The organism is Embleya australiensis (assembly GCF_051903075.1).
In the GTDB taxonomy this organism is placed as follows: domain Bacteria; phylum Actinomycetota; class Actinomycetes; order Streptomycetales; family Streptomycetaceae; genus Embleya.
Genome location: NZ_CP182422.1, coordinates 514082 through 625441, shown reverse-complemented (window position 1 = coordinate 625441; position 111360 = coordinate 514082). Strand labels below are relative to the sequence as shown.

General features: G+C 72.3%; 110 protein-coding genes, 3 pseudogenes and 1 riboswitch (2 of these 114 only partly in view). Of the genes and pseudogenes, 54 read left to right on the top strand and 59 right to left on the bottom strand.

From position 1 onward, the window contains the following. Both ACMXN5_RS02665 and ACMXN5_RS02660 read left to right on the top strand, forming a co-directional pair. Positions 1-169, top strand: a pseudogene (locus tag ACMXN5_RS02665) (family 1 glycosylhydrolase); it begins 812 nt to the left of the window's first position. 251 nt (positions 170-420) lie between these two features. Beyond that, complete coding sequence (locus tag ACMXN5_RS02660; protein ID WP_439673812.1) at positions 421-639, top strand: hypothetical protein; 219 nt, start codon at positions 421-423, stop codon at positions 637-639. Between the two features lie 371 nt (positions 640-1010). Here ACMXN5_RS02660 and ACMXN5_RS02655 read toward each other — a convergent pair whose 3' ends face one another. Continuing rightward, positions 1011-1568 (bottom strand): GlcG/HbpS family heme-binding protein, encoded by a 558-nt coding sequence (locus tag ACMXN5_RS02655; RefSeq protein ID WP_078978721.1) that lies wholly within the window; start codon positions 1566-1568, stop codon positions 1011-1013. A 265-nt stretch (positions 1569-1833) separates the two neighbouring features. Here ACMXN5_RS02655 and ACMXN5_RS02650 point away from each other — a divergent pair, with 265 nt between their 5' ends. The 7 genes from ACMXN5_RS02650 (at position 1834) to ACMXN5_RS02620 (ending at position 10672) form a co-directional block, all read left to right on the top strand. Then, positions 1834-3045, top strand: a complete 1212-nt coding sequence (locus tag ACMXN5_RS02650) for a sensor histidine kinase (protein ID WP_439673811.1) — start codon at positions 1834-1836, stop codon at positions 3043-3045. After that, the gene (locus tag ACMXN5_RS02645; RefSeq protein WP_395786850.1) at positions 3042-3674 is read left to right on the top strand and encodes a response regulator; all 633 of its coding nucleotides are present in this window, start codon (positions 3042-3044) and stop codon (positions 3672-3674) included. Before ACMXN5_RS02650 ends, ACMXN5_RS02645 begins: the two co-directional genes overlap by 4 nt. 95 nt (positions 3675-3769) lie before the next feature. Further along, entirely contained in the window at positions 3770-4675 is a 906-nt protein-coding gene (locus ACMXN5_RS02640) for an SDR family NAD(P)-dependent oxidoreductase (RefSeq protein WP_439673810.1), read from the top strand. After that, positions 4672-5694, top strand: a complete 1023-nt coding sequence (locus tag ACMXN5_RS02635; RefSeq protein WP_439673809.1) for a TIGR03617 family F420-dependent LLM class oxidoreductase — start codon at positions 4672-4674, stop codon at positions 5692-5694. Before ACMXN5_RS02640 ends, ACMXN5_RS02635 begins: the two co-directional genes overlap by 4 nt. 355 nt (positions 5695-6049) lie before the next feature. Continuing rightward, positions 6050-6178 (top strand): hypothetical protein, encoded by a 129-nt coding sequence (locus ACMXN5_RS02630; protein ID WP_439673808.1) that lies wholly within the window; start codon positions 6050-6052, stop codon positions 6176-6178. 280 nt (positions 6179-6458) lie between these two features. After that, on the top strand, positions 6459-8024 hold the full coding sequence (locus ACMXN5_RS02625) for a putative Ig domain-containing protein (RefSeq protein WP_439673807.1): 1566 nt from the start codon (positions 6459-6461) through the stop codon (positions 8022-8024). A gap of 419 nt (positions 8025-8443) precedes the next feature. Beyond that, positions 8444-10672 carry a HelD family protein gene (locus ACMXN5_RS02620; RefSeq protein WP_439673806.1) on the top strand — a complete coding sequence of 743 codons (2229 nt, stop codon included), beginning with the start codon at positions 8444-8446 and terminating at the stop codon, positions 10670-10672. Positions 10673-10707: 35 nt separating this feature from the next. On the opposite strand, the gene ACMXN5_RS02615 is transcribed toward ACMXN5_RS02620, so the two are convergent. Together ACMXN5_RS02615 and ACMXN5_RS02610 are read right to left on the bottom strand one after the other, a co-directional pair. After that, positions 10708-11703 (bottom strand): alpha/beta fold hydrolase, encoded by a 996-nt coding sequence (locus tag ACMXN5_RS02615; protein ID WP_439673805.1) that lies wholly within the window; start codon positions 11701-11703, stop codon positions 10708-10710. A gap of 33 nt (positions 11704-11736) precedes the next feature. Continuing rightward, positions 11737-12663, bottom strand: a complete 927-nt coding sequence (locus ACMXN5_RS02610; protein ID WP_439673804.1) for an SDR family NAD(P)-dependent oxidoreductase — start codon at positions 12661-12663, stop codon at positions 11737-11739. A gap of 360 nt (positions 12664-13023) precedes the next feature. Here ACMXN5_RS02610 and ACMXN5_RS02605 point away from each other — a divergent pair, with 360 nt between their 5' ends. Together ACMXN5_RS02605 and ACMXN5_RS02600 are read left to right on the top strand one after the other, a co-directional pair. Next, positions 13024-13347, top strand: coding sequence for a ubiquitin carboxyl-terminal hydrolase 14 (locus tag ACMXN5_RS02605; RefSeq protein WP_439673803.1), 324 nt, complete (start codon positions 13024-13026; stop codon positions 13345-13347). A gap of 110 nt (positions 13348-13457) precedes the next feature. After that, positions 13458-14447 carry a sigma-70 family RNA polymerase sigma factor gene (locus ACMXN5_RS02600; RefSeq protein ID WP_439673802.1) on the top strand — a complete coding sequence of 330 codons (990 nt, stop codon included), beginning with the start codon at positions 13458-13460 and terminating at the stop codon, positions 14445-14447. On the opposite strand, the gene ACMXN5_RS02595 is transcribed toward ACMXN5_RS02600, so the two are convergent. Beyond that, positions 14358-14780 carry an STAS domain-containing protein gene (locus tag ACMXN5_RS02595; protein WP_439673801.1) on the bottom strand — a complete coding sequence of 141 codons (423 nt, stop codon included), beginning with the start codon at positions 14778-14780 and terminating at the stop codon, positions 14358-14360. The genes ACMXN5_RS02600 and ACMXN5_RS02595 overlap by 90 nt on opposite strands. A 177-nt stretch (positions 14781-14957) precedes the next feature. Here ACMXN5_RS02595 and ACMXN5_RS02590 point away from each other — a divergent pair, with 177 nt between their 5' ends. Beyond that, positions 14958-15773, top strand: a complete 816-nt coding sequence (locus ACMXN5_RS02590) for an SAM-dependent methyltransferase (protein ID WP_439673800.1) — start codon at positions 14958-14960, stop codon at positions 15771-15773. 200 nt (positions 15774-15973) lie between these two features. Here the strand turns inward: ACMXN5_RS02590 and ACMXN5_RS02585 are convergent, their stop codons facing one another. Together ACMXN5_RS02585 and ACMXN5_RS02580 are read right to left on the bottom strand one after the other, a co-directional pair. Continuing rightward, on the bottom strand, positions 15974-16495 hold the full coding sequence (locus ACMXN5_RS02585; RefSeq protein WP_395786862.1) for a hypothetical protein: 522 nt from the start codon (positions 16493-16495) through the stop codon (positions 15974-15976). 154 nt (positions 16496-16649) lie between these two features. Beyond that, entirely contained in the window at positions 16650-18023 is a 1374-nt protein-coding gene (locus ACMXN5_RS02580; RefSeq protein WP_439673799.1) for a CoA transferase, read from the bottom strand. 197 nt (positions 18024-18220) lie between these two features. Between ACMXN5_RS02580 and ACMXN5_RS02575 the strand changes: the two genes are divergently transcribed. Then, complete coding sequence (locus ACMXN5_RS02575) at positions 18221-18571, top strand: hypothetical protein (RefSeq protein ID WP_439673798.1); 351 nt, start codon at positions 18221-18223, stop codon at positions 18569-18571. A gap of 16 nt (positions 18572-18587) precedes the next feature. Here the strand turns inward: ACMXN5_RS02575 and ACMXN5_RS02570 are convergent, their stop codons facing one another. Then, positions 18588-19394, bottom strand: a complete 807-nt coding sequence (locus ACMXN5_RS02570) for an enoyl-CoA hydratase/isomerase family protein (protein WP_439673797.1) — start codon at positions 19392-19394, stop codon at positions 18588-18590. Between the two features lie 99 nt (positions 19395-19493). Here ACMXN5_RS02570 and ACMXN5_RS02565 point away from each other — a divergent pair, with 99 nt between their 5' ends. Further along, a complete protein-coding gene (locus ACMXN5_RS02565; protein ID WP_439673796.1) occupies positions 19494-19958 on the top strand; it encodes a DUF4442 domain-containing protein in 465 nt (154 codons plus the stop codon). Between the two features lie 73 nt (positions 19959-20031). After that, complete coding sequence (locus tag ACMXN5_RS02560) at positions 20032-22314, top strand: hypothetical protein (RefSeq protein WP_439673795.1); 2283 nt, start codon at positions 20032-20034, stop codon at positions 22312-22314. Positions 22315-22343: 29 nt separating this feature from the next. On the opposite strand, the gene ACMXN5_RS02555 is transcribed toward ACMXN5_RS02560, so the two are convergent. From ACMXN5_RS02555 to ACMXN5_RS02545, 3 genes are all read right to left on the bottom strand, one after another. Continuing rightward, complete coding sequence (locus ACMXN5_RS02555) at positions 22344-22808, bottom strand: hypothetical protein (protein ID WP_380030946.1); 465 nt, start codon at positions 22806-22808, stop codon at positions 22344-22346. A 111-nt stretch (positions 22809-22919) separates the two neighbouring features. Further along, positions 22920-23510 (bottom strand): hypothetical protein, encoded by a 591-nt coding sequence (locus ACMXN5_RS02550; RefSeq protein WP_395786869.1) that lies wholly within the window; start codon positions 23508-23510, stop codon positions 22920-22922. Continuing rightward, the gene (locus tag ACMXN5_RS02545) at positions 23507-24229 is read right to left on the bottom strand and encodes a DUF3558 family protein (protein ID WP_439673794.1); all 723 of its coding nucleotides are present in this window, start codon (positions 24227-24229) and stop codon (positions 23507-23509) included. The genes ACMXN5_RS02550 and ACMXN5_RS02545 overlap by 4 nt, the downstream gene beginning before the upstream one ends. A gap of 137 nt (positions 24230-24366) precedes the next feature. Between ACMXN5_RS02545 and ACMXN5_RS02540 the strand changes: the two genes are divergently transcribed. Further along, positions 24367-25113: a nucleotidyltransferase family protein gene (locus ACMXN5_RS02540; protein ID WP_439673793.1), complete on the top strand. Its 747-nt coding sequence runs from the start codon at positions 24367-24369 to the stop codon at positions 25111-25113. 194 nt (positions 25114-25307) lie between these two features. Here ACMXN5_RS02540 and ACMXN5_RS02535 read toward each other — a convergent pair whose 3' ends face one another. Next, positions 25308-25817, bottom strand: a complete 510-nt coding sequence (locus ACMXN5_RS02535) for a MarR family winged helix-turn-helix transcriptional regulator (RefSeq protein WP_439673792.1) — start codon at positions 25815-25817, stop codon at positions 25308-25310. 202 nt (positions 25818-26019) lie between these two features. Then, a complete protein-coding gene (locus tag ACMXN5_RS02530; RefSeq protein ID WP_439673791.1) occupies positions 26020-27219 on the bottom strand; it encodes a DegT/DnrJ/EryC1/StrS family aminotransferase in 1200 nt (399 codons plus the stop codon). A gap of 118 nt (positions 27220-27337) precedes the next feature. Here ACMXN5_RS02530 and ACMXN5_RS02525 point away from each other — a divergent pair, with 118 nt between their 5' ends. After that, entirely contained in the window at positions 27338-28273 is a 936-nt protein-coding gene (locus tag ACMXN5_RS02525; protein WP_439673790.1) for an aldo/keto reductase, read from the top strand. Next, a complete protein-coding gene (locus tag ACMXN5_RS02520) occupies positions 28270-29046 on the top strand; it encodes a FadR/GntR family transcriptional regulator (protein WP_380000772.1) in 777 nt (258 codons plus the stop codon). Before ACMXN5_RS02525 ends, ACMXN5_RS02520 begins: the two co-directional genes overlap by 4 nt. 147 nt (positions 29047-29193) lie before the next feature. On the opposite strand, the gene ACMXN5_RS02515 is transcribed toward ACMXN5_RS02520, so the two are convergent. The 3 genes from ACMXN5_RS02515 to ACMXN5_RS02505 are packed head-to-tail and all read right to left on the bottom strand — an operon-like array spanning position 29194 to position 32632. Continuing rightward, the gene (locus tag ACMXN5_RS02515) at positions 29194-29940 is read right to left on the bottom strand and encodes a succinate dehydrogenase/fumarate reductase iron-sulfur subunit (RefSeq protein WP_439673789.1); all 747 of its coding nucleotides are present in this window, start codon (positions 29938-29940) and stop codon (positions 29194-29196) included. Further along, positions 29937-31913: a fumarate reductase/succinate dehydrogenase flavoprotein subunit gene (locus ACMXN5_RS02510; protein ID WP_439673788.1), complete on the bottom strand. Its 1977-nt coding sequence runs from the start codon at positions 31911-31913 to the stop codon at positions 29937-29939. The genes ACMXN5_RS02515 and ACMXN5_RS02510 overlap by 4 nt, the downstream gene beginning before the upstream one ends. A gap of 5 nt (positions 31914-31918) precedes the next feature. Further along, positions 31919-32632, bottom strand: a complete 714-nt coding sequence (locus ACMXN5_RS02505) for a succinate dehydrogenase cytochrome b subunit (protein WP_439673787.1) — start codon at positions 32630-32632, stop codon at positions 31919-31921. Positions 32633-32720: 88 nt separating this feature from the next. Between ACMXN5_RS02505 and ACMXN5_RS02500 the strand changes: the two genes are divergently transcribed. Beyond that, complete coding sequence (locus ACMXN5_RS02500; protein WP_439673786.1) at positions 32721-33647, top strand: LysR family transcriptional regulator; 927 nt, start codon at positions 32721-32723, stop codon at positions 33645-33647. 18 nt (positions 33648-33665) lie between these two features. On the opposite strand, the gene ACMXN5_RS02495 is transcribed toward ACMXN5_RS02500, so the two are convergent. After that, positions 33666-34115, bottom strand: coding sequence for a PaaI family thioesterase (locus tag ACMXN5_RS02495; protein WP_395786878.1), 450 nt, complete (start codon positions 34113-34115; stop codon positions 33666-33668). A gap of 69 nt (positions 34116-34184) precedes the next feature. On the opposite strand from ACMXN5_RS02495, the gene ACMXN5_RS02490 reads away from it, so the two are divergent. Continuing rightward, on the top strand, positions 34185-34916 hold the full coding sequence (locus ACMXN5_RS02490; protein WP_439673785.1) for a TetR/AcrR family transcriptional regulator: 732 nt from the start codon (positions 34185-34187) through the stop codon (positions 34914-34916). A 398-nt stretch (positions 34917-35314) separates the two neighbouring features. Here ACMXN5_RS02490 and ACMXN5_RS02485 read toward each other — a convergent pair whose 3' ends face one another. Both ACMXN5_RS02485 and ACMXN5_RS02480 read right to left on the bottom strand, forming a co-directional pair. Beyond that, positions 35315-35890, bottom strand: coding sequence for a TerD family protein (locus ACMXN5_RS02485; protein ID WP_395786880.1), 576 nt, complete (start codon positions 35888-35890; stop codon positions 35315-35317). A gap of 264 nt (positions 35891-36154) precedes the next feature. Continuing rightward, positions 36155-38116 (bottom strand): histidine kinase, encoded by a 1962-nt coding sequence (locus ACMXN5_RS02480; protein WP_439673784.1) that lies wholly within the window; start codon positions 38114-38116, stop codon positions 36155-36157. Positions 38117-38362: 246 nt separating this feature from the next. Here ACMXN5_RS02480 and ACMXN5_RS02475 point away from each other — a divergent pair, with 246 nt between their 5' ends. Beyond that, positions 38363-40498 (top strand): MMPL family transporter, encoded by a 2136-nt coding sequence (locus ACMXN5_RS02475; protein WP_439673783.1) that lies wholly within the window; start codon positions 38363-38365, stop codon positions 40496-40498. Positions 40499-40591: 93 nt separating this feature from the next. On the opposite strand, the gene ACMXN5_RS02470 is transcribed toward ACMXN5_RS02475, so the two are convergent. From ACMXN5_RS02470 to ACMXN5_RS02445, 6 genes are read right to left on the bottom strand one after another with little or no spacing between them, the layout of a single operon-like run. Then, the gene (locus ACMXN5_RS02470; RefSeq protein WP_439673782.1) at positions 40592-42052 is read right to left on the bottom strand and encodes an ATP-binding protein; all 1461 of its coding nucleotides are present in this window, start codon (positions 42050-42052) and stop codon (positions 40592-40594) included. Between the two features lie 10 nt (positions 42053-42062). Continuing rightward, positions 42063-42791 (bottom strand): response regulator transcription factor, encoded by a 729-nt coding sequence (locus ACMXN5_RS02465; protein WP_380000752.1) that lies wholly within the window; start codon positions 42789-42791, stop codon positions 42063-42065. Next, a complete protein-coding gene (locus ACMXN5_RS02460) occupies positions 42792-43589 on the bottom strand; it encodes a hypothetical protein (protein WP_439673781.1) in 798 nt (265 codons plus the stop codon). It lies immediately after the preceding gene. Between the two features lie 39 nt (positions 43590-43628). Continuing rightward, on the bottom strand, positions 43629-44849 hold the full coding sequence (locus tag ACMXN5_RS02455; RefSeq protein ID WP_439673780.1) for an ABC transporter permease: 1221 nt from the start codon (positions 44847-44849) through the stop codon (positions 43629-43631). Beyond that, a complete protein-coding gene (locus tag ACMXN5_RS02450; protein WP_439673779.1) occupies positions 44846-45622 on the bottom strand; it encodes an ABC transporter ATP-binding protein in 777 nt (258 codons plus the stop codon). Before ACMXN5_RS02450 ends, ACMXN5_RS02455 begins: the two co-directional genes overlap by 4 nt. Next, positions 45619-47178, bottom strand: coding sequence for an efflux RND transporter periplasmic adaptor subunit (locus ACMXN5_RS02445; protein ID WP_439673778.1), 1560 nt, complete (start codon positions 47176-47178; stop codon positions 45619-45621). Before ACMXN5_RS02445 ends, ACMXN5_RS02450 begins: the two co-directional genes overlap by 4 nt. 269 nt (positions 47179-47447) lie before the next feature. Here ACMXN5_RS02445 and ACMXN5_RS02440 point away from each other — a divergent pair, with 269 nt between their 5' ends. Beyond that, a complete protein-coding gene (locus tag ACMXN5_RS02440; RefSeq protein WP_439673777.1) occupies positions 47448-48047 on the top strand; it encodes a hypothetical protein in 600 nt (199 codons plus the stop codon). A 38-nt stretch (positions 48048-48085) separates the two neighbouring features. Here the strand turns inward: ACMXN5_RS02440 and ACMXN5_RS02435 are convergent, their stop codons facing one another. Next, a complete protein-coding gene (locus ACMXN5_RS02435) occupies positions 48086-49231 on the bottom strand; it encodes an epoxide hydrolase family protein (protein ID WP_439673776.1) in 1146 nt (381 codons plus the stop codon). A 255-nt stretch (positions 49232-49486) separates the two neighbouring features. On the opposite strand from ACMXN5_RS02435, the gene ACMXN5_RS02430 reads away from it, so the two are divergent. The 4 genes from ACMXN5_RS02430 (at position 49487) to ACMXN5_RS02415 (ending at position 52994) form a co-directional block, all read left to right on the top strand. Then, on the top strand, positions 49487-50098 hold the full coding sequence (locus tag ACMXN5_RS02430) for a hypothetical protein (protein ID WP_395786891.1): 612 nt from the start codon (positions 49487-49489) through the stop codon (positions 50096-50098). A 68-nt stretch (positions 50099-50166) separates the two neighbouring features. Continuing rightward, the gene (locus tag ACMXN5_RS02425; protein WP_439673775.1) at positions 50167-50682 is read left to right on the top strand and encodes a pyridoxamine 5'-phosphate oxidase family protein; all 516 of its coding nucleotides are present in this window, start codon (positions 50167-50169) and stop codon (positions 50680-50682) included. A 118-nt stretch (positions 50683-50800) separates the two neighbouring features. Next, the gene (locus ACMXN5_RS02420) at positions 50801-51358 is read left to right on the top strand and encodes a TetR/AcrR family transcriptional regulator (RefSeq protein ID WP_395786893.1); all 558 of its coding nucleotides are present in this window, start codon (positions 50801-50803) and stop codon (positions 51356-51358) included. Between the two features lie 70 nt (positions 51359-51428). Further along, a complete protein-coding gene (locus tag ACMXN5_RS02415) occupies positions 51429-52994 on the top strand; it encodes an MFS transporter (protein ID WP_439673774.1) in 1566 nt (521 codons plus the stop codon). Between the two features lie 36 nt (positions 52995-53030). On the opposite strand, the gene ACMXN5_RS02410 is transcribed toward ACMXN5_RS02415, so the two are convergent. The 3 genes from ACMXN5_RS02410 to ACMXN5_RS02400 all read right to left on the bottom strand — a co-directional run bounded on the left by ACMXN5_RS02410 (position 53031) and on the right by ACMXN5_RS02400 (position 54988). Further along, on the bottom strand, positions 53031-53507 hold the full coding sequence (locus ACMXN5_RS02410; protein WP_439673773.1) for a GNAT family N-acetyltransferase: 477 nt from the start codon (positions 53505-53507) through the stop codon (positions 53031-53033). 78 nt (positions 53508-53585) lie between these two features. Next, the gene (locus ACMXN5_RS02405; RefSeq protein WP_439673772.1) at positions 53586-53993 is read right to left on the bottom strand and encodes a VOC family protein; all 408 of its coding nucleotides are present in this window, start codon (positions 53991-53993) and stop codon (positions 53586-53588) included. A 137-nt stretch (positions 53994-54130) separates the two neighbouring features. Beyond that, positions 54131-54988, bottom strand: a complete 858-nt coding sequence (locus ACMXN5_RS02400) for a helix-turn-helix domain-containing protein (RefSeq protein WP_439673771.1) — start codon at positions 54986-54988, stop codon at positions 54131-54133. Between the two features lie 75 nt (positions 54989-55063). Here ACMXN5_RS02400 and ACMXN5_RS02395 point away from each other — a divergent pair, with 75 nt between their 5' ends. Beyond that, complete coding sequence (locus ACMXN5_RS02395; protein WP_395786898.1) at positions 55064-55516, top strand: RpiB/LacA/LacB family sugar-phosphate isomerase; 453 nt, start codon at positions 55064-55066, stop codon at positions 55514-55516. Here ACMXN5_RS02395 and ACMXN5_RS02390 read toward each other — a convergent pair. Then, positions 55482-56228 carry an HAD family hydrolase gene (locus ACMXN5_RS02390; protein ID WP_439673770.1) on the bottom strand — a complete coding sequence of 249 codons (747 nt, stop codon included), beginning with the start codon at positions 56226-56228 and terminating at the stop codon, positions 55482-55484. The genes ACMXN5_RS02395 and ACMXN5_RS02390 overlap by 35 nt on opposite strands. A gap of 108 nt (positions 56229-56336) precedes the next feature. On the opposite strand from ACMXN5_RS02390, the gene ACMXN5_RS02385 reads away from it, so the two are divergent. Beyond that, positions 56337-57098: an AraC family transcriptional regulator gene (locus tag ACMXN5_RS02385; protein ID WP_439673769.1), complete on the top strand. Its 762-nt coding sequence runs from the start codon at positions 56337-56339 to the stop codon at positions 57096-57098. A gap of 21 nt (positions 57099-57119) precedes the next feature. Here ACMXN5_RS02385 and ACMXN5_RS02380 read toward each other — a convergent pair whose 3' ends face one another. From ACMXN5_RS02380 to ACMXN5_RS02370, 3 genes are all read right to left on the bottom strand, one after another. After that, complete coding sequence (locus ACMXN5_RS02380) at positions 57120-57806, bottom strand: TIGR00266 family protein (RefSeq protein WP_439673768.1); 687 nt, start codon at positions 57804-57806, stop codon at positions 57120-57122. Between the two features lie 93 nt (positions 57807-57899). Next, complete coding sequence (locus tag ACMXN5_RS02375) at positions 57900-58967, bottom strand: CNNM domain-containing protein (RefSeq protein ID WP_380000718.1); 1068 nt, start codon at positions 58965-58967, stop codon at positions 57900-57902. Next, entirely contained in the window at positions 58964-60400 is a 1437-nt protein-coding gene (locus tag ACMXN5_RS02370) for a hemolysin family protein (protein WP_439673767.1), read from the bottom strand. Before ACMXN5_RS02370 ends, ACMXN5_RS02375 begins: the two co-directional genes overlap by 4 nt. 546 nt (positions 60401-60946) lie before the next feature. On the opposite strand from ACMXN5_RS02370, the gene ACMXN5_RS02365 reads away from it, so the two are divergent. After that, complete coding sequence (locus tag ACMXN5_RS02365; protein ID WP_395786903.1) at positions 60947-61150, top strand: hypothetical protein; 204 nt, start codon at positions 60947-60949, stop codon at positions 61148-61150. A gap of 174 nt (positions 61151-61324) precedes the next feature. On the opposite strand, the gene ACMXN5_RS02360 is transcribed toward ACMXN5_RS02365, so the two are convergent. The 8 genes from ACMXN5_RS02360 to ACMXN5_RS02325 form a co-directional block, all read right to left on the bottom strand. Beyond that, on the bottom strand, positions 61325-61975 hold the full coding sequence (locus ACMXN5_RS02360) for a LuxR C-terminal-related transcriptional regulator (RefSeq protein WP_126640582.1): 651 nt from the start codon (positions 61973-61975) through the stop codon (positions 61325-61327). Continuing rightward, complete coding sequence (locus tag ACMXN5_RS02355; protein WP_439673766.1) at positions 61939-63255, bottom strand: sensor histidine kinase; 1317 nt, start codon at positions 63253-63255, stop codon at positions 61939-61941. Before ACMXN5_RS02355 ends, ACMXN5_RS02360 begins: the two co-directional genes overlap by 37 nt. Positions 63256-63375: 120 nt before the next feature. After that, positions 63376-64116, bottom strand: coding sequence for an alpha/beta fold hydrolase (locus ACMXN5_RS02350; protein WP_439673765.1), 741 nt, complete (start codon positions 64114-64116; stop codon positions 63376-63378). A gap of 120 nt (positions 64117-64236) precedes the next feature. After that, positions 64237-65367 carry a magnesium and cobalt transport protein CorA gene (locus ACMXN5_RS02345; protein ID WP_439673764.1) on the bottom strand — a complete coding sequence of 377 codons (1131 nt, stop codon included), beginning with the start codon at positions 65365-65367 and terminating at the stop codon, positions 64237-64239. 244 nt (positions 65368-65611) lie between these two features. Then, positions 65612-66535 (bottom strand): SDR family oxidoreductase, encoded by a 924-nt coding sequence (locus ACMXN5_RS02340; protein WP_439673763.1) that lies wholly within the window; start codon positions 66533-66535, stop codon positions 65612-65614. A gap of 3 nt (positions 66536-66538) precedes the next feature. Further along, positions 66539-67318 carry an enoyl-CoA hydratase/isomerase family protein gene (locus ACMXN5_RS02335; RefSeq protein WP_439673762.1) on the bottom strand — a complete coding sequence of 260 codons (780 nt, stop codon included), beginning with the start codon at positions 67316-67318 and terminating at the stop codon, positions 66539-66541. Between the two features lie 105 nt (positions 67319-67423). Next, complete coding sequence (locus tag ACMXN5_RS02330; protein WP_380000703.1) at positions 67424-67810, bottom strand: VOC family protein; 387 nt, start codon at positions 67808-67810, stop codon at positions 67424-67426. Positions 67811-67852: 42 nt separating this feature from the next. Further along, positions 67853-68626, bottom strand: coding sequence for an acyl-CoA thioesterase (locus ACMXN5_RS02325; protein ID WP_439673761.1), 774 nt, complete (start codon positions 68624-68626; stop codon positions 67853-67855). 260 nt (positions 68627-68886) lie between these two features. On the opposite strand from ACMXN5_RS02325, the gene ACMXN5_RS02320 reads away from it, so the two are divergent. Further along, positions 68887-70113 (top strand): MFS transporter, encoded by a 1227-nt coding sequence (locus ACMXN5_RS02320; protein WP_439673760.1) that lies wholly within the window; start codon positions 68887-68889, stop codon positions 70111-70113. Between the two features lie 49 nt (positions 70114-70162). Beyond that, positions 70163-70417, top strand: coding sequence for a hypothetical protein (locus tag ACMXN5_RS02315; protein WP_439673759.1), 255 nt, complete (start codon positions 70163-70165; stop codon positions 70415-70417). 60 nt (positions 70418-70477) lie between these two features. Here the strand turns inward: ACMXN5_RS02315 and ACMXN5_RS02310 are convergent, their stop codons facing one another. The 5 genes from ACMXN5_RS02310 to ACMXN5_RS02290 all read right to left on the bottom strand — a co-directional run bounded on the left by ACMXN5_RS02310 (position 70478) and on the right by ACMXN5_RS02290 (position 73582). Continuing rightward, a complete protein-coding gene (locus ACMXN5_RS02310; protein WP_439673758.1) occupies positions 70478-70945 on the bottom strand; it encodes a GNAT family N-acetyltransferase in 468 nt (155 codons plus the stop codon). Beyond that, positions 70942-71910, bottom strand: a complete 969-nt coding sequence (locus ACMXN5_RS02305) for a helix-turn-helix domain-containing protein (RefSeq protein ID WP_395786913.1) — start codon at positions 71908-71910, stop codon at positions 70942-70944. The genes ACMXN5_RS02310 and ACMXN5_RS02305 overlap by 4 nt, the downstream gene beginning before the upstream one ends. A gap of 315 nt (positions 71911-72225) precedes the next feature. Next, positions 72226-72594, bottom strand: a complete 369-nt coding sequence (locus ACMXN5_RS02300) for a hypothetical protein (RefSeq protein ID WP_439673757.1) — start codon at positions 72592-72594, stop codon at positions 72226-72228. 467 nt (positions 72595-73061) lie between these two features. After that, entirely contained in the window at positions 73062-73307 is a 246-nt protein-coding gene (locus tag ACMXN5_RS02295) for a hypothetical protein (protein ID WP_439673756.1), read from the bottom strand. After that, entirely contained in the window at positions 73304-73582 is a 279-nt protein-coding gene (locus tag ACMXN5_RS02290; RefSeq protein ID WP_439673755.1) for a hypothetical protein, read from the bottom strand. Before ACMXN5_RS02290 ends, ACMXN5_RS02295 begins: the two co-directional genes overlap by 4 nt. 125 nt (positions 73583-73707) lie before the next feature. On the opposite strand from ACMXN5_RS02290, the gene ACMXN5_RS02285 reads away from it, so the two are divergent. The 4 genes from ACMXN5_RS02285 to ACMXN5_RS02270 all read left to right on the top strand — a co-directional run bounded on the left by ACMXN5_RS02285 (position 73708) and on the right by ACMXN5_RS02270 (position 75904). Continuing rightward, complete coding sequence (locus tag ACMXN5_RS02285; RefSeq protein WP_439673754.1) at positions 73708-74346, top strand: HAD family hydrolase; 639 nt, start codon at positions 73708-73710, stop codon at positions 74344-74346. A gap of 49 nt (positions 74347-74395) precedes the next feature. Then, complete coding sequence (locus tag ACMXN5_RS02280) at positions 74396-74989, top strand: helix-turn-helix domain-containing protein (protein WP_439673753.1); 594 nt, start codon at positions 74396-74398, stop codon at positions 74987-74989. A gap of 9 nt (positions 74990-74998) precedes the next feature. Further along, positions 74999-75574 carry a hypothetical protein gene (locus ACMXN5_RS02275; RefSeq protein ID WP_439673752.1) on the top strand — a complete coding sequence of 192 codons (576 nt, stop codon included), beginning with the start codon at positions 74999-75001 and terminating at the stop codon, positions 75572-75574. Between the two features lie 132 nt (positions 75575-75706). Further along, positions 75707-75904, top strand: coding sequence for a hypothetical protein (locus ACMXN5_RS02270; RefSeq protein ID WP_439673751.1), 198 nt, complete (start codon positions 75707-75709; stop codon positions 75902-75904). A gap of 351 nt (positions 75905-76255) precedes the next feature. Here ACMXN5_RS02270 and hpnH read toward each other — a convergent pair whose 3' ends face one another. Beyond that, positions 76256-77260: an adenosyl-hopene transferase HpnH gene (hpnH, locus tag ACMXN5_RS02265; protein ID WP_380000692.1), complete on the bottom strand. Its 1005-nt coding sequence runs from the start codon at positions 77258-77260 to the stop codon at positions 76256-76258. A gap of 138 nt (positions 77261-77398) precedes the next feature. Here hpnH and ACMXN5_RS02260 point away from each other — a divergent pair, with 138 nt between their 5' ends. Further along, positions 77399-78007 (top strand): TetR/AcrR family transcriptional regulator, encoded by a 609-nt coding sequence (locus ACMXN5_RS02260; RefSeq protein WP_380000690.1) that lies wholly within the window; start codon positions 77399-77401, stop codon positions 78005-78007. A gap of 44 nt (positions 78008-78051) precedes the next feature. On the opposite strand, the gene ACMXN5_RS02255 is transcribed toward ACMXN5_RS02260, so the two are convergent. The 4 genes from ACMXN5_RS02255 to ACMXN5_RS02240 all read right to left on the bottom strand — a co-directional run bounded on the left by ACMXN5_RS02255 (position 78052) and on the right by ACMXN5_RS02240 (position 82537). Further along, positions 78052-79521, bottom strand: a complete 1470-nt coding sequence (locus ACMXN5_RS02255) for a peptidoglycan D,D-transpeptidase FtsI family protein (protein WP_439673750.1) — start codon at positions 79519-79521, stop codon at positions 78052-78054. Beyond that, positions 79518-80894, bottom strand: coding sequence for an FtsW/RodA/SpoVE family cell cycle protein (locus tag ACMXN5_RS02250; RefSeq protein ID WP_439673749.1), 1377 nt, complete (start codon positions 80892-80894; stop codon positions 79518-79520). The genes ACMXN5_RS02255 and ACMXN5_RS02250 overlap by 4 nt, the downstream gene beginning before the upstream one ends. Before the next feature lie 102 nt (positions 80895-80996). Next, complete coding sequence (locus ACMXN5_RS02245; RefSeq protein ID WP_439673748.1) at positions 80997-81761, bottom strand: ABC transporter permease; 765 nt, start codon at positions 81759-81761, stop codon at positions 80997-80999. 53 nt (positions 81762-81814) lie between these two features. Then, entirely contained in the window at positions 81815-82537 is a 723-nt protein-coding gene (locus ACMXN5_RS02240) for an ABC transporter ATP-binding protein (RefSeq protein WP_439673747.1), read from the bottom strand. Positions 82538-82743: 206 nt separating this feature from the next. Between ACMXN5_RS02240 and ACMXN5_RS02235 the strand changes: the two genes are divergently transcribed. The 3 genes from ACMXN5_RS02235 (at position 82744) to ACMXN5_RS02225 (ending at position 86910) form a co-directional block, all read left to right on the top strand. Continuing rightward, entirely contained in the window at positions 82744-84009 is a 1266-nt protein-coding gene (locus ACMXN5_RS02235; protein ID WP_439673746.1) for a sensor histidine kinase, read from the top strand. Further along, positions 84006-84656, top strand: coding sequence for a response regulator transcription factor (locus tag ACMXN5_RS02230; protein ID WP_439673745.1), 651 nt, complete (start codon positions 84006-84008; stop codon positions 84654-84656). The genes ACMXN5_RS02235 and ACMXN5_RS02230 overlap by 4 nt, the downstream gene beginning before the upstream one ends. Before the next feature lie 211 nt (positions 84657-84867). Beyond that, complete coding sequence (locus ACMXN5_RS02225) at positions 84868-86910, top strand: hypothetical protein (RefSeq protein WP_439673744.1); 2043 nt, start codon at positions 84868-84870, stop codon at positions 86908-86910. 252 nt (positions 86911-87162) lie between these two features. On the opposite strand, the gene ACMXN5_RS02220 is transcribed toward ACMXN5_RS02225, so the two are convergent. Continuing rightward, complete coding sequence (locus ACMXN5_RS02220; RefSeq protein ID WP_439673743.1) at positions 87163-87354, bottom strand: hypothetical protein; 192 nt, start codon at positions 87352-87354, stop codon at positions 87163-87165. A gap of 371 nt (positions 87355-87725) precedes the next feature. Between ACMXN5_RS02220 and ACMXN5_RS02215 the strand changes: the two genes are divergently transcribed. From ACMXN5_RS02215 to ACMXN5_RS02200, 4 genes and pseudogenes are all read left to right on the top strand, one after another. Then, the gene (locus ACMXN5_RS02215) at positions 87726-88616 is read left to right on the top strand and encodes an SPFH domain-containing protein (protein ID WP_439677935.1); all 891 of its coding nucleotides are present in this window, start codon (positions 87726-87728) and stop codon (positions 88614-88616) included. A 9-nt stretch (positions 88617-88625) separates the two neighbouring features. Beyond that, positions 88626-88835 (top strand): annotated as a pseudogene (locus ACMXN5_RS02210) (hypothetical protein); the annotation flags it as partial. 122 nt (positions 88836-88957) lie between these two features. Further along, the gene (locus ACMXN5_RS02205) at positions 88958-89707 is read left to right on the top strand and encodes a GOLPH3/VPS74 family protein (RefSeq protein WP_439673742.1); all 750 of its coding nucleotides are present in this window, start codon (positions 88958-88960) and stop codon (positions 89705-89707) included. Positions 89708-89738: 31 nt separating this feature from the next. Then, complete coding sequence (locus ACMXN5_RS02200) at positions 89739-90806, top strand: EamA family transporter (RefSeq protein ID WP_439673741.1); 1068 nt, start codon at positions 89739-89741, stop codon at positions 90804-90806. 28 nt (positions 90807-90834) lie between these two features. Here the strand turns inward: ACMXN5_RS02200 and ACMXN5_RS02195 are convergent. Both ACMXN5_RS02195 and ACMXN5_RS02190 read right to left on the bottom strand, forming a co-directional pair. Continuing rightward, positions 90835-91224 (bottom strand): annotated as a pseudogene (locus tag ACMXN5_RS02195) (class I SAM-dependent methyltransferase); the annotation flags it as partial. A 60-nt stretch (positions 91225-91284) separates the two neighbouring features. Continuing rightward, a complete protein-coding gene (locus tag ACMXN5_RS02190; RefSeq protein ID WP_439673740.1) occupies positions 91285-91617 on the bottom strand; it encodes a YnfA family protein in 333 nt (110 codons plus the stop codon). A 127-nt stretch (positions 91618-91744) separates the two neighbouring features. Between ACMXN5_RS02190 and purB the strand changes: the two genes are divergently transcribed. Then, the gene (gene purB / locus ACMXN5_RS02185; protein WP_380000668.1) at positions 91745-93187 is read left to right on the top strand and encodes an adenylosuccinate lyase; all 1443 of its coding nucleotides are present in this window, start codon (positions 91745-91747) and stop codon (positions 93185-93187) included. Between the two features lie 314 nt (positions 93188-93501). Next, the gene (locus tag ACMXN5_RS02180; RefSeq protein ID WP_439673739.1) at positions 93502-95052 is read left to right on the top strand and encodes an ATP-dependent DNA ligase; all 1551 of its coding nucleotides are present in this window, start codon (positions 93502-93504) and stop codon (positions 95050-95052) included. A gap of 28 nt (positions 95053-95080) precedes the next feature. Here ACMXN5_RS02180 and ACMXN5_RS02175 read toward each other — a convergent pair whose 3' ends face one another. After that, complete coding sequence (locus ACMXN5_RS02175) at positions 95081-95848, bottom strand: amidohydrolase family protein (protein ID WP_439673738.1); 768 nt, start codon at positions 95846-95848, stop codon at positions 95081-95083. Positions 95849-96030: 182 nt separating this feature from the next. Here ACMXN5_RS02175 and ACMXN5_RS02170 point away from each other — a divergent pair, with 182 nt between their 5' ends. From ACMXN5_RS02170 to ACMXN5_RS02145, 6 genes are all read left to right on the top strand, one after another. Next, positions 96031-96510 (top strand): MarR family winged helix-turn-helix transcriptional regulator, encoded by a 480-nt coding sequence (locus ACMXN5_RS02170; RefSeq protein WP_439673737.1) that lies wholly within the window; start codon positions 96031-96033, stop codon positions 96508-96510. A 5-nt stretch (positions 96511-96515) separates the two neighbouring features. After that, the gene (locus ACMXN5_RS02165) at positions 96516-97340 is read left to right on the top strand and encodes a GNAT family N-acetyltransferase (RefSeq protein ID WP_439673736.1); all 825 of its coding nucleotides are present in this window, start codon (positions 96516-96518) and stop codon (positions 97338-97340) included. Between the two features lie 80 nt (positions 97341-97420). Then, positions 97421-97981, top strand: a complete 561-nt coding sequence (mug, locus tag ACMXN5_RS02160) for a G/U mismatch-specific DNA glycosylase (protein ID WP_439677934.1) — start codon at positions 97421-97423, stop codon at positions 97979-97981. Positions 97982-98140: 159 nt separating this feature from the next. Continuing rightward, the gene (locus ACMXN5_RS02155) at positions 98141-98329 is read left to right on the top strand and encodes a hypothetical protein (RefSeq protein ID WP_439673735.1); all 189 of its coding nucleotides are present in this window, start codon (positions 98141-98143) and stop codon (positions 98327-98329) included. A 429-nt stretch (positions 98330-98758) separates the two neighbouring features. Then, positions 98759-99012: riboswitch (cobalamin riboswitch) on the top strand. Positions 99013-99089: 77 nt separating this feature from the next. Beyond that, complete coding sequence (locus ACMXN5_RS02150) at positions 99090-101408, top strand: ribonucleoside-diphosphate reductase subunit alpha (protein WP_439677933.1); 2319 nt, start codon at positions 99090-99092, stop codon at positions 101406-101408. Between the two features lie 17 nt (positions 101409-101425). After that, positions 101426-102403, top strand: coding sequence for a ribonucleotide-diphosphate reductase subunit beta (locus ACMXN5_RS02145; protein WP_439677932.1), 978 nt, complete (start codon positions 101426-101428; stop codon positions 102401-102403). Between the two features lie 100 nt (positions 102404-102503). Here the strand turns inward: ACMXN5_RS02145 and ACMXN5_RS02140 are convergent, their stop codons facing one another. Beyond that, positions 102504-103304, bottom strand: a complete 801-nt coding sequence (locus ACMXN5_RS02140) for a helix-turn-helix domain-containing protein (RefSeq protein ID WP_380000661.1) — start codon at positions 103302-103304, stop codon at positions 102504-102506. A gap of 158 nt (positions 103305-103462) precedes the next feature. On the opposite strand from ACMXN5_RS02140, the gene ACMXN5_RS02135 reads away from it, so the two are divergent. After that, on the top strand, positions 103463-104476 hold the full coding sequence (locus tag ACMXN5_RS02135; protein ID WP_439673734.1) for a zinc-dependent alcohol dehydrogenase family protein: 1014 nt from the start codon (positions 103463-103465) through the stop codon (positions 104474-104476). A gap of 97 nt (positions 104477-104573) precedes the next feature. Then, the gene (locus ACMXN5_RS02130; RefSeq protein ID WP_395786938.1) at positions 104574-104951 is read left to right on the top strand and encodes a VOC family protein; all 378 of its coding nucleotides are present in this window, start codon (positions 104574-104576) and stop codon (positions 104949-104951) included. 77 nt (positions 104952-105028) lie between these two features. Here ACMXN5_RS02130 and ACMXN5_RS02125 read toward each other — a convergent pair whose 3' ends face one another. Continuing rightward, entirely contained in the window at positions 105029-105184 is a 156-nt protein-coding gene (locus ACMXN5_RS02125; RefSeq protein ID WP_395786939.1) for a hypothetical protein, read from the bottom strand. A 187-nt stretch (positions 105185-105371) separates the two neighbouring features. Between ACMXN5_RS02125 and ACMXN5_RS02120 the strand changes: the two genes are divergently transcribed. Continuing rightward, a complete protein-coding gene (locus ACMXN5_RS02120; protein WP_439673733.1) occupies positions 105372-106067 on the top strand; it encodes an MOSC domain-containing protein in 696 nt (231 codons plus the stop codon). A 3-nt stretch (positions 106068-106070) separates the two neighbouring features. On the opposite strand, the gene ACMXN5_RS02115 is transcribed toward ACMXN5_RS02120, so the two are convergent. The 3 genes from ACMXN5_RS02115 to ACMXN5_RS02105 all read right to left on the bottom strand — a co-directional run. After that, entirely contained in the window at positions 106071-107498 is a 1428-nt protein-coding gene (locus ACMXN5_RS02115; protein WP_439673732.1) for an amidase, read from the bottom strand. A 34-nt stretch (positions 107499-107532) separates the two neighbouring features. Next, positions 107533-108177 (bottom strand): LysE family translocator, encoded by a 645-nt coding sequence (locus ACMXN5_RS02110; RefSeq protein WP_439673731.1) that lies wholly within the window; start codon positions 108175-108177, stop codon positions 107533-107535. 110 nt (positions 108178-108287) lie between these two features. Beyond that, positions 108288-111360 carry the 3' portion of a caspase family protein gene (locus ACMXN5_RS02105; RefSeq protein WP_439673730.1) on the bottom strand. It continues 1544 nt past the right edge of the window, so the window shows 3073 of its 4617 coding nt (coding positions 1545-4617); its start codon lies beyond the right edge, outside the window — the gene reads right to left on this strand; it ends in the stop codon at positions 108288-108290.

Here is a 111360-nt window from a genome sequence, read left to right as displayed (position 1 = left end):
CGACGTGCGCGGCTATTACGTGTGGTCCCTGCTCGACAACTTCGAATGGGCCGAGGGCTATCACCAGCGCTTCGGCCTGATCCATGTCGACTTCGCGACCGGGACCCGCACACCGAGGGCGTCGTATCACTGGCTGCGCGAGCGCATCGGCGTCGGGCGGCCCGGATAACGCCCGGCACGGAACATGGACACGTGTGGGAGCGCGCAGGCGCGCAATCCTCACCCTTCCGAGTGAAATTGCGTGTCCTGACCCCTGGGCCAACCGATGACGTCACCCGGGAGGGCGAACGGCGTCTTTTTCTTTGCCGACAAAACCTTAGAGTTGCCGCGCCGCCATGAAATCCCCGGGCGGTGCGGCGGAGCCGTGCCCGGAATTCCCCGGTGCGGCGGGACGCCGATTCGATTACCCCGACGTCCCCGGTGAAGGGCAATTCCATGGTCAAGCAGGGATTTCGCAAGGCGGCAGTGATCGTGACCGCGGTCATCTTCGGCTCGATGGCCTCGCTCTACATTCCGGCGGCACGCGCCGCGCAGACGCCCCGAGAGCCGCTGACGCCGGACAGCTTCCTGCCCGCGCAACTGCTGTTGCCCTTCCAGAGCGCGGTCTTCAACACCCAGGGCGCGGTGCTCTTCGGCTGATCCGCGCCGGGTGGCGGGGGAGCGCGATCCGGTGTACGGGCCGATGCGGGCGGCCCAAGCACCGGAGCGGGCGGGCGTACGGGCCCATGGCCGGCGGCGTGTGGACCGGCGTGGCGATGTACGGGCCGATGCCGGCGGCGTGTGGGCCGGCGTGGCGGTGTACGGGCCGGGTGACAGCAGCGGTGTACGGGCCGACACGGGCGGTGTACGGATGACACCGGCGGCGCCGTACGAACCCATGCCGGCGGCGCTGTGCGGGCCCATGCCGGCCGGACCGGCCACGCCCGGTGGGCGATCCCGGAGGTGGGGAGGTTGCGGCGGTGCGGGCCGCAGCCTCCCCCTCCACCCCGGGATCGCCCCTCGGCGGTCGGCTACTTGAGCTGACCGGCGATCGCGGCCAGGCCCTCGGCGGCGTACTTCTCGTCCAAGTCGCCGGCGGGGGCACCGGCCACCCCGATGCCCACGATCGGGGCGCCGTCCACCGCCACCGGCACCGCGCCGGCCAGGAACAGCGTGCCGGGGATGTCCCGGAGCGAGGCACCCGGCGCGGTCACCCGCTGGGCCAGGGCCGAGGTCGGCGCGTTCCAGGACACGGCGGTGTACGCCTTGCGCCGGGCCGACTCCTCCGACTGCGGGCCCGCGCCGTCGCCCTTGAGCACCACACGCGTCGAGCCGTCGCGGGCCACCACGACCACGGTGACCTTCTGGCCGTCCTTCTCGGCGGCGTCGAGCGCGGCCTGCGCGGCCTTGCTCGCGGCGTCCACGCCCAGCGTCTTGACCTGCACCACGGCCGGCGCCGGACGCGCGTCGTGCCGGGCCTCGGTCGCGCTCGGCACCTGCGCCGCCGCGACACCGGCGGTGACCGCGCCGACCGCCGCCAGTGAGAAGACCCCGGTCAGCACCCGACCACGCGTGGAAAAGTTGCTCATCGCCCTACCTCTTTCGTCTCCCGCGACCGTTCCGCGTCGTCTCCGACCGGTGATCGCCGGGTGGTTTTCCCGATGCCTCCACCCTCCCGGCCGTGCGCCCGCCCGCCATCGGCAAAGCCGCCGGTCCCGGCACGCCGGTCGGGCGGTGCGAAGATCAACCGATCGGCCGATCCGCGCCCGGGCGAGCCGGCCCACGGTGGAGACGACCGTCGATCCGCGCGCGTCGCGCGTGATCGAGCCGACCGGGACAGGGAACAGGTACGTCGTGCCCCGACAGCGAACACAACCGTGGCCGGTCCGGCACGCGGGGCTGGTGATCCACGCGGGATTCCTGCTGCTGCTCGCCGCGTCGCTGGGCCGCTACACGGTCCGGCACGGCACCGACGGCCGGGCCCCGTGGGTGTTCGCGCTGGCCGCGCTGCTCGCCGCGCTCTACCTGGCCGGCCTGGCGCTGCCGCCGGAGCGTTCGCCCGCCCGGCTGGCCTGGCTGGCGGCGGTGCTCGCCGCGTGGCTGGCACTGGTCACCGCCGCGCCCAGCTTCGCGTGGTGCGCGGTGCCGCTGCTGTACACGGGCCTGCGGGTGTTGCCGACCCGCGCGGCGATCGGCACGGTGGTCCTGCTGACGACGGCCGTGGTGATCGCCCAGTATCGGCTCGCCGACACGATCGACCCCAGCCTGTTCCTCGGCCCGCCCGCGGTCGCCGCGATCGCCACGGCCGTGTTCACCCGCATGCGCAGCGACCAGGAACGGCTGCGCGACACCGCCGCCGAACTGGCCGTCAGCGAGCGCCGGGCGGGCACGCTGGCCGAGCGCGAGCGGTTGTCCCGGGAGATCCACGACACCATCGCCCAGGGCACCTCCAGCCTGCGCATGTTGCTCCAGGCCGCCGACCGCGCCTGGGACACCGACCCGGCGGCGGCCCGCGCGCACGTACGCCGGGCCGAGCAGGTGGCGGCGCTCGGCGTCGAGGAGACCCGCCGCTTCGTCCGGGACCTGGCACCCGTCGAACTGGCCGACGCACCCGGCCTCGCGGGCGGCCTGGCCCGGGTCGTCGACCGCTTCCGCGCCGACGACGGGCCCGACGTCGCGCTCGCCGTGGACGGACGCCCCCGCCCGCTGCCCGCGCCGGTCGAGGCCGCGCTCACCCGGACCGCCCAGGGCGCGCTGGCCAACGTACGCGAACACGCCCGGGCCCGGGCCGTGTACGTGACCCTCACCTACCTGCCGGACCGGGTCGCCCTGGACATCCGCGACGACGGCGTCGGCTTCGACCCGACCCTGCCCCGCACCGGCGACCTGCGCGGCTACGGCCTCCCGTCGCTGCGCCGCCGGCTGGCCGAGGTCGGCGGCGAACTCACCGTCGAAAGCGCTCCCGACGAGGGCACCGCCCTGGCCGCCACCGTCCCCGACGCCGCGGCCCGCACGACCCACACCTCGCCCCCGCTCGCCGATCCCGACCCCGGAGCCGCCCCGTGACGCCGATCCGTCTCGTCGTCTGTGACGACCACGCCGTGGTGCGGGCCGGGCTGCTCGCCCTGTTCGCCGGTGAGGACGGGATCGAGGTGATCGGGGAGGCGGCCGACGGCGAGGAGGCGGTCCGGCTCGCCGCCGCGCTGCGCCCCGACGTGGTGCTGATGGACCTGCAACTGGTCGGCGGGATCGACGGCGTCGAGGCCACCGGGCGACTGCTCGCGCTGCCCGAGCCGCCGCACGTCCTGGTGTTGACCATGTACGACACCGACGCGGACGTCTCGCGCGCGATCGAGGCGGGTGCGGCCGGCTACCTGCTCAAGGCGGGCAGCCCGGAGGACCTGTTCCGGGCGGTGCGCGATGCCGCCGCGGGCCGCACCGTACTGGCCCCGGAGGTGGCCGCCCGCCTGTTCAGCCGGATGCGCAAGCCGGACAACACGCTCACCGCCCGCGAGGTGGAGATCCTGCAACTGCTCGCGCGCGGCGTCGGCAACGCGGAGATCGCCCGCCGGTTGTTCATCTCCCAGGCCACGGTGAAGACCCACCTGGGCCACATCTACGCGAAGCTCGGCGTGGACACCCGTACCGCCGCGGTCAGCGTCGCCACCGAGAGGCGGCTGATCCGGCTGACCTGACGGCCCGTCACCCGGGGTCTCGACGGCCTTGCCAAGGCAACCCCCACACTCCATAGTGCTAAACACAGTCAAGCATCTAGTGTGCGGAGTGTGCCATGCCTTTCGGACCCGACACCACCACCGACGAGGTCCTGGCCGGCCTCGACCCGAGCGGTCGCACCGTGTTGATCACCGGCGGTACCTCCGGTCTGGGCCGGGAGAGCGCGCGGGTGCTCGCGGCGGCCGGGGCGCGCGTGGTGGTGACCGCACGCGACGCGGACAAGGGCCGGGCGGCGCTCGCCGAACTGCCCGACGGCGTCGAGTACGCGGTGCTCGACCTGACCTCGCTCGCCTCGATCCGCGCGGGCGCCGCACAGGTGCGCGAGCGGTTTCCCCGCGTGGACGTGCTGATCAACAACGCGGGTGTGATGGCCACCCCGTTCGAGCGCACCGCCGACGGCTTCGAGCTGCAGTTCGGCACGAATCACCTGGGCCACTTCCTGTGGACCAACCTGCTCGCGCCGACCCTGGGCGCGGGCGCGCGCGTGGTCAACCTCAGCTCCGCCGGACACCTCGCCTCCGACGTGCGCTGGGCCGACCCGAACTACGAGAGCGCGCCGCAGGAGTACCACCCCTGGACGGCGTACGGCGCGTCCAAGACGGCGAACATCCTGTTCACCGTCGAACTGGACCGCCGGCTGCGCGAGCGCGGCGTGCGCTGCTACGCGGTGCACCCGGGCATGGTCGCGACCAACCTCGGCCGATACCTGACCCCCACCGCCGGGCGTGAGTTGCACAAGAAGGTCACCGCCGCCAAGATGCCGCCGCTCAAGCGAGTGGAGAGCGGTGCCGCGACCCAGGTGTGGGCGGCGACCGCGCCCGAACTCGCCGACGTCGGCGGGGTGTACCTCGCCGACTGCGCGATCAGCGCCGAACACGCGCCGTGGGCGCTCGACGTCGCCGCCGCGGCGCGGTTGTGGACGCTCTCCGAGGCGCTGGTCGGCCAGGACTTCCCCGGGTGAGGGTCTACACCGGGATGGACCCCCGGCTGCCGCTGCGCGAGGTCCCGGCCTACGCGCGGCGCGTCGAGGCGGCCGGCTTCGACGGGCTGGGCGTCGCCGAGACCGTGCACGACGCGTTCGCCGTGGCGCTGCTCGCACTGGAGCACACCGAGCGGATCGTGGTACGGACCTCGGTGGCACTGGCCTTCGTGCGCTCGCCGCTGCTGAGCGCGTACGGCGCGTGGGATCTGGCCCGGTTCTCCGGTGGACGGTTCGAACTGGGCCTGGGCAGTCAGGTCCGGCAGAACATCGAGGACCGGTACGGGATGCCGTGGTCGGCGCCGGTGGAGCGGATGCGGGACTACCTGGGCGCGGTCCGGGCCGCGTTCGAGGCGTTCCGGACCGGGGAGCCGCCCGTCCACCACGGCCCGCACCACCGACTCACCCGGATGCAGCCCTACTTCAACCCCGGCCCGGACCCGGACACCGCGCCGCCGAGGATCCTGCTCGGCGGCGTCGGCCGGGGGATGTGCGCGCTGGCCGGCGAACTCGCCGACGGGCTGGTCACCCACCCCACCAACTCGAATCCGCGCTACCTGCGGACGCTCGCCCGCCCGGCCGTGGCCGAGGGGCGCGCCCGCGCGTCGGCCACGCGCCGGTTCGAACTCGTCGCGGGCACGCAGCTGATCGCCGGTCCGGATCGGGCCGCGCTCGACGCGGAGCGCGAGCGGCAGCGGCGGCTGTTCGCGTTCCTGTACTCCACGCCCGCTTATCGCGGCACGCTCGACCTGTACGGCTGGGGCGAACTCCAGGACCGACTGGGGGCGATGATCCGCCGCGACGCGTGGGCGGAGACGGGTCGGCTGGTCACCGACGAGGTGCTGGACACGCTCGTCCCGATGGCGACCTACGAGGAGTTGCCGGACCTGATCACCGCGCGCTGGGCCGGTCTGGCGGACGCGGTCACCGTGCCGCTGCCGGGTGATCCGGCGCACGACGGGCGGATCCGGGACGTGGTGCGCGCGCTGCGCCGGGTGTGAAACGGCGGTCCGGGTGCGGCGGTTCGCCGGGCCGCCCGGGCGCGCGGAACGGGGGCGACGGACCCGCGAGCGGGGGGAATGCCCGCGGGCCCGCCTTCCTCGGCGGCGCACTGGGGGGAGGTGCACGCCGCCGGCCACCCCGCCGGTACCGTCCCGGGCCCGGCGGGAGCTTGAGGCCACGATGCCCGGTCGACGGCCCTTCGCGCCGGAGGATCGCCAATTCCGGTCCGCAGCAATCCGCAAACCCGGTCCACCTGACGAGGATTGGACCTTTTTAGGCGGTCCGATCATGCGCAGAATGGGGAGTGGCCCGTCGTTCCGCGAGCCGATTTGATCGTGTCGTCGGGAGTGTTCCGTGAACGCGTACGTCGCCTGGTTCCTCGTCCTGTTCTCGGCGGCGATCGCCCTGCTCGGACCCCGCTACGGCGTCGACTCGCGCGACGGTGTCGACTGGTCCGCGCCCGGAGGACGCCGCCGACCGTGAGCGCCGACCGTGAGCGGGGCTTCGCGGACGAGATATCTGACGGATAGTCAGATTTGCCGGGTCGCACCCGTACAGGCGGCCTACAACGGCGAATTCCATCGGGTGATCTTCCGGCGGGGGGCACTCCCGGTCCTTCCCGGCGACCGCTAGCATCCGCGCTGAGGAGCTGCCGGAAAGCCGAGCGCGCGGAATCCGCCGAACCCGGGAAAGCGGGGGTCGGGGTGGGCCGTCCGGTGCCGTCCGGTATCGAGAGCCGCAGCCCACCCGGGGGTCCATCTCCATGCACAGCGTCATTCGCCGTCGTCGCCCGCGCCCTCGGTCCCTCGGCACGGGACTGCTCGCGGCGGCGATCGTGCTCGCCGCACTCGCCCCGCCGGCCGCCGCCGGGGCGCCGGCCGGCATCCGCTCCCGACCCGCCGCCCCGACCGAGCCGGGCGGCAACACGCAGGTGCAGACCCCGGTCACCGGGGCCGGCGACCATCGGGTCACCGTCCCGGCCGGCGCGACCGCGATGACCGCCACCGTGTACGGCCGGGCGGTCGGCGGCACCCAGGGCACATCGGTGGCCGGCTCCGCCGCGGTGTCCGCAGGCGGTCCGCTCCGGGCCGGCGCGACGCTGGTGGTCCGGATCGCCGACGGTGCCACGACGCTGTTCTCGGCCTCGGCCCCGATGCCCTGGCTGCACGCCCCCGCGGCGGGCGCCGGTGTGCCGTACGCCGATCCGCTCGTCTTCCCCGGCGCGCAGACGTCCGCGACCGGCGGCGCCGGCGACGGGCACGCGCTGCTGTCCTTCACCGTGCCCGCCGCGCAGGTGGGCGACGTGCTGCCGGCCATCGACTTCGGCGCCTCGCCCGTCGGGCAGAAGGCCACCCGCAACCTGCCGATCACCGTGAGCGGCGACGTGCCGTTCATGATCTCCGCCGCGACCGCGGACGGCCCCTTCGCGATCGACACCGGCGGGACCACCTGCGCCTTCGGCCCGGACACCAACGTGCCCGGCGGGTCCTCGTGTTCGTTCGCCGTCGTGTTCACCCCGACCAAGCGCGGCGCCGCCGCCGGCAAGCTCACCCTGACCGGCAACATCCCGGGCGGCAGCCGCACGGTGACCCTGGCCGGGGCGGGCAGCGGCAAGCCGGGCGCCCCGGGCGGGTTGTCGGTGACGGCCGGACAGGGCCAGGCCGTGCTCTCCTGGATGCCGCCCGCCGACACCGGCGACAGCCCGCTCACGAACTACCTGATCCACCGCTCGACCAACGGCGAGGCCGCCGCCGGCGCGCCGCTCGCCACCCTCGGCGCGGACACCCTGACCTACACCGACCAGGGCCTGGACAACGGCACGACCTACTCGTACACGGTGAGCGCGGTCAACGCGGTCGGCGAATCCGATCCCTCCGCCGCCGTCGACGGGGTGCCCTCGGCCGCACTGGTGCTGCCGGCCGCCGCGCTGCCGCCGGCGACCGTCGGCCGCGCCTACACCGCCAAGCTGGCCGCCCAGGGCGGCACCGCCCCGTACCACTGGATCGCCGACGACCCGCTGCCGCCGGGCCTGGCCCTGGACCCGGACAGCGGAGTGATCACCGGCACACCGACCGCACCCGGCGAGACCGGATTCGGCGTCACCGTCTCCGACAACGCGCCGGCCAAGCACGAGGCCAAGGCCCGCTTCGGGATCACCGTGACCGCGGCGGTCGAGGCCGCCGGGCCCGCGCGCGCCGCCCTCGCGCCGGGCGACGGCGGCGGTGGCGGCAGCGCGGGGCCCTCGACCTGGCTGTGGGCGATACTCGGCGGCGTCGGCCTGATCGGCGTGGTGATCGCGGTACGCCTCCTCCGATCCCGCCGCACCTGAACGACCACGCATCCGGGCCGGCCGCACCGACCGGCCCCGGCCGGGCCGATCACGCGCATGCCCCCGCCGGGGCCGGCCGCGCGTATGCCGTCCCGGCCGGGCCGGGCGCGGCCGAGCGGTCTCTCGGCCGGGCCGATCCGCCCGATGCCCGCCCGTTCCGGGGGCCGGGATCGGGGTATCCCGCCCCCGGGGCCGGCGCCCGAGCGGTGTTCCGGCCCGAGGTGACCCGCCCGGGCGTCGCGGACGGGGGGTGGGTCCCGAATACTGTGTCCTCTGTCCTCCGGGGGAGCACCCCCGACCCCAGCCGCAACCCCCGTGGGCGGATCGGCCCGCGGGAGACGGCGCCGGCGACCCATACGATCGTCGACGCGTCGTCCACCGTGGGCGCAGACCTGTGTCACGTCACAAGGAGCATCTCTATGCCCGCGCCGGCAGGCGACCCCCAGGCCAAGGAACACGAGCTCGCCGCGGAACAGGGCCACGTCGACCGCTCCTACGCGCGCCTGGAACACATGCGCGACGAAGCCCAGGCACTGCTGCGGCAGGGCTACCGGCAGGCGCAGGTCGGCACCCGCGCGGCCCTGGTCGAGCGCGACGTCATGGTCTACCGCGCCGAACTGTGGGCCCGCTCACTCGACGCCGCCGACGACGGCCTCGTCTTCGGCCGGCTCGACCAGCTCGACGGCGAGACCCGGCACATCGGCCGGATCGGCATCCGCGACGAGGACAGCGAGGTGCTGGTCGTCGACTGGCGCGCCCCCGCCGCCGAGGCCTTCTACCGCGCCACCCCCGACGACCCGCGCGGAGTGATCCGCCGCCGCGTCCTGCACTGCCGGGGCCGCTCGGTCGTCGACATCGAGGACGACCTGCTCGATCCGGACGCCGCCGGCGACATGGTGATCATCGGCGACGGCGCCTTCCTGGCCGCGCTCTCCCGCACCCGCGACGGCTCGATGCACGACATCGTGGCCACCATCCAGCGCGAGCAGGACGAGGCGATCCGGGCGCCCATCGACGGCTCGGTGCTGGTCCGCGGCGGCCCGGGCACCGGCAAGACCGCCGTCGCGCTGCACCGCGTCGCGTACCTGCTCTTCCAGTACCGCCGCCGGTTCGGCTCGCGCGGTGTGCTCGTGGTCGGCCCCAACCCCCGCTTCACCGCCTACATCGAACGGGTCCTGCCCTCCCTCGGCGAGGGCGGCGCGGTGCTGCGCTCCCTCGGCGACCTCGTCGACGGGGTCGAGGCGGCCTACCACGACGACGCCGCGGCGGCCCGGCTCAAGGGCGCCGCGGTGATGAGCGGGCTGCTCCGCCGCGCCGTGGCCGACGTGCCCGCGGGCGCGCCGACCGAATTCGCCATCTCGCACCGCGGCACCCGGATCGTGCTCGACCACAAGGCGCTGCGCCGGATCCGCCGCGAGGTGCTGGCCAAGAACCGAGGCGGCCCGAACACCGCCCGCCTCCAGGTGGCCCGGCAACTGCTCACCGAGCTGTGGGGCCGACTGCTCTCGCGCGGCGCCGGCCGCGGCGAGAAGGACGCCTTCCACGAGGACGTGGCCGCGCGCGACGAGTTCGCCGCGTTCCTGCGCGCGTGGTGGCCGCTGCAGCGGCCGGTGGACGTACTGGCCGGGCTGGCCGATCCCGAACGGCTGCGCCGCTTCGAGCGCGACCTGACGCCCGAGCAGGTGGCCGTGCTGGCCGGCTCCTGGGCCCGGACCGCGCGTACCGGCGAGGTCTCCTTCCACGACGTGGCGCTGATGGACGAGCTGACCGGGCTGCTGGGGCCGCTGCCGCGCAAGCGCACGCCGGCGCACGGCAGCCCCGACGAGGACAACCCGTACGTGGTGGACGGCCGGGACATCTTCAGCGGCGAGACGGTCGGCCGGGACGTGCCCGACGAGATCACCGAGGTGACCACCTACGCCGACCGCATGGCCGGCGGGCGCGGCGCGCGCCGGGCACGCGACGAGGACGAGGACGAGCCGGTCGAGTACGCGCACATCGTCGTCGACGAGGCGCAGGACCTCACCCCGATGCAGTGGCGGATGCTCGGCCGCCGCGGCCGGCACGCGACCTGGACCATCGTCGAGGACCCCGCGCAGAGCGCCTGGGAGGACCCGAGCGCGTCGGCCGAGGCGATGACCGAGGCGCTGCGCGAACGCCGTCGGTACGAGTTCGAGCTGACCACCAACTACCGCAATCCGGTCGAGGTGGCCGACGTCGCGGCCCGCGTGCTGGTGCGCGCGGTGCCCGGGGCCCGCCCGTCGCGGGCGGTGCGCAGCGGCGGCGAGCCGCCGACCGTGCACGCCACGGCGGGGGAGCGGACCGGGCCGGTGGTGCGCAAGCTGGTGCGCGAACTCCTCGACGCGGTCGAGGGCACCATCGGCGTGGTCACCCCGGTCGGCGCGACCGAGGACCTGGCGGCCGATCTGGCCGGCCTGGACGCGCGCGTGCAGCTGATGGACGCGCTCGACGCCAAGGGCCTGGAATTCGATGTCGCGGTCATCGTCGACCCGCGCGGGATCGTCGAACAGTCCCCCAACGGCATGCGCACGCTCTACGTCGCGCTGACCCGGGCCACCCGGCTGCTGGCCGTGGTCACGGGGGACCCGGACTGGACCGCGGAGCTGCTCGGCGTCGAGCCGAGCTGAGTCCTCCCGACCGCCGGGCCTGCGGCCGGCTGTCCTCAAACGCCGGACGGGCTGGATCGCATCGGTCCGTCCGGCGTTCGCGCGGTCGGACCCGTCTCAGCGCCCTTGCCCGCACACAAGTCGCGCAGGGGACCGATCACGCTGTCCGGACGTTCGGTGAAGACCATGTGGCCGCAGTCCGCGGCGATGTGCAGTGTGGCGTCGGGCAGCTCGGCCGCCAGTGCCCGGCTGTGCGCGAGCGGGGTGAGGCGATCGTGGGCGCCGACCACGATGTGCACGGGTACGCTTCCCAGCGCCGCCAGCGCGCCCGCCTTGTCGTGCCGGGCCAGCGCCGGGAAGAAGCCGCACACGGTGGTCATCGGCGTCGCGAACAACATCCGCGCGCACTCGCGCACCAGGATCGGATCGGCGTCGGGACCGAACAGGCTCCGGCGCACGATCCGCAGGTGACCCGGCCGGTCCGGGCCCGGGAGCAGCGTGCGGCCCCGGGCGAACACGCGCGGATACCGCTGTCCGAACGCGAAGAACCGGGTCTGCGCGACCGACCTGAGCCGCACCGACGCGGGAAACCCCCGGCCGGTCGGCACCAGGTCGCCCGCCGACGTGCCGACCAGGACCACCCCGGTGATCCGCGACCCGAACAGCTCCGGCCGCGCGGCGGCCAGCGCCATGATCGTCATACCGCCCATCGAGTGCCCGCACAGCACCACCGGGCCGCCGGGCGCCACCGCGTCGATCACGTCGGCGAGATCGTCGCCGAGCAGGTCGATGGTCCACGGCGAGGCCCGTCCGGCGGTGGATTGCCCGTGTCCGCGATGGTCGTACGTGACCACCCGGACACCCGCCGCCACCAGCGCCTCGACATGGGGCCGCCATACCTCGCCATGCAGCGTCCAGCCGTGCGCGAAGACCACCGTGACGGCCGCGTCCGGCGGCCCGGCCACCCGCGCGACGAGCGCCGCGCCGTCGCCGGTGTGGATCGTGGTGTCGTGCCGAAGGAGAGTCCCGGTGCCCCCGGTGTCCGTCGCCATGTTCGCCTCCCGCGTGCGCCCCTCCGCTACTTTCTACCCACCGGTAACGGGGTCCGAATACCCCTCGGCCGACAAAGCCGGCGCCGATCCCACCCCGTCGGGGGAGGGGAGCGCGGGCCCGGCCGGGATCAGCGTGCTCGACCCCCGCCGCCGGGACACCACCCGCACCAGCGGTTCGAAGACCGAGCCGAGCAGCCGCGAGCCGACGTCGATCGCGGTGGCGTCCGCGCCGACGAACACCCGGGACCGGCCGCGCCGCACCCCGCTCAGGATGATCCGCGCCGCGCGCTGCGCCGAGGTGCGCGAGACCGAGTCGTGCAGGGCCACCACCCGGCCCTTGTCGTGCCCGGCCGCGGCGCGCGAGTTGCGCACGATGTTCGTCCGGATCCCGCCCGGATGCACCGTGGTCACCCCGACCCCGGAGCCGGAGACCCGCTGCTCCTGGCGCACCGACTCGGTGAAGCCGCGCACCGCGTACTTGGCCGCACAGTAGGCGCTCTGCGAGGGCACGCCGAACAGGCCGAACACCGAGGAGATGTTGACCAGGTGCCCGTCGGGCGAGCGGCGCAGGTGGGGGAGGAAGGCCTTGGTGCCGTACGCCACGCCCCAGAAGTTGACGCCCATCAGCCACTCGAAGTCGTCCCAGGACATCTCCTCGACGCCCGCGGTCAGCGCCACGCCCGCGTTGTTGACCACCAGGTCCACCCCGCCGAAGCGCGCGGCGGTGGCGTCGGCCCAGGCCAGTACGGCGGCCCGGTCGGCCACGTCGAGGACCTCGGTGTGCACCTCGCGCGCGCCCAGCCGGGCGGCCCGCGCCGCGGTCTCGGCCAGTCCCTCCGCGTCCACGTCGGCGAGCGCGAGGCGTGCGTCGTGCGCGGCCAGTTCCGTCGCCAGTGCCCGGCCGATGCCCGATCCCGCGCCGGTGACGACGCACACCCGTCCGGTGAAGTCCCGTATCACGCGTACTCCCTGGGGATAATCGGATAATCCGATAACTGGCCTGTGCAGCCCGTCGAGACGCCGTCCGCATGGGCCGGCGCCGCCATCCGGAGGCTACTGAGGGCCGTGAGCGGCACGGAAGACCGGGTACGCGCCGACCGGCGGCCGGGGGCGCACCGTGAGCGGGACGCGGATCCGGGTGTGCGACCGGGGCGGGTGATCGAAGCGGGCGACCGAGACGCGTGACGAGGCACGTGACCGAGGCGCATGATCGCGGCGCGCGTGGCGGTCCGCGTGCCGGGGAAGGTCCGCGTGGTAGGCAGGGGACGATCGGGCGCACGCAAGGGGTGTCGCCCGCCGCGCCGGATGAGGAGTACGACGATGGCCGGGACGCAGTACCAGGTGGTCCAGGACGGTGCCGGACGGCCCACGGACACGCCCTGTGCGCACCTCGACACACTGCCCGAGGACGTACGGCCGGGGTCGACCGAGGGCTGCGAGGACTGCCTGCGCAACGGCACGCAGTGGGTGCATCTGCGGGAATGCCTGTCCTGCGGGCACGTCGGCTGTTGCGACAGCTCGCCGAACCGGCACGCGAGCGCGCACTGGCGCGAGGTCGGCCATCCGCTGGTGCGCTCGTTCGAGCCCGGCGAGGACTGGGCGTGGTGCTACGCCGACGAACTGGTGGCGGTGCCCGTGGACTGACCCGCCTGCGCCCGGGCACGGGCGGGCCGCGTCGTGCCCGGGCGATTGTCGGTGCGGGTGCCTAGACTCTGCCGCGTGGTCGATGAAGCCCCAATCCGCGGGAGATTCCGATGAGTGACCTGGTCGCGACGGACGGCACCGACGTGGTCGAGGAGCAGTTCGAGCCGTTTCGGGTCGAGCTCACCGGCTACTGCTACCGCATGCTGGGCTCGGTCTTCGAGGCGGAGGACGCGGTCCAGGACACCATGGTCCGCGCCTGGAAGAGCTTCGACCGCTTCGAGGGCCGCTCGTCGGTGCGCTCGTGGTTGTACCGGATCGCCACCAACGTGTGCCTCGACAGCCTCAACGGGCGCGAGCGCCGGGCCCGTCCGATGGACCTGTCCTCGCCGGTGCCCGCCTCCTCCGCGCTGACGCCGGCCCGACCCGAGGCCACCTGGATCGAGCCGATCCCCGACGGCCGGGTCGTGCCGAGCGTGGCCGACCCGGCCGAGGTGGCGGTCGCGCGCGAGAGCGTACGACTGGCCTTCGTCGCCGCGCTCCAGCACCTGCCCCCGCGCCAGCGGGCGGTGCTGATCCTGCGCGAGGTGCTGGCCTGGAAGGCGAGCGAGGTGGCCGAACTGCTCGGCAGCTCGGTCGCCTCGGTCAACAGCGCGTTGCAGCGCGCCCGGGCCGCGCTCGCCGAGAGCGAGGTCACCGCGACCGACCCGGTGCGGCCGATGGACGAGGAGCAGCAGTCGCTGCTCGCCCGCTATGTGGACGCCTTCGAGCGCTACGACCTGGACTCGCTCACCGCCCTGCTGCGCGAGGACGCGACCTTGTCGATGCCGCCGTACGAGCTGTGGCTGCGCGGGCACGCCGACATCCGCGAGTGGTTCCTCGGCACCGGTATAGGTTGCCGGGGTTCGCGCCTGGTCCCGATCGTGGCCAACGGCACGCCGGGCTTCGGCCAGTACCGCCCCAGCGGTCCCGGCGGCAGCTTCGAGCCGTGGGCGCTGCAGGTCATCGAGATCTCAGAGGGGCAGATCATCGGCCTCAACTCGTTCCTGGACGTGCCACACCTGTTCCCGCTGTTCGGTCTCCCGGCGACACTCGACGCGTAGCCCCGCCGCCCTCGGACCGGCCGGGACGATCTCGTCCAGGCCGGTCAGGGTGAGCAGGTCGCGCAACTCGCCCGACGTGCCGCGCAGATGGATGCATCGGCCGAGTCCGCGCGCGGTCAATTGGAGGCGGGCCAGCGCCTCGATCACGGCCAGGTCCGGGCGGACCAGGGCGCTCACGTCGCACGGGAAGGGGTCGGCCGGCTCGCGGTGCAGCAACTCGACCAGGCGCGCACACAGGCCGGGCACATCCGCGCGGGTGAGCGGGGCGGACACGATCAGTGCGGCGGTGGGCCGCGGGGCGGGTGCTTCGGGTGGTTCCGGTGGTTCGACCATCGACGACCTCCTGTGACGACGCTGTACCCGGTTATGACCGTTGCGCCGGCCAAAACTCATCACGGGCCGTGGGCCCCGGGCCGCGCGGCGAGTGCGAAGGTTCGGTCAAATCCCTTGTGAAGTGGTCGGTTTGGGTGTCGTAGGCTGACGCCGTACCGACTTCGAGGGGATGACACGTTGTCCGAGCAGGACTGGGCGCCCACCGGGATCGACATCAGTCGTCCCCATCCCGCCCGTGTGTACGACTACCACATCGGCGGCAAGACCAACTACCCGGTCGATCGTGAGCTGGCGGAACGGTTCATCGCGGTCGCCCCCCAGACCTCGGTCACTGCCCTCGACAACCGGGCCTTCCTCGGCCGCGCGGTCCGCTACGCGGCCGAGCAGGGCATCGACCAGTTCCTCGACATCGGCACCGGGATCCCCGCGCCGGGCAATACGCACGAGGTGGCCCAGGAGATCGTGCCCTCGGCCCGGGTGGCCTACGTGGACAACGACCCGATCGTGCTCGCGCACGCCCGCGCGTTGATGCCCGCCACCGATCGGGGCCGGACCACGTTCACCATGGGCGACGTGCGCGAGCCGGAGAAGATCCTGGCCGCCCCCGAGGTGCGCGAGGTGATCGACTTCGACCGCCCGGTGGGGCTGCTCCTGGTGGCGATCCTGCACTACGTGGCGGACGCCGAGGACCCGGCGGGCATCGTGAACCGACTGCTCGACGCGGTGCCTTCGGGCAGCCTGCTGATCGCCTCGCACACCACGTCGGACTTCCTGCCGCCGATCTCGGCGGAGCGAGTGCTGGAAATCAACGACGACGCCGAATTCATGCTGCCGCGCCCACACGCCACGATCGCCGGCTACCTGACCGGCGTCGACCTGGTCGAACCCGGCCTGGTCCAGGCGCCGCTGTGGCGCCCGGAGGAGGGCACCGACCTCTCGCCCGAACGCCTGTCCCAGTCCTGGATCTACACCGCGGTCGGCCGCAAGCGTTGACCACCGCGCACTTCGCGCCGGCTCACAGGATGCCGGAGCCTGGCCCGAACCGGCCGGCCACGGGCGGGGCTTCGCCCGGCACGGCCGTCCGGGTGTCCCCGTCACGCGCGAAATCGGCCTGCACTCCCGGGGCGTGAACGGTGCCCGCCCACCACGGCGGTGGGCGGGCGATGGGTGGATGTGGTTCCGGGTGCTGGGAGTTACCGCGACGGGGCCGGTGGGAGGGCGTCCGCGACTGCGGCTACCAGGGCGCGGAGGAGGGGGGTTTCGTCGATCCAGGCGACCGCGTCGCCGCGGCGGCGGGGGTCGGCGTCGGCGCGGATGGCCGCCGCGTTGCGTTGGAGCCAGGCGGCGGCGTTGGCGCAGTGGTAGGGGTGCATGTCGGCGATCTCCAGTACGTCGCCGCCCGCGGTGGTCCAGGTCAGTTCCTGGTCCAGGAGCGCGGCCCACGCGCCCTTGCGGTGCCGGCCGCGGGCGATCAATGCCTGGCGGCCGGCGCGGGTGATGCCCATGTTCCGGCCGCGCAGCGGTACTTCGGTGCCGAGGCGGACCAGTCGGCCGCGCTGGAGGGTGGCCAGGGTGCGCAGCGAGATGCCAGGTGCGCCGGGCCGCCCGCCGTCGGGGTGGGTGCGCACGGTCTTGGTGTCGATCCGGGTCAGGGCCCGGCGCACGGTCGCGGGTTTCACGGGGGTCAGCCGGGTCATGGTGTTGATCGTGGACATGGAGGATCCTCCTCTGCGTCGAGCCGCGGCGGGTCGGCCGCGGTGGCGCTCAACCCATGCGTCAAGCATCCCATCCGGCACCGACACCGGGCCCGCTGCGACCTGCGCGTATGTGTGACCAAGTCCGGCTTGCGGGGCGGGAGTTGCCGCCGGGTCAGGTGGGTTGCCAGACCGGTTCGGAGGAGCCCCACGGGGTCGGCGGGTGCGGCCACGCGGCGGGCAGGCCCGGGAGTTCGAACGGCGGCCGCGCGTGGGCGAGTCGGCCGATCGTGGTGTCGGTCTCGCCGAGGTACGGCGCCGGGTCGAAGGGTTCGGCGACCTCGGGTTCGCCGGGCGTGTACCCGGACGTCAGCCAGTGCGCGGTCCGGGCGAGGGCGAGGTCGATCCGGCTGCCCCGCCGGCTCGCCCGGCGTCGGGTCAACGCGCGCAGCACGGCGGCGGCGAGCAGGTAGCCGGTGGCCCGGTCGAGCACCTGGGTGGGCAGCGCGCCCGGGTTCGGGTCCGCGCCCGCCTCGATCCGGGCGATCCCGCACGCGCCCTGGACCAGGCTGTCGAAGCCGCGCCGGTTCACCCACGGGCCCGGCCCCCAGGCGTTGAACGCGGCGGTGATCAGGCCGGGGTGTCGGGCGGCCAGGGTGTCGTGGTCCAGGCCGAGCGCGGCCATCGCGTCGGTGCGGTATCCGGTGATCACCACGTGTGCGCCGGCGAGCAGTTCGTCGAAGCGGGCCCGGTCGCCGCGCTCGCGCAGGTCGAGCAGCGTGGAGCGTTTGCCGAACGCGTTGTCCCAGTATTCGCCCGGGTTCTCCGGCAGGTGCGGGGAGTCCACGCGCAGGACGTCGGCGCCGAGGTGGGCGAGGGTGCGGGTGCCGGTGGGGCCGGCGAGGACCCGGGTGAGGTCGAGGACGCGGACCCCGGCGGCGGGCGCGGGCGCGGGCCCGGCGTGCCACGGGTCGCCGACGTCGGTGGGGGTGAGGTCGAGCAGCGGCAGGGCGGCCACGGCGGCGCCCTGCGGGTGGGCGGCCCACTCGGCGGGTTCGCGGACTGCGAAGCCCAACGCGCTGTGTGCCGCGAGCAGTTCCTCGATCTCGGCGCCGGTGCGCTTGGCCAGGGCCTCGATCGCCGCGGCCGGGGTGTCCACGCCGAGCGCGGCGAACGCGGCGGCGCGGTGGTGCGGGTAGTTCCCGTGCAGGCGCACCCAGCCGTCGGCGCAGCGGTGGAAGCGGGAGAGCGGGTGCATCGACACCAGCGGTTGCCCGGCCAGGCGCAGCCGGCGGTCGCTGCTCACCGCGACGGCCGCGGCCCGGCTGTCCAGGACCACCGGCGCCGGGTCGGATCCGCCTCGGGCGAGGCCGAGTTCGCGGGCGGCCAGGGCGGCGGCGCCGATCGACGCCTGGGCGAGCGCGGTCACCGGCAGGGCGGAGGACAGCGTGTGGGCGGGGCCGGTGAAGGTGATGTGCGCGCGGTCGGCGGGGTCGCCGCCGAGGGCGCGCCAGGCCTGGTCGAGGAATTGCGCGGGGGTGCTACGCATCGAGACCTCACAGTTCGGCGAACTTCAAAGCCTTGGGTTGCCTGTTCGAGGCGTCCCGAGGGCAAACTAGCGGGTCGACCGTCTCCGAGCGTGGCCGCGTCCGCACTGTGGGCGGCCGGGCAAACCTTTGGTCACTCGTTTGTGTAGGGGTTGTGCGGTTTGCCCCCTGGGGGTGGACCGTATTCGAGACTCGGGGCATGAGGCGGATCTGGGGCGGGGACGGCGTTTCGGGGCTCGGTCCCCACGACGCCCTGCTCAAGGACGCCCGGCTGAGTGTGTCGGCCCGCGGTCTGGCCGTGTATCTGTTGCTGCTGCCCGACGGGGCCCGGCCCGATCCCCGGGTGCTGGGTTCGCGCCCGGGAGAGAGCGTGGCGTCGATCGCCGGCCGTCTGGACGAGTTGGCGGAGGCGGGCTATCTGACCCGCTCCGCCGCGGGGCGCGACGCGCGTGGGGTGGTGCTGGAGCAGGTGCGGCTCGCGGCGAATCCGGGCGAGCACGCGGCGGCGGCCGGCCGGGTGTTCCGGTGGCCGGTGCCGGGCACGTCCTAGAGACGCCGCTCACGGCTCACATGTCCCGCCACACGGGCGTGCGGCGTTCGCGGAAGGCGACGGCGGCCTCGGTCATATTGCCGGTGAAGGTGCCCAGGACCTGGGTGCGGTTCTCCAGTTCGATCTGTTGGCGCAGCGAGGCGGCGCCGATCCCGGACCACAGGCCCTTCTTGGTCATCCAGACGCCGTATTCGCTGTTGGCCGCGATCGCGCGGGCCAGGTCGAGGGCGGCGGGCACGTGTGCGCCCGCCTCGGTGCGGGCGTTGAGCAGGCCGTACCGGTCCGCCTCGGCGGCGTCGAAGTGGCGTCCGGTGAGCATCAGTTCGGCGGCCCGGGTGGGGCCGACCAGGCGCGGGAGCAGGTAGCTGGTGCCGACGTCGGCGGAGGACAGGCCGACCTTGATGAACACCGAGCCGAAGCGGGCGCTCTCGTCGGCCACGCGCAGGTCGCAGGCCAGTGCCAGGGCCAGTCCGCCGCCCACCGCCGCGCCGTGCACGGCCGCGATCACCGGCTTCTCGCACTCGTGGACGGCCAGGATCATCTCGGACAGGTGTTCCTGCGAGCGGTAGACGTGTCCGACCGGGCCGCGATCCTCGGCGTCGGGCGCGTGGTCGGGGTCGCCGGACAGGTCGGCGCCCGAGCAGAAGCCGCGCCCCTCGCCGGTCAGCACGATCACGCGGATCCCGCGCTTGCGGTGCAGTGCGCCGAAGGCCGTCTTCACGTCCGCGACCATGGTCGCTGACAGGGCGTTGAGGCGGTCCGGGCGGTTCAGGCGGACCACGGCGAGGCGGGGCTCGGGGTATTCGACGCGCACGTATTTCATGTGACTCAGTCAAACAGATCGGCCCGGTGAAGGAAACGCCCGCGCATCGGGCGCGAGGCGCCGTACCAGACGAAGTTACCTACGGGTAGCATCGCGCCCATGAGCGAATCGACGATCGACTTCGATGCCGTCGCCGAGGGCCTGCGCGCCTCGGTGCCCTTCGTACGCACCCTCGGCCTGGAGTTCGTGGAACTCGCCGCCGACCGGGCGGTGCTGCGCCTGCCGGACGAGCCCGCGCACCACAACCACATCGGCGGCCCGCACGCGGGCGCGATGTTCACCCTCGCCGAGTCCGCCTCCGGCGCCATCGTGATCGCCGCGTTCGGCGACCAGCTGGGCCGGGCCACCCCGCTCGCGGTGGACTCCACCATCCGCTACCTCAAGGTCGCGCGCGGCTCGGTGCTGGCCGAGGCCCGGCTCGGCCGCCCCGCCGCCGAGGTGGTCGCCGAACTGGACGCGGGCACCCGGCCGGAATTCGTGGTGGCGATCACCATTCGCGACGAGGCGGGCGTGACGACCGCGGAGATGACCGTCACCTGGACGCTGCGCCCGCACCGCGCGTAAGTCACGCACACTCGGGCAGGCAAGGCCCCGTACCCGGTCGGGAAGATCCCGATCACGTGCTTGCTTCGGGTTGGTGATGATTTCCTATCGTACTGAGACGACCGGTCCGATCGTGGTGGGCAAGGTGTCCCGCCGAGTCCGGGCCCGCGACGCCTGGCTGCGGTGGCGCCGGGTGTGGCGGGCCCTGCTGACCGCGCTGGTGGTGCTGTCCGTCACGGTGATCACCGGGCTCGGGGTCGCCCGGACCACCGTGCTCTCCGCGGACTGGTACGACGGCGTGTTCGAACGCGAACACGCCTACGACCGGCTCTACGACGAGGTCCTGGTCGATCCCCGGTTGGCCGGTGTACGCAACGACCTGCTCGGCCGGCTGCCGATACCGCCCAACCAGGTCACCGCCAACCTGCGCCTGGCGCTGCCGCCGTCCACGCTGCGCGGCATGGTCCGGGTGCAGGTCGGCCACATCGTCGGCTACCTGCGCGGCGACGAGCGCGAGTTGCGGCTGAGCGTCGACCTCAAACCGGTGATCAACAACCTCGGCAAGGCCGCCGACGTCTACGTCGGCGACCTCACCGGCGATGTGCCCCGGGTGACCCAGGACAACGCGCCCGCGCTCGTGGACAACGTCTCCAGGGCCCTGGACGCGCTGGCCCAGGGCCGACCGCCCGACGCGCTGCCCGCGCTGAACCTGGACCCCGCGGCGGCCCCCGAGGTGGCCGACCTGATCCTGGCCCGGCTGCCGGTCGAGGCGCGCGAGCCGATCCGCGGGCAGGTGGTGGCCTCGCTGCGCGCCGACGACCTGGGCGGGGTGCTGGTCGCCGTCGTCCCGGTGATCTTCGGCGAGAAGGTGCGCCAGGCCCAGCTGGGCCTGACCGGCCTGTCGCACGGCGGCACCTGGGACCTGACCCTGGACCTGCGGGCGGACCGGGCCAAGCAGAGCGAGATGCGACTGGGCCAGCTCGAACAACTGCGCGCGATGACCGTGTTCGGGCTGGGCCGGCTGCTGATCGCGGCCGGCGTCACCGCGCTGCTCGGCCTGGTGCTGCTGTGGTGGACCGGCCCCACGCGCGGCGCGGCCCGGTTGCGGCTGCCGGCCCTGGCGCTGGCGGGCGGCGGGCTGCTCGCGGGGGTCGGCTGCCTGATCGCCTGGGGCCTGCTGCCGCACGTGATACCGGAGAACCGCGACGGGTGGGCGCCCTCGGTCACCCGGCTCACCGGCGACCTCCAGGAGGCGGCGGCGCGGGACCTGGTCGGGGTGTGGCTGGCCGCCGCCGCGGTGCCGCTGGTGTTCGGTGGGGCCACCTTCGGCGCGGTCGCGCTGTGGGAGCGGCACCGGCACCGGCGGGCCGCGCCGGTGCGCCACACCACCCGCCGCGTGCTCACCACCGGCGCGGCGGTGGCCGCGGCCGGGGCGCTCGCGCTGACCGTCTTCGTCCCGGTGCCCACCTCCGGCTCGAAGTCGCACGCCAAACGCTGCAACGGGATGACCGAGCTGTGCAATCGGCGCTACGACCAGGTCGCCTACCTCGCCACGCACAACTCGATGTCCTCGACCGCGGCGCGCTTCCTCAGCCCGCTCCAGGACGCGGACATCGTCACCCAACTCGACGCGGGCGTGCGAGGCCTGCTGGTGGACTCCTACACCTGGGAGGCACCCGAGGAGGTGGCGGGTCGGCTCGCCGAGTCGGACTTGGACCCCGACTCGCGCCGGATCATCGCCGGGGTGGTCAACGACGTCGCCCCGGCCCGACCCGGATTGTGGTTCTGCCACTCGGTGTGCCGGGGCGGCGCGCTGCCCATGGTGGAGACGCTGCGCGTGGTGGGGCAGTGGATGGATCGCAACCCGCAGGAGGTGGTCACCCTGATCGTGCAGGACGCGATCAGCGCACAGGCGACCGAATGGGCCTTCCACGAGGCCGGGTTGGACCGACTGCTGTACACCCCGGCCGCGGATCCGAGCGAACCGTGGCCCACCCTCGGCACGATGATCGACCGCGGCCGACGCCTGGTGGTCTTCGCCGAGCGCGCCGACGGACCCGCCCCGTGGTACCGCAACTTCTACCGCTACGGCATGGAGACGCCCTACGAGTACGCGAACCCGACCGAGATGAACTGCCTGCCCAACCGCGGCGGTACCGACAAGCGGCTGTTCCTGCTGAACAACTTCGTCACCGCGACCGGCGGCAGTCGCACCGACGCCGCACAGGTCAACGCCCGTCCGTTCCTGCTGGATCGGGCCCGGCGGTGCGAGCGCGAACGCGGCGCGCCGGTGAACTTCGTCGCGGTCGACTTCGCCGGCATCGGCGACGCGAAGGGCGCGGTGGACGTGTTGAACATCACCCGGAAATCACACTGATGGTCTGTCAATTTATCGACATTCGGCGGTCAGTAGGACAGGCCGTGCCCGGTTTCGAAGAGTGGTTCCGCGTCGGCCGGCAGCGCGTCGACCAGTCGGCCGGCCGGCGCGTAGCGGCCGAACACCACGTCGAGCACGCCCACGTCGTCGGCGCCCCGGGTACCCAGCAACGCCGCGCAATAGCCGACCAGATCGGCCACCGCGGCGGGGCGGTACAGGTCGATCACGGCCACCGTGGGCACCGACGCGGCGATGTCCACGATCCGGTCGAGTTCGCCGTCGGCGTGGTCCTCGGGCAGCCGCAGCAGGGCCACGTCGGCGTCGGCGAGATCGCTCACCACGGTCGCGTAGCGGGCCGCGACGCCGATGTCCAGGTGCTCGGTGTACACGCGCAGCGCGTCGCGCAGCGGCAGGGCCGGGCCGCCGCTGGTGCTGATCCGCGAGCTGGTGCGGTTCGTGAGCAGCACGACGGCGTGCGGGTCCCGATCCGGCATGGGTGAGCCCTCCTCCTGGCCGCGGCACGCGCCGCCCTGACCCCGGACCCTACGCGCCGGGGACGACGTCTCGAGCACCAGGTTGCCGGCGCCTACCCCGATTCGGCCCGCTCAGCCGGCCGTCTCGAGCGCGGCCGCGGCGGTGCGGGCCAGCGCGACCAGGCGCTCGCGGTCGGCGGCGGGGACGGTGAGGTCGACCGCGACGACCAGGTCGCCCCGGGCCCGGGCGAAGGCCAGGCCCAGACCGCGGACGGGGTCCTGGTACAGCACCGCGGCCTCGGCGATCCCGGGCAGCGTCTCGCGCGGGCCGCCGCCGGTGGCCGACGAGCGCGCGGCGTCAGCCGGTCCGCCGACCATCGCCTGGGGCAACTGCCCGACGGTGACGGTCAGTACCCGCCGCTCGTGCCCGTCCAGGTAGTCGCAGGTGCGGCCCGCGTCCGCGGGACGGGTGTGCACGGGGCCGATCGCCAGCACCTCCTCGACCCGGGTGAGCGAGAGCAGGTCACAGCCGCTGCTCGGCGGCGCGTTGCCGGCCGGCGCCGCGCGGGTGGGCCGGGGCGGGGCGCCCGCGGGATCGCCCGGGGTGGGGGTGGCCGAGGCCGTGTGTCGCGGCGCCGGGTCGTCGCCGTCGCAACCACCGAGCAGGCACGCCAGACCCACCACGGCCACCAGGCCGGCGGTGGATCCGACGCGCCCGGTCACACCCGGCCGATCATCGTCCGGGCGATCGTGGCCAGCACATCGGGCGGGACGTCCTTGTCGCTGCGGTCGATGTAGACGTCAGCGTCCAGGTAGGTGTCGCCCACGCGCTTGGTCCACACGACGCCGTTCGCGGAGGAGTCGCGGTAGGTGAAGGCCGCGTCGCCCACGCCGGCGAGCGCCACGGGGTTGTCGCTCGCGCCGATCGTGCCCTTCGCGGCCTGCTCGGCGGTGCTGTACCGGGGATCGCTGGTCGACATCATCACCGTCATCATGGACAACCCGCGCGAATCGCGGTAGTCGCAGAACGAACTGCTCGAAGTGTGGAGTTTCTCGTCCACTTCGGCCTTGACCACCGGAAGCCCGATGAACGAGGCCACCTCGGCGACGGTGAGCAGCTTGCACGGGTCGTTCAGATAGGGCGCCGCGGGCCCGGTCGCGGGTGCGGCAGTGCTGCTCGACGACGAACTCGCGGACGTACTCGGCGAGGACGACGTGCCGCCGGTGGGCGGCGCGGTGGTGCGGCGCGGCGGGCGGGTGGCGCTCTCACTGGGGCGATCGGTGGGTCGGTCGCTCGCCCGGGGGCTCGACGCGGGCGGGCTCTCCAGCGCGCGCACGGTGTCCAGCGGGGATCGATCGCCGGTGCCACAGCCGGCCACCGCGCCGGTCGCGGCCAGGGCGAGGAATACCGCGACGCCTGCGCGGACGGTCCTGATGCGCACTTTGGTGTTCCCCCCGATATTCGAAGTGCAGTCGTCCATGAGATGAACCTAGGCCCCCGAGGGTTCCCGAACGAGCGGTACCTCCCTTGGCCGTGCCCGCGGACCCTGAGGCGACTCCCGCACGGGATAATGCGCCCATGACTTCCGCTCCACACTCGACCACCCATCCGGGGGCCCGCGCGGTGACGCAGGCCGTGATCCTCGCCGGCGGGCAGGGTTCACGGTTGCGCCCCTACACCGACGATCGGCCCAAGCCGATGGTGGAGATCCCGGGCACCGGTACCCCGATCATCGGGCATCAGCTGCGCTGGCTGGCCGCCGAGGGCGTGACCGACGTGGTGGTCTCCTGCGGACACCTCGCCGAAGTGCTGCAGGACTGGCTCAAGAGCGCCGAGTTGCCGGTGCGCGTGGTGACCGTGGTGGAGACCGAACCGCTGGGCCGGGGCGGCGGGTTGAAGTTCGCCGCCGCCGCGCTGCCGCGTCCGGGCGAGCCGTGGTACGCCACCAACGGCGACATCTGGACCAGGTTCTCGCTCACCGAGATGGCCGCCTTCCACCACGAGCGCACCGCGCTGGCCACGCTCGCGCTGGCCCGACCCAGGATCCCGTGGGGGGTGGTGGAGACCGACAAGTACGGGCACGTCCTGGACTTCATCGAGGCGCCGCCCTCGCCCTACCTGATCAACGCCGGCGTGTACGTGTTCGCGCCCGAGTTCACCGCACTGCTGCCCGACGTGGGCGACCACGAGCGCACCACGTTCCCGGGCCTGGCGCGGGCGCAGAAGCTGGCCGGGTTCCCGATCCCGCAGGGCGCGTACTGGCGGGCGATCGATACCGCCAAGGATCTGTCGGAGGCGGCCCGGGAGTTGCGCGCCGAGGGCTGAGCCCGGCGCGGAGTACCGCGTCAAAACGGGTCCGGCCCCGGTCGCGGTTGCGACCGGGGCCGGACTCTTCTCCCCGGCAATGTCGGCGGTTTCCTCCGGTGGCGAGTGTGTGGTTCGGGATCTCGTCGCGCTTCCCGTGACCCCCGCGGCCACGGGTCTGGGCGGTTTCGAGCTACCGCTTCAAGGCCGCGGAATCAGGACGTGATGCCCGCTCGCGCACCCGGGTTGGCGGTGTCGCGCACCACCCGGAGGCCGTCGAGGAGGCCGTCGAGCTGACCGTCGGTCAGCGGATCCAGCAGCCAGGTCTGGATCAGTTCGACGTGGCCGGGCAGGACACCGCCGATCCGGTCCGCGCCGTCGCGGGTGAGCACCGCGAACAGGGCCCGGCGGTCGGTGGGACAGTTCTCGCGGGCGACCAGTCCTTCCTTTTCCAGGCGGTCCACCACTCGGGTCACCCCTGAGGTGGACAGCGACGTCTGAGCGGCGAGATCGCTCATCCGCAGGCGCTGTTCCGAGGATCGGGCCAGGCGGACCAATACGTTGAAGTCCACCGTGGACAGACCGTGCTCGCCCAGTTGCGGGCTGAGGCGATCCATCAGGCCGGTGTAGACCTCCACGAGCAGGCCCATCGCGGTGATGCGGGGGTCGTCGAAGGGTGTGGTCGTCGAAGGGGTGGGGGATGCGGCTCTCGGGGGAGTGTGCATCCGTCCATCATAGCTAGTAGTTGACAAGTGGAATATGTCAATTAAATATGTTGTTCAGGTCGATATCCGCAGGACAATTACCCCGTCCGCGAGGGCGAGGCGATCCGGCAGGGGGACCAAGGTCCGGATGCCGGCACGGGCCAAGGGCGGGGCCGGGTGCGACGCGCACCCGGCCCCGCCCTTTGCTGCGCGCCGCGCTGTTTCAGCGGCTCGCCAGGAACGCGTCGACCTGCTCGTGGATGTAGGCCACGTCGCCGGCGTCCATCCGGTGGTTCATCGGCACGATCAGCGCGCGCTCCATCACCCGGTCCGCGTGGGGGTAGCCGGCCGGGTCGGCGCGGTGCACGATGTCCTTGAAGCCGGGCTGGCGCAGGATGTTGCCCGACCACACGGTGCGCGTGGACACCCCGCGCTTCTCCAGCCAGGACTGCATCTCGCCCCGGCTGAACGGGACGTCGTCGTTCAGCAGGATCGGGAAGTTGAGCCAGCCCGTCTCCAGGCCCTCGGTCTGCCTCGGCGCGGTGAACTCCGGCCGGGCGTCGAAGTAGGCGTGATGGGCCGCGAAATGCTCCCGACGGGTGGCCAGGAAGCGGGGCAGCTTGGCGAGTTGGGCCAGACCGAACGCGGCGCCGAGCTCGGACGGCTCGAAGTTCCAGCCGATCTCGTCGAAGATGAACAGGTTGTCGTACAGGACGCCGTCGATGTCCTCGAAGAAGTCGCGGTTGCCGCGCTTGGAGCCGAACAGCTGGACCTCGCTGCGCCGGCCCCAGCGGCGCAGCAGCAGGCCGCGGTCGCGCAGCTCCTCGTCGTCGGTGAGCACCATGCCGCCGTTGCCGGCGCAGGTGATGATGTGCGACATCGCGAAACTGGTCACCGAGATGTCCGAGCGGGTGCCGGTGGGCGTGCCGCGCAGGGTGGCGCCGAGCGCGTCGCAGGAGTCCTCGACCACCTTCAGGCCGTGCCGGTCGGCGATCGCCCGGATGGTGTCCCAGTCGGGGGCGTTGCCCGCGAGGTTGGGGGTCAGGATGGCCCGGGTGCGCGGGCCGATCAGCGCCTCGATCCGGGCCGGGTCGATCTGGTAGGTGACCGGCTCGACGTCGACGAGCACGGGCACCAGGCCCGCCTTGACCATCGGTGCGATGTCCGTGGAGAAGGTCAGTGTGGAGGTGATGATCTCGTCGCCGGGAGACAGGCGCAGCAGCTCGATCGCCAGATACAGCGCGGAGGAACCCGAGTTGCACATCAGGCCGTTGTCCTTGCCGAACAACTCCGCGACGCGCGACTCCATGGCCGCGACGTTGGCGCCGATGCCCATCGCCGAGGGGGGTCCGTTCAGGACCGCCAGCATGGCGTCGATCTCGGCTTGGTCGTGCACGCTGCCGGCGTACGGGATCTTGCGCATGAGTGTGCCTACCCTCGTGGTGGTGCCGCGATCGCGGGCGTGGCTGACGGTGTGTCAGTTGACGATGTGTCATAGCTATCATGGCTATGATGGGCGAACAAGACGACGGGAGCAGAGCGTGCGATACACCACGGTGGGCAGGTCGGGTCTGAAGGTCTCCGCGATCGGCCTGGGCTGCAACAACTTCGGCATGCGCATCGATCAGGGCGGCGCCGACAAGGTCGTCGGCGCGGCGATCGAGGCGGGCGTGACCCTGTTCGACACCGCCGACGTCTACGGCGGAGGGCAGTCGGAGGTGCTGCTCGGCAAGGCGCTGGGCAGCCGCCGCGACGACGTGGTGGTGGCCACCAAGTTCGGCGCCAAGGTGGCCGAGGGGCCGTACGGTCGCGGCTCCTCGCGCCGACACGTGGTGCGCAGCTGCGAGGCGAGCCTGCGGCGGCTGGGCACCGACCACATCGACCTGTACTACCAGCACTACGCCGACCCCGACACCCCGATCGAGGAGACGCTGGGCGCGCTCGACGACCTGGTCCGGGCGGGCAAGGTGCGCTACGCGGGTACGTCCAACCTGACCGCGTGGCAACTCGCCGACGCCGCGCACCTGGCCGGCGGTACCCGGTTCGTCGCCGCGCAGCTGGAATGGAGCCTGCTCGACCGCACCATCGAGCGGGAACTGGTGCCCGCCGCACGGCACTTCGGCGTCGGGGTGATCCCCTACTTCCCACTCGCCTCCGGTCTGCTGACCGGCAAGTACCGGCGCGGCGAGGCGTTTCCCGAGGACAGCCGGTTCCGCGCCATCCCGCGCTTCGCGCAGGCGGTGGCCACGGACGAGAACTTCGCCGTCGTGGAACGGCTCACCGACTACGCCGAGGGGCAGGGACTGACCCTGCTCGAACTCGCCCTGTCCTGGCTCGCCGCGCAGCCCGAGGTGGCCTCGGTCCTGGTCGGCGCGACCCGCCCCGAACAGATCGCGGCCAACGCGGCGGCGGTCCGCGAGCTGACCCCGACCCAGGTCGCGGAGACGGCCGCACTGGCCGTGGCGGTACCGGCGTGAACCCCGCGGCGCAGCCGGTCCGCGCCGGCACCGAACGGTCCCTGCACAACGCCGGCATCGCGGACGAACTGGCCCGCCGGCTGCGCCGCCGGATCCTGGACGGCCCGCTCCGGGACGGCGACATGCTGCCCAAACAGGACGACCTGATCGCCGAGTTCGGCGTCGGGCGCACCACGCTGCGCCAGGCGTTCCGGATCCTGGAGACCGAGGGCCTGATCACCGTCAAGCGCGGCAACACCGGCGGCGCGGTGGTACACGTCCCGCAACCGGCCGACGCGGCACACATGTTCGGCATGGTCATGCACGCGCGCCAGGTCCGGCTGGACGACCTGGCGCAGGCGCTGCGGCGGCTGGAGCCGGTGTGCGCGGCGCTGTGCGCGGCACGGCCGGACCGGGCCACCGAGGTGGTGCCGTGGCTGCGCGAGGTGCACGCGCGGATGGAGCGGGCCGTGGCGGACGGGCCGGCGTTCATCCGGGCGGCGCGCGACTTCCACGAGGCGCTGGTGCTGCTGTGCGGGAACGAGACGATGAAGATCCTGCTGGGCGCGGTCGAGGTGTTGTGGGCGCAGCAGGAACAGGAGTGGGCCCGGGACGCGTTGGCCGACACGGGTGAGCGGGTGCGACGCGCGGGCCTTCGCGAACACGAGCACCTGATCGCGCTGATCGAGGCCGGCGACGAAACCGAGGTCTACCGCGAATCCGTCCGCCACCTGGAAGCCGCCCAGGACTACCCCCTCAAGTCCCACTCCGCGACCCCGATCACGTCCCCGTAGCCGCCCCGAGGCGAAGGGACGACCTCCCACCCCGGTACGAGTCGTGCGATGCGCGTACCGGGGGTTCGGGCCCGGCCGCACACTGCCGGCCGAGGTCGGCTCGGGTCGGTCGGGGATCCGGCCACTCGGCCCGAGCGTGACGCCGGTTCAGCGGCCCCGCCACGCCGCGCCGAGGACGTCGGCGTTGAAGCGGCCGATGACGCCCAACGGGATGCCCTTCGGGCAGACCGCCGTGCATTCGCCCGTGTTCGTGCAGCCGCCGAAGTCCGCCTCGTCGTGGGCCTGGATCATTGCGTCGACCCTCGTGTCCTGTTCCACCTTTCCCTGGGGGAGCAGGCCCAGGTGGGTCGCCTTGGCGGCGGTGAACAACATCGCCGAGCCGTTCGGGCACGCCGCCACGCACGCCCCGCAACCGATGCAGGTCGCGGCCTCGAACGCGGCGTCCGCGTCCGCTTTGGGGATCGGCGTGGCGTGGGCCTCGGGCGCCGAGCCGGTGGGCGCGGTGACGTAGCCGCCCGCCTCGATGATCCGGTCCAGGCCGCCGCGGTCCACCACCAGGTCCTTGACCACCGGGAAGGCCGCGGCGCGCCACGGTTCGACGTCGATGCTCTGCCCGTCGCGGAAGTGGCGCAGGTGCAACTGGCAGGTAGTGGTGGCCTTCTGCGGCCCGTGCGGCACCCCGTCGATGACCAGGCTGCACGCCCCGCAGATGCCCTCGCGGCAGTCGTGGTCGAACGCCACCGGCTCCTCGCCCGACTCGGTGAGCCGTTCGTTGAGCACGTCGAGCAGTTCCAGGAACGACATGTCGGCCGACGCGTCGGGCACGTCGTAGGCGACCATGCCGCCCCGGTCCTCGGGACCCTTCTGGCGCCAGATGCGCAGGGTGAGCTTCATGCGTAGTTCCTCGTGGCCAGGGTGACGTTGTCGAAGGCGAGTCGTTCGCGGTGCAGGACCGGCGGGCCGTCCGTGTACTCCCAGGCGGCGACGTAGGCGAAGGAGTCGTCGTCCCGGGCCGCCTCGCCGCCCGGGCTCTGGTGCTCGGCGCGGAAGTGGCCGCCGCAGGACTCCTCGCGGTGCAGCGCGTCCAGGCACATCAGTTCGGCCAACTCCAGGAAGTCGGCCACCCGGCCGGCCTTCTCCAGCGACTGGTTCAGCCCCGCCCCGCTGCCCGGCACCCGCAACCGCGCCCAGAACTCGGCCCGCAACTCGGGGATCCGCGCCAGCGCCTCGCGCAGCCCGGCCGCGTCGCGCTCCATCCCGCACTTCTCCCACATCAGCAGGCCCAACTCGCGGTGGAAGTGGTCGGCGGACAGGTCGCCGTCGACCGCGAGCAGCCGCTTGACCCGGTCCTGGACGCCCTGTTCGGTCGCCACCACCTCCGGATCGTCCGCGTCCACCGCCCCGAACGGCCCCGCCGCCAGGTAGTGGGTGAGCGTGGTCGGCAGCACGAAGTAGCCGTCGGCCAGCCCCTGCATCAGCGCCGAGGCACCCAGCCGGTTCGCGCCGTGGTCGGAGAAGTTGGCCTCGCCGACCACGAACAGCCCCGGGATCGTGGACTGGAGGTCGTAGTCGACCCACAGGCCGCCCATCGTGTAGTGCACGGCCGGGAAGATCCGCATCGGCACGGTGTACGGGTCCTCGCCGGTGATCCGCTCGTACATCGCGAAGAGGTTGCCGTACTTCTCCTCGACCGTCGCCGCGCCCAGGCGCTCGATGGCGTCGGCGAAGTCGAGGTAGACGCCGAGTCCGCCCGGACCCACCCCGCGCCCCTCGTCGCAGACCCGCTTGGCCGCGCGCGAGGCGATGTCGCGCGGGACGAGGTTGCCGAACGCCGGATACATGCGCTCCAGGAAGTAGTCCCGCTCCGCCGCCGGGATTTCGCCCGGCGCGCGGGTGTCGCCGCCGGCCACCGGCACCCACACCCGGCCGTCGTTGCGCAGCGACTCGCTCATCAGGGTGAGCTTGGACTGGTGCGCGCCGGAGACCGGGATGCAGGTCGGGTGGATCTGGGTGAAGCACGGGTTGGCGAACAGCGCGCCGCGCCGATGCGCCCGCCAGATCGCGCTCGCGTTGCACCCCATCGCGTTCGTGGACAGGAAGTACGCGTTGCCGTAGCCGCCGGTGGCCAGCACCACGGCCTCGGCCAGGTGGGTGGACACCTCGCCGGTGACCAGGTCGCGCACCACCACGCCGCGCGCCCGCCCGTCCACCACCACCAGGTCCAGCATCTCGGTGCGCGCATGCACCGTGACATTGCCGGCCGCGACCTGGCGCGACATCGCCTGGTACGCGCCGAGCAACAACTGCTGACCGGTCTGCCCACGCGCGTAGAACGTCCGGGAGACCTGGGCCCCGCCGAACGAGCGGGTGTCGAGCAGGCCGCCGTAGTCGCGCGCGAACGGCACGCCCTGGGCCACGCACTGGTCGATGATCTGCGTACTCAACTCGGCCAGCCGGTGCACGTTGGACTCGCGGGCGCGGAAGTCGCCGCCCTTGATCGTGTCCTTGAACAGCCGGGCCACACTGTCCCCGTCGCCCCGGTAGTTCTTCGCGGCGTTGATCCCGCCCTGTGCGGCGATGCTGTGCGCCCGGCGCGGCGAGTCCTGGTAGCAGAACGAGGTGACGGGGTGGCCGAGTTCGGCCAGCGTCGCGGCGGCGGAGGCGCCGGCCAGGCCGGTACCGACCACGATCACCGGCAGTCGACGCCGGTTGGCCGGGTTGATCAGCCGCGCGCCCAATCGGCGCTGCTCCCAGCGCTCGGCCAACGGGCCCTCGGGCGCGGCGTGGTCGGCGATCTCGGCGCCGACGGTGTACCGCGCGTACTCCCCGTGTCCTGTGTGCTCGGGGCCTTCGATGTGCTCGGTCATCTCGTTCACCCCACGATTCCGACGGTCACGGCGAACGGCACGGACAGGAATCCGGCCGTCATCAACACGGCGTAGCCGGTCGCGACGCGACCCATCAGCCGCTCGGTGCCCGGCCGTTGCCGGCCGAGGGTGCGGGTCATGCTCCACACGCCGTGGCGCAGGTGGAATCCGACCGCCACCACGGCGACCGTGTAGATCGCGGTGATGTACCAGTGTTCGAAGTCGGCGGTGACGTTGGTGTACGGCTTGCCGGCGGCGCCGGTCGGGTTGGCCACCCCGACGGTCAGGTCGAGCAGGTGGTAGACCACGAACAGGGCGATGATCACGCCGCCCCAGCGCATCGTGCGGGCGGCGTAGGAGCCCTGCACGGGCGGGCGGTGTACGTACTTGACCGGCCGGGCCCGTCTGGCCCGGCGGGTGAGCAGGATCGCCATCGCCATGTGCACGACCACGCTCACGGTCAACCCGACGCGGATGATCCACAGGGTGCCCTCGTGCGGCACCAGCGGCTCGCCGATGGTGCGCAGCCAGTGCGCGTAGTGGTCGAAGCTCGACTCGCCGAAGAAGATCTTCAGATTGCCCAGCATGTGGGCGGTCAGGTAGGCAAGGAGCACGGCACCGCTGAGCGCCATCGCGATCTTCATCGTCACGGTGGAGCGGTGCGACGCTCCCTGCCTGCGCCGTCCGGCGGAGCCGGGAGCGCGGGTCAGGGTCGCCATGTCGTCGACGGTAGGGGGACCGAGGTCATGCCGTCCAAGATCAGGAGTGCCTTGTTTCGATAGCCGCAGGCTATGCAAGGCTTGATCCATGCAGTTCCAGCAGCTCGTCTACTTCGTCGCGGTCGCCGAGACCCGGCACTTCACCCGTGCGGCGGCCCGCACGCACGTCGCGCAGCCGTCGTTGTCCAAGCAGATCCGGGCCCTGGAGCACGAGTTGGGGGCCGAGTTGTTCACCCGGGTGCGCGGCAACATCGCGCTCACCCCGGCGGGGGAGCGGCTGCTGCCGATCGCGCGGCGGATCCTGGCGGATGTGGACGTGGCCCACCTGGAGGTGGCCGAGCTGGTCGGGCTGCGCTCGGGGCGGGTCCGGATCGGGGCCACGCCGTCGTTGTCGGCGAGCCTGCTGGCCGAGGTGCTGCGCGGTTTCCAGGACCGCTACGCCGGGATCCGGCTGCTCGTCGACGAGAACGGCTCGCGCGATCTGGTGCGCGCGCTGCTGCGCGGTGATCTGGACCTGGCGCTGATCGTGGTGCCGCCGCAGGGGGTCGGCGCGGCGCTGACCACCGAGCCGCTGCTGCGCGAGGACCTGGTGCTCGCGGGCCGCCCGCCGGTGGCCGGCCCGACCGTGCCGATCGCGGCGCTGCGGGGGGTGCGCCTGGTGATGTTCCGGGAAGGCTACGACCTGCGTGAGGCGACCCTGACGGCGTGTCACGAGGCGGGGTTCGAGCCGGAGTTCGCGATCGAGGGCGGCGAGATGGATGCGGTCCTGCGGTTCGTCGAGGTGGGTTTGGGGCCGGCCATCGTGCCGAGCATGGTGCTGGCCGGACGACCCGGCCTGACCGCGACGCCGCTGGCCCCGCCGGGCCTGTCCCGCACCATCGCGCTCGCGCATCGCAGCGACGCCGCGCTCACCCACGCGGCGCGGGCGTTCCGGGAGGAGCTGGTGGGGTTCCTGACCCCCGAGCGGCTGCCGGCGGGTGTCGAACGGATCGGGCGGGCGACCCCGGGCGGGTGACGCCCGCCGGAGGCGCTCTCAGCCGAGCGCCATGACCAGGCACGTCGTGGTCGCCGTCGCGAGCACCCGGCCCCGGTCGTCGGTGAGTTCGGCCTCGGCGGTGCGGATGGTGCGCCCCCGGTGGACGACCCGGCCCTCGGCGCGCAGCGTGCTGCCGTCCAGCGGACCCGGGCGCAGGTAGCGCACGGAGATGTCGAGCGAGGTGTAGCCGGTCGCGGGCGGCAGCGTGGTGTGCACCGCGCAGGCCATCGCCGAGTCGAGCAGCGTGGCGGCGATGCCGCCGTGCATGGTGCCGATCGGGTTGGCGAACTCGGGTCGCGCGCTCGCGCTGAAGACGACCCGGCCGTCCTCGACCTCCTCGGGCTCCATCCCGATGAACGGGCCGATCCCCGTGGGCATGCCGTGGTCCCGCAGGGCCAGCAGCTGTTCCAGACCGGTCGGTCCCGTGGTCGACGACATCGTGCTCATCCCGAACCCCTCACCTGAGTTGACGTTGTCAAGTTGACAACGTCAACTCGCCGGCTGTCAACTGGGAGCGTGCCCGACACCCGTCGCTCCCGCGCCCGCGCCCGACCCGGCGACGGGGCGCTGCTGCGCGGCGAGATCCTGGCCGCCGCCACCGCCCTGCTCGACGAGGCCGGCGACGAATCCGCGCTGACGCTGCGCGCGGTGGCCGCCCGCGCCGGGGTGACCACGCCCTCGGTGTACCTGCACTTCGCGAACAAGCGGGAACTGGTCGACGCGGTGTGCCTGGCGGTTTGGGAGGACCTGGGGCGGCGGATGCGCGACGCGGGCGCGGGGATCGAGGATCCCTACCAGGCGATGCGTCGGCACGGCGCCGCGTTCGTCCGCTTCGGGCTCGAACACCCGGTGCAGTACCGCCTGTTGATGATGCGCCCGCGCTCGGGCGAGGATGCCGAGTGGAGTGCGGCCGACGCGTGCCTGGACTGGGTCGGCGAGGCGATCCGGCCGTGTCTGGAGGCGGGCGTCCTGGTCGGCGACCCGACCCGGCTGGCGCTGCAGATGCTGGCCGCGCTGCACGGCCTGGTGGCGCTGTATCTGGCCCGGCCCGACTATCCGTGGCCGGACGACGTGGAGACCATGGCCGACGAGGTGACCCGGATGGCGGGGCTCGGCTCGGCGCTGGCCGGACGGCTGCGCGGCCCCGGTCCGGCGCCCACCACCGGCGCGTTCACGGCGGGGTTCGACGCGCTCGCCGACCGGCTGCGGCGGCCGGATCCGGCCGCCGGGCCCGACGCGACGGAGTGAGGGCGGCGGGCCGCTCCCGAGGGGCAGGAGGGGAGACGGCCGCGCGTACGACGGTCGAGGGTCAGCGACCCTTGCGCTTGTCCGCCTGCTTCTTCACCTTGTCGACGATCGACTTGACCTTGTCCGGGTTCTGCTTGGCGTAGTCGGTCGCCTTCTTGATCAGCTTGTCGAGACCGGCCATGACGCCCACTCCTTGTTTCTCGCGGGGCGAACGGGTCGCCACCGCCGTGGTTCGGTGTTGCTCTGGTTCAGGATCAACCGCGGACCGGGGCGAATCGTTCCCTCGGGAAGATTCGTTCCCGGAGGCCGCGGCAGGGTCGCACCGAAAAACGGTGCGACCCTGCCGCGCGGCGTGTCCGCGGGCCGTGCCCGAGTGGATCCCCGGACGGGGAGCCGGCTCAGACGTTGACGCCGAAGTCCTTCGCGATGCCCGCGAGACCGGAGGCGTAGCCCTGGCCGACGGCGCGGAACTTCCACTCGTTGCCGTTGCGGTACAGCTCACCGAAGACCATCGCGGTCTCGGTGGACGCGTCCTCGGTGAGGTCGTAGCGCGCCAGTTCGTTGTTGTCGGCGCGGTTGACCACGCGGATGTACGCGTTGCGGACCTGGCCGAACGACTGGTCCCGGGCCACCGCGTCGTGGATGGAGACCGGGAAGACGATCCGCTGCACGTCGGCCGGCACCGAGGCCAGGTCGACGTTGACGGTCTCGTCGTCGCCTTCGCCCTCACCGGTGAGGTTGTCACCGGTGTGCTGGACCGAGCCGTCGGGGCTGGTCAGGTTGTTGTAGAAGACGAAGTGCAGATCGGACAGCACCCGACCGTCGTTGCCGAGCAGCAGCGCGCTCGCGTCGAGGTCGAAGTCCGCACCGGTCGTGCTGCGCGCATCCCATCCGAGACCCACCGCGACGGCGGTGAGGCCGGGCGCGGCCTTGGACAGGGATACGTTGCCGCCCTTGGCGAGACTGACTCCCATGGCAGTGCTTCCTTCCCTCGTGCATATTCGGGTACGGGCGGATCGGGTGATCACCGCGACGGCCGCCCACCGGGGTAAATCTACAGGAATGTAGAAGTCCGATGTGCGCCGCCGTGACGCGCGCATGACGCGCATCGTGCGATCGCCCATGCAGTGATACCCCATCCCACCACGGGTGGACGACAACGGGTTGCCGAACTGTGGGTGCGGTTCCGTCGATTCCGCCACATCCGCCGTTGTCGTGGGGGTTCGCGCGCCCGCGCATCACCCGCGCACGGGCTCCGTCGGCTCGTCGCCGGGTAGGCGCGCGGGCGTCGGGCCCGGTATTCGGGCGGCCAGCCGAAAGCCCCCGTCGACCACTCCGGCGGACAACGTGCCCCCCTCGGCCGCCAGTCTGCGACCGAGCGAGCCCAGCCCCATGCCCACCGCGGTCGGCGCCGGACCCACCGGGGCGCGGACCCCGTCGTTGGTCAGCACCAACACCACCTCGCCGCACGGCTCCACCGTCGCGGTGATCGCACACCGCCTCGCGTCGCTGTGCCGCAGCACGTTGGTGGTGCCCTCGCGCAACACGGTGGCCAGCGCGGTGTCCACGCCGACCGGCAACGCGCCGACCTCGACCGAGACCTCCACCGCCATCCCGGCCGCCGCCAGCACGTCCCGGGCGGAGCGCGCCTCCACGGCCAGCGACATCCCGCGATACCCGCCCGCGACCGTGCCCACGTCCGCCAGCGCCTGTCGCGCCATGGTCAGCCCCTGGGCGACCCGCTCCGCCGCCGACTCCGGGTCCCGATCGGCCAGCCGCAGCGCCAGCTGACTCTCCAACACCAGCGCGGACAGGCTGAATCCGAGCAGGTCGTGCAGATCGTGCCCGAACCGCAGCCGCTCACGGGCCACCCGCACGGCCGCCAACTCGGCGCGCGCCGCGTTCAGCGCCCGCGCCACGTCGGCCATCCGCACCAGCCCGTACACCAGCGCGGCCCGCTCCAGGATCCACACCACGTGGTAGACGTGGTCGAGCGCGGTCGGACTCCACGTCCCGAAGTACAGGTCGTGACAGGCGAACCCGATCACCGCGAGCACCCGCCACGGCCCGCGCAGCAGCACCAGCGCGATGCCGGCCAGGAACAACCCGAGCGACCACGTCTTCGCGTCGAACACCACCAGCGGGACGTACGCGAGCGCGACCTGCGCCGCGAACGTCCACCGCCACCCCCGGGGCCGACCGGCCGCGGCCGGCGTGCAGTTGCGGATGTACAGCGCGACGAACCCGGCGAGCAGCAGCAGGAACAGCGCCTGCCGCGCGGGGGAGTAGTGGCTCGCCGCCAACAACCGCACCGGCAGCGGCACCACGATCAGCACCAGGATCACCACGCGCAGCACCGACACGGCCCGCGGCGTCGGCTCGACCGCGATGGCCGGCGGCGGCGTGCCCGCGACGCTCTTGTGCGCGTGCGCGTAGGCGCGCACCTCGGTCATCGCGCCCCGGGCCTCGGCCAGCGCCTCGGTCAGCGCCACCCGGGCCCGCTCCGGACACTCGCGCAGCTCGGCGACCAGCACCTCGCCGCGCTCGACGATGCGGGTCAGACTCGCCCCGACCCCGTCGGTCAGGTGCCGGGTGAAGCGCAGCCGCTCGCGGGCCACCTCGGCGTCGGCGAGCGCGGTGCGCGTCGCGGCCAGCGCGGCCACCAGATCGGTGAGCCCGGCCAGCGCGTACACCGCGAGCCCGACCAGCGCGGCCTGGCCGAAGACCAGGTACAGCGCCTCGACCACGGTGGGCCGCGCCGCGAGACCCACCGGCACCTGGACGGCCACAACCGCCGCGAACCCGGCCCAGCCCGCCCACGCGGGCCGGAGCAGCAGCAGCGCGGCACCGGCCAGGAAGCCCGGGTTGCCGTACCAGGTGTCGTGGAACCAGGTCATCGGCAGATAGGTGAGCACCGCCTGCGCGCCCAGCGTCCAGACCCAACCGCGCGGCCGGGAGCAGTCGGCCGGCCGTACGCAGTTGCGCATGTGCAGGGCGACCAGGGTGAGCAGCATGGCCAGCGCGGCGCCCTTGGCCGTCGTGGACAGCCGGGTCGACTGGACCAGGCCGACGAAACCGCCGAAGAAGAAGCCGCAGGTCACGGTCGCGACCACGACGCGCGCGAGCAGCGGTGCCCACGCGGCGTCGTCCCGGGGACCGGCGGCGATCCGCGGCACGCTGCGACGACCCCTCGACGCCATGACTCTCCCGTGCTGACAACCGATGCGCTCCACGGACGCGATGTCGGGCCGCCCGTACACCCGCCGCTCCCGCAACGGCAGGGCAAACCGTACCGACCGGACATCCGACCGTCACCCCGGGGCCCGGCTCCACCGCCGGTTACGCGGCGTCACTCGCACGGATCACCCCGCCGGCGGGGCCGACCGGTCCGTTCGATGGTGACGAGAAGTGATCGGGATCCGGGACGAGCAGGAAGCGAGGCGCCCATGTTCGCGGCCCTGGGCGGATTTGTCGTACGCAGGCCCTGGTGGGTCATCCTCGCGTGGGTGATCGCCGCCGGTGTGGTGATCGGTCTGGCGCCGAAGCTGACCTCCTCCACCGACGAGAAGAGCTTCCTCCCCAAGTCCTACGAGTCGGTCCGCGCGTCCGACCTGCGCGAGCGGGCGTTCCCGCAGCAGGAGAACGTCGGCGCGGTGATCGTCTTCCAGCGGGCCGACGGCAAGCCGCTGACCCCGGCCGACAGCGCCGTGGTGGCGCGGGTCTCCACGGCGGTGGAGGCGCAAAAGATCAAGGACGTGCTGGGGGTCACGCCCGGCCAGGTCTCGCCGAACGGGCTGGTGCAGACCGCGATGGTGGCCATGCCGGAGGTCAAGGACCCCAACGACGAGACCCCGCAGGACGCGGTCGAGGCGATGCGCAAGGAGGTCAAGGCGCAGGTCGCCGGGACTGACCTGACCGCCGGGATCACCGGCTCCGCCGCGCAGGCGCTGGACGAACGGGACTCGTCGGAGACCGCCGGCACCCTGGTCGCGGTGGGCACGATCGTGATCATCGTGCTGCTGTTGCTGATCATCTTCCGCAGCCCGATCATCGCGCTGCTCCCCGTGGTGATCATCGGACTGATCTCGCCGATGGCCACCGGACTGATCGCGTCGGCCAACAAGGTCTTCGACATGAAGGCCGACAGCTCGATCGAACAGTTGCTCACCGTGGTGCTGTTCGGCGTCGGCACCGACTATGTGCTGTTCCTGCTGTTCCGCTATCGCGAGGTGCTGCGCGAGGGGGTCGACCCGAAGAACGGCATGGTGCGCGCGGTCTCCCGGGTGGGCGAGGCGATCGCCTCCGCCGCGGCGGCGGTGATCGTCGCGTTCGCCGCGCTGACCCTGTCCACCCTGGGGATGTTGCGCTCGATGGGGCCGGCCCTGGCGATCGCGGTGTTCGTGACGCTGCTGGCCGGACTGACCCTGGTGCCGGCCGTGGTCTCGCTGCTCGGCACGCGCGTGTTCTGGCCGTCCAAGTCCTGGCGGGTGGCCCCGCACGGCACCGGCTTCGCCCGACTCGGGCGCGGCATCGGCCGGCGGCCTGTGGTGTTCGCGGTGGCCTCCGCGCTGGTGATGGGGGTGCTCGCGATCGGCGCGCTGGGTTACAAGGCCAACTTCGACCTCGCCGGCTCCTCGCTGCCGTCGGACAAGGAGTCGGTCAAGGCGATGAAGAGCCTGGAGAAGGGCTTCCCGCCGGGGACCACCGACCCGACCGAGGTCTACCTCGAGTCCACCACCGGCCGGCCGCTCACCCCGCAGGAGCGGGCCGCCTTCGAGGCGGAGCTGCGCGGGGTGAAGGGGGTCGGCTCGGTGGCCGAGCCGGTGCTCACCCCCGACCTGGCGACCGCGTTCTACTCGGTGGTGCTGTCCGACTCGCCGGCCACCGACGCGGCGCTGTCCACGGTGAAGAACCGGCTGCGGCCGACAATGCACGAGGCCGCGCCGGACGGCACCCGGGCGCTGGTGGGCGGGATCACCGCGGTCTACGTGGACATCAATCGCGCGGTGGACCGGGACTACTCGGTCGTCTTCCCGGTCGCGGCGGTGTGCATCATGATCATTCTGGGACTGCTGCTGCGCAGCCTGGTTGCGCCGTGGTACCTGATGGCCTCGGTGGCGCTCGGATTCGGCGCCACCCTCGGGGCGACCTCGGTGCTGTTCCAGAAGATCGGGGACCAGCCGGGGCTGATGTTCATGCTGCCGGTGATCATGTATCTGTTCGTGGTCGCGCTGGGCACCGACTACAACATCCTGATGGTGTCCCGACTGCGCGAGGAGGCCCGCGAGGGGCACAACCCGCACGACGCGGCGGCCGTGGCGGTCAAGCACTCCGGGCCCACCATCGCCGCAGCCGGCGTGATCCTGGCGGGCACCTTCGCCACGCTGATGCTGGCGGGCAACTCGACGCTGTCCCAGATGGGCTTCGCGCTCTCCAGCGGGATCGCGATCGCGGCCTTCATCATGGCGCTGATCTTCACGCCGAGCCTGACCGCGCTGATCGGCCACACGGCGTGGTGGCCGGGGCACGGGGACACCAAGCCGGCGGGGGAGAAGGAGCGGGCGGGCGCGCCGGTGGGCTGAGGGGCGAGGTGGGGCGGGGCGGTGGGAGCGGGCGGGACGTGGCGTGCGGGGTGCCGTCCGGGTCAAGGCAGCAGCCGGGCCGCCCGTCCCGGATCAGGGCAGCAGCACCCGGAACGCCGCGCCCTCGCCCGGGGCAGTGCGTACCTCGACCCGGCCGCCGTGAGCGTTGACCAGGGCGGCGACGATGGCCAGGCCGAGGCCGGAGCCGCCGCCGGCGGCGCGGCTGCGCGAGGAGTCGACCCGGTAGAAACGTTCGAATACGCGCTGAGCGTGAGCCGGGGTCAGGCCGGGGCCGGCGTCGGCGACCTCGAGGGCCGCGCACCGGTCCGGCGGCCCGGTCCGGCCCACCGCGATCCGGATCGTGGTCCCGGCCGGGGTGTGGGTCAGCGCGTTGGAGACCAGGTTCGCCACCACCTGGCGTAGCCGGGACTCGTCGCCGAAGACCGTCACCGGATGCGCCGGGCCGCCGTCCAGGCCGGTCAGCGTCACCGCGCGGTCCGGGGCCAGGGTCTTGATGTCGTGCACCGCGTCGGCGGCCAGGATGCGCAGGTCCACCGGCTCGTTGCACAGCGGCCGCTGCTCGTCCAGGCGGGCCAGTTGCAGCAGGTCCTCGACCAGGCCGCCCATCCGGATCGCCTCGTCCTCGATGCGCCGCATCGTGCGGGCCACCTCGGCCGGATCGGTGAGCGCGCCCATCCGGTACAACTCGGCGAAGCCGCGCACGCTGGCCAGCGGCGTGCGCAACTCGTGCCCGGCGTCGGCGACGAACCGGCGCATCCGGGTCTCCGACTCGGCGCGGGCCGCGAACGCGGTCTCGATCTGCGCCAGCATGCCGTTGATCGACGTGGACAACCGGCCGATCTCGGTGCCGGGCGCGGGTACCGGGACCCGGTGGGACAGGTCGCCCGCCGCGATCGCCGCCGCCGTCTCCTCGATCCGGCGCAGCGGACGCAGCCCGCCGCGCAGCGCGAACCAGCCGGCCGCGGCCAGTACGGTCAGGCAGGTCAGACCGATCAGCAGGCACACCGTGCGCATCCGGTCGACCGCCGCCCGGACGTCGTTCAGCGGCTGGGCCAGCACCACGCTGCCCTCGCCGCCCGCCGTCGGCACCGCGAGCACCCGCCAGCGGGTGTCGCCGGACACCGAGTCGGTCTCGAACGGATGCCGGCGAAGCGCCGTCACGGTGACCGCGTCCAGGCGGGGCAGCCGCGGGCCCAACTCCTCCTCGGCGCCGGGCGAGCGCACCCGCTGGCGAGTGGTGCCGTCCGGGTTCAGGTACTCGGCCACGATCCGACTCGGCAACACGCCGAACGCCCGCCCGCGACCGCCGGGCGGCGGCCCGTTGCCGCGCGGCTCGCCGGGGGGTTCGGGCGGGCGGTACGCCATGCCCCGCGCGGCCTGGTTCAGTTGCCGATCCACCTGGTCGGTGAGGTAGCCGCGCAGCGAGCCCACCACGACCGCCTGGCTGACCAGCAGGGCAACGGCGACCAGGGTCATCGCGATGACCAGCACGCGGACGCGCAGCGACGATCGGCTCGGGTGCGGGAGGCGCATCCCGGCGCCGTCAGGCCGACGGCTGCGGGCGCCGCAGCACGTATCCGACCCCGCGCACGGTGTGGATCAACTTGCCACCGCCGACGTCGAGTTCGATCTTGCGGCGGAGGTAGCTGATGTACGACTCGACGATGCTCAGATCGCCGCCGAAGTCGTACTGCCAGACGTGGTCCAGGATCTGCGTCTTGGACACGACCCGGCCGGTGTTGAGCATCAGGTAGCGCAGCAGTTTGAACTCGGTGGGCGACAGCGACACCGGCCGTCCGCCGCGCAGCACCTCGTGACCGTCCGGGTCGAGTTCGAGATCGGCGACCACGATCCGGTTGGAGGACGTCGGCACCCCCTCGCCGCCGTGCACCCGGCGCAGCACCGCGTGGATCCGGGCGATCAACTCCTCGAGGCTGAACGGCTTGGTGACGTAGTCGTCCCCGCCCAGGGTCAATCCGGTGATCTTGTCCTTCGTGGTGTCCTTCGCGGTCAGGAACAACACCGGCAGCCGGGTGCCGTCGGCGCGCAGTCGGCGGACCACCTCGAAGCCGTCCAGGTCGGGGAGCATCACGTCGAGCACGACCAGGTTCGGCCGACACCGCGCGACGGCGGCCAGCGCGTCGGCGCCGTCGGCCGCCGAGTCGACCTCGAAACCGGCGAAACGCAGGCTGGCGGAGAGCAGTTCGCGAATGTTCGGCTCGTCGTCGACGACGAGCAGGCGGGTCCGGGCGCCCTCGGCGGGCGTGGCCATCTAGCCCGCCCCGCCGGTCGCGCCGCCGGTGCCGCCCGCGCTGCCCGTCGTGCTTGCGCCACCGCGGCCGAGGGGAGTGGTGCCCTGGGCGACGGAGGTCGCGGTCACCGCGCCGTCGGCGCCGGTCGCGCCGCGCACCACGACGGTGTCGCCCGGCTTCAGGTCGACGGTGCGCCCGTCGCGGGTCACCTGGATCTTCGTTCCGGCGTCGGTCTTCACCTTCACGATGTTGCCGGCCGAATCTGAGACGTAGATGAAAGAGTCGTCGACGACCTTCACCGTCCCGGTGGTCAGATCCGAGCCCGCGCCGGAGCCCGCGCCGGGCGTGCTGCCGCCGGCCGGGCGGCCGGCGCCCGGTTGGGCGCCGCTGCCGCCGCCGGCGGTGCGGGCGGTGAACGGGTTCGCGCCCTGCTGCGCCGTGCTCTGCCCGGTGCCGCCGCCCGCGTGGTCCTTCTGTACCTCGACGCCGGCGAGGAAGCCCGCGGACACGAGCACACCCGCGCCCAGGGCCAGGGTCAGCGCGGGCAGGCGGCGGCGGGGCGGGGCGGCCAACTCGTCGGCGACGTCGCGGGCGGCGGGCGGTCGGGCGAGGATGTCCTCCGGCGATTCGTCCGGCGCGTCGGCGGCGGCCGGTTCGGTGCGGAAGCCGCCGACGAAGCCGGACGGCTCGGGATCGGTGGGCTCGTGCGGGGTCTCGTGAGCGGGGGATCCGGGCGTGCCGGAGTCGGGCGCCGGCTCGCCCGGTACGGGGTCGAGTGGGCGGGTGTCGTGCGGGTCGAGGCCGGGCTTCGGCGTCATGGTCGGGATTCTCCTCCGGAACGGCGGTGGGTGGTCGGGCTATTCGTGCCGCAGTGCTTCGATCGGCCGCAGCGCGGCGGCGCGCGCGGCCGGGTAGCCGCCGAAGAACAGCCCGATGGCGACCGACACGGCGAACGAGCCGACCACCGAACTCGGCACCACGACGGGCGTGATCCCGACCACCTCGAAGCGGGCGGCGAACAGCCCGGCGGCCACCCCGAGGCCGCCGCCGATCACCGACAACAGCGTGGACTCGGCGAGGAATTGGCCCAGGATTGCCCCGCGCGGCGCGCCGATCGCCTTACGGATGCCGATTTCGCGGGTGCGTTCGGCGACCGTCACCAGCATGATGTTGGTGATGCCGATCCCGCCGACCAGGAGCGAGATCGCGGCCACCGCGGCGAGCAGCACGGTGAAGGTCTTGTTGGTCTCGTCGTTGGCGCTCAACAACGACTGCTGGTTGGTGATCCGGAAGTCGCTCTGCGTCGAATCGGTGATCCGGTGCCGGTTGTTCAGGATCGAGGTGACCTCGTCCTGGGCGAGCGTGGTGTCGGCGGAGGAGGTGGCCTGTACGGCGATCGCGGACAACGAACCGTAGCCGGTCAGGCTGTCGCGCATGGTGGTCACCGGCAGCACGATGGTGTCGTCGGAGTCGGCCGCGCCGTTGCCGCCCTTGGTGCGCAGGACACCCGCGACGCGGAACGGCACGCCGCCGACCAGGATTTCCTTGTCGATCGGGTTCTCCGTGCCGAACACGTTCTCCACCGTGGTGCTGCCCAGGATTGCCACTCTGCGCCGGGAGTTCACGTCGTCGGTGCCGAACAGCGCGCCTTGGCCCAGGTCGTGGTTGGTGGTGGCGAACCAGTCCGGCGTGGTGCCGACGATCTGGGACACGGTGACCGACTGGCCGGCGTAGGTGACGCTCTGGGACGTGGTCTGCACTGGGGCGGCCGACTTCACGTGCGGGGCCAGGGCCTTGTCGACCAGGGCCCGGGCATCGTCCGGGGTGAGGTCCTTGAGCGTGCCGCCCTGTCCGGCCGCGCCGAATCGCCCGCCGCCCGCGGTGTGCGAGACGGTGAGCAGGTTGGTGCCGAGGCGCTGGATGGAGGCCTGTACCGACTTGGACGAGCCGTTGCCGACGGCCACGAGCAGGATCACCGCGCCGACCCCGATCAGTACGCCGAGCATGGTCAGCGCGGTCCGGATCTTGTTCGCGGCCAGGCCCAGGACGGCGAATCGGAGCACTTCGACGGGGTTCACCGACGGGGGCCTTCCACGAGCGGGCCGGCCGCGACGGGCTCGGCAGTGGTCGGCGCGGATGCGGGGGAGCGTCGCCGGTCGGATACCACCAGGCCGTCGACCAGGCGCAGGACCCGTTCGGCGCGGGCGGCGACCTCGTCCTCGTGGGTGATGATCACGATCGTGCGGCCGGCCTCGTGCAGCCGGTCCAGGATGCCCAGCACCTCGCGGGTGCTGTGGCTGTCCAGGTTGCCGGTGGGCTCGTCGGCGAGCAGCAGGGCCGGGGCGGTGACCAGGGCCCGGGCCAGCGCGACCCGTTGCTGTTGGCCGCCGGAGAGTTCGTTGGGCGCGTGGTCGGCGCGGTCGGACAGGCCGACCAGGTCGAGCGCGGCGCGGGCGCGGCGGCGGCGTTCCCGGGCGCGCACCCCCGCGTAGGAGAGCGGGAGTTCGACCTGGGCGAGCGCGGTGGTGCGCGGGATCAGGTTGAACGACTGGAAGACGAAGCCGATGCGGCGGTTGCGGACCAGGGCGAGCTGGTGCTCGTCGAGCCGGCCGACGTCGAGGCCGTCGAGCAGATAGCGGCCCGAGGACGGGATGTCCAGGCAGCCCAGGACGTTCATCAGGGTGGACTTGCCCGAGCCGGAACTGCCCATGATGGCCACGTATTCGCCGACCTCGATGGTCAGGTCGACGCCGCGCAGCGCCTGCACGGCGGCGGCGCCGTGGCCGTACGACTTGGTCACCGCGCGGACGTCGATCACCGGCGCGGGCCCGCCCGCGTGCGGCCCGCTCATCGTGCGCCGCCGCGCGGGAAGCCGCCGCCGGTCGCGCCGCCGTTGCCACCGCTGCCACCGCCGGGGAAGACCGCGCCGCCGCCCGGGATTCCGCCGCCGCCGGTGCCGCCGCGGGTGGATTGGCCGGAGCGGCCCGACGTGGAGCCGGTGCCGGTGGCGACGGTGCCGATCACGATCTCGTCGCCCTCGGCCAGGCCGGAGAGGACCTGCGTGGTCTGGTCGCCCACCACGCCGAGGGTCACCGTGCGGCGCTGTTCGACGCCGTCGACGAGGACGCGTACCGAGGCGCCGGCACCGCCTGTGCTGCCGGGGCCGCTCGTACCGCCGCCGGTCACGGCCGCCGAGGGTACCTGGAGCGCGTTGTCCGCCTGGGCGACGATCACCGAGATGTTCGCGGTCTGACCGGTGCGCAGCGTGGACACGTCGCCCTGGAGCGCGATGGTGGCGCCGTACTTGACCGAACCGGCCGACCCGCCGCTGTCCGGGAGCGGATTGACGCTCACCACCTTGGCGTTCAGCCGAATCGCGGAGTTCACGTTGAGGGTGACGGTGGCCGGCTGTCCCGCCTTGACCTTGGCCGCGTCGGCCTCCGAGAAGGACACCCGGCTCTCCATGCCGGTCGGATTCGCGAGCACCACGAATCCGCTCGCCGTGCTGTTCGAGGACGCGGACGAGCCGCCCTGGCCGCCGGAACCGCCGGACCCGCCCGAGCCGGTGGAAGCGCCGGAACCGCCCGAGCCGCCGGCGGAGACGCTGTCGCCGACCTTGCCCGACACCGAGGCCACCACGCCGTCGGAGGGGGCGATCAGGGTGCAGCCGTCCAGGGCCCGTTGCGCGTCGGCGACCTTGTTGTTCGCCGTGACCAGGGCCGATTCGGCCTGGGTGACCGCCGCGGCGTCCACCGTCGTGCTCGGCGACGGGGTGGCCGTCGCGGTTTTGGTGACGGTGACGGTGACGGTCGGGTGCGGCTGGGCGACAGGGGTGGACGCGGACCCGGGCGGCGCCGTCGTGGGCGTGGCGGCGGGCACATCGCGGGAGGCGGTACCGCCGGTGCCGCCGCGTACGGCCGTGTTCTCGATGCCGGAACTCTGGTTGCCACCGCCCTGGTTGCCGCTACCGCCTCCGTTGCCGCCGCCTCCGTTGCCGCCCCCGCTCTGCTGGACCGGGGTGCCCGCGCGGGCCTTGGTCAGATTCGCCTGGGCCACGCTCACGGCCGACTTCGCCGCGTCCAGCCCCTCCTGGGCCTGGGCCGGATCGATCCGGGCCAGCACCTGGCCGGCGGTGACCCGGTCGCCCACCTTGACCGCGACTGCGGTGACCTTGCCCGCGGCGGTGAAGGCCACCCCCGTGTCGGAGGGCGAACTCAACGACCCGGACGCGGACACCGTGGCCATCACCGTGCCCTTGGTGACCTTGCCCGTACGCACCCGGCCGGCGCGCGTCGATCCGCCCCCGTCGTCCACCGCCGCGTAGGCGAAGCCGGCGCCGGTGACCAACGCGGCGGCCAGGGTCAGGTTGAGCAGGACCGACTTGCGTCGTAGTCGTACACGCCTCATGGCGGCCAAGACTGAACCGGACACGTGCCGGAAGGCTGTCGGCCGTCTGGGAGTTGGCCGGCAACGCGACGGCGGATCGAGGTCGTGAGCCGGGCGTGTATCGGTTGAAAGTGCTGTGATCGCGACAAATCGTCGGACCGATCGGGTCCGGGTTCCCAGCGAACTCCCAGGCGGCGCGCGGCCAATCACCATCCCGCCGTGCTTGAGTCCGGGGCGGATGGGTGGTGCGCCGTCCGGCGGCCGTTCCCGAGTCGCGTGGGAAGGACGTCATGACGAGGTACCCGGGTCGACCGGCGTGGACCACGGCGGTGGTGCCGGTCGCCGCCTCGGCACTCGTGTTGCTGCTGGCCGGATGTGGTGGGGGGAGCAGCGGCAAGAGCACGAGCGTCGCGGGTCCGTCGAGCGTGCCGAGCGCCGGTGCCGACGCCACGAAGGCGTACACCGACTGTCTGCGCGCGAACGGGGTCACGGTGCCGACCGGACGGCCGGGTGGGGGAGCCCGCCCGTCGGGTCGGCCCGATGGCACCGCCCGCCCATCCGATCGCCCGAGCCGTCCGGCCGGCGAACGCCCCTCGGGCTTCCCCGGCCGCCCACGCGCGACCGATCCCGCGCTCCGCAAGGCCGAGGAAACCTGCGCGACGCTGCGCCCCTCCCGCGCACCGGGCAGCCGAGGCACAGCCGCCCCGAACGGCGGCCCGAACGACTCCGGCATCCGGGCATTCGCAAGCTGCCTCCACGACCACAAGGTCGACCTGCCCCCGGGTGGCCCGTCGGCCCTCAACCGCACGGACCCTGCGGTCGCCGAAGCCCTGAAGATCTGCGAGGCACTCCTGCCGACGACACACCCGAGCCCGGCGGCTTCGTCGTAGCCGACGGCGCTCGCTCCGAATCCCTCGCCGTCACACGGCTACCGCAGCAGGCGGAAGAAGCGGCGGATCTCCTCCACGAACAGCTCCGGCTGTTCGAAGGCGGCGAAGTGGCCGCCCCGGGGAAGCTCGTTCCAGTAGCGCAGGTCGCGGAAGCGGTTGGCCGCCCAGCGGCGTGAGGCGCGGATGATCTCGTGCGGGAAGACCGAGCATCCGGTCGGCACGTCGACCTCGGCCAGGTCGGGATCGCGATAGCTCTCCCAATACAGGCGGGCCGAGGACGTGGCGGTGCCGGTCAGCCAGTAGAGCATCACGTTGTCGAGCATGTGGTCGCGCGGCAGCGCGTTCTCCGGGTGCCCGTCGCAGTCGGTCCACTGCCGGAACTTCTCCACGATCCAGGCGAGTTGGCCCACCGGGGAGTCGGCCAGGCCGTAGCCGAGGGTCTGCGGCCGGGTGGACTGGATCTTGCTGTAGCCGGAATCCCATTCGGAGTGCGTGGCCAGGTCGGCCAGCGCCCGGCGTTCCTCGGGCGTCGGGTCCTGCATCGCCTCGGCGTCCGGCATCGCCACCGGCATGTTCAGGTGGATCCCGAGCACGTGCTCCGGGTCCTGGCGGCCGAGCGAGGCGGTGATCATCGATCCCCAGTCGCCGCCCTGCGCGCCGTAACGCTCGTAGCCCAGGTCGGCCATCAGCCGCGCCCAGGTCCGGGCGATCCGGTCGACGCCCCACCCGGTTTCGGCCGGCCGATCGCTGAAGCCGTACCCGGGCAGCGAGGGCAGCACCACGTGGAACGCGTCCGCCGCGTCCCCGCCGTGTGCGACGGGATCGGTCAACGGGCCGATCACGTCCAGGAATTCGATGATCGAACCGGGCCAACCGTGGGTCAGGATCAGCGGTACCGCGTCCGGGTACGGCGCACGCACATGCAGGAAGTGGATGCCCACGCCGTCGAGTTCGGCCCTGAACTGCGGATGGGCGTTCAGCCTGGCCTCGGTTTTGCGCCAGTCGTAGGTGGTGCGCCAGTACTCGGCCAACTCCCGCGTGTACCCGAGCGGGATGCCCTGCGACCAGTCGGCCACCGGCTCCGCCTCGGGCCATCGGGTGCGCGCCAGGCGCTCCCGCAGATCGACCAGTTCGGCCTCGGGTGTCTCGATCCGGAACGGCGTGAGGTGCGACGGGGTGGGCATCGGCCGGCAACTCCATCCATGTGGACGTCAGGGCGAATCTCCGGGGCGGGTCTCCAGGGCGGTACTCAACCCGAACACCCGAGCGCATACCAGTGCCGGCCGCCCCCTTGGGCCCGAATCTCGAACACCGCCGGCGGCGCGCCGCACCGTGCTCCGTATGGGTGAAGTCGGGGCCCGACGCACCCGATCGGCTTTCGTCGGGGCCGCCGAAGCCGCCAGGTTGGTGATTTCGTCCTGCTCCCGGAAGGCCCCCTGATGAACCGTCACCTCCGCGGCGGAGTCGGCGTCGTCGCCGCGCTCCTGTCCGCCTGCTCGCTCGCCGCCGGCGCCCCCGTGGCCGCCGACGCCCGGCCGCCGCTGCCACAGCCGAAGGCGTCCACCAACGCCGAGTTGCCGCCCTGGCCGGTGCCCGCCGACAGCGCGCAGCGTGGGGCCGACGTGGGGCTGGCGCTGGATACGATGGAGGGCGCGAAGCAGCACTTCCACGTGCATCTGGACATCTTCGTCGGCCTGGAGCGCGTCGAGGTCGCCCCCGATCTGGGCATCGACCACAACTCCGGGCTGCTGGCCGACCTGCACACCCACGACAACAGCGGCGTCCTGCACGTGGAGAGCCACGACGCGAACGCCCGCTTCGTCCTGGGGCAGTTGTTCGCGATGTGGAACGTCAGGTTCGACGACACCCACCTGGGCGCGCTCACCCCCGACGCCACGCACACCTACCGCACCTATCTCAACGGCGAGTTGGTGACCGGCGATCCGGCCCGGATCGAACTGCGTCCGCACGACCAGATCTCGGTGATGTTCCAGGGCGATCAGGTGCGGATCAAGCCGCCGGCCTCGTACGACTTCCCGATGGGCCTTTAGGGTCGCGCTCGTTCACGACAGTATGGGGGTGGGTGTAGGGCCGTTACGACGAGACAGGGGTTGCCGCCATGACCGATCTGGAAACCGCGGCCCCGGCCTTCGTCGCCATGGCCCACTCGATCGTGTGGGCCTCGATCGCCACCGTGGACAGCGCCGGCCGCCCTCGCACCCGGATCCTGCACCCCTACTGGGTGTGGGAACACGGTCGGCTCACCGGTTGGGTGGCCACCGCGCCGACCGCGACCAAACGCGCGCACATCGCCCGCAACCCGTTCGTGTCCTGCAACTACTGGTCGCCCACGCACGACACGTGTGCCGCCGAATGCCGCGCGGACCTGCTCTTCGACGAGGAGGTCCGCGAGCGGGTGTGGCACCTGTTCCGGGACACCCCGGAGCCGCTGGGCTACGACCCGGCCGGGGTGCCCGGGTGGGAGAAACCCTCCTCGCCCGACTTCGCGGTGATGCGCCTGTCGCCGTGGCGGCTGCGGGTCTTCCCGGGCGCCGGACTCAAGGCCGGGCTCGGCAACGCGGTACTGACCTGGCAGGAGCCCCGCCCGGAGCTGACTCCGCAGGGCGCGGGCTGACCCGATGCCACCACGCGCCGTCCGACGCCACGGCGTGTCCCTGACGCCATGGCGTGCCGCCTGAGCCCGTCGCGTAATTCATGAGACAAAGTTGTCTCATTCGGGCTAGGGTTGATCCATGCCCACCGACAACGAGCAGGTGCTGCGCGCCGCCGTCACCCTGCTGCTCCGGCGCCCCGCCTCGTCCATGGACGAGATCGCCCGCGCCGCCGGGATCAGCCGGGCCACGCTGCACCGGATGTTCCCCGGCCGCCCGGCGCTGATCACCGCGCTCGGCGCGCAGGCATCCGCCCGAATCGGGCGCGCGATCGACACCGCCGACCTGAGCGCCGACGACGTACCGCGGGCACTGCGCGACCTGGTCGAGCAGCTGATGCCCTGCGCCGACTATGTGGCATTCCTGTACGGCGAGAGCTCGCTGGTCGGCGACCCGGACCTGGAGCGGGCCTGGAGCGTCATGGACGAGCAGGTGGCCGCCGTGGTCCGGCGCGGCCAGGAGAACGGCTCGATGCGCGTCGACCTGACCGCCCAGTGGGTCACCGAGGCGCTGTTCTCGTTCGTCGCCGCCGCCGGCTGGGCCGTGCACGAGGGCCGACTCGCCGGCCGCGACGCGGCCCGCTCGGTCGCCGAACTCCTGCTCGGCGGCGCGCGGCGTACCCCGGGCAACCCCGACTGACCCCCGGGGCGACGCGACACCCGATCCGGCGCCCCACCCCTGGTTCCATCTCTTTTTTGGACTTTCGATCATGGCAGCTCCCACTTCCTCGGTTCCTGCTCATACCGGCACCGGCAACCCCGTCAAGGGCGCGCCGGGCCGCTGGATCGCGCTCGGCGTACTGACCCTGTCGGTACTGCTCGTGGCGATCGACGCCACCGTGCTCGGCCTGGCCATCCCGTTCCTCAGCGAGGACCTGGAGCCGACCGGCACCCAACTGTTGTGGATCGGCGACGTCTACTCCTTCGTCATCGCCGGTCTGCTGGTCACCGCCGGCACCCTCGGCGACCGGATCGGCCGCAAGAAGTTGCTGCTCTTCGGCTCGGCCGCGTTCGGCGCGCTGTCCGTGGCCGCCGCCTACGCGCCCAGCGCCGAGGCGCTGATCGCGGCCCGGGTCGCGATGGGCGTCGCCGGTGCGTCGCTGATGCCCTCCACCCTCGCCCTGGTCCGCAACATCTTCCCCGACGCGCGCGAACGCAGCTTCGCGATCGGCGTGTGGGGCGCGATGTCGATGGCCGGCGCCGCGTTCGGCCCGGTCGTCGGCGGCTTCCTGCTCGAACACTTCTGGTGGGGCTCGGTCTTCCTGATCAACCTGCCGGTGATGGCCGTACTGATCGTCGTCGGCGTCAAGATGCTCCCCGAGTCGCGCAACCCGAACCCGGGTCCGTGGGACATGCTCAGCGCCGCACTGTCCCTGGTCGGCATGATCGCGACCGTCTACGCGGTCAAGGAGGCCGCGACCCACGGCCTGCTGCGCCCCGACGTGTGGGCGGCGCTCGCGATCGGGGTGGGCGCGCTGGTGTGGTTCGGCCGCCGGCAGTTGTCGCTGCCGGTGCCGCTGCTCGACATGCGCCTGTTTCGCAACCGGGCGTTCTCCGGGTCGGTACTGGCCGACCTGCTCACCGTGCTCGGCATGTCCGGGTTGATCTTCTTCCTGTCCCAGTTCCTCCAACTGGTCCAGGGGCGCAGCCCGTTGCAGGCGGGCCTGGCCGAGCTGCCGGCCACCGTCGGGGCGATCGTGTCGGGTCTGCTCGCGGGGGCGGCGGCCCGCCGGCTCACCCCCCGCGTGGTGGTGACGTCGGGTCTGACCTCGATCGGGCTGGCCCTGGGCGCGCTCACCGTGCTGGCCGAGGACACGCCGTACCTCTACCTGGGCGGCGTGCTGCTCCTGGTCGGTGTCGGCGCGGGCTTCTCGTTCACGGTCACCGCCGACCTGATCCTGGGCAGCGCGCCGAAGGAGAACGCGGGCGCGGCCTCGGCGGTCTCGGAAACCGCGTACGAACTGGGCGCGGCGCTGGGCATCGCGTTGCTCGGCTCGGTGGTCACCGGGATCTACCGGGGCCATCTGACGGTGCCCGAGGGGGTGTCCGGCTCGGCGGCCGACGGTGCGCGCGAGTCGCTCGCCGGCGCCGCCGAGGCGGCCGACACGGTGTCCGGGCAGGTCGCCGCCGACCTCACCCACTCGGCGAACGACGCGTTCCTGGAGGGGCTGCGGATCGCGGCCGGCGCGGGCGCGGTGGTACTGCTGGCCGCCGCCGTCGCGGCCTGGTTCATGCTGCGCGGCGCGCGGACCGCCGGGTCCGACGTGGAGCACTGACGACCGGTCCGCCGGCGGGGACCCCGCCGGCGGACCTCAGAGCGCCTTCGCGAAGCACATGCTGCTCGGGTAGTCCTTGTAGTAGCCGAACCCGGGTATGCGCTCGTATCCGCAGGACCGGTACAGCGCGATCGCCTCCGGCTGCTTGGCCCCGGTCTCCAGGACCACCCGCAGCCGGCCCGCCGCGCGGGCGGTCTCCTCCAGGTGCGCGAGGATCACCCGGGACAGACCGCGGCCGCGGGCGTGCGGCACCACGTACATCCGCTTGAGCTCGGCGTCGCCGTCGTACAGGCTCGGGTCCTCCGGCGACGCGCCGCGGGCCCGCCAGCCCCCGCAGGCGATCGGGGCGCCGTTGTCGTACGCCACGCAGAACAGGCCCTCGGGCGGCAGGAATTCGGTCGGGTCGACCGCCGTCTCGTCGGGCTCGCCGTAGCGGTGCACGTACTCCTGCTGCACATCCGCCACCAGCTTGCGCACATCGGGGTGGTCGTACCCCAGAGTCTTGATCTCCACGGAATGACGCTAGCCCGTGTGGGTGTCGCGATCATCGGCGGGCCCGGCCCCGCACCGGCCCGCCGACGCCCGCGGGCCTCAGACCTTCGGGCGGTAGCTGCCGAAGCTCCAGAGGTTGCCCTCGGGGTCGCGGACGGTGTAGTCGCGACCGCCGTAGTCCTGGTCCTTCGGCTCCAGCACCACGGTCGCGCCCGCCGCCACCGCCCGCGCGCAGTGCGCGTCCACGTCGCCGTCGATCACGCCATAGAGCGCGGAGCCGCCGACGGGCCACCGCAGCAACGCGTCGGACCCCTCCGGCGGGTTGCTGCCGAGCATCACCATGGCGTTGCCGAAGGTCAGCTCGGCGTGTGCGACGGTGTCGTCGTCGCCCGGGACCACCATGACCGCGGTCATCCCGAACGCCTCCCGGAGAAACGTGATCGCCGCCGTCGCGTCGTTGTAGCGCAGGGTCGGGACGAGGTCGGCGATCAGCGTGTTGTCGCTCATGGTGCGCTCCTTGCGGCCGGGTGTGGCGGCCTGTTCCGGTGGGTCCGGCGGCTGCCGGGTGGGTCGAGACCAGCCTCCGGCGGGTGACCCCTCGCGGTATTGGACAAACGGGAACGAGCGCCGTCGGCCGGCGCGGGTCAGGCCGCGAAGCCGCCGGCGGGCAGCCGGGAGCCCAGGTGGGCACCGGGCGTGCAGCCCGCGAGCACCTTGAAATCACGATTGAAGTGCGCCTGGTCGTAGTAGCCGGCCTCCGCCGCGACCTCCGCCCACGAGCGCGGCGCCCCCTCCAGCAGCGCGATCGCGTGCCGGAAGCGCAACACCCGGGCCACCGTCTTGGGCGGCAGGCCGACGGTCTCCCGGAAGCGGGCGCCGAGCCGGCGCCGGCTCCATCCGGTTTCCCGGGCCAGTGTGGTGACGGCGATCCGACCGGCGCTCGCCGTCAGCAGGTCCCAGGAGCGGATCACCTCGGGCAGCGGCTCGGGGCCGATCGCCAGACGGCGGAGCAGGATCTCGTCGAGGTGGGCGAAGCGGGTCGACCAGTCGGGCGCGGACACCAGCCGATCGATCAGCGCGTCGCCGTCCCACCCGGGCAGGTCGTCGAGGTGCACCACCCGGTCGGCGATCTCGGCCATGGGCAGGCCGAGCAGCGTGTAGGCGCCGAGCGGGGTCAGGTCGAGTTGGATGCCGGCCTGCCGGCCGTCGTGCTCGACGAACGTGGGCCCGGCGTGCAGCCCGGCCACGAACGAGCGGGTGGCGCCCGGCGTGGCCGGCCCCGCGTGCGGGGAGTGGACCCGGATCGGCACGAATCCGATGATCACGGTGATCGAACCGGTGGCCGGCTCGCGGCGGCGCAGCGGCGTGTGGGTGTGCTCGTCGTAGCCGAGGTAGGAGTCGAGCAGGGGCGCGAGCGCGGGATGCGTGGGCGCGGACACGGTCGCCATGGACCCGAGCGCGGAGGTGTGTCGGGTCACGTGCAGAGTGTCCGTGGGGACCATGCTGTCCAGTCTCACACCCGGTGCCGACAAGGCGCCGACCACCGACCAGACGAAGCACCGACCAGGGAGTATCCGATGCGCATCGCGATCTCGGCCGACCAGATCAAGGGCTGCGGCCTGTACCTCGCCGACGAACTGCGCAAGCGTGGCCACGAAGTGTTGCCGTTCGGCGCCTTCGACCCGGCGCACAAGCCCGAGTTCGCCGACGACTGGGCCCCGGTGAGCGCCGCGGCCGCGCGCGAGGTGGCGGCGGGGCGGGCCGATCAGGCGATCGTGTGTTGCTGGACCGGTACCGGTGCGTCGATCGCGGCGAACAAGGTGGACGGGATTCGGGCGGCGCTGTGCTCGGACGCGGAGACGGCGGCCGGCGCGCGGCGCTGGAACCACGCGAACGTGCTGGCGCTGAGCATGCGGCTGACCTCGGGGCCGGTGTTGATGGAGATCCTGGACGCGTGGTTCGCGACCGCGCCGAGCCGTGACGTCGCGGACGTGCTCAACGTGGAGCACGTGGCGGAGATCCGCCGCTGAGCGTGGGCCGTTCGGCGGCGGTGCGATCGAGGTGGTCGGGCAGCTCGGCGAAGCGCCCGATCACCCCGATCGCGGCGGCCAGGCCCGGCGGGCGCCCGGTCGGTGCGATCAGCACGGCGCGCATCCCGTACACGTGCGGCGCGGTGGCGTCCTTGCTCGGGGTGTTGCCGACGAACATGATCCCCTCGCGCGGGACGCCGCAGGCGCGTTCGACCTCGGCGTAGAAGTCCGGGTGCGGCTTGCGCAGGCCGATCGCGCAGGAGAGCACGACGGCGTCGAAGCAGTCCTCGATGCCCGCCTCGGCCAGGGTGCGCCGGCGTACCGACTCGGGCCGCTGGGTGTCGCACGCGAGGACGCAGACCAGGTCGCCGCGGGCCCGGATACGCAGCAGCGCCTCGGCGGCCCGGCGGATCACCCGGGAGTCGGGGACCCGCTCGAAGACCGGTTCGAGGGCCGCCTCGGGGTCCGGGACCCGCGCTCCGCACAACCGGGCGGCCCAGTGGATCTCGGTGGCGAAGGAGGTGTGCGTGTCCCGGACCCGGTCGCCCTCGCGGGTGATCCGGTGCACGTGGTCGTAGGCGGCCACGAAGGTGTCCGGGACGTGTGTGCCCGGCAACTCGCGCAGCACCTCCAGGACGACGCGGCCGTCGGGGTTGGGTCCGGGGACCGCCAGGGTGCCCCCGAAGTCCACGGCCAGGGCGCGTACGTTCATGCCCGGCCGGTCCCCGATCCGCGAGCGGCTTACACCGCTCCGCGCACCGTCGCGGCCGGGTCGGTGCGGGGCGGCGTCGTCGGCGGGCCCGCGATAGCCTGCCGGGCGATGCCGATTTCCCGCCGACCCCTCGCCGAGCCGCCCACCGGGCTGAGCACGAACACCCGTCACCTGCCGGCCGGGGGTGGGGTGACGGCGCACCGGCACGATGTGCACCAGGTCGTCTACGCGGGTCGGGGCGTGTTGTCGGTGAGCACCGACGCCGGCACCTGGGTCGCGCCCGCCACCCGCGCGTTGTGGATCCCGGCCGGCACCCTGCACCGGCACCGTGCGCACGGGCGGACCGTGCTGCACGCGGTGGGCATCCCCGCCGATGCCGACCCGTTGGACCCGGCCCGCCCCGCGGTGCTCGCCGTCGGCCCGCTGCTGCGCGAGCTGATCATCGCCTACAGCCGCCCCGACCTCGTGGACACCGACGAGGGGCGACGCATCCTCGCGGTTCTGCTGGACCAGCTCCGGCACAGCCCCCGGCAGGCGCTGCACCTGCCCAGCGGCCGGGATCCGCGCCTGGTGGCGGTCTGCGCGCTGCTGCGGGCCGATCCCGCCGATCAGCGCACACTCGCCGCCCTGGGCGCGGCGGTGGGCGCGGGCGAGCGCACGCTGACCCGGCTGTTCGCGGCCGAGGTGGGCATGACGTTCCCGCAGTGGCGCACCCAGGCCCGCCTGCACCACGCGCTGGTCCTGCTTGCCGAGGACGTACCGGTGACCACTGTGGCGCACCGCTGCGGGTGGTCCTCGGCGAGCGCGTTCATCGACGTCTTCCGGCGCGCGTTCGGCCACACCCCGGGGGCACACCGCGCGTCGGGATGAGCCGCCGCCGGCCGTCCCCACTCAGTTGCGTACGCCCGGCAGACCGGCGACGAACGACGCGAACGCGGACGGGTTGCGGGTCTGGGTGAGCACCCGGCCGGGCCCGGTGAAGTCGAAGACCAGACCCTCGCCGGAGGTGACCGAGGCGATCGTGCGCCCGCGCGCGGCCCGACGGGTGGTGAAGGTAATCGTCGGCGCGTAGGCGACCACATGGCCGGTGTCGATCACGACCTGCTCGCCCGCCTCCAGGTCCAGCACGTCCAGCGCGCCGTAGCAGCCCATGATCACCTCTCCCTGCCCGGACGCGTGCACGAGGAACCCGCCCTCGCCGCCGACCAGGTTGCGCAGTCCGCCCCACCGGGTGTCGATGTGCACCCCGGCGGAATTGGCGAGCCAACTGGTCCGGGTGAGTAGGAACTCGGGCACGTCGGGGGTGAGGGTGACGTTGGCGATGTCGCCGGGCAGCGCGGTGGCCACGTCCACCCACCCGCCCCGCGCGGGCGCGGTGAACGTGGTCTGGAAGAACGACTCCCCGCCCAGCACGCTGCGCTTGAGGCCGCGCATGATGCCGCCTTCGACCTTGGCGGTGATCTCCACGCCCGCGCTGTGCGCCATCATCGCGCCGGATTCCGCCCGCATCGCCTCGCCCGGATCGAGCAGGCAGCGCGCGGCGGCGAAGGCGGGACCGTGTCTGACGTCGACTCTCATGCGGCGAACGTGACACGTCCCGCCCCCGGCCCCCGACCAAAGCAACCCGACCGGCCGACCGGTGTCACCCGATCGGGTCCGGCCGGGGCGCGGTCACGCGGCTCTGGCGCCCAGCACGCTGCCCAGGAGGTCGTCCAGGCCGACGAGACCCAGGAGGGTGCCGTCGGCGGCGTGAACCAGGGCCAGGGACGCGCGGCGCTCCTGGAGGGCGGCCACGGCACGCTGGATCGGGGTGTCCACGGTGAGGGTGAGCACCGCGGTGGCCAGTTCGCCGGCGGTGTTCCCGGACGCCTGGGTGCGCGAGGTGAGCACCTTGCGGATGTGCACCACCCCGAACAGCGTGCCGTCCTCGCCGCGCACGAGCAGCCGGTTGCGGCCGTTGCGGCGGGAGACCGCGGCGATCTCCTCCGGTCCCGCGTCGGCCGGCACCGAGTCGATCTCGGCGGTCGGCACGATCAGCCGGGCCAGCGGCTCGGTGTGCGTGCGCAGCGTGCCCGAGAGCACGTCGTGCGAGGCGTTGTCGATCAGGCCCAGCCGGCGGGACTCGCCTACCAGGCGGCGCAGCCCCTCGGCGTCCTTGGGGTGCGACAACTCGTCCTTGGGGTCGATCCGGGCCAGCCGCAGGATCGCGTTGCTGACCCCGTTCATCGCGCGCAGCAGCGGCCGCACCACGCGGGTGTAGCCGCGGAAGGACGGGGCCAGGACGAGCGCGACCTTCTCGGGGCCGGCGATCGCCCACGACTTGGGCGCCATCTCGCCCAACACCATGTGCAGGATCACCACGACCACCAGCGCGATCGCGAACGCCACCGCGTGCCCCGCCGCGGCCGGCATGCCGACGGCGTCGAAGAGCGGGTCGAGCATGGTGGCGATGGCCGGCTCGGACACGATGCCCAGGCCCAGCGAACACATGGTGATGCCCAACTGGGCACCGGCCAGCATCAGGGACAACTCCCGTACGCCCGCCAGCGCCGACTTGGCGCCGCGCTTGCGCTCGGCGGCCAGCGCCTCCAGGCGGTGCCGCCGCGCGGCGACCATCGCGAACTCGGCGGCGACGAAGAACGCGTTGCCCACGAGCAGCGCGACCGTGACGGCCAGGGCGGGCCACAGGCCCAGCTCCATCGAGCCCAGGCCACCACCGGAGGCCAGGGACGGGGTCATGCGGTCACCTCTGTGGCGCGTGTGGGGTCTCCGGAGCGCCGATCGGCGCTCCATTCGGGAATGTCGCGGGGGAACGCGGGCTCGGAGGTCAGCACGCGAAGCCGGACCAGGGCCGGCACGTGCCGTTCGACCGCCAGCACCTCGATCTCGGTGTAGCGGATCGGCTCGTCGTCCTCCTCGGCCGAGCGTCCGGCGCGGACCTCGTCGGGGTCGGGGACCCGGATGCGGTCGCCCACCTCGGGCAGCCGACCCAGGTGAGCGATGACCAGGCCGCCGAGGGTGTCGTACGGCCCGTCGGGCAACTCGGCGCCGACGATCCGCTCGGTCTCGTCCACCCGCAGTCCGGCGTCCAGGCGCCACCAGCCGTCCTCCGGCTCGGTGTCGACGGGGTCCTCGTTGTCGCTCTCGTCGGCGATCTCGCCGACCAGTTCCTCGGCCACGTCCTCGTAGGTGACGATCCCGGCGAGTCCGCCGTGCTCGTCCAGGACGACCGCGAACTCCTCGTTGGCGGCCCGCAGTTGTTCGAGCAGCGAGGCCAGCCCGGCGGTGTCGGGGACGAGCAGCGCGGGGCGGGCGATGGATCCGGCGGTGACGTGCGCGGCGTCCTCGGGGGCCACCTCCAGCAGGCAGGCCACGCCGACCACGCCCAGGACGTCGTCGACCCGCTCGCCGACCACCGGGTAGTGCGAGTGGCCGCGCTCGGCGACCAATTCGATCAGCTCGGCGGCGGTGGTCTCGGCGCGGACCCGGACCACGTCCGGTCGCGGCACCATCACCTGGTCCACGGTCAGGTCGCCGAACGCGATCGCGCGGCGCAGGATCCCGGACAGACCGGGGTCGAGGTCGCCGTCCCGGCCGGCCTCGTCGACGATGTGCGCCAGCTCCTCGGTGGTGGCCCCGCCGTGCAACTCCTCGACCGGTTCGATGCCGATCGAGCGCACGATGCGGTTGGCCAGGGTGTCGAACAGCCGGATCAGCGGGCCGGCGACCTTCAGGTACACGATGGTCGGCCGGCCCAGCAGGACGGCGACACGCTCCGGCTCGGCGATGCCCCAGTTCTTCGGGACCAACTCGCCCAGCACCATCTGGATCGCGGTGGCGACCGCGAAGCCGAGGACGAGGGCGATCACCGGGACGGCGCCGTCGGGCACCGAGACCAGTTCGAGAAGGGGGGAGATCACGGCGGCCAACGCGGGCTCGGCGATGAAACCGACCAGCAGGGCCGTCACGGTGATGCCCAGTTGGGCACCCGACAACATGAACGACAGTCGCCCCATCACGGTCATCGCCCGGGCGGCGGCCTTGTCACCGGCCTCCGCGCGACGACGCAGCAGGCTCCGGTCGGCCGCCACGTAGGCGAATTCCTGGGCGACGAAGAAACCGGTACCGAGGGTCAGCACGACGATCGCGGCTATGCCCAGAGCCGCGGTCATGAGACCGCCTCCCGGACGTCGCGGCTTCGATCACAGTCTCGGGAGGGACCGGTACTAGGGGGGTCCGTCTCTTGGGCGGACACACACGCTCCTTGCTCAACGGGCAATTCAGGGTCAAACACTTACCACGCCGAACGTATCATCGCGCGCCCTTGTTCCCCCGAGCCGGGCGATGATGCGGACGAGAGGGGTCGGATTCGGACCAGTATCAAAAGATGCTTGGCTTTCCACCCCGCGTCATGACAATCTGTGCGTCCTCGAACACCGTGAGGTGATGAGGGCCCGTCGGGGGTGTGCGAAGCACACACCGCGGCGGGGGAAGTAGCGAAAATCCGCGCCTCCTGCCACAGGCGTCGCGAAGTTCATCCGTACGGGGGAGCGACCCACGCCCTCCCGTCCGGAAGATTGGTACCGGGAACCCGCACCGCCGCAATGACGTTGACAACATCAGACGGGGGCAGCGTGTACGACAGCAGCCCTGATCCGGCCAACGCCGGCTCGCCCGAGGCGCCCGGATCGGACCTCTCAGCGCGCGAGAAGGAGACCATGCCTCGCACACTCGACGACTACGCCGTGTCGCTCGCCGCGTTGAAGGCCTACGACATCACCGGCGTTCGTCCACGCGACCTCCGCCGATTCCGCGACTTCGGCGAGCTGCCCGAAGGGGTGCCCGAGGCCGTCGTCCTCCGGGCCCAACGCATCGTCGAGGAGGAGCGGGACCGCCTGCTGCGCCTGACCGCCGGCTCCTGATCGCCGAGCGAGCCACGACGAGGGCGCCGGCCCACCGGGCCTTTCGCCCGTCACGGCCCCTCCGTACTGCACGGGTGGGTCGCCCCTGCGCCGTCCCGGGCCGAGCCGAGCCGGTGCGACCACCGTGGGGTGATCGCCCGCTCGTGACGTCGCCGGCGGTTCGTGGGGGTTCGCCTAGTTGGTTCCGTTGAGGTAGGCCAGAACCGCCAGGACACGACGGTTCGTTTCGTCCGATGTGTCGATCGACAGCTTGGCGAAGATGTTCGTGGTGTGTTTGCTCACCGCGCCCTCCGAGACGAACAGGCGGCCCGCGATGGCCGCGTTGGAGCATCCCTCCGCCATCAGCTCCAGGACCTCGCGTTCGCGTGGGGTCAGCTGGGCCAGCGGTTTGTCCCGCACGTTGCGGGCGAGCAGCTTCGAGATCACTTCGGGGTCCATCGCGGTGCCTCCCGACGCGACCCGGCGGACCGCGTCCACGAACTCGTCGGTGTTGAACACGCGGTCCTTGAGCAGATACCCCACCGCGCCGGTGCCGTCCGCGAGCAGTTCGCGGGCGTAGAGCTGTTCGACGTACTGCGACAACACCAGGATCGGCAGCCCCGGGACCTGTCGGCGGGCCTCCAGGGCGGCCTGGAGGCCCTCGTCGGTGAAGGTCGGCGGGAGCCGGACGTCGACCACCGCGACGTCCGGCTTGTGCTGCACCAGGGCCCGGAGCAGTTCGGGCCCGTTGTCCACGGCCGCGACGATCTCGAAGCCGTGCGCCTGGAGCAGGCGGACCAGCCCGTCCCTCAGGAGGGCGAGGTCTTCCGCGAGGACAAGTCGCACGGCAGCTCCATGATTACAGTCGTCGGGCCGCCCACCGGGGAGTGCAGGGCGAGCGTCCCGTCGAATGTATCGAGTCGGCGCTGGATGCCGCGCAGTCCCGTGCCCTTCATCAGATCGGCGCCACCTTCGCCGTCGTCGGTGACCGTGATCCGCAACGAGCCGTCCGTGTACGTGAGATCGATCTCCACGTGCCGGCCGCCGGAGTGTTTGGCCGCGTTGGTCAGCACCTCGGTGACCGCGAAGTAGGCGGCGGACTCCAGCGGGAGTTCGGGCCGGCCCGGCAGCGAGACGTTGACGTTGACGTCGAGCGGGCTCTCCAGGGCCACCGCGCGCACCGCGTCGGCCAGGCCCCGGTCGGACAACACCGGCGGATGGATGCCCCGGACCAGGTCGCGCAGTTCGTGCAGCGCCTTCGCGGACGCCTCGCGGGTCTCGGCGAGCAATACGCGGGCCGCGTCGGGGTCGGTCTTCATCAGCGCCTCCGCGGCGCCCAGGTTCATCCCCATCGCGACCAGGCGGGCCTGCGCGCCGTCGTGCAGGTCACGCTCGATCCGGCGCAGTTCGGCCGCCGAGGCGTCCACCGCGTCGGTCCGGCTCTCGGTCAGGTGCTGGACCCGCAGCGCCAACTCGGCCTGCTTGGTGGGGGCGAGCAGGGAGCGGTTCCACAGACCGTTGACCCGGGCGAACCAGGGCGCGAGGGCGAGGCCGGCGGCCACCTGGACCAGGCCCCACGGCGCCGCGAGGCCGGCCCGCTGCAGGCTGTCGACCTTGATGAACGTGTACCACTGCGCGTCGTCGACGTGCCGGTAGGCCACCTCCCACAGGAACGGCATCAGCACGCCGTGCAGGCCGTTGACGATCAGCATCATCGGGAAGCACGCGATGAGCAGGCTCGACGGCAGGTAGAGCAGGGCCCACAGCAGGTCCCGCCAGGTGGCCGCCTCGGTGATCATGCGCTTGGTGCGCGCCCACAGCCCGGTCACGCCGCCGCCCGTGGGCAGCCGCCGGTACGGGGTGTCGATCGGGACGTGCGCCCACGAGCGCATCGCCTTGCGGGTCACGTTGGCGGTGGCGCGCAACAGCAGCATCAGGGGGAAGAAGAACAGCAGGCCGACGCCTATCGGCAGCAGCGCCATGAACACGACGCAGGTGATGAACAGCGCGAGGGCGGGGACCGAGAGGAAGACCAGAGCGAAGCCGCGCCAGGCGCACAGCAGCGCCCAGCCGAGCCGCCACCGGGTGGCCGGCGGGGCGGCTCTGTCTGGCGTGAGCGTGCTCATGGGGTCCTCCCGTGGATCTGCCTGACTGCTGGTGTCATCAGTGTGTCGGGCGCCGACCGGGCAGGTCACGGGGGAGGCACCCCGAACCGGGGTGGGCCTGGGCCCACCCCGGAGCCGGGGTCAGCCGGCGATGTCGGACAACAATTCGGAGAGGTCCTTCGGGCGCGAGAACATCGGCCAGTGACCGGTCGGCAGGCTGTGCACCGTGCGCTGCTCGGCCGCGGCGAACTCGGCCATGAACGGGTGCCCGGCCGCGATCATGGCCTCGACCTGCTCGGCCGGGAACAGGCAGGTGATCAGGTGGGCCGGCACCCGCAGCCGGGCCGGGTCGGCGACCTGTTGCGCGCTCGCGGCCACGGCGTACGGCTGGGGCATCGCGCGGGCGCGCAGTTCGGCGAGGTCGGTGTCGGACAGGCCGTCGAGCATCACCGGGTCGGCGGCCGGGTCCCAGGGGTAGACGTAGCGGCCGTCGCCGCGGGCGGCGACCTCGGCCTCGATCCGGGCCCGCTCCTCGGGCTCCTGGAGGTCGACGAACGAGACGCCGGCGGCCACCGGGCCGGCGTCCACGTAGACGATGCGGGCGATCCGCTCCGGGATCCGGTCCAGCGCCTCGTACGCGGCGAACGCGCCGCCCGAGTGGGCGGCCAGGACCACGTCGGTGAGGTCGCGCGTGGTGATCTCGTCGACCAGGGCCCGGGACTGGGCGGCCAGGTCGACGCCCGTCCCGTCGGTGCGGTCGGGCTCCAGGCCGGGCAGGGTGATCGCGACGACCTCGTGGCCGGCGGCGCGCAGCGGTTCGGCGACCCGGTCCCAGGCCCACGCGCCGAGCCAGTAGCCGGGCACGAGAACGATGTTCGCCATGGTGATGCTCCTCGATCGTGGTTCGGTGTTCGTCCTGCGATCAGGATCCTGTCGCGTGTACCTGACAGATCGCGACAGGTTTGATGTCGGGAACGGCACGCGTCGGGGGTTTCCGGTGCCTCAGAGCCAGTTCCGGCGCTTGAAGATCAGGTAGAGGACGACGCAGACCACGAGCATCAGGCCGATCGCGTACGGGTAGCCGTACGCCCAGTGCAGTTCGGGCATGTGGTCGAAGTTCATCCCGTACACGGTGCCGATCAGAGTCGGTGCGAACAGGATGGCCGCCCATGCGGAGATCTTCTTGACCTCCTCGTTCTGCGCGTTGCTGGCCGCGGTGAGCTGCTTCATCTCCTCGTTCTGGGCCTGGGTCACCACCACGGCGTTGACCCGCATGATGCCTTCGAGCAGTTGGCGAAAGCCGGCCACGCGCTCCACCGCGATCGTCGCGTGGTCCTGGACGTCGCGCAGGTAGCGGCGCAGCTCCTCGTCCACGTGGTACTTGTCGAAGCCGGTGGACAGGTCGGCGAGCATGAGCAGCAGCGGGCGGGTCGCGCGCTGGAACTCGATCACCTCGCGGGAGAGTTCGTAGATGCGCCGGGAGACGTTCGGGGCGCCGAGGAAGGCCTCCGCCTCGATCTCGTCGATGTCGTTCTGCAGTCCGCCGACGACGGGGGCGTAGGCGTCCACGACGCTGTCCAGGATCGCGTAGAGCACCGCCTCGGGACCCTGGCGCAGGAGTTCGGGCCGCTCCTCCGCCCAGCGGCGCACGGCGGACAGGTCGGGGGACTCGGAGTGGCGGACGGTGACCACGAAGTTGCGGCCGAGGAAGACGTGCAACTCGCCGAAGTCGACCTCCTCGACGTCGTCGAGGTAGCGGGCGGCGCGCAGGACGACGAACAGGGTCTCGCCGTAGCGTTCGAGCTTGGGGCGCTGGTGGGCCACGATCGCGTCCTCGACGGCCAGCGCGTGCAGGTCGAACTCCTCGGCGGCGGAGAGGAGTTGGCTCTCGGAGGGGCGGTACAGGCCGATCCAGGCCATGGCGCCCGGGCGGGCGTGCAATTCGCGGTAGGTGTCGGCGAGGGTGGTCGGCGAGGCGACGCGTACCCCCTCCACGTAGATCGCCGTGTCGATCAGGCTGTGCTCGACGGGCGGGGGCTCGGGGGTGTCCGCCGCCCGGGGGTCCATCGAGCGCTCGGGCGGTTCGGGCGTGCCGTGCCTGCGGGCGCGGAAGGGCAGACGCCGATCGGACATGCGGGGCTCCGGGACACTGGGCGGCGACGAGCACGGACACCACATCGGGCCGCTCGCGCCGGGAGTCGCGGTCGGCTCTCCTTCGTATTGTCCATATTTCCGCGCAGATATCGCGTATGTATGCCATTCAGGGCATCGCCCGGTTTGGGCCCGTGGGGATCCGTCGGGCGTGCGCCGGGTGGGCTGCGGCGGAAACCGGCCGGGTCGGGGCGGATCGAGGCGCCCCGGCCCGGCCGGAGTCGGGCTACGGCAGCACGAACGGCCCCTTGCCCATCTGCTGCCGCACGGTGACCACGGGCGGGTTGACCAGGCCGCGGCGCTGCCAGTTGGCGCCGTCCACGACCAGGGTGTGCCCGGAGACGAAGCGGGCGTAGGGCGAGGCCAGGAACGTCGCGGCCCAGCCCAGTTCGCGCAGCCGGCCGACCCGCATGGCGGGCTGGCACGGGTCCTTGTCGTGTGTGCCGGCGAGGTTGCCCTTGATGTCGGCGGTCATGTCCTCGTGCGGGAACAGGCCCGGGACCAGGCCGTTGACCTGGATCCCGTACGGGCCCCACTCCACCGCGAGCGTCTCGACCATGTTCTTCACGCCCGCCTTGGCCGCCGCGCTGTGCGCGAAGCCGGGGCCGCCGGTCCAGGCGTAGGACGCGCCGATGTTGACGATCGAGCCGGGGGTGCCCGCCGCCAGGTGTCGGCGGGCGAATTCGCGGGCGCAGAAGTAGGTGCCGTTGAGGGTGATGTCCACGACCGTGCGCCAGGCGTTGGGCGACATCTCCTCGGCGGGTACGGGGAAGTTGGCCGCGGCGTTGTTGATCAGCACGTCGAGCGGCCCGAAGGATTCGACCGCCGCGTCGAAGGCGGCGGTGATCTGCTCGGGCTCGCGGATGTCGCAGCTCACGGTGCGGACCTTCGCGCCGGTCTCGGCCAGCGTCTCGCGGGCCGCCGCCAGGTGTTCCTCCTTGCGGCTGGCGACGACGAGGTTCGCGCCGAGGCGGGCGAATTCGAGGGCGATCGCCCGGCCCAGGCCGGTGCCGCCGCCGGTGACGAGGACCGTACGGCCCGCGTAGGTGCCGGCGGGCAGCGCGCTCGCGCCGAGGGCGGGCGGCTCGGGCAGGCCGATGATGCCGTCGGAGGCCCCGCTCGTTCCGGTCGTCCCGGTCGTCTCGGTCATGGGTCAGCTCCCCGTGTAGTGGGCGGGCCGCCGTTCGGCGCGCGCGGCGCGGAACTCGGCGTAGTCGTCCGACTTGTTGACGAAGGTCTGGGCGATCAACTCGTCGGCCATCGAGGCGCGCACCGCGGGTTCGGCGAGCCGGGCGAGCGTCCGGCGGGCGGTCTTGATCGTCACGGCCGGCGCGGCGGCGATGCGCTCGGCCATCTCGCGCACAGTGGCGTCCAGCGCGTCGGCGGGCACCACGCGCGAGACGATGCCGTGCGCGTACGCCTCGGCGGCGTCCATCGGGCGCCCGGTCAGCACCAGGTCGGCCGCCACCCCGTGGCCGCAGATCTGGAACAGGCGGGCCACCCCGCCGGTGTCCGGGATCACCCCGTGGGTGGTCTCCGGGAGCATGAACCGGGCGTCCTCGGTGGCGACCCGGATGTCGCACAGCAGCGCACGCTGGAAGGACGCGCCGATCGACCAGCCCCGGCAGGCGACCAGTACCGGCGCGTCCAGGTCGAACAGCTGCTGGATGCCGCGATGGCCGCGCGTCATCAACTCGTGGTGCGTGTCCTCGACCCGGTGACCGCCGATCGAGGACACGTCGCGGCCGGAGGAGAAGGACTTGCCCTCCCCGCGCCAGATCACCGCCCGGATCTCGGGGCGCTGCCGCAGTTCGCCGAGGATGCGCCAGAGCAGCGCGTCCATCTCGTCGTCGAACGCGTTGTGCCGGTCTGGGTTGTTGTTGGTGATCGTCGCGATCGGACCGTCGTAGTCGAGGAGCAGCTTGTCCGCCATGACACCCTGGGATATCCCAACGGTGCACAGGAATCGAGAGGCGTTGGCCCGGGGGCCGCGCAAGCGGCCAAGATCACAGTCGGCCGCGCGGGCGGCGGCGCCCGGTCAGGGGTTGCGCTGGGTCAGGCCGTAGAAGTTGCCCTCGTTGTCGCGGAAGGTGGCCCACCAACCCCATTCCTGCTGCGCGGGCTTGTCCGGGAAGTCGATGCCCCTCGCGCTCAGCTCGGCGTAGGTGCGTTGCAGGTCGTCGCAGGTGAACAGGACGTTGTTCAGGCTGCCGACCTTCTCCATGTCGAAGCGCTGGCTGAACAGGATCAGCGTGATGCCGTCGCCGGGGGCGCGGACCTCGATCCAGCGCGGGCTGCCGGCCTCGCCCATGGGGGTGTCCAGCACCTCCTCGAAGCCCATCTTCTCGACCCAGAAACGTTTGGCCGCGTCCTGGTCGCTGACGTTGAGCGAGACCTTTCCGACCTGCAATCCGAGCTGCGACATGCGAACTCCTTCGGCTGGGGCCACCGGCCGTCGGCGGCCCGGCTACCGGTGTTCGACCGGCTCGCCGAACAGTGCCTCCTGACCGACCGTCGCAAACAGCTTTCCCGCAGCGTCGAACAACCGACCGTGCACCGTGCCGTGCGTGCCGTGCAGCGTGGTGCCCTCCTGGTCGAACAACCACCACTCGTCGGCGCGGAACGGGCGGTGGAAGCGGATCGTGTGGTCCAGGCTGGCCCGCGGCATCCAGCGTCCGGCCAGGGTGTCCGCGTGCGGCAGCACCAGCGCGTCGAGGAAGGTCAGGTCGGTCGCGTAGGCGACGGCGCACGCGTGCAGCAGCGGGCCGTCCGGGAGTTCGCCGTCGGTGCGACACCACAGCGCGTTGTGCGGCGGGCGGGCCGTGAACGTCTCGTCCGCCCAGGTCGGCGGGTCGACGAAGCGCATGTCGATCGGGTTGTACCGGACCAGGCCCGGCCGGCGCAGCGGACCGCGCAGCGTGTCCAGGAGCCGTTCCAGGGTGGGCAGTGTGTGCGGGTCGGGCGCGGCGGGCGCGCTCGGGGAGTGGTCGAACGGGCTCTCGGGGCGGGTCACCCGGAAGGACGCGACCAGGTGTACGACGATCCTGTCGCCCTGGAGCACGTCGACCCGACGGTGGCTCAGCGTGCGTCCCTGGAGGGTCCGGGTGACCCGGTAGGTCAGCGGCAGCGTCGCGTCGGCCGGCCGCAGGAACGAGGCGTGCAGCGAGTGCGGCACCCGGTCCGCGTCGACGGTGGCCCCGGCGGCGGCCAGGGCCTGGGCGGCGAGCCAACCGCCGAACACTCGGAACGCGTCCGGATCGGGACTTTTACCTTCGAAATAGTCGAACTTGAGTCCGCTGGGCTCAAGTTTTTCGGAATTGAGTGCGGAAGGCTCAACTTCGGTGGCCTCCGGTCCACTACGCTCGGCCCTCTCGGGCCTGAGTCTGGTGGGCTCAACTTCTGCGACGAATCGGCTGACGGCGCTGCTCATGGCTGCAAGTAGAGCAATGACGGCCGCGACACCGACGACGAGGGGCGTGGTGAAGCGTGGCGTGGAGTGGGATGAACGTGCTCCGGGACCGCAACGCGGGCCTGTATCTGAGCGGGGTGGTGATCTCCGGTTTCGGCAGCAGCGCGATGACCCTGGTCGCCGGGGTCTGGGCCAAGACGCTCACCGGATCGGACAGCATCGCCGCACTGATGGCACTCGGCGTGTTCGCGCCGAGCCTGATCGGCCCGGTGCTCGGCGCGTTCGCGGACCGATGGCCGGCCAAACGGCTGCTCGTGGTGGTCAACACGATGCTCGCGGTACTGCTCACCGCCACCCTCGCCGTGCGGTCCGAGGCGCAGGTGTGGATCCTGTTCGCGGTGATGCTCGGCTACGGCTTCGGCTTCGTGCTGATCGACGCGGGGGAGTCGACCGCGCTCTCCGCGGCGGTCGCGCCCGGCATCCTGGGCGATCTGAACGGGCTGCGGCTCAGCGCCTCCGAGGGCATGAAACTGATCGCCCCGCTCGCGGGCGCGGGTCTGTTCGCGTGGTCGGGCGGACACACCGTCGCGTTGCTCGACGCGGGCACGTTCGTGCTCGCGGCGGGGGTGTTCATGCTGATGCGCTTCGAACAGCCCGCGCGGGAGCGGCCGGCGACCGGATGGGTCGCGGAGACCTCGGAAGGGGTGCGCCACCTGTGGGCGCACCGGCCGCTGCGCCGGCTGGTGGTCGCCGGCGGGCTGGCGATGGTGGTGTCGGGGATCAGCGGCGGGGCGGTCTACGCCGTGGTCGACGAGGGGCTGGGCCGGTCGCCGGAGTTCGCCGGGGTGCTGTACATGGCCCAGGGCGCGGGTTCGGTGGCGGCCGGGCTGGCCGCCGGCGCGCTGATCCGGCGGCTGGGCGCGAAGGGGTTCGCGGTGCTCGGCCTGGTGTTGTTCGCGATCGCGGTGGGGCTGCGGGCGCTGCCGTGGTTGCCCGCGGTGGCGGCCGGCAGTGTCCTGAACGGGTTCGGGTTGCCGGCGGTGCACGTGGCGGCGATGACCGTGTTGCAGCGGGAGACGCCGACGCATCTGGTGGGCCGGGTCGCGGCGACGGCCGGGACGATCATGTTCGCGCCCACCGCGTTCGCCGTGCTCGGCGTGGCGGGTCTGTTGGTCGTGGTGGACTATCGGCTCATCCTGCTCGGGGCCGCGGTGCTCGGTGTGGCGGTCGCGCTGTACTGCGCGGCGGGGCGTGGGGAGACGGGACCGCCGGCGGAGGCGACGTCGGCGACCGCCCCGGAGGATTCGCGGCATATGTGACGGACGCATGTCCTAGGTGTCGGGCATTTGGCCACCTACGATGATCCGCATGTATGAAGCGGCGGAAATCCCGGCGGAGCTGATTGCCCTTCAGCGGGACCGCGACCACGCGGCCGAGGCGGTCATCACCTTCGCGCGCGAGAACCCGGGGCGACTGGACGCCGAACTGACCCGGCAGTGGTCGGCGGCGGTGCGCGCGGAGCGCAACGCCATACACGCGCTGCACGCGCACCCGATGATGGTGCTGGGGCCGAACCGGTTCAAGGTCATGCGCGCGCTGCGGGCCGCGGCCCGGCTGTCCTGACGACGGTCCGGGCCGGACAGGGGCAAGAGGGTGCCGGACCGGACCGTCGAACCTCGAAGGCTACGCGCCCGGTCCGACATCCAGGCTCCGCTCGAACCGCATCCGGTCCCGACCGGGCCCGTCCAGGTCCGCGACCGGTCCGTGCACGGTGAAGCCCATCGTCGTGTGGAAGCGGATCGAACCGGTGTTGCCCGGACCGGTGATCGCCCGCACCCGGACCCGCCCGGCCGCCCGCGCGAGCGCGAAGAAGCGCTCGTACAGCTCGGCCGCCAGGCCCGATCGGCGCAGGTCCGGGCGGACGGCGACGAAGTGGATGTACGCCTCGTCGACACGCGAGGGCGAGAGCAGGCCGATCAGGAAACCGCCGAGCTTGTCGACGTCCTCGGCGACCAGGCTCGTGGTGTGGAAGTGGTCCAGGAACAGGCGGGGCAGGGCGGGGGTCATCGGCCGGCCCCACCAGTCGTCGACGACCGCGACGATGGCGTCGTAGTCGTCGGCGCGGGCGGCGCGGATCGTCGGTGCGGTCATGCGGTGGCGCTCCCTGGGCAAAAGGTCCGGCGATAGTTCTGCGGCGTGGTGCCTCGGCGGCGCAGGAAATGGTGGCGCAGCGTCGCCGCGCTGCCGAAACCGGAGCGCTCCGCGACCGCGTCGATCGACAACGCGGTCTCCTCCAGCAACTCCTGGGCGAGCAGCACCCGTTGTGCGATGAGCCAGTCGTAGGGCGTGGTGCCGGTCTCCTGCTGGAAGCGGCGGGCGAAGGTCCGCGGGGACATCAGCGCGTGCTCGGCCATACGCTCGACGGTCAGGTCCCGGGCCAGGCGCTCGGTCATCCAGGCGAGCGTGGCCTGGAGCGGGCTGCCGGTCGGCCCGGGCAGCGGGCGGGCGATGTATTGGGCCTGGCCGCCCTCGCGGTGCGGCGGTACGACCATGCGGCGCGCGATCGCGTTGGCGACCCGGCTGCCGTCCTCCAGCCGGACCAGGTGCAGGCAGGCGTCGATGCCGGCGGCGGTGCCGGCGCTGGTGATCACCCGGCGGTCCTCGACGTAGAGCACGTCCGGCTCGACCACGGCCCGGGGGAACAGCCGGGCCAGGCGGTCGGTGTACTTCCAGTGCGAGGTGCAGCGGCGGCCGTCGAGCAGGCCCGCCCGGGCGAGGGTGAACGCGCCGGTGCACACGCTCATGATCCACGCGCCCCGGGCCTCGGCCGCCCGCAAGGCGTCCAGGAGCACCGGGTCGGAGGCCACCCGTTCGTCGTGCTCGACGGCGGCCGGGATGGCGATCAGGTCGGCGTCGGCGACCCGGTCGAGGCCGTGTTCGGCGTACAGGTCGTAGCCGGCCTTGGTGCGCACCCGGCCGGGGGTGACCGCGCAGACCGCGAAGTCGTAGACCGGGCAGCCCTCCTCGCTTCGGTCGATGCCGAACACCTCGCACAGCACCCCGAGTTCGAAGGGTGCGACCCCGTCCTGGACGATCACGACCACATTGCGCAGCATGCGACCAGCATGCCGGCGCGATGATCGTGAGGACAGGGTGCGAGTGGCAGGATGTTGCGGTAATCAGGCAGTCCAGCCACTCGATGCATGTGCAAGCAAATGGCATGCTCGGGGTATGACGGTTCTGACGATTTTCCTGGTGATTACGGCGATTCTCGGTGTGCTGTCCGCCCTGGGGCGGTCGGCCGATACGCGCGATGGGGGCAAGTCCCCGTCGTGGCACCACTGATGCGGTCCGGCACGGGGCCGGACATGCGAAACGCGCGCCCGGACGGGGGGACCCGGCCGGGCGCGCGTGGTGTTTCGTGAGCTCGATCAGCTGCGGCGCTTGAGGGCGCGCCAGACGAAGTAGAGGATGATCGCGAGCACGATGATGCCGATGATCGCGAAGATGAACTTCCCGGCCTTCTTGAAGAAGCCCTTCTTCTTTTTCTTGGTCTTCTTGGTCGGGTGCAGCTGCGGAACCGAGGCCCGCTGAGTGGTGGTTCGAGCGGAGGCGTCGGCGAGCGTGTGCACACCGGTCGACACGCCGGTCGAGATCGTCGAGGTCTGCGTCGAGGCGGACGAGACCTGACGCACCTGAGCCCGGTCGGGCGCGGCCTGCGCGGGCGCCGCGGTCAGGACCGCCGCGAATACGGCGAGCAGGATCGGACCGGCAAGACGCCGAAGAAAACGTTGAACCATCTGGACAAGCCCCCATTTCGAACCCCGCGGAACACGCGCCTCGCGGTGTCGCCCCGGCCCCGTGGTGGGCCGACGGCGGGACGAAGCTACCCGACACGCCAGTGTTCACGTGCAGAAAAGGGTCAAGATTTGGTTTGGACGCCCCCCATGCGACACGTGTCAACGCGGCTTCCGCTACGCTCACGCTTCATCAGGTTGTGGTGGCTCGGGCGCCGGTGAGGGGTGCCCGAGCCTCCCAATTCCTCCGCCCGGGGCGACTTGTGCCTCGCTGGCGTTGTGCTCGTGGCGTCGGAGCCCGGGGGTTCCGGTGACGCAGCGGCGGTCGCTCGCCGGAGACCCGGAATCGGGCGGCCCAGTACCGTTCTTCGAGACAGACGAGCAGGCGCCGGCGCATGTCGACGGTGACCCTGTCGTAGACGCCCCGCATGCCGGCCGTGGTGGGTGAGGCCGGCGTTCGGGTGGTCGGTCTACCAGGGGACGGCGTGCAGCACAGTGATGGTCAGCACGCTTGCGGACACCTCGTACTCGAAGACCACCGAGGAAAGGGACGTGGACCGGCGCTCCTTGTTGCCGCGGATCGGCGAGGATCCATGGCCGTAGGGGTCACGGCCGACGGTGCTCTCGATCTGGCGTTTGATTGCGGAGCGGTCGGTGGAGGACAGGCCGGAGAGGCCGCGTTCGGCGAGATCCGTGTACTGCACGTAGTAGCTCACTCGGATGCCTCCGGTGGCCGATAGGGGTTGCCGTCGGCCTCGGTGACGCCGGTGTAGTCGCCGGCGTGGATGCGGGCCATCTGTTCGTCGGATTCCCGGTGTCCGGCCTCGGGCATCGCGAAGTCGAACAGGGCGACCTGGGCGATCTGCCGGAGCGGCGTGGATCCGATGACGCGGTCGAACTCGGCGCGCCGCTCTACGGGGAGGCCGGCACGGATCTCGTCGAGGGTGTCGGGCAGGACGACGGCCTTGCCGCGGATGTGCGCGATGGGCATGTTTCCAGGGTGGCATCGGAGTGGCCGTGATCGGAAGCGAGCGCACTTGGGTGGAGCACGCGCCGGGCGGTGCGCCCTGCGCGGCCGGGCTATCGATCGGCTTGGTCGTCTCCTAGCCTGGCGCCATGATCAGGAGCGTCGTGTTCGACGTTGGCGAGACCCTCACCAGTGATGTCCGCTTCTGGGGGCGCTGGGCAACCTGGCTCGACGTTCCGCCACACACGATGTCCGCCCTGGTCGGTGCGGTGACCGCGCTCGGTATGAACAATGCGGAAGCGCTTCGCCTCATCCGGCCCGGGCTGGACCTCGATGCGGAGCGCGCTGCGAGCGAGGCGGCCGGAGTCGGCGAGGTGCTCGACGAGTCCGACCTGTACCCGGACGTGCGACCCGCGCTCTCCGCTCTGCGCGCCGCCGGTGCGTGGGTGGGCGTGGCCGGTAATCAGACCCGGCGGGCCGGCGAGTTGCTGCGCGGCCTGGTACTGCCGGTGGACGACCTCGTCGTCTCGGAGGAATGGGGGGTGGCCAAGCCCGATCCCGCGTTCTTCGCCCGCGTGATCGAGTGGGCGGCCGGCGAGCCGGACGAGATCCTGTACGTCGGCGATCACCCGGCGAACGACCATGTCCCGGCCCGGGCGGCCGGGTTGCGGACGGCGCTGGTGCGTCGCGGCCCCTGGGGCTACCTGTGGGCGAACGATGCCAACGTGAACCGGGCGGACTGGACCGTCGATTCGCTGTCGGAAATCGTGAATCTGATCGGGCGGTAGTCGGCGTGATTCGACGCCCCGATTGCGCGGGCGCAGATACCGTGCGGGTGTGGCCACCCCTTCGCGCACCACGGGCCTGGGCACCCGGGTCGCGTTTGCCCGCGGCGCCTGCCGAATGACACAGCTCGAACTCGCCAACGCCGCAGGGCTGTCGCTGAGCATGCTCCGCAAGGTCGAGCAGGGCTCGCGGCACCCGTCCGACGACGTACTCTCGGCTCTGGCCGACACCCTCGGCATCGACGTCAACCGCCTGCTCGGAATCGGCGGGATGACGGACAGCCGGGTGCACACGGCGCTGCCCGCGATGCGTGCGGCGATCGATGCCTACGACATACCGGAAGACGGCCCGATCCGACCGTTGCCGGAGCTGCGCCAAGCGGTGGATACGGCGGTCGAGCGGCGCGTGGCGTCGCAGTACGTCCGCCTCGCGCAGACCCTGCCGGACCTGTTGACCGAGCTGGCGCGGGCCGTCCGTGTACTGCCGGAGCCGGGACGGAGCGAAGCGGCCGGTCTGCCGGCCGCCGCGTACCGGGCAGCGGATGCGGTGGCGTACAAGCACGGGCACTTCGACTTGTCCGGCCGCCTGGTCGAGCTGGTTCGGTGGGCATCCGCGCAGGCCGACGACGAGGTGCACACCGCCTAGGCCGCCTATGTGCGCACCGAGCTGTTCTTCGTGTCGGGCAACCTCGGCCTCGGACTGCGCGCACTCCAGCGTGCCATCGACGCGGCGCCGCCGCCGCGAAGCATCCCTCTGCGCGCCGCACGCGTGGCACTGCATATGAGGGCATCCGTCGTCGCGGCACGTATGCGCAGGCCCGACGTGGCGCGCGCGCACATGGACGAGGCCCAAGCGCTGGTGGCGCCGATCCCCGAGGGCATCTACTGCGGCACGGCCGTGGGTCCGTCGTCGTTGCAAGTACACAAGACGTCGGCGGCGATCGAGCTGGGCGACGGCAAGGCGGTGCTGGAGCTGGCGAGCGAGTGGAAGCCGGGCGAGGATCTCCCGGCGGAGCGTCGCTCCCACTTCTATATCGACCTCGCCCAAGCGCAGCTCTGGCGTGGCCGGCGGGAGGATGCCTTCGGGTCGTTGCAGATCGCGCGAAAGATCGCCCCACAGCATGTGCGCGAGCATCCCCAGGTCCGCGATGTCCTGGCCACGTTGGTTCGGTTGCAGCGGTCGTCGACGGACTCGCTGCTCGGCTATGCGGAATGGGCGCACGCGATCTGAGTGCCACGCGGTGACACAGGTTGTGTCACTTAGGGGCTTTCTCGCAGGTCAGCATGGATGGTGTGCAGACCTGCCGGGCCGTTCGGTTCGGCGGGTGTCGTCATCCATTGCTGATCATGCGCTGGGGGCACCATGTCCGAGCCCGAGCCTGTGACCGTTCACGTCGGCCCGTCCGACGACCCGCACCGTCCGATGCGTGTGGCTCTTCCGGACCGCGCGCCGCTGAACCTGACGGCCGACGAACTCGTGGCCCTCCAGAGCGAGATCAGGCGCTACCTGCTGTACCGGGTCGCTGCATCGCGCGGCGGGTTCTCGAACTCCGGCGGCTGACGAGCCGCCCCCTCCCACCGCTGCGGCTCAGGACCGCACGCGGCCTCCGGCCCGCCGCGCTTCCCCCCGGCGTCGGGCCGCTCCCGGGCCGTCCACAGCGGACGGCGGACAACCCGGCTCGGCGGTGCCTCAGTCGCCGCCGAGCCCCGGACTCAGGCCCGGCCGTAGCCAACCCCCGGACGGCTGGGCTGGACACCACACGCGGCACCGCAGACCCCCCACCCACCGCCGGAGCCATCGTGACCGAGACGTTCCGAACCGATCACCCACGTTATTTCCCCACTGGCTGCCTTCGGCGATGCGCGACGGCGGGGCCCTGCGGTGATCGGAGCCGGCGGCGACTACGCGGTGTCAGCCGGAGACCACCGCGCGCAGGCTTTCCTTGAGTGAACCCATCGTGGCCAGCACGGCTGTCGGCTCGTAGCCGCAGTGCGCCATGCAGTTGTCGCAGCGCGGGTCCTTGCCCCGACCGTAGTTCTCCCACTCGGTGTCGGTGAGCAGCTCCTTGTAGCTCTGCACGTAGCCGTCGCCCATGAGGTAGCAAGGCTGCTGCCAACCGAGCAGCGAGTAGGACGGGATCGCCCACGGCGTGCACTCGAAATCGCGCTTGCCCTCGAGGAAGTCGAGGAACAGCGCGGAGTGGTTGAGTCGCCACTTCTTGCGCTTGCCGCCGGAGAAGGCCGCCTTGAACAACGCGCGGGTCTGCTCGACGCCGAGGAAGCGGTTCTGTACCGGCGCCTTCTCGTAGGCGTATCCGGGGGAGATCTGGATCCGGTCGACCTTGAGGTCGTCGTTGAGGAAGTCCAGCACGTCGACGATGGTCTCGGGGGAGTCCGTGTTGAAGAACGTGCTGTTCGTGTAGACCTGGAATCCGGCCGCCTTGGCCATCCGGATCGCGGCCACGGCCTCGTCGAAGACGCCGTCCTTGGCCACCGCCTGGTCGTGCTTCTCGCGCAGGCCGTCGATGTGCACCATCCACGCGAAGTTCTTGTTCGGCTTGAACTTGTGCAGGTGCTTGGGCAGCAGCACCGCGTTGGTGCAGATGATCACGAACTTCTTGCGCTTGAGCAGTTCCTCGACGATCAGGTCGATCTGCTTGTGCATCAGCGGTTCGCCGCCGGCCAGCGAGACCATCGGGGCGCCGCATTCCTCGACCGCCGCCACCGCCTGCTCCACCGACATGCGCTTGCGCAGCACGTCGTGCGGCTGCTGGATCTTGCCGCACCCGCCGCACTTGAGGTTGCACGCGAAGAGCGGCTCGACCTCCACGATCATCGCGAACTTGTCCACGCGCTTGATCTTCTGCTTGACCAGATGCGTACCGATTTTCACAGCCAGGTTCAGCGGCAGGCCCATGACCGTCGCACCTCTCTATCCCCGTACCCGGGGGCGTCGGCGTCCGCTGAAACCGTGCTCGGCGTGGCGTCGTTGCCCGGGGGTGCCCGATGATGACAACATCTTCAACATACAGGCTGTACGTCACGTGGGGGTTGTATGGCGGTCACGCGTCGGGCACAACATGTCGCAGACACCCGTGCGGCCCTGCTGGCCGCCGCCCGCGAATTGTTCGCGACCCGGGGCTACGCACAGACCGGTACCGAGGAGATCGTGGCGCAGGCCCGGGTGACCCGGGGTGCGCTCTATCACCACTTCAAGGACAAGGCCGACCTGTTCCGCGCCGTGATGGAGACCGTCGCGGCCGAGGCGGCGGAGGCGCTCGTAGCCCACGAGATGAGTCATGCCCAGGACCATCCGAGTGAACCTTGGGATCAGTTGCGACACGGATTCCAGTCGTTCCTGGATGTGTGTACGACCGGGGACTTCCAGCGGATCGTGCTGGTGGACGGCCCGGCGGTGCTGGGGCCCGGGTCGTGGGACGCGCTGGTGGACGAGCACGGGCACGGGTTGCTCGCGGCGTGGTTGCGGCAGGCGATGGACAACGGCGAGATCGACGAGTTGCCGGTGCCGCCGCTGGCTCGGTTGTTGGCCTCGTTGATCTCGGAGGCGAGCCTGTACACCGCGCGTGCCGCCGATCCGGCGGTGGCGCGGCGCGAGGTGGGGGAGGTCATCGACCGGGTGTTGGCGGGGTTGCGGAAGAGCTGAGCGGGGGCGGGTTCGTCGCGGCCGGGGCGCGGGGTGCGGGGCGGTCATCGGGACAGGGTGGCGGTCATCACGGCCTTGGCGATCGGGGCGGCGAGGCCGCCGCCGGTGATGTCGGCGCGGTCGGCGGCGCCGTCCTCCACGACGACCGCGACGGCGACGGAGGGTTTCGCGTCGGGACTCGGCTTGGCGTAGGCGATGAACCACGCGTAGGGCACGGCGCGGTTGTGCTCGCCGTGCTGGGCGGTGCCGGTCTTGCCGCCGACGATCGCGCCGTCGATCCGGGCGTTGCCGCCGGTGCCGGTGGTGACCACGTCCTGCATCATCCGCTGGAGTCGGCGGGCCACCGACGCGGGGACGGCGCGGGCCAGGGTCCGTCGCTCGGTGCCGCGTACGGTGCTGCCGTCGTCTCGGGTGAGCCGTTCGACCAGGTACGGGCGCATCACCTCGCCGTCGTTGGCGATGCCGGCGGCGACCATCGCCATCTGGAGCGGGGTGGCGCGGGTGTCGAACTGGCCGATCGAGGACAGCGCGGTCTGCGGTCGATCGGGGCTCTTGGGGAACACGCTGCGGGTGACCGCGACCGGGATCCGCAACTTGGGGTCGTCGAAGCCGAACGCGGTGGCCTGACGGCGCATCACCTCGGCGCCCATGTCCACCCCGAGCTTGGCGAAGACCGTGTTGCAGGACACGGTCAGCGCGTAGCGTAGCGAGGCGTTGCGGCAACCCTCGGCCTCGTTGCCGAGCAGGGTGTGGGTCTCCGGCAGCGGATAGGGGTCGGGGGTGCTGGTCGGCTCGTCGGGATCGGCGACCGTGCCGGAGGCGAGCGCGGCGGCGGCGGTGACCACCTTGAACGTGGAGCCGGGGGGATAGGTCTCGCGTAGCGCGCGGTTGAGCATCGGCCGGTCGGGGTCGCCGTCGAGCGCGGCCCACGCGGCGCGGGCGGCCTTGTTCGCGCCGGCCACCGTGCCCGGGTCGTAGGACGGGGTGCTGACCAGGGCCAGGATCGCGCCGGTGGTGGGGTCGAGGGCGACCACCGCGCCCTTGTTGCCGGTGCTCGCGAGGCCGTTGAACGCGGCCTGTTGGGCGGCGGGCAGGATGGTGGTGGCCACGTTGCCGGCGGCGGCGCGCCTGCGGGTGACGGCGGTGATCACCGGCCAGGCGCCCAGGCGCGGATCGGTGCCCGCGAGGATGTCGTCCTCGACGCCCTCCAGGAGCGAGGTGCCGTAGAGCTGGGAGGCGTAGCCGGTGACCGGGGCGTAGAGCGGGCCGTCGGTGTAGCTGCGTCCGTAGGCCAGGTCGAAGGATTCGGCCGTGTGTGGTGATCCGGTGATCGGCGCGTCGGCCACCAGGATGTCGCCGCGCGGTTGTTGGTAACGGATGATCTGCGGACGGCGGTTGCCCTCCATGTGGTCGTAGGCGTCGGCCTTGTGGGCCTGCACCCAGGTCGCGTTGCCGAGCAGCGCGAGGAGCAGCAGCAGGCAGAATCCGGCGGCGCGTCGGGCGGTGACGATCACGCGCGCACCTCCTCGGGCAGGGGTACGGGTTCCTCGATCGGCGCGAGCGGGCGGCGGCCCCGGTCGCTGATCTTCATCAGCAGGGCGATCAGGGCCCAGTTGGTGACCACGGACGAGCCGCCCTGGGCGAGGAAGGGCATGGTCATGCCGGTCAGCGGGATCAGCGCGGTCACTCCGCCGGCGACCACGAACACCTGGATCGCCAGCACGGCGGCCAGCCCGTAGGCCAGCAGCGAGCCGAACGCGTCCGGCGCGGTCAGCCCGGCCCGGAAGCCGCGGGCGATCAGGAGCGCGTAGAGCACCAACAGCGCGGCGATGCCGGTGAGTCCCAACTCCTCGCCGACGGTGGCCAGGATGAAGTCGCTCTTGGCGGCGAACCCGACCAGGATCGAGTGGCCCAGGCCGAGCCCGGCGCCGAGCAGGCCGCCGGCGGCGAAACAGAACAGCGACTGGGCGAGTTGCCCCGGGCCCAGGCCCGCGTGGATGCTCGCGAACGGGTCCAGCCAGTTCTGTACTCGGCTGTGTACGTGAGGTTCGGCGGAGCCGACCACGAACGCGCCCAGGGCGATCAGGATCAGGCCGACCAGGATCCAGCCGATCCGGGCGGTGGCCACGTAGAGCATCACCACGAACGCGCCGAAGTAGAGGACGGACGTGCCCAGATCGCGCTCCAGGACCAGGATGCCGACCGAGGCCAGCCACACCGCGAGCACCGGTCCCAGGTCGCGGCCACGGGGCAGGTTCACGCCGCAGAACCGGTGCCCGATCATCATCAGCGTCTCGCGGGTGCCGGCGAGGTAGGACGCGAAGAAGACGACCAGGATGATCTTGGCGAACTCGCCGGGCTGCAACGAGAACGAGCCCAATCGGATCCACACCTTCGCGCCGTTGATGGCGGGGAAGAAGACCGGGACGATCATCAGGAACAGCGCGACGGCGGCGGCGAGATAGGCGTATTTGCCCAGGGAGCGGTGATCGCGCACGGCGATCATCACGGCCGCGAAAAGGATCACCCCGATGGCCGACCACACCAGTTGCGAGGACGCGGCCTGCACCTTCGGCGTCTCCAGGTCGAGTCGGTAGATCAATACCAGCCCCAGGCCGTTGAGCAGGGCGGCGATCGGCAGCAGCACCGGGTCGGCGTAGGGCGCGAAGAAGCGGACCAGGATGTGCGCGATCAGGACCAGCAGGCCCAGCCCCAGGCCGTATTTCGCGGTGTCCGGGGGGATCGAGCCGTGCCTGGCCAGGCCGACGTTCGCGTAGGCGAAGACCGGGACCAGGACCGCGAACACGAGCAGCAGAAATTCGGTGTTGCGCCGCGTCGGCGGCAGGGGCTCGCCTGCCGCCGTCTTGCGCTGCCGCCATCTGGACATGCGCTCTGGAGTTCCCACAAGTGACCGTGGGTAACCGGAGTGTCGCGGTGGTGGGAGTATCGCGGTGGTGACAGCGTCGTGAGGGCTACGGCGTTGCCGTGCCTACACGTCGCGCCGGCGGAACACCGTCACCGCCGCGACCACCGCCGCGATCGCCCACAGCGCCATCACCACCACGCCCGGCCATGGAGCCAACTCGTAGGCGTTGAACTCGTGCAGCCGCATGATGCGTTGCCCGGCCTTGTCCGGCAGGAACCTGGCCACCTCGCGCACCCCGGGTATCGCGGTCAGCGCGGCCGTGCCGAGGAAGATCAGCGGGATCAGCAGGCCCATCGAGGCCATCGGGGTGCGCAGCACGAAGGTGACGCCCGCGCAGATCACCGCGAGCAGCACCAGATAGACCACCTGGCCGAATGCCGTGCGCCAGGTGGCCGCGGCGGTCAACGAGATGTCGCCGGCGGGCAGCAACAACCGGGCCGCCAGGGTGCAGGTCAGACTCGACACGATTGCCGTGACCAGGGCCACGGCGGTGATCACGGTCAGCTTGGCGGCGGCGAAGAGCCGCCGGTCGGGTACCGCGGCCAGCGAGGCGCGGATGGTGCCCGCACCGTATTCGCCCGCCACCGCCAGCACCGCGAAGGCCACCAGGGCCAGTTGGCCGAAGTTGACGCCGTAGTGCACGAGGGTGAACGCGTCGTATTCGGCGCCGTCCTCGCGGCGTTGGCCCTCGGCGACGAACCCGTCGACCAGTGCGCTAACCCCGGCGATCGAGAGCACAGTGGCCAGGGGCAGCCAGCGGGTCGACGGCACCGAGCGGAGCTTGATCCACTCGGCCTCCAGGGCCGCCGCGAAGCTTGTCCTGGGCACACGCGTTTCCCGGGTTTCCCGTGCTGTCGTGGTTTTCTGCCTTGCCGTGGTCATCACCGGCCACCTCCCGCGTATTGCTCGTGTCCGGCGGTCAGCCGGAGATAGACCTCTTCCAGGGACGGGCCGTCGCCGACGAAGTCGGTCAGCGTGGCGTCGGCCAGCAGTCGCCCGCCGGCGATCACCACCAGGTGGTCGGCGGTCAGCGCCATCTCGCTCATCAGATGGCTGGACACGAACACCGTGCGGCCCTCGGCGGCCAGCGAGCGGATCAGCTCGCGGATCCACCGGATGCCCTCCGGATCCAGGCCGTTGACCGGCTCGTCGAAGATCAGCACGCCGGGGTCGCCGAGCAGCGCGGCGGCGATGCCCAGGCGCTGGCGCATCCCCAGCGAGTAGGTGCCGGCGCGGCGGTGGGCCGCGTCGGTCATCCCCACCTGCGCCAGCACCTCGTCGACCCGCGACCTCGGTATGCGGTTGGACCGGGCCAGGTAGAGCAGGTGGTCGTAGCCGCGCCGGCGCCGGTGTACCGCTCCCGCGTCCAGCAGGGCGCCCACGTGGCGCAGCGGGTCGGGCAACTCGCCGTAGGCCCGGCCGTCGATGGTGATCCCGCCCGAGGTCGGGCGGTCCAGGCCCAGGGCGATCCGCATCGTGGTCGACTTGCCCGAGCCGTTGGGACCGAGGAAGCCGGTCACGGTGCCGGCCGCGATCCCGACGTCGAGGTCGTCGACGGCGAGGACGTCGCCGTAGCGCTTCGTCAGGTTTCGGATGCGGATCATCTGTGGTGCTCCCCGGGCCGGTTCGGCCGAGTCGATGCGGAGGGTGTCGGGCCCGAAGACCTCGTCGACACCCGGTTGTCGCCGCCCGGTTGCTGCGGTGCCTCAAGACTGCGACTCGGGGACCTCGGGCCGGATCCCCCAACCGTGGGGACGATCTCCCCCGGGCGGGGGAGGTCGCCGCCGGGGCGGCCCAGGAGGATGGCGGGGTGTTCCGCATCGTTTCGTCCCGCAGCTCGCCGCGCGCCCGGCTCCGTCGCCTCGCCCGGCCCCTGGTCACGGCCGCCACCTACACGCGTGGCTTCCACCTGTTCACGGGCCTGCTCCTGGGCGTCGCGGTGGCCATGGTCCATCCCGGTCTGGAGGGCGGCGGCGGGCTCGGCTATCGCGTCGCGCTGCTGGCCATGCCCGTCCCGATCCTGACCGCGTTCGGGCTGATCGCCGAGGCGCGCCGGTTCGAGGGGTTCCAGGCCCGGCTGCTGCTGCGCCCCGGCGACGAGAGCGACATCGCGGTCACCCGGTCGCAGACCTGGGCCGACCGCTGGCGCACGGCACTGTGGCTGGTGTTGCGGGTCGAACTGGGCTGGCTCGGGCTCGCGCCGGCGGCGTCCGCGATCTTCACCGCCGTGGCGATGATCGGGTCGCCCGCCACCGGCGACGGTCTGGCGTTCGACGGGGCGAGCTTCCCGGGCGGCGCCGCGCACTGGTGGCTGGTCCCGCTGGGCCTGGCCGTCATCGTCGCGGCGCTGGCCTACCTGGTCGGCGCGGGCCTGCTGCTCACCGTGCTGGCCAAGCGGCTGCTCGGGCCGTCCGCGAGCGAGAAGCTGGCCGCCCTCGAACGGCGCACCGAGCAACTGCTCGAACACAACCGGCTCGCGCGCGAACTGCACGACTCGATCGGCCACGCGCTGTCGGTGACCGTGCTCCAGGCGGGCGCGGCACGGCAACTGCTCGACACCGACCCGGTCTTCGCCGACCGGGCACTGGACGCGATCGAGGTGACCGGGCGGCAGGCCCTGGAGGACCTGGAACGCATGCTGCTGCTGTTGCGCGACGCGCCGGAGCCGGCCGCGCCCCGACCGGGGCTGGCCGAGCTGAAGGTGCTCGCCGACACCACGCGCGGCGCGGGCGCCTCGGTCGAGGTGCGGGTGCTGGGCTCGCTCGACGCGGTGCCGGCGGTGATCTCGCGCGAGGGCTACCGGATCGTGCAGGAATCGCTGACCAACGTGCTGCGGCACGCCGGTCCGGTGCCGGTCGAGGTCACGGTCGCGGTGCACGACCACGAGGTCGAGTTGACCGTGCGCAACGACACGGCCTCGGCCGAGGTGGGGTGGCGGGGGACCGGCGAGGGCAGCGGAAGCGGGCTGCGCGGCATCCGCGAGCGGGCCGCGCTGCTCGGCGGCGAGGCCACCGCGGGGCCGCACGACGGCTACTGGCGGGTGCATGCCCGGCTGCCCCTACGGTGGGCGTCGTGACGATCCGGATTCTGCTGGTGGACGACAACGAACTGGTGCGGGCCGGCCTGCGGGCCGTCCTGGCCGCACAGCCCGACTTCGAGGTGGTGGGCGAGGCCGGCGACGGCGCGGGGGTGCTCGCGCTGGTCCGCTCGCTGCGCCCGGACGTGGTCGCGATGGACGTACGCATGCCCCGGGTGGACGGCATCCAGGCCACCCGCGACCTCCTCGCGCACCTCGATCAGCCGCCCAAGATCCTGATCATCACCACATTCGAGAACGACGAATACGTCTATGAGGCGCTTCGGGTCGGCGCGCACGGTTTCCTGCTCAAGCGGGCCCGTCCTGCGGAGATCACCGACGCGGTGCGGACGCTGGCCACGGGGGACTCGCTGCTGTTCCCGGCCAAGCTGCGCGCCTTGGCCGAGCGTTTCGGGAGGACCGCGCGCAGCGACGCGGTGGCCCGGGCCAAGCTGACCGATCGTGAGGCCGACGTGTTGCGGGCAATGGCCCGGGGATTGAACAACGCCGAGATCGCCGCGGAGTTGTACCTGGGCACCGAGACGGTCAAGAGCCATGTGAGCGCGCTGCTGGCCAAGTTGAGCGCGCGTGATCGCACCCAGGCGGTGATCGCGGCCTACGAGTCGGGGTTCGTCGCGCCGGGCTGACCCCGGGGTGGGGCCGGCGGCCGGCGGGTGGCGCGTCGGGAGGTTGCCGATCGCGACTCGGGGGGCAGGCGAGGGGACCGAAAAGAGTCACACAAGACGGATTTTCGTACCATGTGTGACCCCTTCCGAGGGCGCTCGTTGGCCACCGTGCGCACGGCCCCGCACCCAGTCGCGGGCGTCGACCACGGCGCGGCGAGAGGGGACCCATCACATGCCACGCGGCGGTCACGAGAGCGCGTACGAACCGACGGCCGAGTCCGTCCGGGAGCTCGGAAGCGACCCGAGCATCGGGGGTCGGGCGCGCCGGGCCCGGGCGGGCCTGGCCGACCTGGCCGACCTGTGTCGGCGGCGGCTCGACGGGCGCGCGGTGCACCGGACCGAGGCCTTGGTGGTCGGCCGCTACCCCGAACTGGTGCGGCTCGCCTACCTGATCCTGCCGCCCGGCCTGGAGCGGCACCGCCGGGTGCTCACGGCCCACGCCCTGGTCCAGGACGCACTGCCCGGTCGGTGGCGCGACGTCGGGCGTCGACCGGGCGCGGCGGGGATGAGTGACGCGGAACTCGTTCGGCTGCGGACCGTGCGCGGCGCGCTGCTGCGATGTCGGTCCACCCGGCGGTGGGCGGCCCGGCCGGCGGCGCTGCCGCAGGTCTGGGGGCTGCGCCTGTTCCCGCCGAGCGGCGGCGCCGACGAGCCGGCGATCGAACAGGCGCTGGGCCGACTGTCCGGGCCGGGGCGGGCCGCCTACGTGTTGCGGGTGCTCGAAGGTCTCGACCCGGCCGGGGTGGTCGAACTGCTGCTGATCGCCGGCGTCGAGGACATCGCGAGCGCAGAGGCCGAGGCCGACGCACTCGCGGCCGGCCCGCCGGCCCGCGCCGACGGGCCCGGATCGGCGGCGGAGCGACTGCTGAACGCCGCCCACTTCGACCCGTGCACGCTCCGGGCCACCCCGTCGGACCTGCTGCGCCGACGACGCCGGAGGCGTACCGCGCTGGGTGCGGTCGCGGTCGCGGCGGTGCCGGCCGTCCTCGTTTCGTATGTCGGCGACGCGACCGGGTCCGGCACCCACGTCGCGCCCGCCGCCCGGGTCGTGGTCGGGCCGCCCCGGATGGTCCCGGCCGGTGCCTGGACAACCACCACCCGGCTGGACTTCGACGTCTGGTCCACCCGAGGGGCGCGCGCCGGCGACCAGGCGCTGACCCGGCGTGCGGTCAGGGCCTGGGTCGAGCCCGAGGCCGGCACCATCGTCGCGCTCGGCCAGGGCGCCGCCGCCGGCCCGCCGATCGGCCTGCCGCGCCTGCTGTACGCGGGCGACGTCGCGGAGGCCGCGGTGGTCCTGCTCACCGATGGCACGCGCCTGGCCCGGTACACCGAGGAGCACGGCGGCCACCGTCTCGACGTGGCCGCAGCCGACGACTCGGACGCCCGTTCCGCCTCGGCCGTGGTGCTGCACCGGGGTGTGGCGGGCGTGCGGATGTTGCTCGCGCCATGGGTGGACGAGGCGGCGACGCGGGATCTGCGCCGGCCCGACGACAAGAGCAGGCCGCTGCCGGTCACCGACGGAACGACCGCCCCGATGCCGGATCCGGGCACGGTGGCCAAGGGCTGCGCGACGGTGCCGGTTCTCGAACTGGTGTCCAGGCGGGCCGCCGACGGCCATCCGTACCTGCTCGCGGACCTGGGCGAGGTGTCCGCGACCCACCTCACCTACATGCCGCCGCCGGAGTTCGCGCACACCGGCCGGCCGGCGGAGGCGGCCTCGACCGAGCGGGCGCTGAGCGTCTGGTCGCGCACGGCCTGTGTGCTGGAGACGCTGCGCGGGCGGGGCCTGCGGCTGGTGGACAACTGGGAGTTCGCGCACTTCGACCTGCCGGAGGCGGCCGGGGAGGGCATGTGGTCGTGCGTGCACGCGTTCGACCGTCGGGGTGGCGGCGACGTCGTGGTCCAGTTCCTGCCGCCCGGGGCGAACGCGGCCGGCGCGCAGACCGTCGAGCGGCTCGCCGATTCGCCCGCGTGCAGCCGTTCGGCCAACGACATCGTCACCGCCACGTGGTGGCGCGCCCGGTCCGGCACCTGGTACCTGGTCGCGGCCGGCAGCCGGGACGTGGTCAAGCTGACCGCCTCCGCCCCCCTCACCGGTTCGGCGGACGCCCGCCAACTGATCCTCAAGTCCCCCGGCGTCACCCCGAACACCACGGCCCGCCCCCAGGTGACGGCCACGCTCAAATCCGGCGGCACCATCAAGCCGCTGACCTGATCGGGAAGCGACCGGCCCGGCACCCGACCGGGTGTTCACCCGCCCCGCGCACTGCCACCGACCCGACCACCACGGCGGCGCCCACCCCGGACACGACCACGGCCACTCGTCGGGCGTCGAGGCCCCAAGCCGCCCGCATGCCACGTCGTCCGCCGCGCGCCCGCCCGCCCGTCGGGCTGCCGGCCCGCTTGCCGCCCGCGTCGCCCACGTGTGAGCGACCCGCCGGCGGGCGGGCCCGGAGCACCCCCGGCCTCACCCCGCCGGCAGGCGCACCTCGAAGCGGCAGCCCGTGCCCGTGTCGGCGACCGCGACCCGGCCCGCGCGGGCTTCGACGATGCCGCGGACGATGGCCGGGCCGTCGGGTGCGTCCCCCAGATCCAGCCCGAGCCCGACCTTGGCCGCCTGATGACACACCGCGTCCACACCGACCAGCGCCCGCGCCACCGCATCCGTGGTCGCGCACGTCCCCGACCACGGAGGCGCACGGAGCGCGCGTCGGCGGCCGGGCGCCGAGCGGGTGTGGTGCGGCCGTGAGCCCCCGCCGATGAGGGCGCTACGGCAGTGCTCGGCCTGGGAGGCGGCCCTCGCCGACCCCCGCCCGCCGTCATCCGCGCCTCCTGCCCGCGGCTCGGGGCGGACGCCCGCCGGCGGTCGGGTGGCGATTCGTCGCCTGGCTGTGGTGCCTGTCGGTGAGGGCTGGTCGGTGGTTTGGGGATTGCGGAAAAGTGATATCACTTTGCTATGGTGGTGATGGCAGGTTGGTCGAGTGGGGAGTGGGCGTCGTGAGTGATTTCGGGTCCGGGACTGTCGTGGAGATGCCGGCGCCTCAGGTGCGGGAGCGAGTGGTGACGGGGGCGGCCGGGTTGCCCGCGTTGGCCGTGGGGGTGCTTTGTATCGCCGGGGGCATCGGATTGACCGTGGTCGGCGCGCTCCTGGACGACGGCCGGAAGGTGGCCGCCGTCACGAGTGGGATCGTGATCATCGTCCTGGCGCTGTTCGGGCTGTGTGGGCTGACCACCGTCGCGCCCGGCGAGGCGCGGGTGCTTCAGCTGTTCGGGCACTACAAGGGCACGGTGCGCAAGGACGGGCTGCGGTGGGTGAACCCGTTCACCGACCGCACCAAGGTCTCCACCCGGATCCGCAACCACGAGACGCAGACCGCCAAGGTCAACGACAACGACGGCAATCCGATCGAGATCGCCGCGGTCGTGGTCTGGCAGGTCGAGGACACCGCACAGGCCAAGTTCGAGGTGGACGACTTCGAGGAGTTCGTCGCCATCCAGACCGAGACCGCCGTGCGGCACATCGCCAACAGCTACCCGTACGACGACCACGGCCAGGGCGGCATGTCCCTGCGCGACAACGCCGACGAGATCACCGGCAAGTTGTCCGCCGAGATCGGTGCCCGGGTCGCCTCGGCCGGGGTCAGCGTGGTCGAGTCGCGGATCACCCGGCTCGCCTACGCGCCGGAGATCGCCCAGGCGATGTTGCGTCGCCAGCAGGCCGGCGCGGTGGTCGCGGCCCGGCAGCGGATCGTCGAGGGCGCGGTGGGCATGGTCGAACTGGCGCTGAACCGGCTCGAGGAAGGCGACCTGGTGGAACTCGACGACGACCGTCGGGCGGCCATGGTCAGCAACCTGCTCGTAGTCCTGTGCAGCGACCAGGCCACCCAGCCCGTGGTCAACACGGGTTCCCTGTACGCATAGTCGGTCCCCGTGACCGAACGCAAGAAGATCCTGCTCCGGCTGGACCCGGCCGTGCACGACGCGATCGCCAAGTGGGCGGCCGACGAACTGCGCAGCACCAACGCGCAGATCGAGTTCCTGCTGCGCCGTGCGCTGGGCGACGTGGGTCGGATGCCGGGCAATGCCGGGCGACCGGCCCGACGGGGCCGCCCGCCCAAGTCGGCTCCGCCGGCCGGCTCGGCCTCCGATTCCGATTCCGATACCGAGCCCGGTGGAGGCGACGGTGGCGATCGAGGCGACCCTGGCACTCCTGGTCGGCGCGGCGGCGACGGTGGCGACCCTGGCGACGTCGAGACCGCGCCGTGACGACCGCCTCGCGGGCCATCTCGCGGGCCACCGCACAGGCGGACCGAACCACCATCCCGAAGACGATCCGACGCCCCGGCGCCGAGGAGGTCGATGTGCACGCGACACTGCCCCAACGAGTGTTCCTGCTGGCCTACAGCCCCGAACGGCAACTCATGCTGAGCCGCACCCACCTCGGGGCGACGCTGCAGGCGGCGGCCCTGTACGAGCTCCACGACCTGGGCCTGATCCACGACGACGCCGGCAGGGTCCGGGCGACGCCGGGGCGGACGGCGCGGGCCCGAGCGGCCGTGCCGCCGTGTGAGCTGGCGGCCGACCTGCTGGCCCGGATCGAGGCGAGCGAACGGGCGTACCGCTGGCGCCACTGGGTGAAGAAGCGCGACCGCCACGCCGTCGACCTGGTCGCGGACGCGCTGGTGCGGCAGCGGGTGATCCGGTACGAGACGCGCCGCCTGTTCGGGCTCATCCCGTACCGCCGGTTCGTGCTGCGGCAGGCACCGATGCGCGTCGCGGCGATCAACGCGATGCGCGCCGCGCTCCGGGGGCGGGTCGCCGAGGTGCCCACCCCGGACGCGGCCCTGGCCGTACTCGCCTACCACGGTGAACTGCGCACCGTGCTCGGCGGCCGGGAACGCCGGGAGGCGAAGGACCGGATCCGCGCGTTGTCGGCCGACCTCGGCCCCGTCCCCGACGCGTTGCGCGAGGCGGTGCGCAATACGAAGGCCGAGTTGTCCGCTGCCGGCTGAACCGGCTTGACGGTGTCCGTACTGTCGAGGAATGACCCCCCGCACCACCCACGCCCCGGCACGCCCGCATCTCGCCCTCACCGACCGGTTGTTGCCGGGACCGCGCGGGCGCGCGGTGTTGTTGGTGCTGGCGAGTGCCTGTTCGATCCAGTTCGGCGCCGCGTTCGCGGCCCGGCTCTTCCCGCAGGTGGGGCCCGCGGGTGCGGTCACGCTGCGGCTGGTCATCGCCGCCGCGCTGCTGCTCGCCTTCTCCCGGCCGCGGGTGCGCGGGCGTTCGCGCGGCGACTGGCTGGTGGTCGGCGGCCTGGGCGTGATGTTCGCGGGCATGAACATGTGCTTCTACGAGGCCATCGACCGGCTCCCGCTGGGACCCGCGGTCACGCTGGAGTTCCTGGGCCCGCTCGGCCTGGCCGTGGTGTTGTCCCGCCGACTGCGCGACATGGTGTGGATCGTGCTCGCGGCCGGCGGTGTGCTGCTGCTCGGCGGTGGCGGATTCGGTGGCCTCGACCCGGTCGGGGTGGTGTTCATCCTGGCCGCGGCGGCCTGCTGGGCGGGCTACATCGTGGTCGCCTCGAAGATCTCCGCGCGCTTCGACGGCATCGAGGGCCTGGCCCTGGGCTTCGTGGTGGCCGCGGTGCTGGTGACCCCGCTGGGTGTGGCGACGGCCGGCTCCGCGCTGGTCGAGCCGAAGATGCTGGGATTGGGCGCGTGTGTCGCGCTGCTGTCCTCGGCGCTGCCGTACAGCCTCGAGATGCTCGCGATGAAGCACCTGCCGCCGGCCACGTTCGGCCTGCTGGCCAGCCTGGAACCGGCGGTGGCCGGGATGGCCGGCTTCCTGGTGCTGCACCAGTCGCTGGTGCTCGTGCAGATCGTGGGCATCGCGCTGGTGGTGATCGCCAGCGCGGGCGTCACCCTCGCCCAGTCGCCCCGGGAGCCCCGGCGGACCCGGCAGGCGCGGCGGTCTCGGTCGACTCCGGGAATGTCCGATACACCCGGGCCCGGGCCCGATCCACGAGCGACTCCCGATGCAGGTGCCACCCCCACTCCGGCCGTAGTACCGGACGCTTGTGCGGAGTCACCACAACGAACGCCGTCGTGACCTCGGTCAGCGCGTAGGCCAGCGCCGGCAGCCACGACTCGGCGAGCAGGTGCAGCGCGTAGCTGCACACCACGAGCGAATACGTGCGCCCGGCGAGCGCGCCCGCCGCGATCTGCTCGAACCGCAACGGCTCGGCCGGCCGCCCGGTCCGCTCCAGGTAGGCATCTCCGGTGTATGGATCGACGCCGGTCACCTCCCGCGCACCCAGGTCGCGCAGCGCCAGGGTGGCCTCGCCGCTGCCACAGGCCAGATCGAGCACCGAGGCCGCCAACCCGGGCTCGGCCGCGAACGGCCCGGTCAGCACCTCGGCCAGCACCGCCCGCACCCGCGGCTCGTGCGGGTTGCGGTACTCCGCCCCGTGGCGGGCGTAGAAATCCTCGGCGCCCAGTTCCTCGTAGGCGGGCCGGATCTTGTCCATGCCGTCGATTGTCCCCTCGCCGCCGGCCGGGCCGTCGACCGCACCGGTGGTGCGGGGGTGTCAGCGGCGCGGCGCGTACATGATCAGCGCAACGCCGACCAGGCACACGCTCGCGCCGGCCACGTCCCAGCGGTCCGGGCGGAAGCCGTCCACGACCATGCCCCAGGCCAGCGAGCCCGCGACGAACACCCCGCCGTAGGCGGCCAGAATCCGACCGAAATTCGCGTCGGGCTGGAGGGTCGCGACGAACCCGTACACGCCCAGCGCGATCACCCCGAGGCCCGCCACCCACCACGGCCGGTGTTCGCGCACGGACTGCCAGACCAGCCACGCGCCGCCGATCTCGGCGAGCGCGGCGAGGGCGAACAGGACCAGGGAGCGCGCGACGATCATGGACGTACCGTAGGGGCGAAGCGCGGCGCGGCCGAACACCCGGCGCACGCGCACCGGGCCCGCCGGGCGTCCACGATCGTGGACGGCCGGTGAGAGCGGGGTCGGCGGCTCGGTAAACTCCCCGGTCGTGACGTCCCAGCCTGTGCGCAAGCCCCGCATTCCGAACGTTCTGGCCAACCGCTACGCCTCCCCGGCGCTGGCCACGCTGTGGTCCCCCGAGTACAAGGTGGTGCTCGAGCGCCGACTGTGGCTCGCGGTGCTGCGCGCCCAGGCCGACCTGGGCATCGACGTGCCCGAGGGCGCGGTCGCCGACTACGAGCGGGTGGTGGAGCAGGTCGACCTGGCCTCGATCGCCGAACGCGAGCGGGTCACCCGGCACGACGTCAAGGCCCGGATCGAGGAGTTCAACGCCCTCGCCGGCCACGAGCACGTGCACAAGGGCATGACCTCGCGCGATCTGACCGAGAACGTCGAGCAGTTGCAGATCCGCTCCTCGCTCGAACTGGTCCGCGACCGGGTGGTCGCGCTGCTGGTCCGGCTCGCCGAGCTGTCCGCGCAGTACGCCGAGCTGGTCATGGCCGGCCGCTCGCACAACGTCGCCGCGCAGGCGACCACGCTGGGCAAGCGGTTCGCGTCGGCGACCGACGAGCTGCTGGTGGCCTACCACCGCCTCGAGGACCTGATCGCCCGCTACCCGCTGCGTGGGATCAAGGGCCCGGTCGGTACCGCGCAGGACATGCTCGACCTGCTCGGCGGCGACGAGGACCGGCTGGCCGAGCTGGAGGGGCGGGTCGCCGCGCACCTGGGCTTCGAGCACGCGTTCGTCTCGGTCGGCCAGGTCTACCCGCGCTCGCTCGACTACGACGTGGTGACCGCGCTGGTCCAGCTGGCCGCCGCGCCGTCGTCGTTGGCCAAGACGATCCGGCTGATGGCCGGGCACGAGCTGGTCACCGAGGGTTTCCAGCCCGGTCAGGTCGGTTCGTCGGCGATGCCGCACAAGATGAACACACGTTCGTGCGAGCGGGTCAACGGCTTCACGGTGATCCTGCGCGGCTACGCCTCGATGGTCGGCGAGTTGGCGGGCGACCAGTGGAACGAGGGCGACGTGTCCTGCTCGGTGGTGCGGCGGGTGGCGCTGCCGGACGCGTTCTTCGCGTTCGACGGGCTGGTCGAGACGTTCCTGACCGTGCTGGAGGAGTTCGGCGCGTTCCCGGCCGTGGTCGCGCGCGAACTCGACCGCTACCTGCCGTTCCTGGCCACGACCAAGGTGCTGATGGCCGCGATCCGCGGTGGCGTGGGGCGCGAGGCCGGGCACGAGGTGATCAAGGAGCACGCGGTCGCCTCGGCGCTGGCGCTGCGGGAGGGCGTCGAGCGCAACGAACTGCTCGACCGCCTGGCCGCCGACGAGCGGCTGCCGCTGGACCGGGCCGCGCTCGACACGCTGCTCGCCGACCGGCTGTCGTTCACCGGTGCGGCGGCGGCCCAGGTGGCCGAGGTGGTCCGCCGGGTGGAGGCGGTCGCGGAGAAGCACCCGGAGGCGGCGAAGTACCGTCCGGGCGCGATCCTCTAGGCAATCGCACCTGCGGCCGAACGGGCCGGGGCGTGTGGGGATCCCCTGCATGCCCCGGCCCGTTCGGCGTTCCACTCCTGTCCCCGGCCCGTTCGGCGTTCGGCTTCCCGGGCTCCCGGTCGCCCCGACGTGACGGCGGCCGGCTCCGGTGCCGCGGTGGCGGCAGCACCGGCGGGCCTCCGGTCGAGTCGGATACCACGGGGCCGCCCCCGTCGCGGCGAGTCGGTCGGACCCGGGCGCGCGACCCGCGGCCGGGGATTGAAATCCCGTCTCGGCGGTCATGGTGGGGGGAGTCGTCGGGAGGAGTGGTGGGCGTGGGGTCGCTGTCGTTTCGTGAGGTGGCCGTCGTGTCCGGGGAGATCGCGGGGGAGTCCGGGCGGACCGCGAAGGCGGAGTTGGTGGCCGGTTGTCTGCGGCGGGCGGAGCCGGACGAGGCGACCGTGGTGGTCGCCTATCTCGCGGGCACGCTCACCCAGCGGCAGATCGGTGTGGGGCCCGCCATGCTGCGTGCGGTGCCGCCGCCCGCGGCCGAGCCGTCGTTGACCCTTCTGGAGGTGGACGCCGCGCTGGCCGCGATCGGGGCCACCACCGGCACCGGCTCGCAGGCCGCCCGACGGGCCGCGCTAGACGCGCTGTTCGCCCGCGCGACCGAGGTCGAACAGCGCTTCCTGATCGGGCTGTTGGTCGGCGAGGTACGCCAGGGCGCACTGGACGGGGTGATGGCGGACGCGATCGCCCGCGCCGCCGAGGTCCCGGCCACGGCGGTACGGCGGGCGCTGATGTTGCGCGGCGCCGCCGGGCCGGTGGCCGCCGCCGCGCTGCACGGCGGCCGGGCCGCGCTCGACACGCTCACCCTCGACGTGGGCCGCCCGGTGCGCCCGATGCTCGCCGCCGCCGCGCCGGACGTGGCCGGCGCGCTGGCCAAGCTGCGGGCCAAGGAACCCGCCGCCGAGGTCGCGTTGGAGTGGAAGATCGACGGCATCCGGGTGCAGATCCACCGCGACGGCGATCGTGTCGCGGTGTTCACCCGCAGCCTGGACGACATCACCCCGCGCGTACCCGAACTGGTCGAGGCGGTACGGGCGTTGCCGGTGCGTACCGCCGTGCTCGACGGCGAGGCGATCGCACTGCGCCCGGACGGTCGGCCGCACCCTTTCCAGATCACCGCCTCCCGCACCGGGACCCGCGACGCCGCGCGGCTGCGGGCCGAGACGCCGCTGACGGTGTACCTGTTCGACGTGCTGCACGTGGACGGCGAGGACCTGATCGACCGCCCCGGCGCGGACCGCTGGGCCGCGCTCGCGGACCTGGCGCCGCCCGAACTCCTGGTGCCCCGGCTGGTCACCGGGGACGACGCGGCGGCGCATGCGTTCTTCGCCGACGCGGTCGCACGTGGCCACGAAGGAGTGGTGGTGAAGTCCCTGGACACCCCCTACACGGCGGGTCGGCGCGGCGCCGGCTGGGTCAAGGTCAAACCGCGGCACACCCTCGACTTGGTGGTGCTGGCCGCCGAGTGGGGCCACGGCCGCCGGCGCGGCACGCTGAGCAATCTGCACCTGGGCGCGCGGGATCCGGGCGGGGACGGGTTCGTGATACTCGGCAAGACGTTCAAGGGGCTCACCGACGAACTGCTCGCGTGGCAGACCGAACGGTTGCGGGAACTCGAGGTGCGCCGGGACGACTGGACCGTGTGGGTGCGACCCGAACTCGTCGTGGAGATCGCCTTCGACGGGTTGCAGACCAGCACCCGCTATCCCGGCGGCCTCGCACTGCGCTTCGCGCGGGTGTTGCGCTACCGGGAGGACAAGACGGCCGCGGAGGCGGACGACATGGACACGGTCCGGGCGCTCGCGGCCCGGGAGTGAGGGGTGCAGACGACCCGCCGGACAGGGCCTACCCGCGCGGACGGTAGAGGGCGTGCGCGTTGTCGTACAGGACGGCGGCGGCCAGGTCCGGCCCGACCGAGTCGGCGATCAGGTCGAGATCGGCGTCCCGGAACGGGCGGGGCGCCCGGGTCGAGGGCAGGTCGGTGCCGGCGAGCAGGGCCCGCGGGTCGGCGGCGGCGACGGCGCGCAGCGCCGCGGGTACGTCCGCGTCGAACCGGCCGAAGCCGGTGGCCTTGACCCGGGCGCCGTGTTCGACCAGCCGCAGCAGATGCGGCAGCCCCTCCCGGGACAGCCCCAGGTGGTCGATGCTCACCCTCGGCAGCGCGGTCAACACCGGCAGCAGGTCGGGCAGATCGCGGGCATCGAGGTACAGCTCGGCATGCCAGCCGGCGATCTCGTGGACCCGGCGGGCGAGCCGGTCCAGGTGGTCGAGCGTCGCCGAGCCGCCGCGCCGGACGTTGAACCGGATCGCCCGCACCCCGGCCGCGTCCAGCTCGGCGATCCGCCGGTCGGGGACGTCGGGCGGCAGCTGGGTCACCCCGACGAAGGCGGGGCCGAGTCGGGCCAGCGCGTCGAGGAGGTAGGTCTGGTCGAAGCCCTGGAAGGAGCCGGACACCACCGCGCCACCGGTCACGCCGAGCGGGACGGCCCGGGCCAGGTAGTCGGCGGTGGTGAAGGTCGGCGGCAGGTAGCCGTGGTTGGCGACGAGCGGGAAACGCGGGTCGACGATGTGCAGGTGCGCGTCGAACACGCGACGAGCGGGCGATCCGGACACGGCGGTGCCTCCGTCGGCTGCGGGAACGCCGCATACCGTACCCGGGCGCCGGCCGGGCATGGCGGATTCGCCGGCCGGAGAAGTTGTCAAATGCAACTAATTTCTTCTATGGTTGTGACAGGCAACGAAGTCGCCGCGGCGCGGGCGCACGACCGCCCGCGCACAGGAAGGAGCGAGCCGCCATGGCCACCAGGGAAGCCTGTCGGCACCTGCTCACCGAGTTGGAGGGCATCGTCGGCGTACACCGCGGCCTCGCCAAGGCCGTCCCGCCCGGCAGCCTGCCGTCCGGCTCCGCGGTCCTGTTCGTGCTCGGCCGCAGTGCCGAACCGCTGCGCGCCGGGCGGGTGGCCGAACTCCTCGACCTGGACATGTCCGTGGTCAGCCGACACCTCGCGCACCTGGTCGAACACGGCTGGGTGGCCCGCCGCGCGGACCCGCGCGACGGCCGGTCGGTGCTGCTCGGACTCACCCCGGAGGGGCGCGCCGTGGTCGACCGGGCCACCGAGAGCTGCCTCGCGGTGGTCGCCGAGCGGCTGGCCGACTGGCCGGACGAGGACGCGGAGCGATTGTCCGAACTCCTGGGCCGGTTGAAGGCGGGCTTCGGGTCGAACGCGGGCTTCGGACACCGGGCCGAACCGGTGCCGACGGCCGTGTCACACTGACCCGCATGCCGAAGTCCGCCGCGGAACTGCGCGCGCATTTGGAGATCTTCTACGACGCGGTGCCCCGCCGGTTCACCCGCACCGAGGTGATCGGCGCGCTGACGCTGTTCGTCCGGGAGGGCGAAGGGTGGCCCTACTATGCCCGACCCACGCTCGGCGGCCTCGCCGAGCCCACCGTCGCGGACGTGCGCGCGGTGCGGGCGCGGCAGAGAGAGTTGAAAGTGCCCGAGACGTTCGAATGGGTCCACGAGACCACCCCCGCGCTGCGGGCGGCCGCGATCGAGGCCGAACTGCATATACACGAGCACCCGCTGATGGTGCTCGACCCGGACGAACATCCGGCCGAGCGCCCGGATCTGCCGGACCTGGTGACGCTGCGGCGAATCCGCGCCGACGCCACCGACCTGGCGATCGTGCACAGCGTCGCGGCGATCGGCTTCGCCAACCCCGGGACCGCGCCCGGCTCCGACGGGCCCGCCGAGCGGGACACCGCCGCGCTCGGCCAGGACCCGGGCCTGCTGTCCTACCTCAACGAGCGGTTGCGCAGCGGCGAGACGGTGATGTTCGCGGCGTACAGCCCGGCCGGACCGCTGTGTGTGGGCAGCTACCAGCACCTGTACGACACGACCGAGATCGTCGGCGTGGCCACCCTCCCGGCGGCCCGGCGCAGCGGCCTCGCGGCGGCGGTGACCTGGGAGTTGGCCCGGCACGCGCTGGAGGGCGGGAGCGAGACGGTGTTCCTGAGCGCGGGGGACGAGGACGTCGCGCGGGTGTACGACCGGATCGGCTTCCGCTCGGTGGGGACGGCGATGATCGCGGAGGCGCCGTGAGCGAGAGGGACGAGGCGCGGGCGGCCGAGGCGGGCGCGGCGGGCGCGAAGACCGATGCCGCCGCGTCGATCGTGCTGCCCATCCCGCCCGGACGCAACCCCACCGCCGACGAGTTGGCCGCCGCGCACGGTCGGAGCATCCCGGACGTGATCGCGCCGAACCTGCGGGTGCTGTTCTGCGGGATCAACCCGGGCCTGTGGTCGGGCGCCACCGGGCGCCACTTCGCCCGTCCCGGCAACCGGTTCTGGCCTGCCCTGTACGCCTCGGGCTTCACCCCGCGCCTGATCGAGCCCGCCGCGCAGCGCGAGTTGACCACGCTCGGCCTCGGCATCACCAACGTGGTGGCCCGAACCACCGCGCGCGCCGACGAGTTGACGAAGGAGGAGTACCGGGCCGGCGGCCTGGCGCTCACCGCGAAGGTACGCCGGTACCGACCGGCCTGGTTGGCGGTCCTTGGCATCGGCGCATACCGCACCGGCTTCGGCCGCCCCAAGGCGGTGGTCGGCCGTCAGCCCGAGACGATCGACGACACCGGAATCTGGGTACTCCCCAACCCCAGCGGCCTGAACGCCCACTGGACGGCCGCGGCCCTCGCCGAAGCCTTCACCGCCCTGCGCGCCGCGGCGTACCCGACCGAGTAGGAGGGCCGCGCGCGGGGGTGCCATCCGTGCCGCTCACCCTGTGTGGCGGCGATCGGGCGTCGGCGTGGGTGACCCGGCTCGGGGGCGGGGCCGTCAATCGACCGAGTGGCATCACCCGGTTGGTGGTTACTTCGCGCCCCCTCGTGAGGTTGGGTCGGCATGAAGATCCTGCGAGCCCCGTACGGGCCGTGGCCCACCGAGACGTTCGAGACTCCCGTCTACGAGGCGTTGGTCGCCGAATGGCGCGACTCGGGCCGGGAGGTACCCCGGCCGACGGACCGACCGCAAGGCAGCCCGCCCCGACACGCCCGCCCACCCGGACCGAGCCCGCGCACGCGTCGCCCGTGAGCCGGCCACATGACGCGATCCGGGCCCGGAGGCGCCCCCGCCGGGCCCGACCCGAGGGCCGGGGCCGCCGATCCGCTCCGCGTGAATCGGCCGACCGCCGCGCGATGTGCTTCTTGTCACGCGTCCTCCGACACGCCCGGCGGGGAAGGAATTTGCCGGCCGATCGGCGCGGCGGCCGACGCGCGACGCACCGTCGATCCGGTCCGTCCCCGCCGCGTTCCCGCCGCCCTCGGCCCCGTCCCACGCGGCCCGCGCAGGCCCGGTGGGGCCGGACGGGCGCGGGGGGAGCGGGGGTTCGGGGTGCTCGACGCGCGTCGCAATTGCCCGCCGGTCGTACCACCCGGGCACGTCTCCGGCGAACCGTGACACGCCGGGAATCGGGACGCGACACAACACCTGGGGGTGCGACGACCACCCCGCCACTACATATATGCTCTGCGACGCAGCTGGTTCGCCCGACCGGAGTTTCCGGGAAGGCGAGGCAAGAGGGAATCCGGTGCGAGGCCGGAACTGCCCCCGCAGCGGTGAGCGGGAACGAAAGTCGTCATGGAGCGCCGGACGCCGAAGGGCGTACGGGAAGCGACGACCCCTAGGCACTCCGCGGACCACCGAGCACACGCCGTGCCCGGCGGTGCCCCGGCATGCCCGCGAGTCCGAATACCTGCCGGCTGCCCGCGCCTTCGGGCGTGGGGTCACCTGTACGTACGAGCTCGCGAGGAGAGAGCACGTGACCGTTGTGGACAGCGTGGGCGCGACCCGGATGCGGGTCGACGAGAGCCCCGAGGACCGCCTTGCCACCCTGGTGCGCACCCAGGCGCGCGATCTGCCGGAGGTCGATCCGGATCGGGTCGTCCGCCGGGTCGTCGCGGGTCTGAACGAGGGTGCGGACCGCGGCGCGGCGGCCGACCTGGCCGTGCGCACCGCCGCCGAGCTGATCGCCGAGGAGCCCGCCTACTCGCGGCTCGCCGCGCGCCTGCTGGCCGGCCGGATCGCCGACGAGGCCGCCGAGGCCGGCGTCGCCTCGTTCAGCGCCGGCATCGCGCTCGGTCACCGCGAGGGCATCATCGGCGCGGAGACCGCGGCGTTCGTCGCCGCGCACGCCGCCGAATTGGACGCCGCCGTCGACGCCGACGGCGACCGCCGCTTCGAGTACTTCGGTCTGCGCACCGTCTACGACCGCTACCTGCTGCGCCACCCCGTCTCGCGCAAGGTGGTCGAGACCCCGCAGCACTTCCTGCTGCGCGTGGCGTGCGGTCTGTCCAAGGAGCCCGGCGAGGCGATCGGCTTCTACCGGCTGATGTCCTCGCTGGCCTACCTGCCCAGCTCGCCGACGCTGTTCAACTCCGGCACCGTGCACACCCAGATGTCCTCGTGCTACCTGCTCGACTCGCCCAAGGACGAGCTGGAGTCGATCTACGACATGTACGGGCGAATCGCCCGGCTGTCGAAGTTCGCCGGCGGCATCGGCGTGGCCTGGTCGCGGGTGCGCTCGCGCGGCTCGCTGATCCGGGGCACCAACGGGCACTCCAACGGCATCGTGCCGTGGCTGAAGACCCTCGACTCGTCGGTGGCCGCGGTCAACCAGGGCGGCCGGCGCAAGGGCGCGGCCTGCGTGTATCTGGAGACCTGGCACCCCGACATCCTGGAGTTCCTCGAACTGCGGGAGAACACCGGCGAGGACGCGCGTCGCGCGCACAACCTCAACCTGGCCAACTGGGTGCCGGACCTGTTCATGCGGCGCGTCGAGGAGGACGGCGTCTGGTCGCTGTTCGACCCGAACGAGCTGCCCGAGCTGCCCGACCTGTGGGGCGCCGAGTTCGACAAGGTGTACGAAGCCGCCGAGCGGGACGGCCGGTTCGTCCGGCAGATGCCCGCGCGCGACCTGTACGCCCGGATGATGCGCACGCTCGCGCAGACCGGCAACGGCTGGATGACCTTCAAGGACGCCGCCAACCGGACCTGCAACCAGGCCGCCGAGCCGGGCAACGTGGTGCACCTGTCCAACCTGTGCACCGAGATCCTGGAGGTCACCAGCGACGGCGAGACCGCCGTGTGCAACCTCGGCTCGGTCAACCTCGGCGCGCACGTGGTCGCCGGCGAGGGCATGGACTGGGACAAGCTGCGCGCCACGGTGCGCACCGCGGTGATCTTCCTCGACCGCGTGATCGACATCAACTACTACCCGACCGACCAGGCCGCCGCGTCCAACCCGCGCTGGCGCCCGGTGGGCCTGGGGCTGATGGGCCTGCAGGACGTGTTCTTCACGCTCGGCCTGCCGTTCGACTCGGCCGAGGCGCGCGAGTTGTCCACGCTGATCTCCGAGGAGATCTACCTCACCGCCCTGGAGACCTCCTCGGCGCTCGCCGAGGTACACGGCCCGCACCCGGCCTACGCCGAGACGCACGCCGCGCGCGGCCGGCTCCAGCCGGACCTGTGGGAGGGCGTGTACCCGACCCAGACCAAGCGCTGGGACGCGCTGCGTACCCGCGTGGCCGAGCACGGGCTGCGCAACTCGCTGCTCGTGGCGATCGCGCCGACCGCGACCATCGCCTCCATCGCGGGCGCCTACGAGTGCATCGAGCCGCAGGTGTCCAACCTGTTCAAGCGCGAGACGCTGTCCGGCGAGTTCCTGCAGATCAACGGCTATCTGGTGCGCGAGCTCAAGGCCCGCGGCCTGTGGACCCCCGAGGTGCGCGACCGGATCAAGCGCGCCGAGGGCTCGGTCCAGGGCATCGCCGAACTCCCGGAGGACGTACGGGAGTTGTACCGCACCGCGTGGGAGCTGCCGCAGCGCGCGCTGATCGACCTGGCGGCGGCCCGCTCGCCGTACATCGACCAGTCGCAGTCGCTGAACCTGTTCATGGCCGACCCGACCATCGGCAAGCTGTCCTCGATGTACCGCTACGCGTGGTCCACCGGTCTCAAGACCACGTACTACCTGCGCTCGCGCCCCGCGACGCGGATCCAGCAGGCGACCGTGCCCGCGCAGGCGTCCGCCGCGCCGGTCGAGGAGATCTCGGACGTCGAGGTCATCGCCTGCTCGCTGGAGAACCCCGAAGCATGTGAGGCGTGCACGTGAGCCTGCTCGATCCCGGAATGAACCTCACGCTGCGCCCGATGCGGTATCCGGACTTCTACGAGAAGTACCGGGCGGCGATCCGCAACACCTGGACGGTCGAAGAGGTCGACCTGCACAGCGACCTCGCCGACCTCGACAAGCTCAGCCCGGCGGAGCGGCACCTCGTGCAGCGCCTGGTCGCGTTCTTCGCGACCGGCGACACGATCGTGGCGAACAACCTGGTGCTGAACCTGTACCGGCACATCAACTCGCCCGAGGGCCGGCTGTACCTGTCGCGGCAACTCTTCGAAGAGGCCGTCCATGTGCAGTTCTACCTGACGCTGCTCGACACCTACATGCCCGACCACGAGGAGCGCGAGCAGGCGTTCGCCGCGGTCGAGCACATCCCGTCGATCCGGCGCAAGGCGGAGTTCTGCTTCCGCTGGATCGACTCGGCGATGGGCCTGGACCGGCTCGAATCGCGGGACGACCGGCGGCAGTTCCTGCTCAACCTGATCTGCTTCGCGGCGTGCATCGAGGGGCTGTTCTTCTACGGCGCCTTCGCCTACGTGTACTTCCTGCGCTCGCGCGGGCTGCTCAACGGCCTCGCCTCGGGGACCAACTGGGTCTTCCGCGACGAGTCCGCGCACATGGACTTCGCGTTCTCCGTGGTCGAGACGGTGCGGGCCGAGGAGCCCGGCCTGTTCGACGACGAACTCGCCGAGGACGTACGGCGGATGCTGGCCGAGGCGGTGGACGCGGAGACGGCGTTCGCCGAGGACCTGCTCCAGGGCGGGGTGTCCGGGATGACCGTCGCCGACATGCGCTCCTACCTGGAGCACGTGGCCGACCGGCGGCTCGCCCAGCTGGGCATGGCGCCGGTGTACGGCTCGGCGAACCCGTTCGGCTTCATGGAACTCCAGGACGTCCAGGAGCTGTCGAACTTCTTCGAGCGGCGGGTGTCGGCCTACCAGGTCGCGGTCACCGGATCGGTCTCCTTCGACGAGGACTTCTGACCCGGGTTCGTGTGCCCGAGTACCCCACCGCCGTGCCGTCCCGATTCCGGGGCGGCACGGCGGTTTCGCGCGTTTCGGGGGCGGTCGGCCCCGCCAGGGCTCACGAGCGTTCGGCGGCACGGCGGCGCAGGGCGGTCGCGGTCGCCTCGTCGGCGGGCAGGAACGCCTCCAGGTGGAGTTCGGACACGGTGACGTCGGTCGCCGTCGCGAACGAGGTGAGCGTGGTGAGCAGGCGCAACTCGCCCCCGCTCGCCGGGTCCCGCAACCGCAGCGGCACCGCGAAGCCGAGGTGGTCGGGGCCCGGTTCCACGTTCGGGACGTAGCCGCGCAACTCCTCGATGAACGTGTCGAGCAGCGGATCGGGGCTGCGCAGCGCCCGGGCCCGCATGTTCTCGATGACGTGATGGCCCCACGCGGCCAGGTTCTCCACCCGCGTCGCCATGCCCCGCGGATGCAGCATCAGCCGCAACATGTTCATCGGCTGCCCGAGCAGCTCCGGGGCCGCGCCGTCGGTGAGCACGTCGATCGCCGCGTTGGCCGCCACGATCTGCCCGTACGGCCGCAGCACCATCGCCGGATAGGGCAGATGGCCCTCGATCACCGCGCTCAGCGCCTCCTGGACCGGCCGCATCATCGGGGCGTCCCAATCGGACTCGGGGAACACCGGCGCGAAGCCGGCGGTGTGCAGCAGCGCGTTGCGCTCGCGCAGCGACAGTTCCAGGGATTCGGCGAGCCGGATGATCATGGTTCGGCCGGGCCGGGACCGACCGCTCTCGATGAAGCTCAGATGCCGCTGGGAGGTTTCCGCGCGGGCGGCCAGCTCCAGCTGGCTCAGCCGCCGAGCGGTACGCCAGCGCCGCAGTTCGGCGGGGAAGTCCGGGCCGTGGGTGATCGTGCTCATGGGGCAGTTCTAGGCAGTGCGAGCACCGGGAGCAATTCCCTTGCGGGAATTGTCCTGTCGGGCGGGTCGCTCGCAGGATCGTCACCACGGCCCGCCGAGCGGCGGGCCGGGCACGGCGGATCGTCGCACCATCGTCGCAACACGAAAGAGGCACCACCATGAAGAGCTACCACCTGCAGCCGGGCGCCGGAATCGACGGACTCACCGTGCGGGACCACGACGAGCCCGCGCCGGGTCCGGGTCGGGTGCTGGTCCGGGTCCGGGCCTCCTCGATCAGCCTGCGCGAGCTGCTCGTCCTGGCCGGCGACTATCCGCTGCCCGTGCGGCCGGACGTCGTCCCGGGCTGCGCCGGGGTCGGCGAGGTGGTCGCGGTCGGCGCCGGGGTGACCCGGGTGGCACCGGGGGACCGGGTCGCCGCCACCGTCTTCCCGGACTGGATCGACGGGCCGTTCGGCCTGGACTACGCGGCCCAGCTGGGCAGTTCGCGCGACGGCATGTTCACCGAGTACACCCTCGCGGACGAGCGGGCGCTCGTGCACATCCCCGCGCACCTGTCCTTCGCCGAGGCCGCCGCGCTGCCGCTGACCGCGGTGACGGCGTGGAACGCGCTGACCGGCGGCCGGGCGCCGATGCCGGGGGAGACCGTGCTGACCCTCGGCACCGGGGGTGTGTCGTTGTTCGCCGTGCAGTTCGCCAAGCGGTCCGGCGCCCGGGTGATCGCCACCACGTCCAGCCCGGACAAGGCGGAGCAACTGCGGGCGCTCGGGGCCGACGAGGTGGTCGACTACCGGCAGCACCCCCGGTGGGGCGAGGAGGTGCGCCGGCGTACCGGCGGGCGCGGGGTGGACCGTGTCGTCGACGTCGTGGGGGACCTGTCCCAGTCGCTCGCGGCGACCGCGCTCGGCGGCGAGATCGCCTTCGTCGGACACTGGTTGGGCACGGACGCCCCGGATCGGACGCCGTCCCCGACCGACTTCTTCAACGCCGGCGCGGTGCTGCGTCCGCTCGCGGTGGGCAACCGGGCGGCGTTCGAGACGATGAACCGCGCGGTGGACGCGTGGCGGGTGCGGCCGACGATCCACCGCGAGTTCGGCTTCGACGAGATCCCGGACGCGCTGCGCCACCACGTCAAGGGCGGCTTCGTGGGCACCGTGGTCGTGAACCACGGCTGAGCGACGATCCGTCGGGTGGGGACGAACGGCCGGCCGGTGCGCGGCGGTGGGCGAAACCCGGTTGGTCCGGCCGACCGCCGCGCGCACAATGGCGCGCATGGCCATTTCCTTGCATCACATCGTCATCGACGCACACGATCTGCCCGGACTCGCGCGTTTCTGGGCCGAAGTGTTGGGCTGGCAGGTGTTGTCCGAGCGCGAACGCGAGGTGGTCATCGGCACCGAGCCGGGAGCGCCGGTCGGTATCTGCTTCATGCCGGTGACGGACGTGAAGACGGTCAAGAACCGACTGCACCTCGACCTGACCCCCGGCGCCGGTCCCGGCGAGCGGGACGCGGAGATCGAGCGGCTGATCGCGCTCGGCGCCCGCCGCGTCGACGTCGGCCAGACCGGCACCGAGTCGTGGACGGTGCTCGCCGACCCGGAGGGCAACGAGTTCTGCGTGGTACGGGCGAAGGCGACGCTGATCGGTTGAGCGATCGGCCTTGGTCGAGGGGGCGTTCGCGAGCGGTGCGCGGGTGCGGGCCGACGCGTTCGCCCCGGCTCGGTAGGTCAGGCCGAGGTGGTCGGCGGGTGGCCGGAGCCGCTGTTGCCGCCGCGACGGCGGGTGAGTCGGTCGCGCAGGTGCCGCTTGCCCTGCTCGACCTGGCGCGGATTGCGGCGGATGTACCCCTGGATCTTCTTCACGGTCTTCGACAGCGCGCTCATGTCGTGGTCCCTCCCTGATGCCCGGAAACGCGGGCGTCGGCGTCCCCGAGGGCGCCGATAACAGGTGTTTGCCCCGGTCTGGACCGGGATACGCGGTTCGGCCGGGCCGAATCCCCCGGAACTCCCCAGGAAATCCGCCGAATCGGCCCGCCGAGGCCCGCTGAGAGGGAGCGGGTAGCCTGCCGGTATGTCTCACGTCCTCTCCGTGAACCTGGCCCACCCGCGCGCCAACCCGGTGAAGGCCGGGATCGACCTGACCGGGATCGACAAGCGGCCGGTCGACCACGCGGTCGCCGTGCGACCACCGGGGCCCAAATACGGCGGTCACGGCAGCGGACTGGTCGGCGACGAGATCTACGACCGGCAAAACCACGGTGGCAACGACCAGGCGGTATACGCCTACGCCCGGGAAAACCTGGACTTGTGGGCGGCCGACCTGGGCCGCGAACTCGCCAACGGCAGCTTCGGCGAGAACCTGACCACGACCGACCTCGACGTCGAGGCGGCCCTGATCGGCGAGCGCTGGCGGGTGGGCGGCGCGGCGGGTCCGCTGTTGGAGGTCTCCGTCCCGCGCATCCCGTGCTCGACCTTCGCCCACTGGCTGGACGAGCGGCGCTGGGTCCGCCGATTCACCCAACGCGCCCTGCCCGGAACCTACTTGCGGGTGCTGGAACCGGGCGAGGTGCGCGCGGGGGACCCGATCACCGTGGTCTCTCGGCCCGACCACGACCTCACGGTCGGGGTGTGCTTTCGGGCGCTGACCATCGAGCCCGACCTGCTGCCCCGGTTGATCGACGTCGAGGAACTGCCGGGCGAGGCACGCGAGGTGGCCCGGAAGCGCACCGGGGTGATCCCGGTGCAGTTCGTCTCCGACGGCGAGTAGCCGCTATCGGCCGCCGACGAACGTCGGCGGGACGCGGTCGTGCCAGGGCAGGGCCTGTTCGAGCAGCGCGGCGACCCGAAGGAGGGTGTCCTCGCGGCCGAACGGGGCCACCAGTTGCACGCCGATCGGCAGGCCGTCGGCGCTGTGCCCCAGCGGGAGGCTGATCGCGGGCTGGCCGGTGACGTTGAAGAGCGCGGTGAACGGGCCGTAGGCGAAGATCGTCTCCAGCCAACCCCGGACCGAGTGCTTCGGGTCGTCGAAGTCCAACGTGCCGTGCGGTGCCGGGAGTTGCCCCAGGGTCGGGGTGATCAGCAGGTCGTGATCGGCGAAGAAGGCCCCGACCGAGCGGGACACCCGGTTGTGCGCGTCGAACGCGGCGATCAGGTCGAGCGCGGTCACCGCGTGTACGTCGTGCAGGATCTGCCGGGTGACCGCCTCCAGCTTGGCCGGGTCCGGCGGGCGGGGCGCGCCGAGCAGTGGTGCGGCGACGAACGACACCACCTCCGGCACCAGCCCGTCGAGCACGCTCTCCCAGTCGACCACCGGGCTCGCCTCGTCGACCCGATGGCCGAGTTCGCCCAGCAGCCCGGCGACCGCCGTGGCCGCCCCCGCCGCCTCGGGGTCGACGGCGACGCCGGACCACGCCCGGGTGGTCACGCCGATCCGCAACGGCGGTACGTCGGCGCCCGGTTCGGCGGCGTAGGGCCGCAGCGGGGTGGGCGCGCCGTACTTGTCGCCCGGCGCCGGACCGGAAACCGCGTCGAGCAGATGCGCGGTGTCGCGCACGGTGCGGGTGAGCGCGAAGTTGTACGAGATCCCGAAGAACGACTCGCCCAGGTCGGGGCCGCACGGGGTACGCCCCCGAGTGGGCTTGAGCCCGACCAGTCCGCAGGCCGAGGCGGGCACGCGGATCGAGCCCGCGCCGTCGGTGGCGTGCGCGATCGGGACCGCGCCGGCGGCGACCAGGGCCGCCGCGCCGCCACTGGAGCCGCCGACGCCGCGCTCCGGATCCCACGGGTTGCGGGTGATGCCGTACTTGACCGACTCGGTCGCGAAGCTGATCGCCATCTCCGGCGCGGTGGTCAGCCCGAGGGTGACGAGACCGGCGGCCCGGAAGCGGCTCATCAACTCGCTGTCGTGCGGCATGACCACCCCGGGCACCGCGCGGCTGCCCAGGAAGAACGGGACGCCGGCCGCGACCGGCCCGGAGTCCTTGATCAGGAACGGCACGCCGGCGAACGGCGCGTCCGGGTCGGGGGAGCGGTCCAGGGCCGGCTCGAACACGGGCAGCGCGAGCCCGTTCAGCTCGGCGTTCGCGACCTCGATCGCCTCCCGGGCGGCCTGCTCGACCTCGGCCGCGGTGACCTCGCCGCTCCGGATCAGGTCACGCAGACCGACTGCGTCGTACCGGGCGTACTCGTCGAGCCGCATACCGCTCCGCTCCTGGAGTGGGGATGTCGATGGGTCAGGCCGTGGCGGGGTGGCTCCGGTCGGTGGCCAGCTTGACCGCGAGGCCGCCGAGCACGGTGCCCATGACGTAGCGCTGGATGCGCAGCCACGACGGCCGCTTGGTCAGGAAGATCGCGATCGAGCCGGCCGCGAGGACCAGGACGCCGTTCACCGTCAGACTGATCAGGATCTGGATGGTGCCGAGCACGAACCCCTGAAGCAGCACGTGCCCGGCCTTCGGGTCGACGAACTGCGGGATCAGCGAGAGGTACATGATCGCGGCCTTGGGATTCAGCAGGTTGGTCAGCAGCCCCATGGTGAACAGCCGCCGGTTGGAGTCGGGCGCCAGTTCCTGCGGGGCGAACGCCGAGACGCCACCGGGCCGCAGCGCCTGCCAGGCGAGCCAGCCGAGGTAGGCGGCACCGGCCAGCTTGACCGCGAGGTAGAGCTCGGGCACGACGAGGAACACGGCGGACAGGCCGAGGTTGGCCATCGACATGTAGATCATGAACCCGAGCGCCACACCGAGCAGCGACACCATGCCGGCGCGGCGGCCCTGGGTGATGCTGCGCGAGGTCACGTACATCATGTTGGGCCCGGGAGTGAGCACCATCCCCAACGCTACGGCGCTGACCCCGACTACTGCGCTTGTCTCGATCACACGTGCCCCCGCTGTCGCACCACCGGCCGCCTGTCACTTGCAATCCGCAATTCTGTCGCCTTCAGCCTTTTCCCGGCAACCGAGTTGTCCCGTGCGCGCGGCAGCCGCGCTCACCCCCGCCCGAGCCCGAGCCGCCGCCGCCACGCAGCGGAGATCCGCGGCCGGACCAGGACGACCCCCTGCTGGGTGGCGAGCGCGATGTCGAAGTCGGCGAGGAGCGTGGCGCCGTTGATCCGGGCGGGCAGGGGCGTGCGCCAGATCGGGTTGCCGTCCGGGAGATGACAGAGGGTGATGCCGTGCTCGTCGTCGACCAACACGAGAGCTTCGCCGTCAGGGGAGTTGCCGGTCCAGAGGAGGCGCTTGGCAGGGACGGCAAGGCGGCCGACGTCGTTCGGGGAGGCGGAGTTCCAGATGTGGACCGAATCGGCACCCGACAGGTCGTCGTCGCGACCCGTGGCGAGCAACAACGCGTCGTTCGAGGGAAGACGCACCCAGGCCATGTCGTGTTGGTCGGCATAGTCCACCTGCGTCCACCACGCGGCGGGGAGGCGACGCCCCATGCCGACCCGGTACATGCGCCTGTCGGTCAGGTCGAGAACGGCGTAGTCACCCCGGTAGTCGACGCAGGAGACATGACGGGTACCGGTTCGGGTATGGAACGGCAGCATCCTCATCACCGGATTCGGTGTCTCGAAGCGGTCGTGCGCATTACCGGTTACCGCGTCTCGGGTGCGAATCTCCGGGGACAAGAGTTCCCCGGTGTCCGATGTCTCGATTCCCTGGGCGAGTAGGAGTAGCGCCCGGCCGGTCGATGTGGCCAGGGCGGTCGAACTGCACCAGGCCGCGTGGTTGACTGCGGCGGACAGCGGCCAGGCTGTTCCGGGACGGCGGTCCGGCGTGGTGAACTCGACAGTGTCCAGGTTGGGATCGACGGAGACGAGCCGTATGTGCGGATGGGTCGCGGACGGCGGGATCAGGTGGATTTTCGTCATCATGGACATGTGTTTCGGGAAGGCGAGTCGAGTGGTTCGCACCCCTCCGTCGGGGCTCAACCGGTGCCAGACGGTCGAGCCGGAGGAATCTGCGTCCTCCGTACCCTCCTTCCCGTTGTGGGAGGTCTGGAAGATGGAGACCACACCGTCGTCGTCTTCGTGGTGCTGTGTGATGGCAGGCCTGTGCAAACCCGGAAGCACGTCGCCGCTCATCGCACTGTCGGGGTGGTCCAACGGCTCGCGGTCGAGCGTTCGCAGGCCCAGACGGGACGTGACCAGGATCCGGTCCGGTCGTGCTCCCCAACTCCGTACGGACCGCGCCTCGACGGACACGGGCGTGGGTCGACGCGCGGCGCCGGCGTCGGGAACGGTGGTCGTCGGGGGTTGCCAATTCCACAGCCGAACCGTGCCGTCGGCTCCCGCCGCGAGGATGTTCAAGCCGTCGGACGAGGACGAACCGAGTACCCGAAGGGCACACACCGCGCTTTCGTGGCCGAGAAGGGGGGCCCCGAGTGGGGTGCCATCGGCCGCATCGACGATGTGCACCGCACCTTTCCACCCGGTCCGGATGACGATGACGCGACCGTTGTCTCCCTCGGTGGCGACCGAGAGGGGTTTCCAGTCGAGCTGGGTGGAGCCCACGGGAAGACCGGACATCGGCAAGATGTTGACCGAGGACACATCGCCCACGATGTAGGTGGGATCGTCATCCAACCGAACAAAGGCGCCCCACCGGCCGAAGATCGATTCCCCGGGGAGATCGAACGATAGGGATGGGCCGCCGATGCGGACCAGGGTCACCGTTGTCGTGCTCCCTATCTCTTCCACGAGTGCGAGAAAGGTCTCCCCCCTCGAATTCTCGGCGATATCGAGGTCGGGCCGAGCGTGAAGGCCATCGACGAGGACTTCGGGAGGGGCCGACGGATCCCCCTCCAGGTCGTACAGGACGATGGCGCCGGACTCCGCCTCGAACAACGGCAACCGCACAGGGGATCCCGGCGTGCGAATGAGAGCGCATCCGACCAGCGGTGAGAACTCGGCCGAGTGGTGGTCGATTCGCCGGACGACGTGCCCGGTCGTCACGTCCAGAACGTCGACGCCGTCCCATCCCTCGCAGGCGACAACCGCTGTTCCACTGTTCAGGAGGCCTGCGGCGAGGATCGACCGGTACTCGGCGTCGTGTGCGCACGGCAGCCATGTCACATCGTCGACGTTCCACGTTCGTACCTGGCCGTCGTCATCGAGAGTGACCGCAATGGGTCGATCGTGCGCGTCCACGAAGGCCGCGGCGGCGAGCAACTCGTTCGGGTGCGGCAGCGTCCTGGCTGCGGTTTGATCACCGGGGACCCACACATGCAGGCATGTCGCCGCAGGAGGGAGCGCCAACACCAAGGAGCGATTCCGGGGCCGCAGTTCCTCGATCCACCAGTTGTCGTCGATCTCGTCGACCGAGAACCCCCCGGTGCCGTGGTGTCCGATCACCTGATGCGGCGTTACCGACCGCGGCTCCATCCACACCCGTTCCGCAGACGTCGACAAAGCCAGGGCCCGGTCGGCGAAGTCGTGCTCGCCGTTGGCCCGAGCGACGAACGCCAGATGTGCGGCCCGATCCTGCTCCCGCTTCCGCAACACCTCCGCGCACCGCTCGATCACCAGAGGCACCATCGAGTCCTCTCGGACGCGGCGGACCGCTCGCAGCAGGTCCAGCGGGCCGGCGGCCAACACGAACGCCGGGTCCGAGATCAGCTCGCCGATGGTGCCCGCCGCTCCGGCGTGCGTCGCCAGGTGGTAGCGGACATAGGGCTCCGCCTTCGCCCAGTTCGGGCCCGTGCGGTCGGGTAAGGGAGGCGTCAGGGTCAGCAGCGCTGTGACGAAGCACGTCTGGATGTCCGTGAGGGTCCGGGAGGACAGCGCCCGTTCGCGCAGGTGGTCGGTCAACTCCTGGTGGTAGAGGCGGAAATAGCGGTGGCCGCCTACGTCGACCGTGGTGAGGTAGGACCCTTCCTCGTCCACCAACTCGTCGATGTCGCGCTCGCATACCGCCGCGCCCGACAGTCGGGACGCCACCGCCGTCCATACGCCCGCGCGGGGCAGGCCGTGGCCCTCGGCGAAGGCCAAAGTCGTGAGCAGGGTCAACGCCGTGGCGCGGCGGGCCGCCGGCAGGCGCTCCAGGTAGGAGCGGAACGCGCCG

What these genes read in the sequence shown, in the direction of transcription:
- ACMXN5_RS02555 (WP_380030946.1), bottom strand. Translation starts at nt 22,808, where the DNA reads ATGCCGGATCGGGACCCGCACGCCGTCGTGCTGCTCACGAACCGCACC.
- ACMXN5_RS02315 (WP_439673759.1), top strand. Translation starts at nt 70,163, where the DNA reads ATGTATGAAGCGGCGGAAATCCCGGCGGAGCTGATTGCCCTTCAGCGG.
- ACMXN5_RS02350 (WP_439673765.1), bottom strand. Translation starts at nt 64,116, where the DNA reads ATGGCGAACATCGTTCTCGTGCCCGGCTACTGGCTCGGCGCGTGGGCC.
- ACMXN5_RS02305 (WP_395786913.1), bottom strand. Translation starts at nt 71,910, where the DNA reads ATGCTGCGCAATGTGGTCGTGATCGTCCAGGACGGGGTCGCACCCTTC.
- ACMXN5_RS02600 (WP_439673802.1), top strand. Translation starts at nt 13,458, where the DNA reads ATGAGTGACCTGGTCGCGACGGACGGCACCGACGTGGTCGAGGAGCAG.
- hpnH (WP_380000692.1), bottom strand. Translation starts at nt 77,260, where the DNA reads ATGGGCCTGCCGCTGAACCTGGCTGTGAAAATCGGTACGCATCTGGTC.
- ACMXN5_RS02595 (WP_439673801.1), bottom strand. Translation starts at nt 14,780, where the DNA reads ATGGTCGAACCACCGGAACCACCCGAAGCACCCGCCCCGCGGCCCACC.
- ACMXN5_RS02115 (WP_439673732.1), bottom strand. Translation starts at nt 107,498, where the DNA reads ATGCGGCTCGACGAGTACGCCCGGTACGACGCAGTCGGTCTGCGTGAC.
- ACMXN5_RS02530 (WP_439673791.1), bottom strand. Translation starts at nt 27,219, where the DNA reads ATGCGCAAGATCCCGTACGCCGGCAGCGTGCACGACCAAGCCGAGATC.
- ACMXN5_RS02140 (WP_380000661.1), bottom strand. Translation starts at nt 103,304, where the DNA reads ATGAGCACGATCACCCACGGCCCGGACTTCCCCGCCGAACTGCGGCGC.
- ACMXN5_RS02375 (WP_380000718.1), bottom strand. Translation starts at nt 58,967, where the DNA reads ATGACCCCGTCCCTGGCCTCCGGTGGTGGCCTGGGCTCGATGGAGCTG.
- ACMXN5_RS02190 (WP_439673740.1), bottom strand. Translation starts at nt 91,617, where the DNA reads ATGATCGTCGCGCGCTCCCTGGTCCTGTTCGCCCTCGCCGCGCTCGCC.
- ACMXN5_RS02270 (WP_439673751.1), top strand. Translation starts at nt 75,707, where the DNA reads ATGTCCGAGCCCGAGCCTGTGACCGTTCACGTCGGCCCGTCCGACGAC.
- ACMXN5_RS02430 (WP_395786891.1), top strand. Translation starts at nt 49,487, where the DNA reads ATGAACCGTCACCTCCGCGGCGGAGTCGGCGTCGTCGCCGCGCTCCTG.
- ACMXN5_RS02215 (WP_439677935.1), top strand. Translation starts at nt 87,726, where the DNA reads ATGCCGGCGCCTCAGGTGCGGGAGCGAGTGGTGACGGGGGCGGCCGGG.
- ACMXN5_RS02470 (WP_439673782.1), bottom strand. Translation starts at nt 42,052, where the DNA reads ATGCGCCTCCCGCACCCGAGCCGATCGTCGCTGCGCGTCCGCGTGCTG.
- ACMXN5_RS02165 (WP_439673736.1), top strand. Translation starts at nt 96,516, where the DNA reads ATGCCGAAGTCCGCCGCGGAACTGCGCGCGCATTTGGAGATCTTCTAC.
- ACMXN5_RS02125 (WP_395786939.1), bottom strand. Translation starts at nt 105,184, where the DNA reads ATGAGCGCGCTGTCGAAGACCGTGAAGAAGATCCAGGGGTACATCCGC.
- ACMXN5_RS02535 (WP_439673792.1), bottom strand. Translation starts at nt 25,817, where the DNA reads ATGCACACTCCCCCGAGAGCCGCATCCCCCACCCCTTCGACGACCACA.
- ACMXN5_RS02395 (WP_395786898.1), top strand. Translation starts at nt 55,064, where the DNA reads ATGCGCATCGCGATCTCGGCCGACCAGATCAAGGGCTGCGGCCTGTAC.
- ACMXN5_RS02290 (WP_439673755.1), bottom strand. Translation starts at nt 73,582, where the DNA reads ATGCCCATCGCGCACATCCGCGGCAAGGCCGTCGTCCTGCCCGACACC.
- ACMXN5_RS02515 (WP_439673789.1), bottom strand. Translation starts at nt 29,940, where the DNA reads ATGAAGCTCACCCTGCGCATCTGGCGCCAGAAGGGTCCCGAGGACCGG.
- ACMXN5_RS02540 (WP_439673793.1), top strand. Translation starts at nt 24,367, where the DNA reads ATGACTTCCGCTCCACACTCGACCACCCATCCGGGGGCCCGCGCGGTG.
- ACMXN5_RS02615 (WP_439673805.1), bottom strand. Translation starts at nt 11,703, where the DNA reads ATGGCGACGGACACCGGGGGCACCGGGACTCTCCTTCGGCACGACACC.
- ACMXN5_RS02285 (WP_439673754.1), top strand. Translation starts at nt 73,708, where the DNA reads ATGATCAGGAGCGTCGTGTTCGACGTTGGCGAGACCCTCACCAGTGAT.
- ACMXN5_RS02465 (WP_380000752.1), bottom strand. Translation starts at nt 42,791, where the DNA reads ATGGCCACGCCCGCCGAGGGCGCCCGGACCCGCCTGCTCGTCGTCGAC.
- ACMXN5_RS02505 (WP_439673787.1), bottom strand. Translation starts at nt 32,632, where the DNA reads ATGGCGACCCTGACCCGCGCTCCCGGCTCCGCCGGACGGCGCAGGCAG.
- ACMXN5_RS02135 (WP_439673734.1), top strand. Translation starts at nt 103,463, where the DNA reads ATGAAGAGCTACCACCTGCAGCCGGGCGCCGGAATCGACGGACTCACC.
- ACMXN5_RS02460 (WP_439673781.1), bottom strand. Translation starts at nt 43,589, where the DNA reads ATGACGCCGAAGCCCGGCCTCGACCCGCACGACACCCGCCCACTCGAC.
- ACMXN5_RS02310 (WP_439673758.1), bottom strand. Translation starts at nt 70,945, where the DNA reads ATGACCGCACCGACGATCCGCGCCGCCCGCGCCGACGACTACGACGCC.
- ACMXN5_RS02440 (WP_439673777.1), top strand. Translation starts at nt 47,448, where the DNA reads ATGACGAGGTACCCGGGTCGACCGGCGTGGACCACGGCGGTGGTGCCG.
- ACMXN5_RS02640 (WP_439673810.1), top strand. Translation starts at nt 3,770, where the DNA reads ATGCCTTTCGGACCCGACACCACCACCGACGAGGTCCTGGCCGGCCTC.
- ACMXN5_RS02380 (WP_439673768.1), bottom strand. Translation starts at nt 57,806, where the DNA reads ATGAGAGTCGACGTCAGACACGGTCCCGCCTTCGCCGCCGCGCGCTGC.
- ACMXN5_RS02370 (WP_439673767.1), bottom strand. Translation starts at nt 60,400, where the DNA reads ATGACCGCGGCTCTGGGCATAGCCGCGATCGTCGTGCTGACCCTCGGT.
- ACMXN5_RS02585 (WP_395786862.1), bottom strand. Translation starts at nt 16,495, where the DNA reads ATGTCCACGATCAACACCATGACCCGGCTGACCCCCGTGAAACCCGCG.
- ACMXN5_RS02400 (WP_439673771.1), bottom strand. Translation starts at nt 54,988, where the DNA reads ATGGTCCCCACGGACACTCTGCACGTGACCCGACACACCTCCGCGCTC.
- ACMXN5_RS02200 (WP_439673741.1), top strand. Translation starts at nt 89,739, where the DNA reads ATGACCCCCCGCACCACCCACGCCCCGGCACGCCCGCATCTCGCCCTC.
- ACMXN5_RS02335 (WP_439673762.1), bottom strand. Translation starts at nt 67,318, where the DNA reads ATGGCGGACAAGCTGCTCCTCGACTACGACGGTCCGATCGCGACGATC.
- ACMXN5_RS02415 (WP_439673774.1), top strand. Translation starts at nt 51,429, where the DNA reads ATGGCAGCTCCCACTTCCTCGGTTCCTGCTCATACCGGCACCGGCAAC.
- ACMXN5_RS02390 (WP_439673770.1), bottom strand. Translation starts at nt 56,228, where the DNA reads ATGAACGTACGCGCCCTGGCCGTGGACTTCGGGGGCACCCTGGCGGTC.
- ACMXN5_RS02155 (WP_439673735.1), top strand. Translation starts at nt 98,141, where the DNA reads ATGAAGATCCTGCGAGCCCCGTACGGGCCGTGGCCCACCGAGACGTTC.
- ACMXN5_RS02655 (WP_078978721.1), bottom strand. Translation starts at nt 1,568, where the DNA reads ATGAGCAACTTTTCCACGCGTGGTCGGGTGCTGACCGGGGTCTTCTCA.
- ACMXN5_RS02495 (WP_395786878.1), bottom strand. Translation starts at nt 34,115, where the DNA reads ATGAGCACGATGTCGTCGACCACGGGACCGACCGGTCTGGAACAGCTG.
- ACMXN5_RS02405 (WP_439673772.1), bottom strand. Translation starts at nt 53,993, where the DNA reads ATGAGCGACAACACGCTGATCGCCGACCTCGTCCCGACCCTGCGCTAC.
- ACMXN5_RS02420 (WP_395786893.1), top strand. Translation starts at nt 50,801, where the DNA reads ATGCCCACCGACAACGAGCAGGTGCTGCGCGCCGCCGTCACCCTGCTG.
- ACMXN5_RS02260 (WP_380000690.1), top strand. Translation starts at nt 77,399, where the DNA reads ATGGCGGTCACGCGTCGGGCACAACATGTCGCAGACACCCGTGCGGCC.
- ACMXN5_RS02570 (WP_439673797.1), bottom strand. Translation starts at nt 19,394, where the DNA reads ATGAAATACGTGCGCGTCGAATACCCCGAGCCCCGCCTCGCCGTGGTC.
- ACMXN5_RS02565 (WP_439673796.1), top strand. Translation starts at nt 19,494, where the DNA reads ATGAGCGAATCGACGATCGACTTCGATGCCGTCGCCGAGGGCCTGCGC.
- ACMXN5_RS02340 (WP_439673763.1), bottom strand. Translation starts at nt 66,535, where the DNA reads ATGACCGAGACGACCGGGACGACCGGAACGAGCGGGGCCTCCGACGGC.
- ACMXN5_RS02605 (WP_439673803.1), top strand. Translation starts at nt 13,024, where the DNA reads ATGGCCGGGACGCAGTACCAGGTGGTCCAGGACGGTGCCGGACGGCCC.
- ACMXN5_RS02320 (WP_439673760.1), top strand. Translation starts at nt 68,887, where the DNA reads ATGAACGTGCTCCGGGACCGCAACGCGGGCCTGTATCTGAGCGGGGTG.
- ACMXN5_RS02250 (WP_439673749.1), bottom strand. Translation starts at nt 80,894, where the DNA reads ATGTCCAGATGGCGGCAGCGCAAGACGGCGGCAGGCGAGCCCCTGCCG.
- ACMXN5_RS02425 (WP_439673775.1), top strand. Translation starts at nt 50,167, where the DNA reads ATGACCGATCTGGAAACCGCGGCCCCGGCCTTCGTCGCCATGGCCCAC.
- ACMXN5_RS02475 (WP_439673783.1), top strand. Translation starts at nt 38,363, where the DNA reads ATGTTCGCGGCCCTGGGCGGATTTGTCGTACGCAGGCCCTGGTGGGTC.
- ACMXN5_RS02385 (WP_439673769.1), top strand. Translation starts at nt 56,337, where the DNA reads ATGCCGATTTCCCGCCGACCCCTCGCCGAGCCGCCCACCGGGCTGAGC.
- ACMXN5_RS02500 (WP_439673786.1), top strand. Translation starts at nt 32,721, where the DNA reads ATGCAGTTCCAGCAGCTCGTCTACTTCGTCGCGGTCGCCGAGACCCGG.
- ACMXN5_RS02240 (WP_439673747.1), bottom strand. Translation starts at nt 82,537, where the DNA reads ATGATCCGCATCCGAAACCTGACGAAGCGCTACGGCGACGTCCTCGCC.
- ACMXN5_RS02445 (WP_439673778.1), bottom strand. Translation starts at nt 47,178, where the DNA reads ATGAGGCGTGTACGACTACGACGCAAGTCGGTCCTGCTCAACCTGACC.
- ACMXN5_RS02300 (WP_439673757.1), bottom strand. Translation starts at nt 72,594, where the DNA reads ATGGTTCAACGTTTTCTTCGGCGTCTTGCCGGTCCGATCCTGCTCGCC.
- ACMXN5_RS02330 (WP_380000703.1), bottom strand. Translation starts at nt 67,810, where the DNA reads ATGTCGCAGCTCGGATTGCAGGTCGGAAAGGTCTCGCTCAACGTCAGC.
- ACMXN5_RS02170 (WP_439673737.1), top strand. Translation starts at nt 96,031, where the DNA reads ATGGCCACCAGGGAAGCCTGTCGGCACCTGCTCACCGAGTTGGAGGGC.
- ACMXN5_RS02345 (WP_439673764.1), bottom strand. Translation starts at nt 65,367, where the DNA reads ATGTCCGATCGGCGTCTGCCCTTCCGCGCCCGCAGGCACGGCACGCCC.
- ACMXN5_RS02485 (WP_395786880.1), bottom strand. Translation starts at nt 35,890, where the DNA reads ATGGGAGTCAGTCTCGCCAAGGGCGGCAACGTATCCCTGTCCAAGGCC.
- ACMXN5_RS02225 (WP_439673744.1), top strand. Translation starts at nt 84,868, where the DNA reads ATGCCACGCGGCGGTCACGAGAGCGCGTACGAACCGACGGCCGAGTCC.
- ACMXN5_RS02435 (WP_439673776.1), bottom strand. Translation starts at nt 49,231, where the DNA reads ATGCCCACCCCGTCGCACCTCACGCCGTTCCGGATCGAGACACCCGAG.
- ACMXN5_RS02365 (WP_395786903.1), top strand. Translation starts at nt 60,947, where the DNA reads ATGCCTCGCACACTCGACGACTACGCCGTGTCGCTCGCCGCGTTGAAG.
- ACMXN5_RS02620 (WP_439673806.1), top strand. Translation starts at nt 8,444, where the DNA reads ATGCCCGCGCCGGCAGGCGACCCCCAGGCCAAGGAACACGAGCTCGCC.
- ACMXN5_RS02450 (WP_439673779.1), bottom strand. Translation starts at nt 45,622, where the DNA reads ATGAGCGGGCCGCACGCGGGCGGGCCCGCGCCGGTGATCGACGTCCGC.
- ACMXN5_RS02480 (WP_439673784.1), bottom strand. Translation starts at nt 38,116, where the DNA reads ATGGCGTCGAGGGGTCGTCGCAGCGTGCCGCGGATCGCCGCCGGTCCC.
- ACMXN5_RS02575 (WP_439673798.1), top strand. Translation starts at nt 18,221, where the DNA reads ATGAGGCGGATCTGGGGCGGGGACGGCGTTTCGGGGCTCGGTCCCCAC.
- ACMXN5_RS02355 (WP_439673766.1), bottom strand. Translation starts at nt 63,255, where the DNA reads ATGAGCACGCTCACGCCAGACAGAGCCGCCCCGCCGGCCACCCGGTGG.
- ACMXN5_RS02130 (WP_395786938.1), top strand. Translation starts at nt 104,574, where the DNA reads ATGGCCATTTCCTTGCATCACATCGTCATCGACGCACACGATCTGCCC.
- ACMXN5_RS02510 (WP_439673788.1), bottom strand. Translation starts at nt 31,913, where the DNA reads ATGACCGAGCACATCGAAGGCCCCGAGCACACAGGACACGGGGAGTAC.
- ACMXN5_RS02580 (WP_439673799.1), bottom strand. Translation starts at nt 18,023, where the DNA reads ATGCGTAGCACCCCCGCGCAATTCCTCGACCAGGCCTGGCGCGCCCTC.
- ACMXN5_RS02625 (WP_439673807.1), top strand. Translation starts at nt 6,459, where the DNA reads ATGCACAGCGTCATTCGCCGTCGTCGCCCGCGCCCTCGGTCCCTCGGC.
- ACMXN5_RS02145 (WP_439677932.1), top strand. Translation starts at nt 101,426, where the DNA reads ATGAACCTCACGCTGCGCCCGATGCGGTATCCGGACTTCTACGAGAAG.
- ACMXN5_RS02150 (WP_439677933.1), top strand. Translation starts at nt 99,090, where the DNA reads ATGCGGGTCGACGAGAGCCCCGAGGACCGCCTTGCCACCCTGGTGCGC.
- ACMXN5_RS02120 (WP_439673733.1), top strand. Translation starts at nt 105,372, where the DNA reads ATGTCTCACGTCCTCTCCGTGAACCTGGCCCACCCGCGCGCCAACCCG.